Below are 112,162 nucleotides of genomic sequence, written 5' to 3' on the forward strand. Positions count from 1 at the left end.
AGTCGGGGCGCGAGCCGTCGGCGGCAATCTGCACGTTCCAGCCGGTCTTGCCGATCCAACCGAGGTGCGTCTCCAGCACCTGGCCGATGTTCATACGACGCGGAACACCGTGGGTGTTCAGGATGATGTCGACCGGGGTGCCGTCGGGCAGGAACGGCATGTCCTCCTGCGGGAGGATCTTGCCGATGACGCCCTTGTTGCCGTGGCGGCCGGCGAGCTTGTCGCCGTCCTGGATCTTGCGCTTCTGAGCCACGTACACGCGGACCAGCTCGTTGACGCCCGGAGGCAGATCGTCGTCGTCCTCGCGCGAGAACACGCGGATACCGATGACCTTGCCGGACTCACCGTGAGGAACCTTGAGGGACGTGTCGCGAACCTCGCGGGCCTTCTCACCGAAGATCGCACGCAGCAGGCGCTCCTCCGGCGTCAGCTCGGTCTCACCCTTCGGGGTGACCTTGCCGACGAGGATGTCGCCGTCGCGGACCTCGGCACCGATGCGGACGATGCCGCGCTCGTCGAGATCGGCGAGGACCTCGTCCGAGACGTTCGGGATGTCCCGGGTGATCTCCTCGGCACCGAGCTTGGTGTCGCGGGCATCGATCTCGTGCTCCTCGATGTGGATCGAGGTGAGCACGTCCTCCTCCACGAGGCGCTGCGACAGGATGATCGCGTCCTCGTAGTTGTGGCCCTCCCACGGCATGATCGCCACGAGCAGGTTCTTGCCGAGCGCCATCTCACCATTCTCGGTGCAGGGGCCGTCGGCCAGAACCTGACCGGTCTCGACCCGCTGACCCTCGTCCACGATCGGACGCTGGTTGGCGCACGTGCCCTGGTTGGAGCGCGCGAACTTGCGCAGGCGGTACGTCTTGCGGCTGCCGTCGTCGGCCATCACGGTGACGTAGTCGGAGGAGACCTCCTCGACCACACCGGACTTCTCGGTGACGATGACGTCGCCGGCGTCGACCGCGGCACGCAGCTCCATGCCGGTACCGACCAGCGGGGACTCGCTGCGGACCAGCGGCACTGCCTGACGCTGCATGTTCGCGCCCATGAGGGCACGGTTGGCGTCGTCGTGCTCGAGGAACGGAATCATCGCGGTCGCGACGGAGACCATCTGACGCGGCGAGACGTCCATGTAGTCGACGTCCGACGAGGACACGTACTCGACCTCGCCACCCTTACGGCGGACGAGGACGCGGTCCTCGGTGAAGTGCCCGGCCGAGTTGACCGGCGAGTTGGCCTGCGCCACGACGTGGCGGTCCTCCTCGTCGGCGGTCAGGTAGTCGACATGGTCGGTGACCTGGCCGTCGACGACCTTGCGGTACGGGGTCTCGATGAAACCGAACGGGTTGACCCGCGCGTACACCGACAGCGAACCGATCAGGCCGATGTTCGGACCCTCAGGGGTCTCGATCGGGCACATACGGCCGTAGTGCGACGGGTGGACGTCGCGCACCTCGAGGCCGGCGCGCTCACGGGACAGACCACCCGGGCCCAGCGCCGACAGACGGCGCTTGTGGGTCAGACCCGACAGCGGGTTGTTCTGGTCCATGAACTGCGACAGCTGGGAGGTTCCGAAGAACTCCTTGATCGCGGCGACGACCGGGCGGATGTTGATCAGGGTCTGCGGCGTGATCGCCTCGACGTCCTGAGTCGTCATGCGCTCGCGGACGACGCGCTCCATGCGGGACAGGCCCACGCGGATCTGGTTCTGGATGAGCTCGCCCACGGTACGCAGACGACGGTTGCCGAAGTGGTCGATGTCGTCGACCTCGACGGGAACCTCGACGCCGCCCGGGGCGGTCATCGTGGTGTCACCGGCGTGCAGGCGCACCAGGTACTCGATCGTGGCGACGATGTCTTCCTCGGTGAGGGTCGACGCCTCGACGGGCAGGCCGGTGTTCAGGCCCAGCTTCTTGTTGATCTTGTAGCGGCCCACGCGAGCGAGGTCGTAGCGCTTGTCCTTGAAGAACAGGTTCTCCAGGAGGGTCTGCGCGCTCTCCTTCGTCGGCGGCTCGCCCGGACGCAGCTTGCGGTAGATGTCGAGCAGCGCCTCGTCGGTGCCGGCGGTGTTGTCCTTCTCGAGCGTCGCCATGAGGATCTCGGAGAAACCGAAACGCTCGGTGATCTGCTCGGTGGTCCACCCCAGCGCCTTCAGCAGCACGGTGACCGGCTGGCGGCGCTTGCGGTCGATACGGACACCGACGGTGTCGCGCTTGTCGACGTCGAACTCGAGCCAGGCACCACGGCCCGGGATGACCTTGACGCTGTGCAGGGTCTTCTCGGTGCTCTTGTCGATGGTGTCGTCGAAGTAGACGCCCGGCGAGCGGACCAGCTGCGACACCACGACGCGCTCGGTGCCGTTGATGATGAACGTGCCCTTGTCGGTCATCATCGGGAAATCACCCATGAAGACCGTCTGGCTCTTGATCTCACCGGTGTTGTTGTTGATGAACTCCGCGGTGACGAACAGCGGCGCCGCGTAGGTCATGTCCTTGTCTTTGCACTCGTCGACCGAGGCCTTGACCTCGTCGAAGCGCGGGTCCGAGAAGGACAGGGACATGGAGCCCGAGAAGTCCTCGATGGGCGAGAGCTCGGCCAGAATTTCTTCGAGGCCACCCGTGACTGCACCGTCGCCGCGCGCGGCTGCGCGCTCACGCCAGCCCTGCGAGCCGATCAACCATTCGAACGAATCGGTCTGTAGATCGAGGAGCCCTGGGACTTCGAGGGGCTCGCGAATTTTCGCGAACGAGACCCTCTTCGGGGCTCCGGGGATTCCGGCAACTGCCTTGGTCTGGCTAGAGACTGCCAAGATGCGTCCTTCCAGCACCTCACGCGGGCCGCTCTTGCTGGTGCGACCGCCGCTGTATCTGCTTCTTCATGTGGGGCGAATTCGCTGGTTACAACCCGAACGAAACCTCGCCACAGAAGCAGGAAGTGGAACACTTCGCCACAGTGAGGATGAGAGGTGGACAGGAGGCAGCCAGCGCAACGTCCAAAAGTACACCCAAACTCAGTAGATGTCGAGCCGGGCAGCAGAAAGGACACCCGTCGCGGGCGCCGCACGCGGTATGCCGCGTGATTGTTCACGCATAGAGTGACGCGTGATCATCGCCGCGTCAAGCCCATGTTCCGGCGTTTCGATCTCCGACTGCGGGGAGCGCCCGCACTGTCACGAGTTCTCGACACCGGACAACAGCCACTGACCGTCCACCTTCTCCATCCTCAGAATCACCGGCCCGGATGTGCTGCCCGCCGCGACGCCGTCGTTCTCGACGCTCACGATCAAGTTGGCGAGCACCTCGGCGCGATTCTCGTCGAGAAGCATGACTCCCACGTTCGTGACCTGCGCTGCTGTGTCCGACCGAGTCTGCTTGACGATATCGATCGTCGTGCCGATTGTCCGATCGAACTCTTCCTTCATCCCGTCCGTCATCACTGCGCGCGCCGTGTCGGGGAACTGGTCGATCGAATCAGCACTATAGACGGTCACGGCCGTCAGCGCCTTCTCCGCCGCGGCCGCCACCTCCGAAGTCGCGCCGACGTCGAGGTACGTGCGATTGGAGGTCGCACCGTCGCGGGACATCAACGCGGCGACGCCGGCGAAGGCCGCCAGCACGACCGCCGCGACACCCACGATCACGACCGCGCGCCAGCTCAGCCGGCCGGTGCGCCGGCTGACCCCGGCCTCGGATTCGCCACCGGCCGCCTCGGGCGCCTCGGAAGGTTCGGACGGCCCGGAAGACCCCGAAGGCTCAGAAGGCTCGGGCGCAGGCGCTGCGACGGACGACTCCTCGACGACGGGATCCTCGACAGCCGGGGCCTTGACGAGCAGCACGCTCGCGGCCGACTCCTCCCCCGCAGCCTCGTCCCGGGTCGGCGGTGCCGCCGGGCGGGGCGCCGAACTGCCCGCAACCTTGGGCCGGCGCACGGCCGACGGGGACGCCTTCGGATTACGACGAATGGGAGGCACTGATGGAACTCCTTCCAGCGGCCGAACGAGGAGACGTCGGCTCGGCTGCTGCGACGGTCTACTGTCCGCCGCTCTGCGGATCGGTGGCCTGATCTTCCTGAGTGGGCGCGGGCGTGGGCGCGGGCGCGGCCGGGCGCGGCGTCCCCGGGTCGATCACGACGGGCTCACCGAGGTTGCCGGCGTCGGACGCCTTCCAGGTGTCGCCGTCACGCACGAGACTCATCCGCATCGTGATCTGCCGCTTCACCGGTGTCTCGAGATTCGGCATCGCGGTCGAGGTCTCGACGACGAGCATCGCGTCCGCCGTCCCGTCATCCACGTTCAGCGACGTCAGCGCGGCCCGTAGCACGCGCCCCTCGGTCTTCGCGCCCGATGCGACGGCCGCCGTGGTCATGTCTTCCCGTGTCTTCGCCAGATCGTCCAGGAGCGTTCCGGTGATCGACGACTCGAGGTCGGAGAACGACTTCTCCATGTCGGCCGCGTCGTACGAGTTGAGGTTGATCGCCGCCTGCCGGGCGTCGGACAGCGCCGTGTCACGCGCATCCGCGGTGGACCTACCGGACTCCGCCTTCGCCCATCCGATTCCGAAGAAGATCGCTGCAGCCAGCGCGCCGACGAAGAGCACACACACCGCCACGGCGGCGGCAATGAGCGTGTTGTTCTTCGTGGGCGCGGTCGTGGTGTCCGTCACACGGCAACCTTACTCTTGGGTAATGAATGCTGCCCGAGGCTACCGCGCGGGCACGACGCCCATGAGCGTCGCGATCTGGGCGGCGATCGGGTTCAGATTCAACTTGTCGGGGTCGACCTTAGGCGTGCTGTCCCACGGCTGCGGGGTCTGCGGGTCGGCGTAGACGATGCGCTCGGCACTGCGGACACCCGTCGGGTTGCCCTGTTCGACGGTGCATCGCGCGTCCGCGTTGAACGGGAAGTTGTCGACGGTGTCGTCGAAGTTCGGGTTCTCCGCGCGCATCTGCGCGAGGATCTCCTGCGTGCCCTCGTAACCCTGCGTACACGGCACCGGATTGTTGGTCTCGAGGACCAACCCGAAGTGGATCGTGCCGTCACCCGGGGCCACCGCCGACGCACCCGCCGACAGTGCCGGCAGGAACTGGAAGAACGGCTGCAGCGCGATGAACGTCGGCGACACCGTCGTGAGCGTCGTCGACAGGTTCGTCAGGTTCGCGGTCAGCGCATCGCCGCTGTTCGAAACGAGCTTCCCGACCGTGTCCGTCGCGTCCTTGCCGGTGCCGATCAGCCGTCGCACGTCGGGATCGCTCGACTTCAGCTGGGCGGCGATCTGCTCGAGGCCGTCGCTGAAGGCGCGGATCGAACCTGACTGCTCCGCCTGGGTGTCGAGCACCGTCCGGCCGTCGCTGATGAAGGTCAGCGTCTCCGGCAGCGCCTCGTTCGCGGTCTCGGTGAACCGGCCGAGCGAGTCGACGAGCACCTGGAGATCGCTGCCCTTCCCGGTGAACGCGTTCCCCAGTTCGACGACGGCGGTGTGCAGCGAGTCGGTGGGCACCGAACGCGCCAACCGGTCCACGCTGCCGATCAGGTCCTCGACCGGGATCGGCGTCGCCGTGTTCTGCTCGAGGATCACCGAACCGTCGGTGAGGAACGGACCCTCGTCGGTGTCGGGCTGCAGGTCGACGTACTGCTCACCGATCGCGGATCGATTCGCGACGACGGCCTTCGCCGAGGCCGGGATCTGCGGGGCCGCGTTGTCGATCATCAACGCGACGGACACACCCTTCTCGGTCAGCGTCAGGTCCCCGACCCGGCCTACCGGCACACCACGGTAGGTCACCTCGGCATTGGTGAAGATGCCACCGGAGTGCGCGAGTTGCGCGTCCACCTGGTACTCGCCGAAGCCCAGCAGCGTGTCGAGGCGCACGTACTTGGCACCGACGTAACCTATACCGAGCACGGCGACGACGATGAACGCCACCAACTGCCACCTGGCCAGACGCGAGACCATTACTCACCCACCCCCAGCTGCTTCAGGAACGCATCGAACGGATTGACCGGAGCGTCCGCCGGCGCGGACACCGCGGTGCCCGGCGCGGGGACGGGATTCGGCACGATCGGCGGCAACGGCACGATCGACACCGTCGGCCACCCCGGGCGCGGCCCGTTGCCGTTGTAGTACGGGTTGCTCGGATCGACGGGAACCGGCGGGCCGTACTGGGGCGGGTAGTAGACGGGGTCCGGCTTCCCGACACCGAGGTTCGACAGGGTGTCACCGATCTGCAGATCGATCGACAGGAACACGTTGGCCTGGCCGCCGTGGATCGACGGGATGATCGTGTCCGGGAAGGGGAACGTCGGAACGAGCGGCGCCGACGTGATGATGTCCGGGGCCGCCTCACCCAACTGCTGCAACGTGGGGCGCAGCGCCCGCAGATCCGTGATCAGGTCGTCCTTGGACCGGTTGATGACATCGGCGCCGACCTGACCGAGCCGATCGACCTGCCCGAGCATCTCCACGAGTTGCGGACGCTGCTCGGCGAGGATCTCGACACCCTGCGGCAGCTCGTCGAGGACCTTCTCGAGCTTGGTGGTCTGGTCTCCCACCCGGGCACTGAGGGTGTCGAGCCCGTCGAGCGCACGAGTGATCGAGTCGCGCTGCTCCTCGAGACCGGCGATCAACGTGTTCGCCTGCTCCAGGAGTCCGCGAACCTTGGTCTCGCGACCGTCGAGCGCCTTCTCCAGCTCCGAGATGATGGGCTGCAACTGCGCGACACCGCCACCGTTGAGCAGCAGCGACAAGGCACCGAGCACCTGCTCGATGTCGGTGGCGTGCCGGGTGCGGTCCACCGGGATCGTGGCGCCGCCCACCAACCGTTCCGGAGACGGATTCTGCGTGGGCGCCGAGATCGCAATGAACTTCTCGCCCAACAGATTCGACTGCTGGACCTCCGCGACCGCGTTGGCCGGCAGATCCACCGAACTGTTGACGAGCGTCTCCACCTGCGCGGTCCAGCCGTCCGGCGCCACCTCGATCTTCTCGACACGTCCGACCGGAACGCCGTCGACCTTGACGGTCGACTGCGGTACCAGGTCGAGGACGTCGTCGAACTCGATCTTCAGGCGCATCGGGTCACTGCCGATGTCGGCGCCACCGGGCAGCGGGATCGAATAGATACCGCCCGAGCCACACGCACCCACCGTCAGCGCGACGACGCACGCTCCCGCCGCGACCGCCGCGATCCTCATCCGCCCGACTCTCACGGTGTGCCCCCCTGCAGTTGCGTTCCGCCACCCAGTCGCGGTGACGGCGTGCCCGGCACGGTCCCGGGAACCGCGCCGCGCTGCAGATTGTCACCGCTGAGGATGCCGAGCGGCAGGTTCAACGTCGGTGTCTTCACACCGGCGGTCATCTGATCCGTGATCGCCTTGCAGTTGTCGATCAGCGGCTTCATCTGCCGGCCCAGCGCCTCGAACTCCGGGTCGCCGGGCTTGAGCTTGGCGATGTCGATGAGCTTGCAGCCCAAGCCGAACGGATCCTGCAGATCCGGCAGATCGACGCGCATCTGCAGCGTGCCCGACTCCGCGTCGTGCGTGTTGACCAGGTTGCTGATGGCCAGCGGAATCGTCACGAGCGCCTCCGCGAGGGAATCTCGCTGGTCGGCGACGGTCTGGGTGACCGTGGTCAGGCTGTCGATGTTCCCCTGCAGTAGTTCCCGATTGTCCTCCACGAACCGCGCGACGTCGCCGAGCGCGAGCGAGAGCTGATTGAGCGCCAGACCCAGGTTCTCCTTCTCCCCCGCCAGGAAGCCGCTGAAGTCGGCGAGCTGCGTGTTGAACTGGCGCACCTGCGCGTCGTTGGCGGCGAGGGCACTGACGAACACCTGCAGGTTCTTGACCGTGTCGAAGATGTCGGTGCGCGAGTCCGACAGTGTGCGGGCCGCCGCCGACAACTGCGTGAACGTGTTGCCGAGCGCGTCACCGTTGCCGTCGAGGTTCGCGGCCGCGGTGTCCACGAGGTTCGACAGCGCGCCGTCCTTGTTGGCACCGTTCGGTCCGAGCGCCTCGGACAGTTCGGTCACGCTCGCGTACAGCTCGTCGACCTCGACCGGCGTCGTCGTGCGGTCACGCTCGATCGTCGCGTCGCGTGCCAGCTTCTCGCCGCCCGTGTACGCCGGCGTCAGCTGGATGTACCGGTCGGACACCACCGACGGGGTCACCTGGGCGGCCTTCACGTCGGCCGGGATGTCGATCCCACGGTCGACGGTCATGACCACCTGCACCTGCTCACCCTGCGGCACCACGGAGTCGACCGAGCCGACCTTGACGCCGAGCACCCGGACGTCGGAGCCCTCGTAGATGCCGACGGACTTGTCGAAGTACGCGGTGATCCGGGTGGTGCCGGCGTTCTGGAAGAGCCACCACAGGACACCGACCGCGACCACGGCAACCGCCGCGATCAGGGCCACCGGGATCCACTTGCGGGTGCGCGCCCGCGTCTCACTCATCTCAGTTGCCCCCCATGGTGCGCAGCGGCTCGCGGTATCCGGGGATGTCCGGCAGGCCGGGCGGGGTCAGGTTGGTCACGACCGAGTCGAACCACCGGCCGTTGCCGAGCACGTTCGCGTAGATCCGGTAGAACGGCGCAGCCAGTTCGAGTGCCTTGCTCACGTTCTGCTGGTTCTGGTTGAGGATGTCGATCGTGCCCTGCAGCTGCGTGAGCGCCGGCGTGATCTGAGCCTCGTTGTCGGCAACCAGACCGGTGAGCTCCCGCGACAACGTCTGGGTGCTGGTGAGGAGCTGGCCGATCGCCTGCTGGCGGGTGTTGAGCTCGGCGAGCAGCAGTCCACCGTTCGCGAGCACCTTCTCGAACTCCTCGCTGCGGTCCGCGAGGATCTGCGACGTCTGTTTGGTCGCCTCGAACAGCTGCTTGAGCTCCTGGTCGCGCTTCGCGACCGTCTCCGACAGCCGAGCCACCCCGTCGAGCGAGCCGCGGATCTCGTCGGGCGTGCCCGAGAACGACTGCGACAGCACCTCGAAGCTCGACGCCAGCTGCGTCGTGTCGATCTCGGCGAGTGTCGTGGCGGCGTCCCCGAACGCGTCGATGACGTCGTACGGCGACGTGGTCCGCTCGAGGGGGATCCGCACGCTCGGATCCGCAACCTCGGTACCCCGCGGATCGAGCGCGAGATACTTCTGGCCGAGGATCGTCTTGATCTGGATCGACGCCGTGGTCTGGTCGCCGATCCAGGCGTCCTTCGTCTGGAACGACACGAGCACGCGGTCACCGTCGAGTTCGACGCTCGACACCTTGCCGACCTTGACGCCGGCGACCCGCACCTCGTTGCCGGGTTTGAGCCCAGCCGCCTCGGAGAACTCGGCGGTGTACCGGTTGCCGGCGCCGAGGATCGGCAGGCTGTCGAGGAAGAACGCCGACATGGTCGCGAGCAGGATGACGACGATGCCGAGGGCACCCGTCACCGCTGGATTTCTTCTCTTCGTCATGGCTGCTCACCGTCCGCGTAGCACCGGGGAGCCGCGTTGGTGTAGATCGGCTGGTTGATCGTCGGCAGGTTCGACGGGATGTTCAGCTGGGGAGCGGTTCCGGGACCGGCGACGACGTCGATGCCGCACAGGTAGAACTGGAACCATGATCCGTAGCTGCCGGCGCGGCCGAGCTTCTCCATCTTGATCGGGAGGTTCGTGAGCACCTGGTTCACGTCGTCGGATCTCTCGTTGATGTGCCCGGCGAGGGTGTTGAGGCCCGCGATCGAACCCTGGATCGACGGGCGAGTCGGCACCAGCAGGTCGGCGGTCGCGCTGGTCAGGTCCGACAGCGACTGCACCGACTGCCCGATCACGCCGCGGTCCGCGGACAGCCCGCTCACGAGACGCTCGGTGTTGACGATCAACTGATCGACCTGCTCGTCCCGCTTGTTGACGGTGTCGAGCACGATGTTGAGGTTGGTGATCAGGTCGCCGATCACCTTGTCCTTGTCCGCGATCGTGTTCGTCAACGATGCGGTGTTCGCCACGAGCTCCTCGATGGTGCCGCCCTCCCCCTGGAACACCTGGATGATCTGGTACGACAGCTTGTTGACGTCATCGGCGCTCAGGGTCTGGAACAGCGGCCGGAACCCGTTGAACAGCGTCGTCAGGTTCACCGCGGGCTTGGTGCGGTCGAGCGGGATCGTGTCACCCGCCGTCATCTTGTAGCCCTGCTGCCCGGTCCCCTGTTCGAGCGCGATGTAGCGCTGTCCGACGAGGTTCCGGAACCTGATGGTCGCGGTCGTGCTCGCCGGCAACCAGTCGCGGTCGGTCACCGCGAACTCGACCTGTGCCTCACGGTCGTCGACGATCTCGATCTTGGTCACCTGGCCGACGCGGACGCCGGCGATGCGGACCTCGTCGCCCTTGTTGAGCGACGTGACATCGGTGAACCGCGCACTGAACTTGGTTCCCCCACCGGAACTGGTGTTCGCGATCGTCAGCGCGAGCATGCCGGTCGCGAGAATCGTCACCAGTGCAAAGATCACGAGCTTGGTGAGCGGGGCAGCCACCCCTCGCAGCTGTCGCTTCACTTGATGCTCACCTCTTTCCCACGGAGCGCAGGGGCACCGATCATGGTCGTCCAGGACGGCACGTCCTCCGGCGCAATGCCGGCCGCCTCGCCGTACACGACCGCCAACGTCTCGCGTTCGAGCGGCGACCCCGCGAAGGTCGCCGGCGCCAACTGAGCCCCCGTCGCAGGCAGCACCGAGAACTGCGGAACCGCCACATCGGGAATGGTCTGGTCTCCCGGGTTGCGGGTCGGCACCTGGTAGGAGCCGTCGTGGATGGAACCGCCGGGATACTGCCCGATATCGGTCCCCAGCGGCGGCGCCTCGTAGCACCGCGGACCGCGGGTGTCGATCAGGCGCGGCTCGTCCTGGTTGGGCAGGTACCGGCCGCGCGGATTGACGAGTTCGATCGTGGCGCGGGCACCCGGGTTGGGCGAGTTCTCACCGGTAATCGCCCCGGAGCGCGCCATCACGTCCGCGAAGTTCGCGAACGTACAACTGAAGGTCCCCGAGAACCTGGCCAGGATCTCCAGCGCCTCACGCGAGTCGGCGGCGATCGAGATCAGCGAATCCCGGTTGGTCGTCAGCAGGTCCGCGGTGCTCGATCCCGTCGACGTCACCGAGGCCATCAGCGCGTCGATCGAGGGCCGCTCCTGCACGATCGTCGCGTTGGTGGTGCGCAGGTTGTCGAGCGCGTCGATCAGCTGCGGCGCCGCATCCGAGTAGGTCTGGGTGAACGTCGCGAAGCTCTGCAGTCCCGCCGTCAGGTCCGGCAGCCGGGTGTTGACCCCGGCGAAGATCGTGTCGAGCTGATCGAGCGTGACACCGAGCCGTTCGCCCCGGCCGTCGAGCGCCTGCGACAGCGCGCCGAGAGTGGAGGCCAGGCTCTCCGGCGGGATGGCCTGCAGCAGCGGCAGCAGACCGTCGAGCATCTTGCCGAGCTCGACCGCATTGCCACTCTTGTCCTGGTAGATGGTTTCGCCGGCTGCGATCGAGTCGGGACTCGGATTCTCCGGGATGACCAGGTCGACGTACCGCTCACCGAACAGTGTCTTGGGCAGCAATCGGGCGGTGGCGTTGGACGGGATCAACTCGGCCTTGTCGGGGTCGATCGCCATGACGGAGGTGACCTTGCCGTTCTCGGTCGACGCGCCACGCACCTCGCCGACGATGAGGCCACGCACCTTGACGTCGGCGTTGCGCGGCAGCGCGTTGCCGACGGTGTCGGTGACGAGGTCGACCTTGACGACCGGCGTGAAGGTCTTGTTGTAGCTGGCGATGGTCCCGCCCACGAACAGAGCCAGGACCAGGAAGAAGGCGACTCCGAGGATCCTGCGGCGCAGCTTCGATGTGCTCTCGATCATCCGGCCACCCTCACCGTGGTCGTCGTGCCCCAGATGGCGAGACTCAGGAAGAAGTCCAGGACGGCGATGGTGACGATGGCGGTACGCACCGCATGGCCGACCGCGACACCGACGCCGGCCGGGCCGCCGCGGGCGTGGAAGCCGTAGTAGCAGTGGATGAGGATCAGGACGAACGCGAACACCAGCACCTTGCCGAAGGACCAGAGAACGTCCTCGGGAGGCAGGAACAGGTTGAAGTAGTGGTCGTACGAGCCGGACGACTGCCCGTTGAACACGGTCGAGACCACCCGCGACGCGAGATAGGCCGCGAGCAGGCCGACGATGTACAGCGGAATCACTGCGATGAAGCCGGCGATCATCCGGGTGGTGACGAGGAAGGGCACGCTGGGCACGGCCATCACCTCGAGCGCGTCGATCTCTTCCGAGATGCGCATCGCGCCGAGCTGAGCGGTGAACCCGCAACCGACCGTGGCCGACAGCGCCAGCGCCGCGACGATCGGTGCGATCTCACGGGTGTTGACGTACGCCGACAGGAAGCCGGTCAGCACCGAGCTGCCGATCTGGTCGAGCGCGGCGAAGCCCTGCAGTCCGACGACCACGCCGGTGAAGCCGGACATCATCACGATGACGCCGATGGTGCCGCCGATCACCGCGAGCGCGCCGCTGCCGAACGTGACCTCCGCCAGCAGCCGGAGCATCTCCTTGCGGTACCGGCGCAGTGTTCGCGGCGTCCACGCGATGGCCCGCGAATAGAACGACATCTGCTCGCCGGCGTTGTCGAGCACGTCGAGCGGCTTCCGCGCCCAGCGGCGCGCACGCATCAGCGCGTAGTCGCCGCGGCCCCTGGCGATCGTCATCCGGTCATGCCCCCTTCGCCGGAACAATCTGCAGGTACACCATCGTGAGAATCAGGTTCGCGAAGAACAGGACCAGGAAGGTGATGACGACGGCCTGGTTCACCGCCTCGCCGACCCCCTTGGGCCCGCCCTTCGGCGTCAGACCCTTGTAGGCAGCGATCACGCCGGCGATGACACCGAAGATGGCAGCCTTGATTTCCGCGATGTAGAGGTCGGGCAGCTGGGCCAGCGCCGAGAACGACGCAAGGTAGGCGCCCGGGGTGCCACCTTGGAGGATGACGTTGAAGAAATAGCCGCCGGCGATACCGACGACGGACACGAGCCCGTTGAGGAGCACGGCGACGAGCACCATCGCAAGCACCCGGGGCACGACGAGCCGCTGGACCGGGTTGATACCGAGAACTTCCATCGCGTCGATCTCCTCACGGATGGTCCGTGAACCGAGATCGGCCGTGACGGCGGAACCAGCGGCACCGGCGATCAGCAGCGCGGTCACGATCGGACTGCCCTGCTGGATCACCGCGAGCACGCTGGCGGCACCCGTGAACGCCTCTGCACCCAACTGTTTGATGAGCGAGCCCGTCTGCAGCGACACGACGGCACCGAACGGGATGGCGACCAGCGCGGTAGGCAGAATCGTCACACTCGCGATGAACCAGGCCTGTTCGATGAATTCCTTGAACTGGAACGGCCGCTTGAACGTGTTGCGAACCACGTCGACGAACAGTTGGACGATGTTTCCGGCCTGCGTCAGCGCCCCCGTGACCGGCTTCATCATCGAGGTTCGGGTGCCCCCCATACGCCGCGCCCCTACCCGTGCCCGTACGTGGTCTGTCCCAGACCTCCGTCGTCGTAAGCGGGAATCACCTGGGTCGCGGCGTCGTCTTCCATGCTGGCAATGATGCTTTGTTGCGCCTCGATCGGCAGGGTGTGAAGGATCTCGCGCACACGGGCCTGACGGCGTGCGACGGCCTGACGGAAGGGCAGGCCCGGTGTGGCCTGCATCTGCGGCACGACCCCGTAGACGTCGTCGGTTCCGCCGTGGTGGTGGCCGGCGTCGACGAGCGCCTGCTCGTGCGCCATCTGCGCCTCGTCCTTCTCCTCGGACATCCCGATCGGACCGATCTTGCTGCCGTTGAGGAACTGGTGGACCACCGGTTCGTCACTGGTGAGCAGCACCTCGCGCGGCCCGAACATCACGAGCTGCTTACGGAAGAGCATTCCCAGGTTGTCCGGGACCGTGCGGGCCAGGTTGATGTTGTGCGTCACGATCAGGATCGTGGCGTCGATCTGCGCATTGATATCGATCAGCAGCTGACTGAGGTACGTCGTGCGGACGGGGTCCAGACCCGAGTCGGGCTCGTCGACGAGGATGATCTGCGGATCCAGGACGAGCGCGCGGGCAAGTCCGGCACGCTTGCGCATACCTCCGGAGATCTCGCCCGGCAGCTTCCCTTCTGCACCGACGAGACCGTTGAGCTCGAGCTTCTCCATGACGATCTTGCGGATCTCGGACTCGGACTTCTTGGTGTGCTCGCGCAGCGGGAAGGCGACGTTGTCGTACAGGTTCATCGACCCGAACAACGCTCCGTCCTGGAAAAGGACGCCGAACAGCTTGCGGATCTCGTAGAGCTCACGCGACGAACACTGAAGGATGTCGGTACCGTCGATGATGATCGAGCCCTCTTCGGGCCGCAGCAGACCGATCAGCGACTTCAGGAACACGGACTTACCGGTACCCGACGGTCCGAGCAGTGCGCTGACCTCTCCGGCCGGCAGCGTGAGACTCACGTCCTGCCAGATCTTCTGTGAGCCGAACGACTTCGTGAGTCCCTCGACCGATACCTCGACTCCCACCATTACCTCCTGCGTGAAGCATGTCCCCCCACCGTGGGCCCACTGTGGGTTGCGTCACTCTATCGCATCGAAGTGTTGTACGTTACGCCGAATCCTACTCATGAGTAAGTAAGGACCACAACCCGGCGATTGCGCATTCTCCGGCACCGGGCGGAGTAAGAAAAGAGGGCCGCCCCGAACGGGGCGACCCTCTCTTCTGGATGCTTCGTCAGGAAGCAGCGCGGACAGCCGTCTTACTTGACGGTGATCTTCGCGCCGGCAGCCTCGAGCTTCTCCTTGGCGGCGTCGGCCGCGTCCTTGGCAACCTTCTCCAGGATCGCCTTCGGAGCACCCTCGACGAGGTCCTTGGCTTCCTTCAGGCCCAGGCCGGAGACGACCTCACGGACGACCTTGATGACCTGGATCTTCTTGTCGCCGGCCGACTCGAGGATGACGTCGAACTCGTCCTGCTCCTCAGCAGCGTCGGCAGCGGCAGCCGGGGCGCCCGCAGCAGCGACGGCGACCGGAGCAGCAGCGGTGACCTCGAAGGTCTCCTCGAACGCCTTCACGAACTCCGAGAGCTCGAGCAGCGTGAGCTCCTTGAACTGGTCCAGCAACTCTTCGGTGGTGAGCTTCGCCATGGTGGCGGTCCTTCCTCTTAAGTCCTGTGTCGCCGATCCGCGACCGGACAGGTGGTGATGGTTGTGATGCGCAGGTGCGGATCAGCTATTCGGCAGCGGCGTCGGCGGGAGCCTCGGCGGCCCCACCCTCCGCAGCCTTCTTCTCCTGCAGCGCGGCGGCCAGACGGGCCACCTGCGAAGCGGGAGCGTTGAACAGGCCGGCGGCCTTTGCCAAGTTGCCCTTCATCGCGCCGGCGAGCTTGGCCAACAGGATCTCGCGGGACTCGAGGTCCGCGATCTGGTTGACCTGATCCACGGACAGCGCAGCGCCGTCCATGTACCCGCCCTTGATGACGAGTGCCTTGTTGTCCTTAGCGAAGGCCTTGATGGCCTTGGCAGCGTCGACCGGCTCGCCCTTGATGAATGCAATGGCGGTCGGTCCGACGAACAGGTCGTCAAGGCCCTCGACGCCCGCCTCAGCGGCGGCACGCTTGACCAGGGTGTTCTTGGCGACGGAGTAGGTGGCACCCTCTCCGAGAGCGCGTCGCAGCTGCGTCAGACTCGTAACCGACAGACCACGGTATTCCGTGATCACGGCGGCGGACGAGTCCTTGAACTGCTCGGTGATCTCCGCAACTGCGGAAACCTTCTCAGGCTTTGCCATACTTCGCCTCCTCTCGTGACAGTCGTTGTTCCACTTCGGGCCGTGACATGCAAAACGCCCCGGTGCAGGGCACACGGGGCGTACACGAGGAGATCCATTCACCCGGCCAGGCCGAGCGCAGACATCATCCCCCACCTCGTCCTCCTGCGTGGGCCGCCGGGCAATCCCGGACCTTCAACCGATTCCATTGCCGGACTCGGTGACCAACGGTCTTTGGTAGAACATGTTTCGGGGCGGAATTCGCATAAAGCGCCGAACTCCAACGAGCAGCCTAGCGGAGCCGTCGCCGCGACACAAAGCGAGAGGCCCGCGCGGCCCCACTTGTGCGACAGTTCACATTCCGTCGCGAATGTGTCAGAGCACCCACAATTGAACGTTACCGACGGTTACATGTAGTGGGATACGTTTCCGCCATGACTCTCACCATGCCCGCCGACCCGGAGACCGCCGTCGGCAGCGGTCGGCGACGCCGGTTCCTCGCACTCGCGGTCATCTGCCTGGCCGAACTCCTGGTCGTCCTCGACAACACGATCGTGAACGTCGCCCTTCCGTCGATCGGCGTCGAACTGCGCACCGACGTCAGCGGCCTGCAGTGGGTCGTCGACGCGTACACGCTCACCTTTGCCGGACTCCTGCTCGCGTGCGGCAACCTGGGCGACCGATACGGCCGACGACGCGTCATGACCATCGGCTTGGTAGGCGTCGCGGTGATGTCCGTCGCCGGAGCGTGCGCCGGTTCCCTCGAACAGGTGATCGCGGCACGCGCCGCGATGGGCGTGTTCGCTGCCGCCGTGTTCCCGGCGACGCTCGCGCTGATCATCAACATCTTCACCGACGTGCGGGAGAAGGCGCTCGCGATCGCGGCGTGGACGGCGATGGCCGGGTTCGCCATCGCCATCGGCCCGGTCTCGGGTGGCTGGCTCCTCGAGCACTTCTCGTGGCACGCGGTGTTCTGGATCAACGTTCCGGTCGCGTTGGTCGCGCTCGTGGCCACACTGCTGCTGGTTCCCGAGTCGAAGTCGTCGTCGGTCGGCCGCATCGACTTCGTGGGCATCGCGACGTCTTTCGCCGGCATCACGGGACTGGTGTGGGCCATTATCGAGGCGCCGCGCCACGGCTGGCTCTCCCCTGTCACGATCGGGACAGGGACCGCGTCCATCGCGGTGCTCGTCGGCTTCGTTCTGTGGGAACTCCGCGTCGACTCGCCGATCCTCGACATGCGCCTGTTCCGGGTCCGGAGGTTCTCGCTTCCGGCGCTGGCGATCGCGGTCGCCTACTTCTCGATGTTCGGGTTCCTGTTCCTCATCACGCAGTACTTCCAGGGTGTGCGCGAATACACGCCCCTCGAGTTCGGCATCGCATCGCTGCCGTTCGCGGTGTCCGTCGCCGTGGGCGCACCGATCGCGACCCTGCTGGCGCAGCGGGTGGGCACCACCGCCGTCCTCGTCTTCGGACTGTTGCTGACCGGCCTCGGGTTGTATCTGGGCGGACAGGTCGACGTCGACAGCAGCTATCTGACCGACGTCCTCCCGTCGATGGTGTCGATGGCGCTCGGTCTGGCGATCGTGCAGGGACCGGCCACCGAGTCGATCATGTCGTCGCTACCGCTGGACGAGGCCGGTGCCGGCTCCGCGGTCAACGACACCACCCGCGAGATCGGCGGCACTCTCGGCGTCGCCGTGCTGGGATCGATCGTCGCGTCGTTCTACGTCGGAAAGGTTGCGCCGCTCATCGACCGCGTCCCGACGACACTCATGAACGACGACGAGAAGGGGTTCGCGAGAGCCACGATCCTCAGCGTCCTCGAGATCCGCAAGCGCGAGATTCCCTCCATGCTCGAACCGCAACGTGAGCAACTCATCACCGCGATGAAGACGGCGGTCCTGCAGGGCGCACAGGCGGCGTCCCTGGTCGCGACCGGAGCCGTCGTGCTGTGCGCTGTCGTCGTCGCGATCTTCCTGCCGTGGTCACCGGCCCGCGGCCGGTCCACCATGCTCGCCTGGCACCGCGACCGGAAGCGAGCCGACCACTGAAACGCCGAAAGGTCGGCACAGAGAAATCTCTGTGCCGACCTTTCGGTGTCGATCAGATCGCGAACAGTCGCGACTTACTCGCCGTCCTCGAGGAGGTTGCGGGTACGGTTCGGATCCACCGGGATGCCCGGTCCGGTGGTGGTCGAAACCGTGACCTTCTTGACGTAGCGGCCCTTCGCCGACGACGGCTTCGCACGCAGGATCTCGTCCAGCGCCGCGCCGTAGTTCTCGACCAGCTTGGTGTCGTCGAACGAGGCCTTGCCGATGACGAAGTGCAGGTTGGCCTGCTTGTCGACGCGGAAGTTGATCTTGCCGCCCTTGATCTCGGTGACAGCCTTGGCGACGTCCGGCGTAACGGTGCCGGTCTTCGGGTTCGGCATCAGGCCACGCGGTCCGAGGACACGGGCGATGCGGCCGACCTTGGCCATCTGGTCAGGGGTGGCGATCGCGGCGTCGAAGTCGGTCCAACCGCCCTGGATACGCTCGATCAGGTCCTCGGAGCCGACGACGTCCGCACCGGCGGCCTCGGCCTCGGCGGCCTTCTCGCCGACAGCGAAGACGACGACGCGGGCGGTCTTACCGGTGCCGTGCGGCAGGTTGACCGTGCCACGAACCATCTGGTCCGCCTTGCGGGGGTCGACGCCCAGACGGACGGCAACCTCGACGGTCGCGTCCATCTTGCTCGACGAGGTCTCCTTGGCCAGCTTCGCAGCCTGCAGGGGGCTGTAGAGCTTGTCCGCGTCGATCTTCTCAGCGGCGGCGAGGTACGCCTTGCTGCGCTTTGCCATTTCTTCTGTCCTTACTTCTCACCCTGGGTGTTCGACCCGGGTGAATGGTTCAGTTGTGGTTGCGGGCCTGGCCGGCCCTCCCACAGTGGAGGATTGACCCTGCAGTGTCAGTGCAAGGCATCGCTTCGCTCAGCCCTCGACGGTGATACCCATCGAACGCGCGGTGCCGGCGATGATCTTCGCGGCTGCGTCGATGTCGTTCGCGTTGAGGTCTTCCTGCTTGGTCTTCGCGATCTCGCGCACCTGATCCATGGTCACGGTTGCAACCTTGGTCTTGTGCGGCTCGCCGGAGCCCTTCTGGACACCAGCAGCCTTGAGCAGCAGCTTGGCGGCCGGCGGGGTCTTCAGCTTGAAGTCGAAGGTCCGGTCTTCGTAGACGGAGATCTCGACAGGGATCACGTTGCCGCGCTGGGACTCAGTCGCCGCGTTGTAAGCCTTGCAGAACTCCATGATGTTCACGCCGTGCTGACCGAGCGCAGGACCCACGGGCGGTGCAGGGTTAGCCTGACCAGCCTGGATCTGAAGCTTGATGAGCCCGGCGAGCTTCTTCTTCTTGGGGGGCATCTTCGTTCCTTGTTTCCTACTGGGTGTGTTTCTTGCGTACTGCGTGCAAGTGTGTGGGTCCCACACTGCCACGTGCGAGCGTGGCAACCGGAACCGAGCTAGATCTTCGAGACCTGGTTGAAGGACAACTCCACCGGGGTCTCGCGACCGAAGATCGAGACGAGGACCTTGAGCTTCTGCTGCTCGGCGTTGACCTCGCTGATGCTGGCGGGCAGCGTTGCGAACGGGCCGTCCATGACGGTGACCGACTCGCCGACCTCGAAGTCGACCTCGATGGTCGGCTTAGCGGCCGTCTCGCCGGCCGTCTCGCCGGCAGCGGCAGCGGCCGCGGCAGGCTTCTTCTGGCCCTGCTGAGGCATCAGGAACTTGACGACCTCGTTGAGGGTCAGCGGCGACGGACGCGACGTGGCTCCGACGAAACCGGTCACACCGGGAGTGTTGCGGACCGCGCCCCACGACTCGTCGTTCAGCTCCATGCGAACGAGGATGTAGCCGGGCAGGATCTTCCGGTTGACCTGCTTGCGCTGGCCGTTCTTGATCTCGGTGACCTCTTCGGTGGGAACTTCCACCTGGAAGATGTAGTCACCGACGTCAAGGTTCTGGACGCGGGTCTCGAGGTTGGCCTTCACCTTGTTCTCGTACCCGGCGTAGGAGTGGATGACGTACCAGTCTCCGGGTGCGCGGCGGAGCGCGGCCTTCAGCTCGGCGACAGGATCGGCCGCTTCCTCGGCGACCTCCGGAGCCTGCTCCGCGATGGCACCGTCCTCGGCCTCGTCGCCGGCAACGTCGGCGTCGTCTTCGACCTCGAGCTCGGCAGACACGCCGTCTTCGTCGGTTACCGCCTCGGCCGAAACACGCTCCTCGGCCATGGCCTCGTCAGAGTCGTTCTCGGGGGTGCTCACTGGAGGCACTCTTCCTCTCGTCAATCACATCGTTCGGGAGCGCCGACGGGCGTTCCCGGCTAGCCGAACAACCAGGTAACGCCCTGGCTGAAACCAAGGTCGAGCAGGCCGATGAACGTCACCATGAAGGCGACGAACACGAGCACCACGCTGGTGTAGGTGATCATCTGCTTGCGATTGGGCCAGATGACCTTACGGAGCTCGGCAACCACTTCGCGCAGGAAGCGTCGAATCCGCTTGAAGATGTTCTCCGTCTGCGGCTTGTCGGCCTTCCGGGACTTCGCTTCCGGGGACTTCACGGAAGTCGCGGCAACGGACTTCGCAGACGGTGCCGCCTTGGCGGTCTTTGCCATCTGGACCGTCTTGGCCGGCTCGGTGGATTCCGGGGTTCCCGCGCGGCGCGCCGAGCGCTTACCGGTGGGTTTACCTGCTGGGGCCGCACTCGCGGGGCTCTCATCAGCAGTGACCTCGCCCTCAGGGGCATGGTCGGGAAGGGCCTCAGCGCGAGAGCTCGCGTCGGCTGCAGAATCGTCGACAGGGCCGGAGTCCGTAGACCCGGTAGTGCCGCCGTCGCGCTTATCGCGCTCCTCGCTCACCGTCGTTCCTCTCAGTCGCTGACCAGTCCGGGTGCAGGGGCGACAGGACTTGAACCTGCAACCTGCGGTTTTGGAGACCGCTGCTCTGCCAGTTGAGCTACGCCCCTTTGGTCGACCGATCGATCTGGTCGACCCATCTGGGTTCACATGACATGCGCGCCACCCCATGCGGACAAGTCCAGCCTGTTGCAACAGGTTGATACCTCACCGTAGGGCAGCGCGCAGCGCCTGAGTAACCCCAGAAACTCTAGTGTACTTCAATGCACCGGAACAAACCCAATCCGCCCGGCACTCAGGCCAAACGGACCGTTGCGGTGGCCCGGCCGAAGATCTTACGACCCTCCGAGCGAGCCACGATCGCGACTACTGCGGTCTTGCTTTCGGCGTCCACCGACTTGATCTTGCCGGTGAACTCCACAGCGGCAGCCTTGTCGGCCGCCACATAAACCGGACTCGTGAACCGAACGTTGTATTCGGTCACGGCACCCGGATCGCCGAGCCATGACGAGACGAACCCGCCACCCAGACCCATTGTGAGCATGCCGTGGGCCACGACGTCCGGCAAGCCGGCCAGTCGGGCCACGTGATCACTCCAGTGGATCGGGTTGGGATCGCCCGACACGCCGGCGTAGTTGACGAGATTGCCACGGGTCAAGGTGACGACGCGCTCGGGCAGTTCGTCACCGACGGTGACGTCCTCGAACCTACGGAGCGACATGCATCATCACATCCTTGACCGCGTGTGCGATGTTCTCGTCCACCTCACCGCCGGAGCGCGCGACGAGCGTGGTCCAGGTGGTCTGGACCAGTTCCCCGTTCACATCCGAGATGACGTTCTTGGTGACGATGATGTCACTGCCCGCGACCTGGCGGAACGACTCCAGGTAGACATCGCAGATCAATCGGTCGCCGGCCTTCAGCGGCCTGTGGAACACGAGCCGCTGGTCGGTCTGCATGATCTGACTGAGGTCGTAACCGGTCACGACCTCTTCGAACAGCTTCCGCTGCGCGATCATGCCTACGATCGACACGAAGGTGAGGGGAGCGAGGAGGCCGTCGTAGCCGAGGCCCCGTGCCGCATCCTCGTCGTGGTGGGCAGGGTGGTCGTCGAGCACTGCACGTGCGTACTCGCGAACCTTTTCCCGGCCGATCTCGTAGAAGTCGCTCACGCGGTAGTGATGTCCGACCATCGCTGCCGCATGCGCGGCGGGGTCGAAGGTCACTTCGGCCTCTCTCACGACTGTCTCTGTCACAGCGAAACACCCATCTGCCCTGTGGACGCAATATCGTTAGGGCAGTCTGACAGTGAACCTAACGCGCGAGCGTCGACTCCGAGAAGAAACTTACTTGGACTCGCGATGCGCCTGGTGAGTTCCGCAGTTCGGGCAGAACTTCTTCAGCTCGAGGCGGTCGGGATCGTTGCGGCGATTCTTCTTGGTGATGTAGTTACGGTGCTTGCACACCTCACAGGCCAAGGTGATCTTGGGCCGAACGTCAGTCGAGGAGGCCACGGGGATGCCTTCTTTCGCGTGAATCTGATCATAGAGAGATCAGGGTGGATCATTCGTCTTGTGTAGCGATGGCCGGACTTGAACCGGCGACACAACGATTATGAGTCGTTTGCTCTACCAACTGAGCTACACCGCCTCGGTGTCGAGTGTCGCGCGAAGCTGGCGACACCACAATCCAGCGAGCCCCCTGACGGAATCGAACCGTCGACCTTTTCCTTACCATGGAAACGCTCTGCCGACTGAGCTAAGGGGGCGTGGCTGTCCTGCGCATCTCTGCGCGCTGAAGCCTCCAGAAGATTACACAGACCTTCGCGCGAGTACCAAATTTGCAGGTCAGACCGGGTAAATCGCGGGCCGGCCGCGGCATTCACGCACTGTGGACGCGATCGGACTCCCCCACGTGCATGCGTGGGGGTCCGATCCAGGCAGATTCGGCGCGTTCGACCACCAGGTCAGACGGTCGGAGAGGTCCCCGAGCCGACCACTGAGCGCGGCGCTGCCGGCCTTACCGCCCGTCGGCCACGCTCGGAGGCAACGCGTCGAGCAGCACGGTCTTGGCCTCCAGATACGGCTGCAGGCCGTCGAGCCCGCCCTCACGGCCGATGCCGGACTGCTTGAAGCCGCCGAACGCGATCCCGAAGTCCGTCCGGAAGCTGTTGTGCCCGACAGTGCCGGACCGGAGCTGTCGCGACACCGCCCACGCCCGATCGACGTCGTCGGTGAACACCGACGCGTTGAGGCCGTAGATCGTGTCGTTCGCGATCTCGACCGCGTGGTTCTCGTCGTCGGCGGCGATGACGCTCACGACAGGGCCGAAGATCTCCTCCCGGGCGATGGTCGAGCCGTTGTCGACGTTGCCGAACACCGTCGGCTCGATGAAGAAGCCGCGGTCGAGGTGACCGGGCCGACCTCCGCCGGTGACCAGGCGGGCACCTTCCTCGCAGCCCTTCGCGATCAGACCCTCCACCTTGTCGCGCTGGCGGGACATTGCGAGCGGTCCCATCTCGGTCCCGGGGTCGAACGGGTCGCCGACGCGGATCGCCGACATCGCGGCGCCGAGCGCCTCCGCGAACTCGTCGTGACGGTGGCGGCTGACGACGATCCGGGTCAGCGACGCGCAGACCTGGCCGGTCATGAGGCGTGCGGACTGCGCGATGGACTGCGCCGCGGTCGCGAGGTCGAAGTCGTCGAGAATCACACCGGCGGACTTGCCGCCGAGTTCGAGGGTGCAGCGGGCGATGCGCTCACCACACAGCGACGCGATGCGGCGGCCGGCGACGGTGGAACCGGTGAAGGTGACCTTGTCGATGCCGGGGTTGCGCACCAGCAGCTCCGACACCTCCCGTTCGGCGGTGACGACGTTGACGACGCCGGCCGGGAGTCCGGCCGCCTCGACGATCTCCGCGAACAGGTACGCCGCGCCCGGTGCTTCCGGGGATGCCTTGACGACGACGGTGCAGCCCGCGATGAGCGCTGGGGCGACCTTGTTGGCGATCAGCCCGAGGGGGCTGTTCCACGGGATGATCGCGGCGACGACGCCGACGGGCTCGCGGACCAGCAGACCCACCCCGTTGCCGGAACCGGGCTGGCGCTGCTCGACGAACGCGTAGCTGTCCGCGAGGCCCGCGTAGTAGTCGAAGACGTCACCGGACTGCGCCGACGCGTATGTCGACACCGCGGCGAGGATGCCCATCTCGCTGGTCCAGATCCGCCCGAGTTCGCCGCTGCGCTCTCGGATCGCGGCACCGATCGCCAGGAGGTAGGGGGCACGCTCGGCGTGGGTCATCCGTGACCACGGTCCGCGGTCGAATGCTTCTCGGGCGGCGTCGACGGCTCGCGACATGTCCTGCGCGTCGGCCTCGGCGACGGTGAGGAACACGTCCTCGGTGGCCGGATTGACGACGTCGAACCGCGCGCCGGTCGACGGCTCGACCCAGTTGCCGCCGATGAAGAGCCTGCCGGGGTGCTGCACTGTCACGGACGTCTCGTGCGCGTTGATCAGACCTGTCATCGAGGTTCGGGCTCCTTCACACATCCCAGGCACCCGTCGTGTGACGAGCGCCACTGCCGAGCCGGACGCTAAGGCGCATCCGGCGCGATCAGACCGCACGGTCCCGTTGAGTGGGATGGATCACAGGTGCGTGCCACGGCCTCCGGTCGGACGAGGTCGAGGAAAAGGGATGAAGTACCCCGAAAGCAGTTCAGCCCCGACCCTTTTCGGGTCGGGGCTGAACTTGTGTGGCAGGTGTAGGATTCGAACCTACGTAGGCATAAGCCGACGGATTTACAGTCCGCTCCCATTGGCCGCTCGGGCAACCTGCCTGGTTTCGCGACCGGAGTGCACAGGCTCTCTGGCGCGTATCGAAGAATACAACGAAGCCCCCCCAGATATGCAAACCGGGTGGATAGGGGCGGTCTCGACCCGATAGCGTCAGGGCAACCCACCGCTGTCCGGGTGGGCTCGACCGCTATGGATTTGGGAGTGTGCAGTGGCTGATTCGTCCTTCGATGTGGTGAGCAAGGTTGATCGTCAAGAGGTGGACAACGCTCTGCATCAGGCTGCGAAGGAGCTGGGCACCCGGTTCGATTTCCGCAACACCGGGGCGAGCATCGAGTGGTCCGGCGAGGAGACCATCACGCTGACCGCCGAGACGGAGGAGCGCCTCAATGCGGCGCTCGACGTCTTCAAAGAGAAGCTGATCCGCCGTGACATCTCACTCAAGGCGTTCGACGCCGGTGAGCCCGCGCAGTCCGGCAAGATCTACAAGCTCAGCGGAACGCTGGTCCAGGGCATCAGCAGCGAGAACGCCAAGAAGATCTCGAAGAAGATCCGCGACGAGGGCCCCAAGGGCGTCAAGGCGCAGATCCAGGGCGAGGAGCTCCGGGTGAGCAGCAAGAAGCGCGACGACCTGCAGGCCGTCATCTCGCTGCTCAAGGGTGAGGACTTCGGCATCGCCCTGCAGTTCGTGAACTACCGCTGACACCGCCCGGCCCCGCGCCGGTACCGGATCGTCGAACGGGCCGCACACCTTCCGCAGACGCGGAGGTTGCGGCCCGTTTCCGTCGGATCGGACCGTGTCCCGCCCGCGTGACCGGCTGCGGGCTCAGTACTCGCGATGGGTGGGAGGTATGCCGCCGTCGGACGAACCACCGCCGGCCATCTTCTCCAGGCGGGCGATCCGGTCGGCCATCGGTGGATGCGTCGAGAACATCCGGCTCATCTTGTCGCCGGCGCGGAACGGGTTGGCGATCATCATGTGCGATTGCGCGGCGATCTTCGGCTCCGGCGGCAACGGCGCCGCCTGGGTGCCGCGCTCGAGCTTCCGCAGTGCCGACGCCAGAGCCAGCGGATCGCCCGTCAACTCGGCTCCGGACTGGTCTGCCTGGTACTCCCGGGATCGGGACACGGCGAGCTTGACGACGGTGGCCGCGATCGGGCCCAGCAACGAGACCAACAGCAGCGCGAGCGGATTGGCGCCCTGACCGTTGCCGCGACCGCCGAACATGTTCGCGAAGATCGCCATGTTCGCCAGGCCCGAAATCACCGCGGCCATCGCACCGGCGACCGACGAGATCAGGATGTCGCGGTTGTAGACGTGGGACAGCTCGTGCCCGAGGACCGCACGCAGTTCACGCTCGTCGAGGATGTCGAGGATCCCGCTGGTGCAGCACACCGCCGCGTGACGCGGATTTCGTCCCGTCGCGAACGCGTTGGGCGCCGCGGTGGGGCTGATGTAGAGGCGCGGCATGGGCTGGTGCGCGGTGGTCGCCAGTTCACGGACGATCTTGTAGATGACCGGGGCCTGGACCTCGGTGATGGGTTGGGCGTGCATCGCCCGCAGCGCCAGCTTGTCGCTGTTGAAGTAGGCCCACGCGTTGGTGCCCACGGCCAGGAGGATCGAGAAGATCAGGATGTTCCGGTTACCGAACAACGAGCCGATGAAGATGATCAGTGCCGACATCCCGACCAGCAGGCCGAACGTCTTGGCACCGTTTGCGTAACCGTGCACGACTCGCCTCTTCCCTGTTCACCGCCGCGACGTCCGCGTGGCCTCCTGACCTGAACAACGATCCAGCCCGGGGAGACGGTTCCCGGGCTGGTCGAAGACTACGTCAGCGAGGCGTCATCCGACGCGTTCGATGGTGTACTCGACGAGTCGCACCAGCGCCTCGTTCGCCGGCCCCTGCGGCAGCTGAGCCAACTCGGTGCGGGCCCGGTCTGCGTACTCTCCGAGCTTCGCCTTGGCCGCGGCCATGCCGGGGGACCGCTCGAGCAGTGTGAGCGCCTCCGCGACCTCGGCGTCGTCGGTGACGGGGCCGTCGAGCAGTTCGCGCAGCCGGTCGCCGTCGGCGCCCTCCTCACGCATTGCGTACAGCACGGGCAGGGTGTGGACGCCCTCGCGGAGGTCGGTGCCGGGCGTCTTACCGGACTGGTCCGACACCGACGAGATGTCGATGATGTCGTCGGAGATCTGGAACGCGATCCCGACGGCGTCGCCGAGACGCTCGAGACGCTCGATCTGTTCGGCATCGGCGCCGGAGAACGTGCCGCCGAACCGTCCACTCGCGGCGATCAGCGAGCCGGTCTTCTCCCACACGACCTCGAGGTAGTGCTCGACCGGGTCCTGCTGCTCCTTGACGCCGATCGTCTCGCGCATCTGGCCGGTGACGAGCTCGGCGAACGTCTCGGCGATGATCCGCACCGCATCCGGGCCGAGCGTGGACACCAGCCGCGACGCATGCGCGAACAGGTAGTCGCCCGCGAGGATCGCGATGCTGTTGCCCCAACGGGCGTTGGCGCTGGGCGCTCCGCGGCGCATGGTCGCCTCGTCCATGACGTCGTCGTGGTACAGCGTCGCGAGATGGACGAGTTCGACGACGGTGGCGGCCGTGACCACGGCGGGATCGGACGCCTTGGGCCCGAGCTGCGCGGTCAGCACGGTGAACAGCGGGCGGAACCGCTTGCCGCCGGCCTTCGCGAGGTGCAGCGCCGCCTCGGTGAGGAAGTCCTCCCCGTCGGACAGCTCGCTGACCAGGAGTTCCTCGACACGGTGGAGACCGTCGCGCACCACGTCGGCCAACTGCTGGTCGCCGAGGTCAACCCCGGCCACGACGGTGCCCGAACCTGCCGCCCGCTCCGACCCCTCAGTGCTCACGATGTCAGTACTCATTCCTGTAGTCGGTGACGCCTCGGTAACCACGGTAGTGAACCTAGCGGTATCACCGGCCGTCATCACCACCTGCCCTCACCGCGTTGCGCTCCCCCAGCCTGAGAAGATACTGGGGTGGTGGCCGAACATTTCCCGACCGCTGGGTCCAGCGATGTCCCGAATCTCCCCTCGAGCACCGAAGTCCTGGTCGTCGGCGCCGGTCCGGCGGGCTCGGCGGCGGCCACGTGGGCGGCGCGCGACGGGCGCGACGTGCTCCTCGTCGACGCGGCGACGTTCCCCCGCGACAAGACGTGCGGGGACGGACTGACCCCGCGTGCGGTCGCCGAACTGGATCACCTGGGCCTGGGCGACTGGGTCCGCGGGCGCACCACCAATCGGGGCCTGCGCCTGACGGGCTGGGGCCGCGAGCTGGAGTTGCCGTGGCCCGGCGGGGCACTCCCCGCGGTCGGCAGCGCGGTGCGGCGCACCGAACTCGACGACCGCCTGCGACTCACGGCGGTCGAGGCCGGCGCCCGAATGATCCAGGGCGCCAAGGCCGTCGGCGTCGAGCGCAGCGGCGACCGGGTGAGCGCGGTGACGATGAAGACGGCGGACGGCACGCACACCGTCACGTGCGAGAAGCTGATCGTCGCCGACGGTGTCCGGTCGACGCTGGGTAAGCAGCTGGGCCGGCAATGGCACCGCGACACCGCGTACGGGGTGGCGGCGCGCGCATACGTGACCTCCGCGCGCAGCGACGACCCGTGGATCACGTCACATCTCGAACTGCGCGACGACGCCGGCACGCTGCAGCCGGGCTACGGCTGGGTGTTCCCGCTCGGGACCGGCGAGGTCAACATCGGTGTCGGGACGCTCGCGACGGCCAAGCGCCCCGCTCCGGGTGCGCTGCGGCCCCTGCTCGAGCTGTACGCCGGGCAGCGCCGCGCCGAGTGGCAGCTGGACGGCCAGGTGCATTCGGTGGCGTCGGCGCTGCTACCGATGGGTGGCGCGGTGTCCGGGGTGGCCGGCCGCAACTGGGCGCTGATCGGCGACGCCGCGGCGTGCGTGAACCCCCTCAACGGTGAGGGCATCGACTACGGGCTCGAGGGCGGGCGCCTGGTGGCGCAGGTGCTGGGCGACGACGACCTGACCGAGGTGTGGCCGGAGATCCTGCGGGACCGGTACGGCAGGGCGTTCTCGATCGCGCGACGGCTCGCGGGACTGTTGACGCTGGCCCGGTTCCTGCCGGCGTCGGGGCCGGTCGCGATGCGCTCGCGCGCGATGATGACCGTCGCGGTGCGGGTGATGGGCAATCTCGTCACCGACGAGGACGCCGATTTCACGGCCCGTGCGTGGCGGACGTCGGGTTCCGCATCGCTGCGACTGGACCCGCGCCCGCCGTTCAGCTGAGCTGCCCTAGCGGGTGGCGCGGTGCAGCGCCACGATGCCGCCGGTGAGGTTCCGCCATTGCACGTTCCGCCAGCCGGCGGCCTCGATGCGCTGGGCGAGCTGTTCCTGTGTCGGCCATGCCCGGATGGACTCGGCGAGGTAGACGTAGGCGTCGGGGTTGCTGCTGACGGCGCGGGCGACCCGCGGCAGCGCCTTCATCAGGTACTCCATGTAGACGGTGCGGAACGGCCCGAACACCGGTGTCGAGAATTCGCTGACCACGAGGCGTCCGCCGGGCTTGGTGACGCGCGCGATCTCGCGCAGGCCGGCATCGAAGTCGGACACGTTGCGCAGCCCGAAAGAGATGGTGGCGGCGTCGAACACGCCGTCGGCGTACGGCAGGTGCATCGCGTCGCCCGCGACCATCGGGACCTGACGTCCACGACCGGCGTGCAGCATGCCCTTCGAGAAGTCGGTGGCCACCACCCACGCGCCGGAGCGTCCGAGTTCGACGGTCGAGACGCCGGTGCCGGCGGCGAGGTCCAGGACCCGCTCCCCCGGCTTCAGGTCGAGCGCCGCCCTCGTCGCCTTCCGCCAGCTGCGGTCCTGCCCGAACGACAGGATCGTGTTCGTCAGGTCGTAGCGCTTCGCGACACCGTCGAACATGGATGCGACCTCGTGCGGATCCTTCTCGAGCGAAGCCCGCGATCCGTGTGTTTCTGCCACGACGGAAGACGCTACCAACCGGCTCACGCGTCGATCTCCGCCGCCGGGTTCTCCCCGGTCGGGCTGTTCCGGGTGCGGTCCTCCGCGGCCGGTGTGCGCCGGGTGAGTGTGCGGGCCTTGGCCCGCGCCCACGGCACGAGCATCACGACGACCGCGATGGTGACCGAGGAACCGAGGATCGCTCCGGCGAGGACGTCGTGCGGGTAGTGCACGCCCTGCAGGACGCGGGCCGCGCCGATGAGGGCGGCCAGGGCGATCACCAGCCCCCGCTGCAGCGACGACAGTGCCCGCTCGGAGGCGAGGACGATCGCCGTCGCGAGGCCGACGGCGATGACGGTGTGGTTGCTCGGGAACGACCAGTCGCCGACGGCCGGGCAGTCGGGCAGTGCGAGTTCGACCCGGCAGGGGCGGTCCTCGCGGACGAACATCTTGACCACTTCGCTGAGCGCGTACGCGACGACGACGCCGAAGCCGCCCATCAGCAGGTCCCCGAGGTACAGGGATCGGGTGCGCCACATCTGCACGGCGAGGACCGCGAACAGCGCGACGAGCGCGAGCAGCCCGACGTCGGCGATGAGCTCGACGCCCGGCAGATCGGACGTCTGCGGGACGATCGCACGGTAGATCGCCGCACTGACATCACGCAGCAGGTAGAGCGCCACGATCAGCACCGCGGCGGCGATGAGCATCATCCCGGCCCGTTCCGAACTTCTCCGCATTCGGTCGAGCTTAGAAACCCTTCCTGAGTGAACTTCTCAGGAACCCTCGGTGTCGACCTTCCGGCGCACCACCAGCAGCGCGGGCAGTGCCACGATCCACGTCACGACGATCACCGATCCGGCGGGCACGATCGCGACGCTGGCGTCACGGCCCGCGACCCGCACCAGGTCGGGTTCGCTGCGCGCGTATTCGACGTCGATGCGCTGTCCCGCGGTGAGCTTGGTCGGGTAGAGCACGCCCAGTTTGGGGTTGTGGGTGACACCGTCGGGGGTCACGAAGCTGACCGCGGAGCGCAGCGATCCGGCGGACAGCACCTCGGCGGTGGCGGTGCCCATGTCGGACTCGATGGTCCGGTCGTTGCGCCACGCGGCGAGCACCAGCAGGACCGCGAGCACCGAGATCCCGGTGGCCACGGCGACGATGCCGACCTGCACGCGGTGTGCGATGCGAGGACTCACAGTTGTGCCCGCACCGCGGCGTGCAGTTCGCGCAGACCGGACCGCTCGGTGGTCACCTCGAGCACCCGGACGCCCTCCCCCCGTGCGGTCAGCGCGGCCGTCAGGCCCGACAGTTCCACGCGGCGGTGCGGGACGCGGTAGGCGGCGCACAGCGCGGCCAGGTCCATGCCGTGCGGGGTCCCGAAGACCCGCTCGAACACGCCCGCGTACTGCGGGTCGCCCTGCTCGAGCAGCTCGAAGATGCCGCCGCCGTCGTCGTTGGCGACCACGATGGTCAGGTCGGCGGGCCGCGGCTCGCCGGTGCCGATCAGCAGGCCCGACGCATCGTGCAGGAACGTCAGGTCGCCGAGCAGCGCGACGGTCCGGCCCTCACCCTCGTACGCGAGTGCCGCGCCGACGGCGGTCGAGACGGTGCCGTCGATGCCCGCGACGCCGCGGTTGGACAGCACCCTCACGCGCGGCCGCGGATAGCTCACGAGCGCGGCGTCGCGCACCGGGTTCGACGCCCCGAGCAGCAACTGGTCGCCTTCGGACAGCGCATCCATCACCGCGGCCGCGACGTGCAGGCCGGTGGCCGCGGGGTGCGCCGCGAGCTGCGAGCGCACGGCCTTGTCGGCGTGCTCCGACAGTGTCCTGCAGCGCGCGATCCACGCCGGGTCGGGCTCACCGGACACCACGGCCCGGGTGCCGGTGGCAAGGACGTTGCCGGAGACATCGGGCCAGCGCGGGCCGGTCGTGAGCGCATACACGGCGACGGCCGGGTCGGCGAGCAGCTTCGACACCGGACGGTGCAGGGTGGGCCGGCCGGTGATGATCGCCTGGCGCGGCTTGAGCTGCGGCAGCGCGAGCGGGTGCAGCGGGATGCCGTGCAGCGGCGCGGTGGGTTCGGCGACGGTCGGCAGGTGCGCGAGTTCGGGCCGGTAGGCGGACCCGTGCCCGGAGATCACGACCGTGTCGGGGGTGATGTCGAGGTCCATCGGGACGTCGAGGGTCGCGTGTGTCGTGGTGGTCCAGGCGGCGCCGTCGGGGCGTCCTTCCGGGATCGGGCCCTGCGCGTGGACGTCGGGCACGAGGGGCTCGCGCAGCGGGATGTCGAAGTGCACGGGTCCGGCGTTGCCGGAGCGGGTGCCGCGGGCGGCGGCGAGGACGCGGCAGACCGCGCTGCGCCACTGGCTGTTCTGGTCCTCGCCCGCTTCGGCGAGGCCGAGGCTGATGGTGGCGCGGACCTGGCTGCCGAACATCCCGAGCTGCTCGACGGTCTGGTTGGCGCCGGTGCCGAGCATCTCGTAGGGCCGGTTGGCGCTGAGCACGACCAGCGGGACGCGCGCGTAGTTGGCCTCGAGCACGGCGGGCGCGAGGTTCGCGACCGCGGTACCGGACGTCATGACGATCGGGACCGGCCGGCCGGCCGCGACGGCGAGACCCACCGCGAGGAACCCTGCGGTGCGCTCGTCGATCCGCATGTGCAGGCGGAGACGTCCGGCGGTGTCGGCGGCCTGCAGCGCGAAGGCGAGCGGGGCGTTACGCGAACCCGGGCAGAGCACGACCTCACGTACCCCGCCGCGGACCAGTTCGTCGACGACGGCGGTGGCTTGTGCAGTGGACGGATTCACGCCATCCAGATTGGCAGACGCGGCGGGGGCCGTCCCAGGCGGCATCTCCACACGGTCGCTGCGACGATGGTCGGCATGGTGCGCACAGTCTTCGATCCGGCCGAGATGGATCCGGGCCGCCTCTACCCCGTGTTGACCGCGACGATCGTGCCCCGCCCGATCGCGTGGGTGTCGACGCTGTCGGCGGACGGAGTACCGAATCTGGCCCCGTACAGCTTCTTCACGGTGGCGAGTTCGGATCCGCCGGTCGTCCAGTTCACCTCGGTCACACGCAAGGACACCCTCCGCAACGTCGAGGAGACCGGTGAGTTCGTGATCAATCTGGCCACCGAGTCACTGGTCGACGAGGTCAACGCCAGTTCGGCGCCGTATCGGCCGGGCACCGACGAGTTCGCGGCGCTCGGCATCGCGAGCGAACCGAGCGGGCGGGTCCGCCCGCCCCGGGTGGCGGCCGCCCCCGTCGCGATCGAGTGCTCGCTGCGTCGGGTGATCGAGGTGGGCAACTCGTTCGTCGTGATGGGCGACGTCCTCGCGGTCGCGGTACGTCCGGAGGTGCTGGCCGACGACGGCCTGCCGGAGTTCGCGAAGATCGCCCCGCTGAGCAGGCTCGGCCGTGACGAGTGGGGCATGACGCCACCGGTACGGCGCATCACCCGGCCGGGCCGGCCGGGCTGACCACGACACGACGGTTCCGTATTAGGGTTGGCTAACCACTACCCGATCTCGCGGACGGAATGCCATGGCCAAACGCTCCAAGTTCGTCAAGCCCGAACATCGCGACGTCGTCTCGGCCCACGTGCTGGGTACCAAGCAGATCAGCCCGTCGTTCATCCGCGTCACCATCGGCGGCGCGGACCTGGCGGGGTTCATCCCGATGGGCTTCGACCAATGGTTCCGGATGTTCATCCCGGACACCGGGCAGACCGGATTCAAGCTCCCGAGTTCGGCGGGCAGCCTCTGGTACGCCCAGTTCAAGCTGATTCCCAAGGACTCGCGGCCGATCCTGCGCAACTACACGGTCCGCGAATTCCGTCCCACCGGAGGAGTTTTCGGCGACGGCCCCGAACTCGACATCGACTTCGCCTCACACGGCGACCTCGGACCGGCGTCGGCGTGGGCCAACTCGTGCTCGGCGGGCGATCCGCTGGGCCTGCTCGACGAGGGCCTCATCTACAACCCCACCCCCGACGCCCGCTGGCACCTGCTGGTGGGCGACGAGTCCGCGCTGCCCGCCATCGTCGGGATCCTGCGTTCGGCCGAACCGGGCGTGCGGATCCACGCGTACATCGAGATACCGCACGCAGACGACAAGCAGGACGTGCCCGTGCGCGACGACCTCGAGGTGCACTGGCTGGTGCGCGAGGACGCCGCGGCGCGGCCGGGTGAACTCGCCCTCGCGACGCTGCGCGCAGCCGACCTGCCCGACGGGCCGCTCTACGCGTTCGTCGCCGGCGAGAGCGAACTCGCGACCGGCGCGCGCCGCCACCTGGTCGCGGACCGGCACGTGCCCAAGACCGACATCGCGTTCACCGGATACTGGCGCCACGGTCACGCGGCGTACTGAGACTGCCGAAGCGACAGTGGGCCCGCCCGGTACGCACCGGACGGGCCCACTGTCTCGGCCGACTAGGCCGCGTGCTTCTGCACCAGATCACCCAGGCGCGGCAGCGCCTCGGTCACGTGCTTCTTCGCCGACGGACGCAGGGTCGAGTAGACCTTCTTGATCGCGCCCTTGTCGGTTCCTTCGATGCGCTCGTCGGTGACACCCAGCAGGGCATCGGCGGCGGCATCGCCACGTGCGGTCAGGAACGCCGAGAAACTGCCCTCACCACTCGCCGCGAACTCCTGCCAGAACGGCTCGAGACGCGCGACGAATGCCGGGAGCAGACCCTCGATGGCGTCGGGCACGATCGACGGACCGACCTTCTTCACCGCCGAGTACCCGCCCTTGAGCGCCAGACCGGACGCACCCTTCTTGTCCGAGACCTCCGCGTCGACGAGCGCCTGGACATCCGCGAGCACCGCGGGCTTCCGGGCATCGTCCAGCAGGGTTTCGTTCAGAGCTGCAACCACTTTCAAAGCCTCCGTATCGACTGGTCCAATTCTGGCGGGCACGACACTATACGAGGCGGGTGTCCGCGCCGGTGACCAGCAGTTCGTGGCAGCGGCGCAGCCGGTCGCGCCACCAGTCGGCGCGGGCGTCCGGCGCGGCGAGTTCGGCGAGCCGATCCGGGTCCGGGAGCACCGGACGCGCATCGAGTGTGCCGTCGGACATCTCCCGTGGTTCGGCCACGACGTCGGCGGCGAACAGTCCCCCGGTTCCGAGACCGCACGCGTGCGCCAGCCCGGGCAGCGCGGCCGCAGCGGCCAGGCCGGCGTTCATCCCGACGGCGGTGTCCAGCGCACTCGACACCACCACCGGCACGCCGTGACCTGCGAGTTCGTCGGCCAATGCGAGCAGTCGGCGCATGCCGCCGAGCGGCGGCACCTTGACCACCGCGACATCGGCGCCCCCTGCCCGCACCACCTTCAGCGGGTCCTCGGCGCGGCGGATGCTCTCGTCGGCGGCGATCGGCACACCCGGCAGGCGTCGGCGCACCTCCACCAGTTCGGGCACGGTGGCGCACGGCTGTTCGGCGTACTCGAGGGGACCGTCGGCCGTCAGGGCGGCGAGCGCACCGACGGCCTCGTCGACGCTCCACCCGCCGTTGGCGTCGACCCGCACGTTCGGGATCGACTCCCGCACCGCGGTTACTCGGGCGACGTCCTGCGCGAGGGTCTGGCCTTTCTCGGCGACCTTGACCTTCGCAGTCCGCGCGCCGGGGAAGCGGGCGAGGATCTCCGGCACCTGCGCGGGATCGATCGCCGGGACGGTCGCGTTGACCGGTACCCGCTCACGCACCGGCGTCGGCGGTCCGGCCCACGCGGCCTCGATCCCGGCACGCAGCCAGTGCGCGGCCTCGGCGTCGTCGTACTCGGGGAAGGGCGCGAACTCACCCCACCCGGCCGGCCCCTCGAGTAACAGCGCCTCGCGAGTGGTGATGCCGCGGAAGCGAACCCGCATCGGCAGGCTCACCACGCGCGCCCCGGCCAGGACGTCCTCGAGGGACGGGAAGGTCACGGCTGGCCCGGCAGCAGCTGGACCATCAGCGCCTCGCAGTCGGCGAGGACGGTGCCGTCGAGGTCGCGCAGTTCGGCGGTGCAGAACAGCTTGCGGCCCTCGACCCGGTCGACGCGACCCTCGACCACCAGCTCGGTCTCGATCGGGGTGACCTTGCGGTAGTTGACGTGCAGGTACCCGGTGCGGGCGATGGGGTGACCGGACGCGTGCACGATCATGCCGAGCATGTCGTCGAACAGCAGCGCGATCGTGCCGCCGTGCGCGGCACTGTTGCCGCCGCGGTGGTACATCCGGAACACGCCGCGCGCGCGGACCCCGTCGACGTCGACCTTGTCGAACTGCCACGGCAGGAGCAGCAGGCTGCCGCGGCCGGGAAGCTGCGAGTTGAAACCGGCCGGCGACTTGCCCTCCGGAACCCGGTACGGCTCCAGCAGGTCGGCGAGGGCCTCGGCCTGCGCGATCGCCTGCTCGGTCACGTCGTCGGGCACGTGCGTCGAGACCGCGAGATCCTGCAGCCGCCGCAGCGACTCGACGAACCTCCCGAAGTTCGGTCCCGCCTCGACGGGCGTGAACATCGGGAAGCCGCCGTGGTGCTCGTGGACGTCGTCCCCGGACCGCACGCCGTCGGTACGCACTTGTTCGCTCATTCCTGCACGGTATCGCCGGGGTGCTGCCGTGCCGGTGCGAGGTGCTCCCCGACACACCGGGTGCCGGGGCCTATCCTCGCTTCCGTGACCTTCAATCCGCAGCTCTGGCGCCCCGTACCCGGTTTCGAGAACCTCACCGACATCACGTACCACCGTCATGTCTCGGAGGGCATCGTCCGCATCGCGTTCGATCGCCCCGAGGTGCGCAACGCGTTCCGCCCGCACACCGTCGACGAGCTGTACCGCACGCTCGACCACGCGCGCATGACGTCCGACGTGGGCTGCGTGCTGCTCACCGGCAACGGGCCCAGCGAGAAGGACGGCGGCTGGGCGTTCTGCTCGGGCGGCGATCAGCGCATCCGCGGTCGCAGCGGCTACCAGTACGCGTCCGGCGAGACGGCGGAGTCGGTCGATCCGGCACGCGCGGGCCGCCTGCACATCCTCGAGGTGCAGCGCCTGATCCGGTTCATGCCGAAGGTCGTGATCGCTCTCGTCAACGGCTGGGCCGCCGGCGGTGGGCACAGCCTGCACGTCACGTGCGACCTGACGCTCGCATCCCGTGAGCACGCCCGCTTCAAGCAGACCGACGCCGACGTGGGCAGCTTCGACGGCGGCTACGGCAGCGCGTACCTCGCGAAGATGGTGGGCCAGAAGTTCGCCCGCGAGATCTTCTTCCTCGGCGACACCTACACCGCCGAGGAGATGCACCAGATGGGCGCGGTCAACCGGGTCGTCGACCACGACGAGCTCGAGAACGTCGCGATCGAGTGGGGCACCAAGATCAACGGCAAGTCGCCGCAGGCCCAGCGCATGCTCAAGTACGCGTTCAACCTGCAGGACGACGGCCTGGTGGGCCAGCAGCTGTTCGCCGGCGAGGCCACCCGGATGGCATACATGACCGACGAGGCCGTCGAGGGCCGCGACTCGTTCCTGCAGAAGCGCGATCCGGACTGGTCGCCGTACCCCTGGTACTTCTGAGCCCTGTCGCTCCGGTTTTCGTCGTGCCGCGTCCCCGCTCGGAGGCGCGGCACGACCGTTTCCGGAGCGGCACGGGTTGGGTCGAGCCGATTTCGGGTGTGCAATGGACAGGTGGGCACCGAGGTCTCGTTCACGGTTGACGGTGTGCGCCTGTCGGGTGCGCTGACCGATCCGGTCGGCGCGCTGCCGGTGGTGGTGTTCGCACACGGCAGCGGCAGCGGGCGGTTCAGTCCGCGCAATCGGTTCGTCGCCGAACTCCTGCAGGACGTGGGCCTGGGCACGCTGCTGTTCGACCTGCTCGCCCCGCACGAGGAGGGCGACCGTCGGCTGGTGTTCGACATTCCGCTGCTGTCGTGCCGGCTCGTCGAGGTCACTACGCGGGTGCAGGAGCGGGCGGCGGCGGTCGCGTACTTCGGCGCGAGCACCGGCGCGGCCGCGGCCCTGCACGCCGCCGCCGAACCGCACGCCGACATCTCCGCGATCGTCTCGCGCGGCGGCCGACCCGACCTGGCCGGGTCGCGCCTGTCGATGGTCCGGGCGCCGACGTTGCTGCTGGTCGGCTCGCTCGACACCGCGGTGATCGAGCTGAACCGGAAGGCCGCCGCCCTACTCGGGTGCGACCACGAACTGGAGATCGTGCCGGGTGCGACGCACCTGTTCGAGGAGCCCGGCACGCTGGATGTGGTGGCCGAGCGGGCCCGCGACTGGTTCGTCGCGCACGGGCAGTGACTGCCACACACTGAGACGGGCCGTGATGCGACGACCTCGATCGACGCGTCACGCCCCGACCCGGTTTCAGCCGACTGGCGAGGTCTCCGTCGAACCCGACGATCCGGTCTCCTCGGACGACCCGGCGGCCAGTTCCATCGACCCGAACGCGAGCATCGGCATCGCGTAGGGCATGACCATCGATCCGATGAAGGCGCTGCCGACACCGGCCGCGATCGCGGGGCCGACGAACTCAGGCGGAATCAGTCCGGGCGGCGGCGGGGGCGGAGCCGGCGGGTCCGGCAGACGAGTCCATGTGCCGCATCGGCTGGACTTGAAGGCGACGTCCGAGCCGTAGATCCGCACGACCTGACGTCCCGAGGCGTAATCATTCGCGATGACGTGGTCGATCCCGCCGGACAGACCACTCGAGCGCTCCCAGTAGCAGCTATCGCTCCACTGGGACTCATAGACTCCCGGCACGATGTGCGCACCCACCAGATGCGTACCGTCGCCGAACGATGTCGCCGCAGCACCTGCTGTGCCCGTGCCCAGGGCGAGCGCGCCGGCGATCACTGCCGCAACCGCGGCAGACTTTCCAATCATTGTGTGACTCTCTCGATTCCGCTCGTGGTAAGTGGAGTCGGACAGCGCGATTACCCCCGACGAGATCGCGATCTCGGAATCTGACGTTCCTCCCCCGAATTGCTGCGTAGTTGTATCACCCTGGTCGGACATTTCACACAATCCACCCCACCGGCGTGCTCGGGACCCGAGTGCCACTTCGACCAGGCAGACTGGACCCATGAGCGTCGACCGCGAGCAGCCCGCGCCGGAACACCGCCGCCCGGACGGCGTCACGGATGCGACCGTGGAGGCGATCGGCAAGCTGTCGGAGGCGCTCGAGACCGTCGAGCAGGCCCGTGGCCACCTGTATGCGTTCCACCAGTTGCTGGGCCGGGCGGATCTGCAGCTCGGGGACGCGGTGGAGAAGCTGGCTGCGTCGGGCCACCCCGAGTGCGCCGACCGCCTGCGGGCGTCGATGGTGGGGCGCAACGTGCTCGAGGGCAGGTGGACGTTCCAGATCGTCGAGGAGTTCGACGACGGTTACTGGTCCGAGTTCCGCGAGCACGAGAAGGCGGTGCGGGACGCGCTCGTCGACGGTCGTCGGCACCTGCACGAGGCCGAGATGAAGGAAGACCGGCGTACACACGGCCGTCCGGGGCACGAGGCCCGTCCCGGCAGCGACGAGTGACTCGGGGAGAATTGCCCGGCAATTAGCATCAGGAGGACGTGAGCGTGGAAATTCTCAGCAGCCGGATCATTCTGCGGCCCCGCGACTACGAGGTGACGCTGTCGTTCTACCGCGACGTGCTGGGTCTGGCGATTGCACGCGAATATCCCGGTGGCACAGTGTTCTTCGTCGGCCAGGGCCTGGTCGAGGTGACCTCGCACGGCAGCACCGACCTGGATACCCGGTTCCCGGGCGCGCTGTGGATGCAGGTGCGCGATCTGGCGCTCGCCCAGGAGGATCTGGTCCGGGCGGAGGTGCCGATCGTGCGAGAGGCCCGGCAGGAGCCGTGGGGCCTGCACGAGATGTGGATCGCCGATCCCGACGACGTTCCCATCGTGCTGGTGCAGATCCCGGAGGACCATCCGATCCGCCGCGACCTGCGCTGAACACGCCCGTGCGCCTTTTCGGTAGTTGCAGCTACCGGAAAGGCGCACGGGCGCGGAGCGCCTACTTCGACAGTGCGGCAGCGATCTGGTCGGCCTGTGCCTGGCCCTCGTGCAGCTGACGCAGCAGCCACACGCGCAGCACCTTGGCGATCGCACCGGCCAGGTACAGGGCGGCGCCGAGCACCGTCACGGCGAGGAACCCGGTGGCGAGGATCTGGTACGACGCGATGTCGCGCAGGTCGTCCAGGGTCAGCGACGAGATGTACACGACGAAGGCCGCCACGGCACCGACGATCATGAGCACCAGGCCGGACACGCGCGCCACGCTGTCGCCGCGTGACTGACCGGTCTTGAGCTTGAGATCGGCGACGTCGGTCTTGAACTGGGCACGACGCTCATCTGCGAGAGTGGTCATCGTCATCCTCCTAGGTAACTGTTGGAAAGGTCGTTCTCGATTTCGTCGGGCTCCCCGACTCGGACCACTCGTCCGTGGAGCATGAGCGCCGCGCGATCGGCGATCGGCAGCACGGCGCGGGCGAACTGTTCGGCCACCAGGATCGTCAGACCCTCCTCGACCAGCTGGCCGACGATGTCGTACATCTGCGAGACGATCCGCGGCGCCAGACCCATCGACAGCTCGTCGAGCAGCAGCAGGGTCGGGTCGGTGCCGAGGGCCCGGGACAGCGCCAGCATCTGCTGTTCGCCGCCGGACATGGAGCCGGCCAACTGGTTCTTGCGTTTCCCGAGGATCGGGAAACGGGTATAGGCGATCTCCTCGAGCTTCGCGAGGTCGGTGCCGGTCCCGGTCGCGATCCACAGGTTCTCGCGGACGGTGAGGTTGGCGAAGATGCCGCGTCCCTCGGGGATCGAGCACACACCGAGCTTCGCCAGATCCGACGCCTCGGCGCCGTTGACGACGCGACCCGCCATCCGCAGCTCGCCGTGGGTGATCGGCAGGATGCCCGAGCAGATCTTCAGGGTGCTGGTCTTGCCGCCGCCGTTCGGCCCGAGGAGGGCCATCACGGTGCCGGGCGCGAGCGCCAGGTCCACACCGTGCAGCACCTCGATGGGGCCGTAACCGGCTCGGACACCGGCCAATTCGAGCAGCGGCACGGGCCCGTCCAGCGTCTCCGCCGGGTTCGTGGTCCCAGTCGACATCACAGCCATCACACTGCCTCCTCTGCCGTACCGATGTAGGCGGCGATCACCGCCGGGTCGTCGCGCACCTGCGCCGCGCTGCCCGACGCCAGCACGGCGCCGTAGTCGAGCACGTGAATCTGCTTGCACAGCTTCATCACCAGTGGGATGTCGTGCTCGACGAGGCAGATCGCCAGACCGTCGGCCGCCAGGGACTGCAGCAGGTCCGCGAAGTCCTCGGTCTCCTGCTCGGTCTGGCCCGACGCGGGTTCGTCGAGCAGCAGCAGTCGCGGCGAGGTCATCAGGGCGCGGGCGGCCTCGACGACGCGGGCGCGTCCGGTCGGGATGTCCGAGACGTCCTTGTCGGCGACGTCGGTGAGCTTGGTCAGCTCCAGGATCCGGTCCGTCTCGGCGTCCACGTCGATCTTGCTGCGGGTGTTCGCCTTGTGGATGTCGCCGGCGACCCGGATGTTGTCCCGCACCGACAGCGACAGGAACAGTTCCAGTCGCTGGAAGGTGCGGGCCAGACCCTTGTTCGCGCGCTTGGCGGGCGAGAGCCGGGTGACGTCCTGACCGTCGAGCAGGATCTTGCCCGACGCCGGCTTCTGCAGTCCGGTGATGGTGTTGAACAGCGTCGTCTTACCGGCGCCGTTCGGTCCGATCAGTCCGGTGATGGAGCCGCGCTCGACCGTGATGCTGACGTCGTCGACCGCGACGTGGCCACCGAACCGGACTGTGATGCCGCGGGTTTCGAGGATCGGGGTGTCAGGCATGGACGATCGACTCCTTCGACTTGGACGCGACGTGCTCCGTGGCTGCGGCGGTGTGGGCCGTGACGGCGGCGGGCAGTCCGAGCTCGCGGTCGAGCTGCGCCAGTACCTCTTCCGTGTAGGGCTCGTCGATGCCGATCGCCTCGGGCTCGATGCCCTTGGCGGCGTCGGCGGCTTCCTTGCCCATCACGGCCTCCGGCATGACCATCTTTCCGACGACCGGAAGCATGAACACCGTGACGATCGTGATCGTCGCGAACCACCAGTTGCCCAGGACGCCGGTGAGCGCGAGGACGTACGACAGTCCGACGACGGCCGCGCCGCCGACCAGGACCGGCTTGGCACTGCGCAGGTGGCGGTAGCCCTCGATCACGTCGTGCACCGCGCCCGACGGGTTCTTGCCGACACCCATACCGATCAGCGCGGGGCTGACGGCGGCGACGTGGCCGAGGAACGTCCACAGTCCCTCGATCTCGGGCTGGCTGGAGGCCAGGTTGCCGAACGAGACCATGATGACCGCGAAGCCGATGCCGGCCATGATGCCGCCGAAGAAGGCGCCGGTGACGTAGCCGATGCCGGCGACGACGGTCAGCATCAGGATCGTGAGGCTGATCATGATCGTGAAGTTCTCGTTCGAGACCGCGCCGATCGCCGTCGACATCAGGATGCCGCCGAGTCCGGCGATGCCGGCCGAGAGCATGAACACGCTGAGCTTGAGCTTGACGAGGTTTTGTCCGAGCATCGCGGAGGCGGCCGGGCTGTCCTTCATCGCGGCGAGCCGGCGGCCGTAGCCGCTGTTGCGCAGTGCGATGACGCCGACGGCCAGGATGACGAACAGTGCGGTGGCGGTCATGAGGAACGCCGTCTGGTTGCTCAGGTCCAGCGGGCCGATCTTGATCGGCGGCATCACGAGGGAGCCTCCGGGGAAGATCGAGAACTTGACGCCGAACAGTTCGTGCTCGGTGGTGTCGCGCAGCACCATGTTGCTGAGGAACACACCGAACGCCATCGTCGCCAGGGCCAGGTACAGGCCGCGTAGTCGCAGCGCCGGCAGTGCGACGAGACCACCGATGACGGCGGCGGCGAGGGTGCCGAAGATCAGGCCCCAGATGCTCATGCGGGCCGCGAGTCCGGTTCCGGAGATCCCGAAGTGGAACGCGACGATCGTCGCGATCGCACCGAAGGACACCGGGGCCAGGTTCATCTCGCCGGCGTAACCCGTGAGCAGGGTCAGCGAGAGCGCGATGATCGCGAACGAGACACCCAGCGTGAGGGTGGTGATCGCGGATTCCACCATCAGCAGACGGATCAGGAAGACGATCACGATGAGGGCGATGCCCCACGCGACGGCCTTACGCACGCTCGGGACCGAGTACCGCTCGCGGGTACGGACCGCGGCGCCGCGCAGGCGATCCTGCGGCAGCACGATCAGGACGACGAACAGCGCGATCATGGGCAGCGACACGCGCAGGTTCGAGGTCCACGTCCACTCGGACGGGAAATAGCCGAGCACGTAGGTGCCCGCCAGACCCAGCACGATGGCGCCGACGAACGTACGCGGGATGCTGCGCAGGCGGCCGAACATCGCGGCTGCGAACGCGTCGATCACCAGCAGCGTCAGCAGGTTGGCCTCGAGCGTGCCACCACTGATCGGGGTGACCAGGATGCCGGCGAGGACGGCCAGCGTCGAACCGAGCGCCCACGAGAAAGCGGCGATCCGTTCGGGGTTGTGCCCGTTGAGGCGGAGCAGGTCGGGGTCGTCCACGACGCCGCGCATCGAGACGCCGATCCGGGTGCGGGTGAACAGGAACCGCAGGCCGACCGCGATGAGGACCGCGGCGACCAGACAGATGATCTCGTGCGTGTGGATCGTCGCGCCGAAGAACGAGATCCGGCTGTCGTCGCCGAAGAACATCTTCATGGTGCGGGCTTCTTCGGGATGCCAGAACCAGGTCGACAGCGACAGCATGCCGAGCATGATCGACACCGTGACGACGATCTTGGTGACCTCGGAGGTGTCCCGCAGGCCCCGCATGATCAGCGCGTACAGCAGCAACCCCATGAGCGGTCCGGCGACGCCGAGCGTGATGATCAGCGCGACGGGCGTCGGCAGACCCCAGCCGTAGCGGAGCTGCCAGTAGAGAAAGGCGCCGAGCATCGCCTGCGCGCCGTGCGCGAAGTTGAAGATGCCGGACGAGTTGTAGGTGAGCACCAGCCCTGAGGCGGCGATTGCGTACACCGAGCCCAGGACGAGACCCAGGATCGTGAATGTCACGAATGTGTCCATCTGGAAACCCTCTGAGTTCTCCAGTCAGGATGGATGCGGCGCCCCGGGGCGGTGGCCCGGGGCGCCGCGTTCATCGGTGGATCGTTGGTTGGATCGAGGGGACCGAACGGCGGGACCTGTGGGTCCTACGCCGTGCGGCGGGCGATCAGGCCTTCGGTGTGATCACGTTGGGGTTCAGGTACTTGGTCGAGATGCGATCGGCGTTGAGTTCGGTGCCCCACGTCGACTGATCGGTCTTGACCAGGTAGTTCGGGTCGCACTTGAACTCGCCGGCATCGGCGGGGAACGCCTGCGAGTAGTCCGCGCCCTTCAGCGAGACCATCAGGCCGCACTGGGCCGGGATGTTCGCACCCGGGTCGCTGACGGCATGCAGTCCGCCACCGTCCCACTCGTGGATCTGCGAGAGTTCGTCGATCATGCACTGACGCGTCAGGTCCGAGCCGCATTCCTTGGCGGCGGTGGCCCACAGCAGGAACGAGGACGTGGCCTGCATGCCCAGCAGCGCGGTCTTGCCACCCTGGGCCGTGACGAGGTCCTTGTACTGCTTGACCGCCGCGTTGTCGTCGTTCTCCAGCATCTGGAAGGTCATGCCGGCGTTGAGGTTGTCGAGCAGGCCACTGTCCTTGTTGAAGGACTGGACGGCGTTGGCGTACCACGTGGCCTCACCGAGGAGGATCGGGTCGAGGCCGACCTGATCGATCGCCTTGATGAGGTTGAACTCTGCCGGCACCGGCGAACGCGAGGTCCACAGGCCCTTGACGCCGCACTGCTTGAACTTCTCGGCGAACGGCACGTAGCTGGCTTCACCGTCGTAGTTGATGGTGACGCCGCAGTCCTTGAGCTTGAAGCCGGCGGCCTCGGCCATGGACCTGGTCTTGGTGAGCGACGTGATGATGGTCGGCATCGTGGAGCCGATCAGCGCGAAGTCGTTCTTGAGGTCGGGGTGCATCTCCCCCATCTGGAACCACGCCGACGCGTTCGCGATGTCGACCGGGAACGGCACGCCCTGGTAGGTCATGGGGCCGTTGGCCGCGTCCGGCGAGACCGTGAAGCCGGGTACAGCGGCGAGGTTGCACGCCACGCGGGTCTGTTCGGAGGTCTGGTCCATCGCGAAGCCGTGGCCGACCATCATGAACTCGGAGCGGCACGCGTCCTGCATGACGGCGTTGGCCTGCGTCATCGCGGCGTCGTAGTCGGTACCGACGATCGTGCGGCCGTTGATGCCGCCCTGATCGTTGCACCACTCGATCATCGCGGAGACGGCGTCGGACATCTCCTTGTTGAGGCCCGGACTCTTGGCGTAGCCGCGGTCGTCGCCGAAGCCGATCTTGATCTCGGTGTCGCTGACGCCCTGATCGGTGGCGCCCTTGGCGTCGCCCTCACCGCACGGGGAGGCGAGCGTGCCGAACTTGTCGACCGCCGCGGACGCCGACTTGGTGTCGCCCGAGCCGCTGCTGGGGACGCCCGAGTCGCCGGAGCGCTCACCGGCACAGGCCGAGACCAGTGTCGCGGTTGCGGCGAGTGCCACAACCAGCTTGGCTGTCTTGTTTCGCTTCACGATCTGTGGATCTCCTTCTCGAGTGCCCGGAAACCGGGCCGGGAACGGGTGCGCACGGCGATGCAAGCCCGCCCTGCCGGGCGGTCGCTTCCGAGCGCGTGGATCGACGGCTGGTAGCGGTCGAGTAATCGAGTTCGTTTTCTTTAGGTAAAGACACGAGGTCGAGTGCTGTCCCAGACCGCTTTTCTCATCGCGCCAACCACTCCTCGCCCCGCTACCGGAGGCTTCGCGAGCTCCGATGCGGAGGACCGTAATGAGGATCACACCGGCGCCGACGGCCCATCCCGGTGAGTGAGACTGCGCAGTGAGCCGTGCCACAGGCGGCCGAAAAACGTGAGTGTCGGCACACTGCGGAAACCGTCGTGCGAGGTGATGGGACGATGCAACCGAGTTCACGCCCGGTTCATCGGACGCTCGCTGTACTTTTACGCCTTCGATACGCACAATTCGCTTGTGACCGCAGAGCTCGTCGTTCTCTTGGTAGTGGTCGTCACTGCCCTCGCATTCGATTTCACGAACGGCTTCCACGACACCGGGAACGCGATGGCCACCTCCATCGCCACCGGCGCACTTCGACCGAAGGTCGCAGTGGCACTCTCTGCAACCCTCAACCTGGTCGGCGCCTTCCTGTCCGTGGAGGTCGCCGCGACCGTCGCCAAGGGCGTGGTCAATCTCGGGACCGTCAGCGGCGAGGACCTGTTGCTGATCGTGTTCGCCGGCCTCGTCGGCGGCATCCTCTGGAACCTCGCGACGTGGCTGTTCGGCATGCCGTCCAGCTCGTCCCATGCCCTGTTCGGCGGCCTGATCGGTGCAGCCATCGCCTCGATCGGCATGAGTGGCGTCGAGTGGGGCGGCGTACTCGGCAAGGTCATCATCCCGGCGCTGCTGGCTCCCGTGGTCGCCGCGCTCGTCGCCGCCGTCGGCACCAAACTGATCTACCGCATCACCAGGGACGTCCCGGACGACACCAAGGGCAAGGGCTTCCGGATCGGCCAGGTCGGCACGGCATCCCTCGTCTCGCTCGCACACGGCACGAACGACGCCCAGAAGACGATGGGCGTGATCTTCCTGGCCCTCGTCGCCCACGGCACCATCACCGCGGACAGCGAGATGCCCTTCTGGGTCAAGCTCAGCTGCGCGGTCGCGATCGCTCTCGGCACCTACCTCGGCGGCTGGCGCATCATCCGAACCCTCGGCAAGGGCCTCGTCGAGATCGCCGCCCCGCAGGGCATGGCAGCGGAGTCGTCGTCCGCCGCGATCATCCTGACCTCGAGCCACCTCGGTCTGCCGCTGTCGACCACCCATGTCGCGACCGGGTCGATCCTCGGCACCGGGCTCGGCCGCAAGGGCGCCGAGGTCCGGTGGGGCGTCGCCGGCCGCATGGCGGTCGCCTGGCTGATCACGCTGCCGTCCGCGGGCATCGCCGGTGCGATCTGCTGGGCCCTGGCACACGTGATCGGCGGCCTGCCCGGCGTCCTGGTCGTGTTCGCCCTGTTGGTCGCGCTGTCGGCTTTCATGTACTACCGGTCGCGCCGCGAGCCGATCGACCCCAGCAACGTCAACGCCGAGTGGGAGGGTGGCCTGGCCCCCGCGAACAACACGGCCGGCGCTGCTCCTGCCGATGCGGCCGACCAGACCGTCGACGCCGAGCCCACCACCCACAAGAGCTGAAGGGAGACGACCGATGGATGTACTCACGCAGACCGCCAACTCGCTGTGGCAGGTCGTCCTCGTCGGACTGTTGCTCGGCGCAGGCCTGCCCGCGATCTTCGCGCTGGGCCTCAAGTCATTGTCCCTCGGCGCACAGCCGGGTCCCGACGGTCGGACATCGGCATCGTCGCTCGGCAAGGTCGGCGCCGCCGTCTGCTTCGCAACCGTGCTGATCGCGATCATTGCTGGGATACTGATGTTGATGCAGGACTTCCTGGCCAGCAGCTTCGGCATCCACGTTTTCTGAGCGAGGTACGCGTCACCCGCATACCCGCTCCTTCGTGAAAGTGATCGCATCCGTGACTGACGACTCGCACCGCTCGACAACTGGTGACTCGCCCCGCCCGGCGCACAAGAGCGCGCTTCGCTCGGTTCTCGACTGGCTCCGCGCCGGATACCCGGAGGGGATTCCCGCGAAGGATCATTTCGCGTTGCTCGCCGTCCTGGGGCGCCGGCTGACGGACGAGGAGATCGGGCAGATCGTCGAGTTGTCGATCGAGACCGCCCACGAGCATCCCGACCGGCACGTCGACTACGACGCGCTCAAGAGCATCATTGCCGGGGTGATCAGCGAGAAGCCGACCGAAGAGGACATCGCCCGGGTCACGGAGCGACTCGCCGCCGGTGGCTGGCCCGTCGTGGCCGACGAGCAGGACATGCCGAAAGCACACGGACACCACTGACGGACCGAGTTCAGGAGCACCATTGAGCCTGCCTCCGTTTCTCTCGTCGATCATCGACTGGCTCCGCGCCGGCTACCCCAACGGCGTTCCGGAGCAGGACTACGTCCCGCTGTTCGCTCTCCTCACCCGCCGTCTGTCGGAAGACGAGGTCGGCATCGTCACCGCAACCCTGGTCGACGACGGCGACCTGCCGATCTCGAAGACCGACATCCAGGTGCTCATCACCAAGATCACAAACGAGATGCCGCTCGAATCCGACGTGGACCGGGTGCAGTCACACCTGTCGGCCGGAGGATGGCCGCTCACCTGACCCGTGTCCGACCGGGGCACTCTCCGTGAAACCATCGACGAGTGACCCCGGTCCTGCACACCCTTCCGATTCCCAGCGGTCCCGCGGTGGCCGCCCTCCTCCCCCGCCTCGATCGACTCCTCGACGGCGGCGGCCCGCCCCTCCTGCCGGTACCCGAGGAGGACGCGAAGGAGACGAACCGACTCTGTGATGCGCTGCGTCCGGGCGCGGCGATCGACGACGTGCCGGACGCCGACGACATCGCACTCGTGATGGCGACGTCGGGCACGACCGGGGTGCCCAAGGGCGCCCTGCTGACGGCCCGCGCTCTGCGGGCCAGTGGCGACGCGACACACCGCCGACTCGGCGGACCCGGGTCGTGGCTGCTGGCGCTGCCCGCACACCACATCGCCGGCATGCAGGTGCTGCTGCGGAGCGTGCTGGCCGGCACCGCCCCCGTCGTCGTCGATGTCACGCGGGGATTCGATCCGGCGACGCTGCCCGCCGCCGTGGACGCGATGACCGGGACCCGTCGGTACACATCGCTGGTACCCACCCAACTGGTCAAGGCTCTCGACGACGACGCGGCGACCGCTGCGCTCGCCGAACTGGACGGCATCCTCCTCGGCGGCGCGGCGACACCGCCGCCGGTTCTGCGCCGGGCCGTCGATGCCGGGATGACGATCGTGCGCACCTACGGGATGAGCGAGACGTGCGGCGGGTGCATCTACGACGGCGCTCCGCTCGACGGCGTGCGAGTCCGGATCGCGGAGGACTCCCGAGTCCTGCTCGGCGGCGAGACGCTCGCGTCGGGGTACCGCGGGATTCCGGATCATCCGGCTTTCGCCGAACCCGGATGGTTCCGCACCGACGACGCCGGAACCGTCCGCGACGACGTCCTTACGATCCGGGGGCGACTGGACGAGGCGATCTCCACCGGTGGCCTCACGGTGGTGCCGCAGGTCGTCGAGGCAGTCCTGATGGAACACCCGGACGTTCGGGAATGCGCAGTGCTCGGTGTCCCCGACGAGCGACTCGGCCAGCGAGTGGTGGCGGCGATCGTGCCGGAGTCCGGGACGTCCCCCACCATCGACGATGTGAGGGCCCATGTCTGCGCCTCGCTCGACGCGACCGCGGCGCCCCGCGAACTGAAACTCGTGCGGTCACTCCCGCTGCGGGGACCGGGCAAGGTGGACCGCAAGGCGCTGCAGACGGACTGGGCTCGAACGAATAATTGACCGGGATGATCAGCGAGACCCGATTGTTACCTCGGGGCGAGGGTGAGTCCGGTTCGCCGGTTTCCCCTGCTGAAGCGGAGTACGGCGGAGAACCGGACGATTCAGCCGCACCCGTAGGCGCGAACGATTCCGCCGAAAGCCCTTGCCCGAAGCCGTAAACGGGCCATGCTTCGCCTGTGATCTTGGTTTCGGGGAACCGAGCACCGCGATCGCCTGTCCACCGACACTTCATCGACAAGGGTTGATCATGCATACACGTCCATCTCAGCTGTTACGCCGCGCGACCGTCGGGGCCGTCCTCGTCGCCGTGCCGGCACTCGCCGCGCCCGCGCTCGCCACCGCGGACGCCGTGGAACTCACCAGCCCCACAGTGACGTTCACCGTCACCGACGGCACCTTCGATCTGACCATCGACAATCCCAACAGCGATCCGACCAGCAGTTGCGGAGCATTCGTGGTCCAGGCCGCGAAACTCCCCACACTCGAGAAGGATCCGGCAAAGTTCACCGAGCCCGGATTCCTGACTTGGCGAACCGCGAACAGCGAGCGCGTCGGACCCGACTCGTCCAGGACCTACACCTTCGACGCCCCCAGCGGTCTCTATGCCGTTGTCGGCGAGTGTGATTCGCCGACCCAACCGCAGTGGTCCACGAGTGATCCGCAGATGGTATCGATTCCGAGCCAGTACACCGGAAGCTCGAGCGCGGCCCCCGCGAACGTCGCGGGCATCGCCCGCAACATCTTCGCCGGCGGTTCACTCGCCGCAGGCTAGCCCGGACCGGTTTCGATCGGGCGGGCGGAGACCACCCCACCCACCCGATCGAAACCGACCGCCCCGGAAATGAAGTAGTTGAACAAGCAATTGAATACGAGACAATCACGGATTACCGAAACGGAATTGTTATACAGAACCCAAATCGGCTCATGCGGTGCGGGTTTCCGCTGATCAAACGCCGTTACCAACGGGTAGGAATGGTCCATTCTGCGCACTCGCAGCCCGCAGTTCGTTACGTACCCGAGAGATTCGCCTTGCGGGAACTTGACCCAAGACCGATGCTTCTCCCCAGTGATCTTGGTTTCGGGTCTGGGTTTCGGGGAGCCGGGCGCCGCGATCACGTGTTTCGAACACTCGTACTCAACAGGAGTTGTCCATGCACGTGCGTACTCGAAATCTGTTCGCCCGCAGTGTTGCCGGTGTCGCCATTGCCGGCGCGGCCGCTCTCGCCGCCCCTGCAGTCTCGTCGGCCGCGCCCGCAGTCAAGGCGCCCACGGTCACCGCCGCTGCCGCGGGCAGCACCATCACGGTGACGGTAGCGAACCCCAACACCGATCCTGCCGTCACCTGCGGCGCCCACGCGTTCGCCGCGTCGCGTGCGAGCGAACTGGAGAAGGATCCCACCAAGCTCTTCGAGCCGGGATTCACGTTCTGGAAGGTCTCCGACAACGCCCGCGTCGCCGCGTCCGGCACCAAGTCCTTCACCACGCCGGAGTTCAACGACGGCGTGTTTGCCGTTGTCGGCGAATGCACTTCGGCCGACGGCGCGCCGGTCATCGGCCGCCCACAGGTCGTCAGCGTGCCCGAGGACGCGATCTTCGGCAGCCTCCGGAACGGCGCTCTCGAGAACGTCCTCGACTTCGTCCTGGGCGGCAACATCGACGGACTGATCGAGGCCATCTCGGCCGGATCGTCTCAGCCTGCCTGAGAGACGACCCGCACCACAGAACGTGCGCGGCGGTCCGGACACCAGTCGGGGATGCCCGGGCCGCTGCGCATCCTTTCCTGATCCGCTCGCCTCGTCGCCTCCTGCTTCGTATCGAGGCGACCGTCGCCGAAAGGTCCGCACCATGCGCTCACGTTCGACTTCAGTCCTCAGCCGTCTGGCGGCAGGAGGCGCCGTCGCTGCGGCGGCCCTGATCGCCGCCCCCGCGCTCGCGTCCGCCGCACCCGCCACGTTCACGGGACCGACCGTGACCGCGGCGGCCGACGGGGACACGATCGACGTCTCCGTCACCAATCCCAACGTCGACCACCCGACGAGCACGTGCGGTGCCGTCGCGGTCGACTCCGTCAAGGTGCCCCAGGCGATCGACGACCCGCTCAAGCTGCTCGAGCCCGGATTCGTCGCATGGACCAGCGGTCTCGACAGCGTGGGTGCGGGCGTCACCAAGGAGTACACGACGCCGGCACTTCCCGGTGGCATGTACGCCGTCGTCGGCGCGTGTGTGTCGCTGACCAATCCGGTTCCCGAACTGAGCGAACCGATCCTCGTCGGTGTCGGTGACACCTTCGGCAGCCTCGGGACGATCACCGGCAGCCTCGGCGACTTCCTCCCGAACATCGGCGATCTGCTCGGCGGCCTGCTGAAGTAGTTCGACCCGTACGAAGACCCGGGCCCGCGGTGCACTGCACCGCGGGCCCGGTGCATGTCCGGGCGCAAGCGCGGTGCAAGGGCGATGCAAGAGGGCCCCCTCATGGTTGTGCCATGAACCTCGATACCTCACCCCCGGCCATCGAGGCCGCCGGGCTCGTCAAGACCTTCGGGCAACAGCGAGCCGTGGACGGCGTCAGCCTCACCGTGCCGACCGGCTCGGTGTACGGCGTGCTCGGACCCAACGGCGCCGGCAAGACGACGACCGTCCGGATGCTCGCAACCCTGCTGCGACCCGACGGCGGCGAAGCCCGCGTCTTCGGCCGTGACGTGGTCCGCGAGTCGACGGCCGTCCGCTCCCTCGTCGGTGTCACCGGCCAATACGCGTCTGTCGACGAGGACCTCACCGCCACCGAGAATCTCGTGATCTTCTCGCGACTGCTCGGCCTGGGCCGCGCCGATGCGAAGCGCAAGGCCGTCGAGCTTCTCGAGGAGTTCGGACTCACCGAGGCGGCATCCAAGCCGCTGAAGAACTTCTCCGGCGGTATGCGCCGACGCCTCGACCTCGCCGCCAGCCTCATCGCCCGCCCCCCGCTGCTCTTCCTGGACGAGCCCACCACCGGTCTCGACCCGCGCACCCGCGCCCAGATGTGGGAAACGATCCGCCGGCTCGTCGCCGAGGGGTCGACGGTCCTGCTCACCACGCAGTACCTCGACGAGGCCGATCAGTTGGCCGACCGGATCGCGGTCATCGATCGCGGCAGGGTCATCGCCGACGGCACCGCCGACGAACTCAAGGCGTCGGTCGGGGTGTCGGCACTGCAGTTGACTCTCGCCGATCGCACGCAGACCGACGAGGCACGGTCGGTGATCTCCACGATGCTCGGCGTCGAGGCGGCGGTCACGCCGGAGTCCGGACGCATCACCGCGCCGCTGGCGGATCCGACTGTCACCGCGGATCTTCTCGTGCACCTGCGTGACCGGTCGATCGCGGTGGACGAGATCACCGTGTCGAAGCCGAGTCTCGACGAGGTCTTCCTCACCATCACCGGGCACGACACCGCCGAGTCCGAAGGAGACGCCGCATGACCACCACCCTCACCTCTCCCGCACGGGAACGCAGCACGCGGACGATCGAGGCCACCGATCGCATCGGCCTCCGGGACGCCGTCGCCCACACCTTCACGATGGCCTACCGCGGCATCCTGAAGATCAAGCACAATCCCGAGCAGCTGTTCGACGTGGTGATCCAGCCGGTCATCTTCACGTTCATGTTCACGTACATCTTCGGTGGCGCGATCTCCGGCGACGTGCAGTCGTACCTGCCGATCATCATCCCGGGCATCCTGGTGCAGACCGTCATCACAGCGTCGATCGTGACGGGCACCCAGTTGCGGGAGGACATGGACAAGGGTGTGTTCGACCGGTTCAAGTCGCTGCCGATCGCCCGCATCGCACCGCTGTCCGGAGCCTTGCTCGCCGACGTCGTGCGGTACGCGATCGCGACGACCATCACGATCGTCGTCGGCATCGCGATGGGCTACCGGCCGGACGGCGGCGTCGTCGGCGTGGTGTGCGCCGCGCTACTGATCATGGTGTGCGCGTTCGCGATCAGCTGGATCTTCGCACTGATGGGCGTGCTGATGAGCAAAGCCTCTGCCGTTCAGGGCGTCTCGATGATGATTCTGTTCCCGCTCACGTTCATGTCGAACGCGTTCGTTCCCGCCGACACGATGCCGGGCTGGATGCAGGCCTTCGTGAACGTCAATCCGGTCTCGCACCTGGTGACCGCGGTCCGCGAGCTCGCGAACGACGGCCACTTCGGGATCCACGCGGTGTGGGCGCTGCTCGGCGCCGCGGCGATCGTCGCGATCATGGCCCCGCTCACGGTGCGGACCTACATGCGCAGGACCTGACGGCTCACTCGTCCGTTGCGGCGAGGATCTCGAGGATCTCGAGGATCTCGTGACGTGCGGCGGCGCGCGGCATTCTCCGGACGGACGCCAGCGCCGCCGCGACGGCCTCTTCACCGAGCACGGCACGTGCCGCGTCGAGGTGACGATCCAGTCGCATCGACGGATAGTCCTGTCGTGCACGAACTCTCGTCGCGAGGGCGAGCAGCCGCAGCGCCCGCCCGAGGGCGCCGCGACCGGTGGCGATGCAGAAGCTGCCGACCGCGCAGGCGACGGCTCCGGTCTGCGGGAGGTCCGGGTATCCGCCGGGTCCGAGACGGTGCATGGAGACCGCTGCGAGCCGGTCCGCCAGATCCACGACCGTCCCCGGGCGCCCCGCGAGCACGTGTGCGTCCACGGCCGCCGACGCCACCATGACCTCGAACGGGTCCGCCGGGAGCTCGCCCACGAGATCGCCGGCGCTACCGACTGCACGACGGTACTCGGCCAGTCCCCGGTCCACCGCGCCGACGGCCAGATCCGCCTCCGCGGTGCTCGCAGCCAGCGACGCCTGGTTGTGTGTCTCGTGATCGCTCTGCGTGCCGGCGCTCGGGGCGCTCGCGTGCATCGGGACGAGCGTGGCGAGTTCGGCGCGGGCATCGGCGATCCGGCCCGCACCGATCAGCGCGGCCACCATGAATCCGCGCACCTGCAGGCTCTCGTCGTACAGGTGCAGTTCCCACAGTCCGTCGGCGGACCGCCGGTAGAAGTCGACTGCCTCGGTGTAGCGGGTGGACTGGGCATACAGGCTGCCGAGATGTTGGCACACCATCGCCAGGCCCCAGCTGTCGTTCGTCTGCTCGGCCAACGCGAGGGCCCGCAGTGCATCGGACTCCGAGCCGAACAGGTCTCCGTTGTTCTCCCGAAGGCTGGCGCGGGCGACCAGTGCGGAACTGCGCGCACCCGGGTCGTCCGAACGCACCGCCGTCGCCAGCGTCCGCGCCAGGCCGCGCCCGGATCCGGACGTCAGCATCAACGTCGCGTTGACTCGCGACGACTCGCTGATGTCCTTACGGGTGGCGAGCAGTCGCCGCAGGCGGGTGCGGGCGATCGCGACCGTGCGCAGGTGACCGCCCCTCGCCAGGTGGGCGGTGGCCAGCACGTACGCCGCCGCCAAGAGGTCACCGGGGACGTCGTCGGGAGCGAGGCCGGAATCGTCGAGTTCGAGCACGCGCGGCGCCCAGGCGAAGACCTCCGAGTGTGCGCCCCGCGATGCCCACATGCCGCCGAGTACCGGGAACACCGTGAGGACGGTGCGAACGAGCTTCGCCGACAGTGCGTACCGCAGCACCGCGAGCAGGTTGTCGTGCTCGGCCTCCAGCCGATGCGCCGCAGCGACCTGCCGGCCGGACGTGAAGTCGTGGAACGTCTCTCGCGAGAAGCACTCCGCCCACTCGACCGTCCGGCGCCGTACCTCGGCAGCCTCGTCGTCGTCCGACTGTTCCTCGCCGAACTCCCGCACCGTCTCGAGCATGTGGTAGCGCAGCCCCACGGCATCGGCTCCGCCGGGTGGTTCGACCACCGCCAGCATCGACTGATTCACCAGGCCCTCGAGCGCATCGGCAACGTCGACGACCTCCCCCCACTGCGCCACCGCGACCGCGGCGTCGGCCGTGAAACCGGCCGGGAACCGGCACATTCGACGCAGTGCCGCCCGCTCCGGCTCCTCGAGCAGGTTCCAACTCCAGTCGATCACCGCACGGAGGGTGCGGTGCCGTTCCGGGGACGTGCGGTCCCCCGAGCGCAGCAACGTGAACCGGTCCACCAGTCGGGCATTGATCTCCTCGACGCTCATCGTCCGGACCCGCGCGGCGGCGAGTTCGATCGCGAGCGGCAGCCCGTCCAGCGTCCGGCACAAGCGCTCCACTTCGCCGTCGTCCAAGCGCACCGACGGCCGCACCGCGAGCGCGCGTGCCCGGAACAGTTCGACGGCGGGCGAACCGTCGTCGTCGATCGCCAACGGTGGCAACGGATACACCGCCTCCGCCGTGTTCGACATCGGCGACCGACTGGTCGCGAGGACCGTGAGATGCGGACTCGCGGCGATCAGATCGGACACCACGTCGGCGACGTCGTCGATGAGGTGCTCGCAGTTGTCGAGGATCAGCAGCGACGGCCGAGCCGACAGTGCGTCACGCAGCCGCTGGCGCGCGTCGTGGATCCGGGTGCGGGTGAGGCCGCCCGGGGTGAGGTCGGCCTCGCTGAGCCCGAGGGTGCCGCTGATCGCGGCGATCAGGTCCTCGCCGCTGCGCAGTGGCGCGAGTTCGACGAGCGCGACCGGCATCCGGCCCGACACCACCGTCCCGACTGCGTGCGCCACCCTGGTCTTGCCGGTGCCGCCGGGCCCGAGGACCGTCACCACCCGCGACGACACCAGCAGCAGTTCGAGCGCCGCCAGGTCGGTCTTCCGCCCGAGCAGGGGGTTGGGCGCAGCGCGGAGCCCGATCACGTTGGGCAGCATCCGGGTTGCGGTCTCCGCCCGGTCCGCGGGCTCCGCGGCGCCGCCCGGTTCCTCCCCTACACCCGAACGGTCGTTCCGATCGCCGCGCAGGATCGTGGCGTTGAGGTCGACCAGCCGGGCCGACGGGTCGACACCCAGGCGGTCGGCCAGCCGACCACGCAACCCCGCGAACACCTCGAGCGCCTCGTTGGACCGCCCCGAACCGTGCAGGCACTCCATGAGCAGCGCGTGGGCTCCTTCGTCGAGCGGCGCCGCGCCCGCCGCGGCGCGCGCGATCGGCAACGCGGCGGCGTGCTCGCCGGACGCCAGCAGCGCCGCCAGTTCGACCGCCTCGAGCGCACCCCGGTGCGAGGCGGCCTCGGTCGCCAGATCGTCCGCGAGGTCACCGCCGGGAAGATCCGCGCCCGGCTCGCCTCGCCACAGGGCCCGGGCCCGCCGCACCGCGTCCAGTGCGCCCCGATGGTCCCCGTCCGCGTGCCGCTGCCCCGCCTCCCGCGCGAGCAGACGAGCCCGCGCCAGGTCGACCCGCTCCGGCGCGAGAGCCAACCGGTAGCCGGCCGGACCCGCTTCGATCGCACCGTCCGGCAGCGCCGAGCGCAACCGGGAGATCTGGGTGTGCAGGGCGTTGGTCGGGGCTTTCGGCGGGGTCTCGCCCCAGACGTCCTCGACCAACGCCGCGGCGCTGCGGAAGTGTCCGGGCCGCCGCGCGAGCGCCACCAGCAGAGCGCGGGCCCGTGGCCCGGGAAGCGGAACCAGGCCGCCGTCGCGGCGTGTGGCAACGCCACCCAGCAGCGCCACCTCGACCGGCGGCTCCGTGGGTGCCGGGGACTGGGGATCGCTCGTCACGGTTTGCACCGGCGACAAGCCTATGGGAGTACCCGACCGTGCGGCCACTCGATTCGACGAGGGTGAAAGGATCGGCGCATGGCTTCTGTGTCCCAGTGGATCGAGGGCGCTCGTCCGCGCACCCTGCCCAATGCGATCGCTCCCGTGTTCGCCGGTACCGGCGCGGCGGCGTCCCTCGACGGCGCAGTGTGGTGGAAGGCGCTGCTGGCACTGCTGGTCTCACTCGCGCTGATCGTCGGCGTCAACTTCGCCAACGACTACTCGGACGGCATCCGCGGCACCGACGACGAACGGGTGGGACCGCTGCGCCTCGTCGGGTCCGGGCTGGCCTCACCGGGGGCGGTCAAGGGCGCCGCGATGGGGTGTTTCGCCGTGGCCGCGGTCGCGGGCATCGTCCTCGCCCTGGTCTCGGCGTGGTGGCTGATCCTGGTCGGCGCGGTCTGCATCCTGGGCGCCTGGTATTACACGGGCGGCAAGAAGCCGTACGGCTACAGCGGTTTCGGTGAGATCGCGGTCTTCGTGTTCTTCGGTCTGGTCGCGGTGCTCGGCACCGAGTTCGTGCAGGCCGGGCGCGTCGACTGGGCCGGACTGCTCGCGGCGATCGCGGTCGGTTCGTACTCGAGTGCCGTGCTGGTGGCGAACAACCTGCGCGACATCCCCACCGACACCGAGTCCGGGAAGATCACCCTCGCAGTGAAACTGGGCGACGCCCGGACCCGCACCCTGCACCTGGTGCTGCTGGTGGTGCCGTTCCTGGCGACGCTCGCGCTCGTCGCACGCACGCCGTGGGCGCTCGTGGGCCTGCTCGCTCTCCCGCTCGCGATCAAGGCGAACGCCCCGGTGCGCAGCGGTGGCCGGGGACCCGCGCTGATCCCGGCCCTCGCGGTCACCGGAATGTCGATGTTGGTGTGGGCCATCGCCACCGGTCTCGCACTCGGGCTGGGCTGACTCGTTCCCCGCTAGTCGTGCTCGGCGCGGTGCCCGAGAACGTTGACGACCTTGCCGTCCGGGTCGAGCACGAAGAACCTGCGCACGCCCCACTCCTCGTCCTGCAGCGGATGGACGATGGTCGCGCCGCGCGCGACCATCGCCTCGTAGACCGCATCCACGTCGTCCACCTCGACGCTCATGTCGGGGTGGACCGACGCCGTCGCGTCGTCACCCAGGAATGTCACCTGTGCGGTGGGGTTCGACGGCGACGCCATCGTCATCACCCACCCCAGGTTCATCACCTCGACGAAACCGAGTGCGCCGTAGAAGTCACGGCTGTCGCCCAGCGAGCTCGATCGGATGTCGGGTACGACTCGGCGGACGGTCATGTCACTTCCTTTCCGGGACCAGCGCGCTGAGCACGAAGTTCACGAGCGAGATGATCAGCGCACCCCACACCGCCGTCCAGAAACCGTCGACGCTCAGGCCCCACTCGGTCTGCGAGCTGATCCACGACGTCAGCATCAGCATCAGCGCGTTGATGACGAGAGTGAACAGACCCAGCGTGAGGATCAGCAGCGGCAGCGACAACAGTTTCACGAGCGGCTTCACGAATGTGTTCACGACCGTGAACAGCAGCGCGATACCGAGGATGATCAGCACGTCGCTTCCGGTGCCCTCGCCCGACTCGGCGATCGTGATGCCGCTCACCCACTGCGAGGCCAGCCAGATGGCGACCGCGTTGATCACCAGGCGTATCAGAAATGTCATGTCCACATGCTGGCACGAACCCGACCACCGGACGTAACGAGCGACCTCGCGCTCACGGGCGACGGATGACGGCCGCGTTGAGGCGCAGACGCTCGCGCAGGAAGTGCTCCACGGTTTCGATCTCGGCGTCCGAGCAGTCCAGCAACAACTTGACCTCGACGTCCCGCTTCGTCAGATCCGCGGTGAGCGCGACCCCCACCAGTCCGGCGCCGGCGGCCGAACCGCGAAACACGTCGACGCCCTCGGCGTCGCCACCGCCGGTGTCCTCGAGGAACCCGTAGTCGACGGGGTAGACCACCTCGGGAAACCGCGGGTGCGTGCTGCCGCGGGGACGGTCGATCCGGAGCGGTGCCCGGCGGATCAGCTCGTCGAGGGCCGCGAAGAACGAGGCCATGTTCGTGTCCATGACGCCAGCCTGCCACGCAAAAACCTGGCGAACGACGACATTCCGCGCATTGCCGCACTAGCATCTGCGCATGACCGTGCGCCGAGTCGATTGGTGGGCGGCCCTCGGAGCGGCCGCCCTGCTCGCCGTGGTCGGCGTCGCCGCCGGCGGGTTCGCACTTGCCGACGACGCCTCCGTGAAAGCCGGTCGCGAATACGGCACCAGCCAGGCCACGATGTACCTGCAGTACAACCCGGTCGACCCCACGGACGAACAGTTGCAGCAGTGGTGTCGGCAGGGCGCGGAACTGTCCGCAGGCATGCAGGTCTGGTACGACGGCGGCGTCATCCAGGTCGGCGAACTCGACCGGAAACGTTTCGCGGACGGCTGTTTCGAGAGCTACCGCGACGGAATCCGCTGACCGTCGGCGTCGAACGCCCCGTCCACCGCGGCCTGCAGATCGGCCGCCACGGCACGGGTGATGTCCATCGGCGTCGTCGGGAGTTCGAGAACCGGGGACGAGATGTAGACGTCGGCCGCGCCCCCGGGCCGGTAGCGGATGCCGAGGCTCAGCAGTGCCGGAGCGGAGCCGAGCTTGCGTGCCTTCACCACGATGTGCCCGATACCGCTGTTGATCTTCTGCACGCGACCGGGGTCCACGTCGTTGCAGGTGCCTTCCGGGAAGATCGCGAGCACGTCTCCGCGATGGAGTCGTTCCGCGGAGATCTCCATCATCCGGCGGCCCGCATCCGCGACCGCCCGCATCCCGTGATCCTTGCCGCGGAACACCGGAATCGACCCCATCATGTCGATCTTCCGACGCAGCTTCGGATCCACGAACAGTTCGTCCTTCGCAAGCACGCGGGTACGCCCGATCGCACGGCGCAGCGGCGACTGCCATGCAGTCGCGGCGAGCGTGTACTGGTCCCGATCGGTCACGTGATTGGCGGCGACGATCAGCCGCGTGCCGTTGCGGAGCAACTCCGCCAACTGCAGGCGGGCCCCGTCGGCGTAGCGGATACGCGGCCGGAAGCGTGCGCTGAGCGCGGCGTAGGCGCCGTACGCGACGATCCGATTCTGTCGATGATCCAGGTAGAAGCTGTAGACGTCCTCGTAGTTCTCCAGCGTCACTTCGGGCCTGGTCATGTCGAGCCTCTCGTTCGGATGCCCCCATCCGACCCCCAACGGTACACAACCTACGCAACCGTAGGTTGTGTACCGTGGTCGGCTCAGTGCAGCCGCGCCCGGAAGGCCGCGACCAGATCGGGCAGCGCCTGCGCGGCGACCTCCGGATCGGGATCGATCCCACCGACCGCCATCATCAGGTCGGTCGCACCGCTCGCGACGAGCGCCTCGGCGCCCGCCATCGTCCGCTCGAGATCGATCGCACCGTCCGCGCCGCGCTCCACGGTGAGTCGACCGCGTACCTGCAACTCGTGCGGATCCCGTCCGGCCTCCTCGAAGCTGCGCCGCAGCAGCGCGGTACCCGCCGCGAGATCCTCGTCGGTGGCACCCATGATCGGGATCCAGCCGTCACCCCACGTGGTCACCCGCCGGACAACGGGCTTCGACAGAGACCCGGACACCCAGATCGGGATGCTGCGTCCCGGGGCCGGGCGCGGCGAGCAGTAGGCGTCGTCGAACGACAGGCTCGGCGTGGACACCGATGCCGGGCCACCCGCCCACAGCGCGCGGCACGCCGCCAGCGTGTCGTCGAGCAGCGGTCCCCGCTTCGTGAAGTCGAGACCGGCCGCCTCGTACTCCCTTTCCTGCCAACCGGTCCCGACTCCGAGATCGAGACGCCCACCCGAGATCAGGTCGAGCGTCGCAGCCGTCTTGGCCAGGACCGCACCACCACGCAGGGCCGCGATCACGATGCCGGTGCCCAGGCGCACCCGCTCGGTCCTGCCCGCGAGCAGCGCCAGCATCGTCAGCGGCTCGAGCCAGACGGCGTCGGGTTCGGTGGGGAACGCCGACCACGTGTAGCCGGACGTGTCCGAACCCATCACGACGTGGTCGGTGACCATGATTCGATCGATGCCGGCCCGGTCGGCCGCCACGCAGAAGCGCACGAACTGCCCGTAGTCGTCACCCGCCAGCAGTGGGCCGAAGTTGGGGACGTTGAGACTGAGAGTCGGCTTGGCGTCGGACACGAGCGACCTTTCGTTCGAAGAGCGGGTCACGGGTTGCGGGGACGATTGGTCCAGCCACCCTCGGGCTTCGGGAACCAGCCGCCGGCCGCGAAGGTGCCACCGTCGACGTGGACGGTGGTGCCCGTCGTGTAGCGGCCCAGATCGGACGCCAGGAACAGTGCGGCGCCCGCGATGTCCTCCGGCTGACCGGGCCCGCCCAGCGGCGCCCACGTCGGCCACTTCGCCCACTCCTCCTCCGACAGCCACTCGGAGTAGGGCACCTGCACGGACTCGATCAGGTCGGGCGCGATCGCGTTGACCCGGACACCGGTCCGCCCGACCTCGACGGCCAGGCTGCGGCTGAACTGCGTGACGGCAGCCTTGTACGCCGCGTACACCGAATGTCCCGGTATCGCCCGATGCGCCTCGACCGTCGTGAGGTTGATGATCGAGCCGCCCCGCCCGCCTTCCGCCATGCCCGGCAGCAGCGCGTGCGTGAGCCGCAGGACGTGGTCGAGATTGATCCCGGCGACCTCCGACCAGAACGCCGACGCGGTCTCCTCGAACGGCGTCGGCGGACGCAGGAAGTGACCGGCGTTGTTCACCAGGACGTCGGGTGCGAACTCGACGATCTCGCCGGGAACCGTCGCGTCGAGCACGTCGTAGGCGAGGACCTCGATCCCGCCGCCCGCCGCGGTGTCGAACTCCAGCGCGTGAGCCGCGTCGGCGTCGATGTCGGCCACCAGGACCTGCGCGCCGTGCGCCGCGAAGGACCGCGCGATCGCGGCACCGATTCCGTGGGCACCACCGGTGACGATCGCACGCTTACCCGGAAGCAGTGGTCCGGGGCTGAACGCCGGGCGGATGGATGCAGGTTGTGGCGACACGGTTCCTCCTAGGTCTGCGGATCGAGCCCCTGGCCCGATGTCACATACGCTCGGTCGAGCTGAACGCGTGTGACATTCGGCCACTATCCGAGGCACGCCGGTACGGGCGCAGACGATTTCCCGGACAACGAGAAACCACACGCGTGAGAGTTCTCATGTCCGCGCGCGTGAGCCTGTCGGTAGCCTCGAATCGACTGACACACACTCGGAACGGGAGAACTCCACGATGCTGAACAAGACCGCCAACTCCGCTCTCGCCGCAGCCGGACTGGTCGGCGGATACGCCGTCGCGCGGCAGACCGGGAACCGCCAGCTGGGCGGCGCGGTGCTGGCAGCGGTCGGTGGCGTGTGCACCTACAACTGGGCCAAGACTTCGGGGGCGGGCCGCGCCGCGGCACTGCTGGGCACCTACGTCGGCGCCTTCGGCGGCTCGCACCCGCTCGCCAAGAAGATCGGCGCGTGGCCGTCCGTCGGTGTCGTCGCCGCCGGCACCGCGATCGCATCGCAGGTCGTCTCGAAGGGCTGAATCGCCCTTCCCCGACCTAGCCGGTCCACCGCCCGGTGCGCGCGAACTCGTCGAGCACCGCGGCGGGACCGGTGAGGTCGATCCCCTCGGACGCCACCCAGGCGTCGTCGAAGTACGTGCCCGAATAGCGCTCGCCGCCGTCGCACAGCAGCGTCACGACGCTGCCGCTGCGTCCGGCCGCGAGCATCTCGCCCACGAGCCCGAACGCGCCCCACAGGTTGGTGCCGGTCGAGCCGCCCACCTTACGACCCAGTGCGTCACTCGCGTGCCGCATCGCCGCGATGGAACCGGCGTCGGGCACCTTCACCATGCGGTCGACGACCTGACCGATGAACGACGGTTCCACCCGTGGCCGGCCGATGCCCTCGATCCGTGAACCCCGCTCCCCGGTGACGCTCGGATCGCCAGCACGCCACGCGTCGAAGAACACCGAGTGCTCCGGGTCGACGACGCACAGCCCGGTGTCGAACTTGCGGTACCGCAGGAACCGCCCGATGGTCGCGCCCGTGCCGCCGGTACCGGCACCCACGACGATCCAGTCGGGGATCGGATGATCCTCCTGCTGCAGCTGCGTGAAGATCGACTCCGCGATGTTGTTGTTGCCCCGCCAGTCGGTGGCCCGCTCGGCGTGCGTGAACTGGTCCATGTAGTGCCCGCCGGTCTCGGCGGCCAGACGGTACGACTCGTCGTAGATGCGCGACGGGTCGGTGACGAAGTGACAGCGGCCCCCCTGCGCCTCGATCAGGGCGATCTTGGCCGGGCTGGTGCTCGCGGGCATGACGGCAACGAAGTCGAGACCCAGCAGCTTCGCGAAGTACGCCTCGCTGACTGCCGTCGAGCCGGACGACGCCTCGATCACCGTGGTGTTCTCGGTCACCCAGCCGTTGCAGATCGAATACAGGAACAGTGAGCGCGCCAGCCGGTGCTTGAGGCTGCCGGTGATGTGCGTGGACTCGTCCTTGAGGTACAGCTGCACGTTCCACGACGGCGGAAGCGGGTACCGCAGCAGGTGTGTGTCGGCGCTGCGCTGAGCGTCGGCCTCGATCAGACGGACGGCGTTGTCGACCCAGGCCCGTGAGCCCCGGCGGTCGAGGACGGTCGTCACCGGTTGCGGTCCTCGCCCCGCAGCTTCGCGTGCAGATCGGCCTTGTCGGCCCGGCGCTTCGCGTCGACCGACGCGATGTCCTCGTTGACCCGCTTACGCAGCTTCGCGAACAGCACCAGCGACAGAGGCAGCGCGATCAGAACGGCGAACAGTGCGGCAACGATGAACGGGACCTCGACCCCGATCAGGTTGCCGCCGAAGAGGATGACCGCCGCGAGGACGACGACCAGGCCCAGGCGCGCCACCGAGTAGAGGGCGACGTCACGGACGAGGTGACCCGTCGTGACGGCGGGGACGGTGTCGGTGCCCTGCTCACTGGCCTTCTCGGGACGATTCTGCGCTGCATCACTCACAGTGCCAGCCTACCTATCGCCGGGTGGCGCTCTCGCCGGGGAACACTCTCAGAAGACCAGCAGCAATACGCCGGGGCCGAGGTTGTTGAAAGTCGACCCCCACTCCCAGACGCCGAACGTGGCCATCAGGTTGCCCCAGTTACCCGTCACCACCGCGTTGCCGAGGGTCGCGCCCTGTTGGAACGCCGTGTAGATGGCCTGGATGACGGTCGCGCCGGCGTCGGGTCCGACGAATCCGGCGATCACAGGTTCCTCCTCTGCTCCGGACGAGTTCTCCTGCTCGAGCGCTGTCGTGGGAGACCCGGGATCGTTGATCCGTCTCCCGTCATGAGCGCGTTACCGAAGGTGGCACCCTGCCGGAACGCCCAGTAGACGCTGTCGATGATGTTCGTGCCGATGTTGGGACCCATGGCCTCGGCGAGCATGCACGCCTCCTCCTGACCCGAATGTCCGACACCGATTCACGGCCGACGGGTGCTGGACTGGATGACGGTCACCCACCCCGGCACTTCGACGTTCCGCCCCTGTATTCGGCTTCTGTCGGCTTCGGTGCGCCTGAGCAGAGGCCCACCCTAGGGGCCGTCCGCCCACTTCGTACCGGGTTTGCCGATTCCTGTGCGCACTCCACAATGTCCCGGCCCGAGTCGCCCGATTTGTCCATTACCTCCGCTTTACCAACTTTAGATCGTTCGAGTACCTGGGGGGTGTAGTGCCACGATGTCGAGGCCGGTCGACAAACGAACCGGTCCCGAATCCCCCGGCCGACCCCCGACGGGTAGGCCCCGACAGTTGGAGGATCGATGAGCGCACCCACCTATAACGGCGCCAAGGAAGCCCTGCTGACCCCGGGCCAGGTCGCCGCACTGTTCCACGTCGACCCCAAGACCGTCACGCGTTGGGCGCACGCCGGCCGGCTCGGATCTCTGCGCACCCCCGGCGGACACCGGAGGTTCCGAGAGGCCGAGGTGCTGGCGCTCCTGACGTCGCTGACGACCGAGGCCCACCACTCCTAGAACGCCCCGTCCGACAGGTGGATACCCGGACGACCCGGACGCGGTTACCCTCGTAGCAGGAGGTGCACCGTGATCTACCTATTGGCGTTCATCGGCCTGGTAACGCTCGCAGTCCTGTTCTGGAAGGCGTTCGGTCCGACCGCCACCACCGTCGCCCGAGGCGGCGGCAGGCCGGCCGGCAGGCCCGGGAGGGCAGTGGGTCCCGACGACGATCCCGAGTTCCTGTGGCGGGTGGATCGTGACAACCACCGTCGGCAGTCGGACCACCGTCCGGGTACCGACTCCCCCGCCGACCCGGACAACTGACGGACCACCGCGGGCTGACGCCCGTGAGGGTTCAGCGGACCGGTTCCCGGCGTTTCGCAGGGAACGCAGAACCGAAAACGGTCGCCGTGCAGTGCACGGCGACCGTTTCGCATTCGGGGGTCGGACCGGGTCAGTTCAGGCCGGCGTACGAGTGCAGGCCGGACACCACCATGTTGATGATGAAGAGGTTGAACAGCATCGCCACGAAGCCGGCGACGTTGATCCAGGCCGCCTTGGTGTCCCGCCAACCCGACGTGGCGCGGGCGTGCAGGTAGGCCGCGTAGATGACCCAAGCGATGAACGAGACCGTCTCCTTGGGATCCCAGCCCCAGAACCGGCCCCATGCCGCTTCTGCCCAGATCGCACCGAGGATGATGCCCGCGCCGAACAGCGGGAAGGCAACGATGGTCGACTTGTAGGCCAGGCGGTCGAGGGTCTCGGCGGAAGGCAGACGCTGCGCGATCTTGCCGAAGGCTCCGGTCCCCTCCTCGCCCGCGGGGAACTTCATGCGGTAGAGGAACAGCAGGCTCGCGACGCCGGAGACGAGGAAGATGCCGCTGCTCACGCTGATGATCGTCACGTGGATCGGCAGCCAGAACGAGCGCAGGGCCGGCACCACCGGGGCGGCGTCGGCGTACAGCACCGTTGCCGCGAGGAACATCAGGACCAGGACCGGCACCAGTAGGAACACCCACAGGTCCGCGGTCTTGCGCAACGCGACGATGCCCGCGATGACCGCGGTGGCGCACGCCATCGACACGAACTCGTACATGTTGCCGAGCGGGAACCGCTCGGTGGCGAAGCCGCGCAGCACGATCGACGCGACCTGGAGTACTGCGCCGACGACCAGCAGCGCGTAGCCCATGCCGCCGAGCTTCTCCGACCAGGTCTTGCCGGGCTGTTCGACGACGCGCCCGGGCACCTGTTCGTCCGCCGCGACGGGACCGCCGCCCGACGCCACGAGTTCGCGCTCCTGGACCAGTCGGGCCCGCATCGAGGCGTACCGCGCGATGAGCAGCACGGTGGCCAGGACGTAGACCGCAAACGCCGACTCGAACGACCAGTCGCTGTAGCGAGCCAGTGTCTCGTTGATCGTCATGAATTCATCTCCTGCGCGTCGCACGCTCGTGTTGTCCGCGGTGACGTGGCGTCACCCAGCAGCCGGGTGGTGAGCCGATCGAACTCGTCGCCCCATCCGGCCTGGTCGGTCCGGGCGAGTCCGCCGAGCTCTACTACGGTACGTCGTTCACCCTCGGCCAATGTAGCCGACATGGTGTCGGCATCCTTTCCGGGGACCGCTCCGGGGCCGCTCGCGGGGTAGATCCGGACCCAGATCCGGCGCCGTTTGATCACCAACGAGACCAACAGGCCGGACATCATCACGATCGACGACACCAGGACCCACTGCTGCGCCGGATCGTGCGAGACCTGCAGGTTCACGAAGTCGACGGCGCCGTCGAAGCGCACCTGCGTCCCGTCGGCGAGAGTGGCGCTCTCGCCGGGGAACAGGTTCACTCGGTCCTGCTTCACGAGCCGGCCCTGGTTGATCAATTCCTTGTTCAGCGAGAACAGACTCTGCGGGAGACCGGTGTCGAGGCCCGTGTCGCCCTTGTAGATGTCGATCGCGACGGCGGGATCGTCCATCGCCGGGTAACCCGACGACAGCAAGCTGCCGTGGAACACCGCGGTCGGCGCGAACAGGCCCTCGATCGCGATCTGGTTCTTGCGACGTTCCTCGAAGTCCGGGTACAGGCCGCCCGGCGGGTCGAATCGCATCGCACCGCTCGACAGGAATGTCGTCGCGTCGTCGGGCTGCCACTGCAGCGTCTCGGTGCGGGCCTCCCCGTTCGGGAACGTGACGGTGAACGTGGGCGCGTAGCCGTGACCCTGCAGGTAGACGCGGTCACCGCCGATACGCAGCGGATGGTTGACCTTGAGCTGGCCGTCCCGCCACGTGTTCGACGTCAGATCGTCGCCCGCCTGATACGAGATGTTCGACGTGAACATCTCGGCCTGGCCGTTGTCGAGATAGTCGGCGGTGAAGTCCTCGACCCTGATGCACAGCGGTGTCATCCCCGTGCCGTCGCGGGCAACTCCCACGCGGAACGCGTCGAAGGAGGCAGGAGAGGTGGTGCAGAAACTCTCGTCTCCCGCCGCGACCAGGATGCGATTGCCCTCGTAGTAGTACAGCTTGCCGAAGGCGATCGAGACCAGCAGCGCGACGAGCGACAGATGGAACACGAGATTGCCGGCCTCACGGAGGAAGCCCTTCTCCGCGGACAGCGTGATCTCGGCGGGATGCTTGGAGCGCGGACCACCGACCCGCTTGACCACACGCCAGCCGCGCAACTGCTTGCGGACCCGCTCGGCGACCGCCTCGGGATCCTCGTCGACGGTCTCGATGTGGTGGTGCGGCAGTCGCGAGAGGTTGCGCGGCGCCGCGACGGGCTGCGCGCGCAGGGCCTTCGCGTACTCGACACACCGCGGCACGATGCAGCCGACGAGCGAGATGAACAGCAACACGTAGATCGCGGTGAACCAGAAGCTGCCGAACACGTCGAACAGCTCGAGCTTGTCCATGATCGGCCCCAGGGTGGACCGGGACGCGATGTACTCGTTGACCTTGCCCTCGTTGAGGCTGCGCTGTGGCAGCAGGGCTCCCGGGATCGCGGCGAGCGCGAGCAGGAACAGCAGGACCAGCGCCGTTCGCATCGATGTCAGGCCGCGCCACGCGTTGCGGCCCGCCGCGACGACGCGGCCGGGCACCGATTGCCGTGGCGGGTGGGGAGAAGGAGCGTCGGCGGGCGAACCGTCGCCGTTCACTGTGTCTCTAACCGTCATATCGGCAGGATCACCTCCGAGATAAATGCGTCACGGACCCAGCCGACGAACACGTCCCACGCGCCGGTGACCAGTGCGATGCCGACAGCCACCAACATCATTCCGCCGATGATCTGAATGGTCCGGGTGTGCCGGCGCAGCCAGCCCACGCCGCGCAACGCTCGGGCGGAGCCGAGTGCGACGATCACGAACGGCAGCCCCAGCCCCAGGCAGTACGCGACGATCAGGGCGACCCCGCGCGCCGCGGTCGCCCCTTCGGTGCCCGAGGCCACCGAGATGACCCCGGCAAGCGTCGGACCGAGACACGGCGTCCAGCCGAGCGCGAAGACCCCGCCGAGCAGCGGTGCTCCCGCGAGGCCGGAGATGCGGCGCGGAGCCATCCGGGTGTCTCGCTGGAGCGCCGGGATCAGGCCGATGAACACCAGGCCCATCGCGATGGTCACGACACCGCCGACCCGCTGGAGCACCTGGCGATTGAGGGCGAGGGCCTCGATCGCACCGAACACCGACACGGTGGCCAGCACGAACACGACCGTGAACCCGGCGACGAACAGCCCGGCGGCGCCGGCGACCCGCAGGCGCCCGTCCCGCAGCGTCATCGTGCGCGTGCTCGCCTCGGCGGCGGACACCGCGGGCGCGTCGGCCCCGACCACGCCGGCCAGGTACGACAGGTAGCCCGGGACGAGCGGGATGACGCACGGCGACGCGAACGACACGAGACCCGCGAGCAGGCACGCGGCGAGCGCGAGCAACAGCGGTCCGCTCGTAGCCGCCGACTGGAAGCTCTCGCCGACGTTCGCCAGGACGACGATGTCGGCCGTCATCCCTGGTCCTGCGGTTCCTGCGCGACCCGCTCGACCACCGGCTGCAGATCCTCGACCAGCAGTTCCTTCAGGAAGACGGCGGCGACCCGGTGCTGGCGGTCCAGCACGACGGTCGTCGGGACGACGCTGGTCGGGTAGTTCTTGCCGAGAGTGAGCAGGGTGCGCATCTCGGGGTCGTAGATGGACGGGTAGGTCACGCCGTAGTTGACGATGAAATCCTGCGCCTTGTCCTTGGTGTAGTCGCGCACATTGATGCCGAGGAACTGAACGCCCTGGTCCTTGGTGTTCTCGTAGACCTTCTCGAGGTCGTCGGCCTCGCCGCGGCACGGGCCGCACCACTGGCCCCACACGTTGAGCACCACGACCTGTCCCTCGAAGTCGGACAGCGAGGTGGTCTTTCCGTCGACCATCAGGTCCGGTCCCGAGACGTTGCCGGCCTTGCCGCGCTCGGACGGGGTGTCGTAGAACAGCTCGGTCTTGCCGCCCGGCGAGACGAACACGAACGTGCCGCCCTGGGCGACGGCGTCCTCACCGCTAGCGCAGCCGGACAGTGCGGCGGCGACGACCATCGAGCATGCTGCGGCCGCCAGCCGCAGAGACGGGAACTTCATGCGCCGGTCACCCTCGGATCCGACGACCCGGCCGGCTCGGAGTAGACGATGTCGACGAGGGTGTCGCCCTCGTAGACCAGCGACGTCAACGACGCCAGACCGCACTGACGGTGGCGCGGATCGTGCCACAACCGCTCGCCCTGCAGGAAGCGGCGCAGCGTCCACACCGGCAACTGGTGGCTGACGCACACGGCCTCGTGACCGACCGCGGCGACGCGGGCGGTGTTGACGGCCGCGAGCATGCGGTGCGCGATCTGCAGGTACGGCTCACCCCACGACGGCGTGAACGGGTCGCGCAGCTTCCACCAGTGCCGGGGGCGGCGCAGCGCGCCGTCACCGACTGCCACCTTGAGCCCCTCGAAGTCGTTGGCCGCCTCGATGAGGTTGGCGTCGGTCGCGATCTGCAGGCCGTGCTTCTCCGCGATCGGTCCGGCCGTCTCCTGCGCGCGCTGCAGCGGCGACGCGACGACGTGCGTGATGTCGTGATCGGCGAGAGCCGACGCGACGGCACGGGCCTGGGACTCACCGTTCTCCGACAGCCGGAAGTTGGGGAGGCGTCCGTAGAGGATGCCGCTGGGATTGTGCACCTCGCCGTGTCGCAGCACGTGGACGATGGTCCGGGTGTCGGAGTGGTCGGCGGCGATGGAGTCGTCAGCGCCGGTCGGGGCGTCGGTCACGGTGGTGGTCCCTGCGTTCGGTGGTCAGGCGGTACTTCTGGGTTATGGAGTCAGTGTCGAGCGGCGGCGGCAGCCCGGGCCGCGTGCGGCGCGGCGTCGGCGATCTTCGAGAAGGCGTCGTCGTCGAGGGCCGACGAAACGAACCATGCCTCGAACGCGCTCGGCGGGGCGTAGATGCCGCGCGAGAGCAGGGCATGGAAGAAGTCCGGGAAGCGCCACGTCTCGGCGGCCTTGGCCTCCGCGTAGTTGGTGACGGGGTTCTCGGTGAAGAACACGCTGACGAGGGTCCCGGCGTACTGGACGCGGTGTGGGACGCCTTCGGCGGTGAGCGCGTCGCCCAGCAGCGTGCCCAGAGTCTGCGCGTTGCGCTCGAGAGCGGCGTACACGGCGTCGTCGGCGGCCCGCAGGTTCGCCAGGCCCGCCGCGACGGCGACGGGGTTCCCGGACAGCGTGCCCGCCTGGTAGACGGGGCCGGCCGGGGCCAGCTTGGCCATGACGTCGGCGCGGCCGCCGAACGCTGCGGCGGGCAGGCCGCCGCTCATGACCTTGCCGAAGGTGTAGAGGTCGCCGGCGACGCCGTCGCGGCCGAACCAACCGGAGCGGCTGACGCGGAAGCCGGTCATGACCTCGTCCATGATCAACAGCGCGCCGTGCTCGGTGGTGAGGGCGCGCAGGCCCTCGTTGAACCCGGGCAGCGGCGCGACGGCGCCCATGTTGCCGGCGGCGGCCTCGGTGATGATGCACGCGATCTCGCCGGGGTTCGCGGCGAACGCCGCGCGGACGGCCTCGAGGTCGTTGTAGGGCACGACGATGGTGTCCTCGGCCTGCGCGCCGGTCACGCCGGGCGAGGTGGGCAGGCCGAACGTGGCCAGGCCCGAACCGGCGTCGGCGAGCAGTGCGTCGACGTGGCCGTGGTAGCAGCCGGAGAACTTGATGATCTTGGAACGGCCGGTGAACCCGCGGGCCAGACGCACCGCGCTCATGGTGGCCTCGGTGCCGGAGTTGACCAGGCGGACCTGCTCGACGGGCGCGACGCGGGAGACGATCTCCTCCGCGAGTGCGATCTCGCCCTCGGTGGGCGCACCGAACGACAGCCCGCTGGCGGCGGCCTTCTGCACGGCCTCGACCACGGCGGGGTGCGCGTGGCCGAGGATCATCGGCCCCCACGAGCACACCAGGTCGACGAAGTCGTTGCCGTCCACGTCGGTGAGGGTGCAGCCCTTGGCCTCGGCGATGAATCGGGGCGCGCCGCCCACGGAACCGAAGGCGCGGACCGGGGAGTTGACCCCGCCTGGGATGACCTGGCTCGCCCGCTCGAAGAGCTGAGCGGAACGGGTATCGCGAAGGTCGGGTCCAGCGGAGGCAGCAGTCACGGATTCCAGTGTCCCAGTTCTGTCGAATTTGCCAACGACAGGGTGTAGGAGGTGTCCGGAATCACACCACCTCGGCGTGTCGATCCACGCAGGTAAGGCGCATCCGAGTTCCCCGGCAGGACTCCGCGCGCCGCATTACCGTCGGGTCATGGCGACCACGGCGGAGTTTCTACGGACCACCCTCGACGGCCGGTGGGCGGAGGTGCGCGAGAAGGCCCGCATCGACCTCTCCTCCGACGAGTTCCGACCGCACTACACCCCCGACCTGGACCGGGCCCGCGCGAAGACGCTCGAGCAGCTGCGGGTGCTGGCGTCGGGCGGCTTCGTCGACCGTGGGTTCGGTGTGGAGGTCGGTGCCGGTTCCGATCCCGGCGCCGCGGTGACGGCGATCGAGATGCTCGCGATGTCGGATCTGTCGCTGATGGTGAAGGCGGGTGTGCAGTGGGGCCTGTTCGGCGGCGCCATCGAGAACCTCGGCACCGAGCGCCACCACGCGGAGTATCTGCGACCGATGATCGACCTCGAACTCCTCGGCTGCTTCGCGATGACCGAGACCGGCCACGGCAGCGACGTCCAGGAACTCGAGACCACCGCGACGTACGACCCCGCCACCGACGAGTTCGTCGTCCACTCCCCCACGCCGTCGGCGCGCAAGGACTACATCGGCGGCGCCGCCGAGCACGCCCGGACGGCCGCGGTGTTCGCGCAGTTGATCGTGGGCGAAGAATCGCACGGCGTGCACTGTCTGCTGGTGCCGATCCGGGACGCCGACGGCAACGACCTGCCCGGGGTGACGACGTCGGATTGCGGCTACAAGGGCGGGCTGCCCGGCGTCGACAACGGCCGCATCGTGTTCGACAACGTGCGGGTGCCGCGGGCGAACCTGCTGAACCGCTACGGCTCGGTCGACGCCGACGGCGTGTACTCGTCGCCGATCGAGAACAAGAACCGCCGCTTCTTCACGATGCTCGGCACCCTGGTGCGCGGACGCGTCACGGTCGGCGGGTCCGCGGCCGCGGCCGCCCGCGTCGCGCTGACGATCGCGACCCGATACGCACTGCAGCGCAAGCAGTTCAGCGCACCCAGCGGAGACGAGAACACCCCGGATCCCGAGGTGCTGATCATGGACTACCTGGTGCACCAGCAGCGCCTGCTGCCGCACATCGCCCGCGCGTACGCGCTCGGCTTCGCACAGAACGAACTCGTCACCGCGATGCACGACATCCAGACCTCCGACGAGATCGATCCCGACGGCCAGCGCGAACTCGAGTCCCGCGCCGCCGGGCTCAAGGCCGCCAACACGTGGCACGCGACCCGCGCGATCCAGGAGTGCCGCGAGGCGTGCGGCGGCGCCGGCTATCTCGCCGAGAACCGGCTCACGGCCCTGAAGGCCGACACCGACGTGTTCACCACCTTCGAGGGCGACAACACCGTGCTGACGCAGCTGGTCGCGAAGGAACTGCTCACCAAGTACGCCGACGAGGTCCGCGGTATGAGTCCCGTGGAGTGGATGGCCTTCGCCGCCAACGCCTTCGGTGACGCGGTCCGTACTCGTACCGCAGCTCAGCAGATCATCCAGACCATCCTCGACACCCGGCAGGACAACGAGGAGGACGGCAGCCTCTTCAACCGCGGCACCCAGCTGACGATGTTCGAGGACCGCGAGGAGTACCTGCTCTCGACCGCCGCCCGCCGCCTGCAGGGAGCCCGCAAGCGCGAGGACGACCCGTTCGACGCCTTCAACTTCGTGCAGGACCACGTGCTGCACGCCGCCCGCGCCCACATCGACCGGGTGGTGCTCGAGGCGTTCATCGCGGGCATCGACGAATGCGAGGACGAGGCGGCGCGCGACCTGCTGAACGAGTTGTGCGACCTGTACGCACTCACCGTGATCGACGAGGACAAGGCGTGGTTCATGGAGCACCGCCATCTGTCGGTCGAACGGGCCAAGGCCGTGCGGCGCGGCATCAACGAGCGCTGCCGCACGTTGCGCCCCCACGCCGCCTCCCTCGTCGACGGTCTGGGCGTGCCCGACGCTCTGGCGGGTGCCGCGATGCTCGACGACGGACGTCAGTAGCTCCCCTGCCACGAGCCCACCACCGCGGTCGCGTCGAGCTCTCCGGAGTGGACGATCCGTGCGAGCAGTCCTGCGCGCGTGAATATGTCGGCCGTGTCGGGTGCCTGGCGAGCACTGGTCTCGATCAGCAGATGACCGCCGGGGCGCAGCCATCGCGGCGCCTCGGCGGCCACCGCCCGCTGGAAGTCGAACCCGTCGGCGCCGCCGTCGAGCGCCGTGCGCGGTTCGTGGTCGCGCGCCTCCAACGGCATCAGCGCGATGGCGCCGCTGGGCACGTACGGGACGTTCGCGACCACGACGGCGACCCGTCCCCGCATGCTGTCGGGCAGGGCGTCGAACAGGTCACCCTCGTGCACGTGCCCGCCGATCGGCTCGATGTTGCTTCGCGCGCACCGCACCGCGGTGGCGTCGACATCGGCGGCGTGGAGTTCCACACCGGGGACTTCACCGACGAGGGCGACGCCCAGGGCTCCGGACCCGCAGCACAGATCGACCACGACGTCGTCCGGTCGCACGAGGGCGACGGCCTGCCGGACGAGAAGCTCGCTGCGGCGTCGCGGTACGAACACGCCGGGCCCGACTTCTATTCGCACACCGCAGAACTCGGCCCAGCCGAGGACGTGTTCGAGGGGAAGGCCCGCGACGCGGCGCGCGACCATCGCCGACAGCGTGTCGGGGTTGGATGCCGCGGCCGTCAACAGGTGTGCCTCGTCCTCCGCGAAGACGCAACCAGCGGCGCGCAGAGTGGTGACAATTGCCGGAAGCGTGAAGGGCGAGCCGGAATTCTCGGGAGTTCGCACGAAGAGCCTTTCGGGATACCGAGGGGCTCTCACGGCCGGCCGCGCGGACTAGTCCGCGCGACCCCGAGTCGGGAGCACCCTGCCTGCACGAGCGGTAATGGGTCCCACCCCCTTCGGTCTGTATTGCCGATCGGTCACGAACACCGAGACACTACCGCGGATCGGCGCGGCAGTCCTTAGGATTGCCCGATGCCGAAGTGGTTCGAGCTGTCCCCGTGTGACCAGTCGTTTCTGGAGAAGGCACCGTTCGTGCGGCGCTTCTCGGTCGTGCTGTCGGCCTCCGCCGAATCGGCGTGGGCCGAACTGACCCGCGACAACACGCTCTCCTGGTGCACGTTCATCGCGGGGTCCCGCTATCTCACCCCACGCCCCTTCGGAGCGGGTGCCCGGCGCGAACTGTCGATGCGTCCGTCCGCGGTGAAGGCCGCCGAGGAGTACTTCCGCTGGGAGGAAGTCCCGGGCCTCCGGTACCGGAACACCTTCTACGTCAGCGGGTTCACCGTGCCGGGCCTCCGTCGTTTCGCGGAGGACACCCTCGTCGAGCAGAATGCGACGGGGTCGCGACTGACCTGGACGTTCGCGATCGAGCCGGGCCCCGCGCTGAGGGTACCGCTGCGACTCGGCGCGTCGGCGGTCACCGCCGGGCTGCGCCGCACCGTGGCCGAGACCGCGGAGCATCTCGGGCGCGCGCCGGTCAGCCGGACGACCTGAGCGCGAACACCGGGTGGTCGACGGGCTCGGGCAGTTTGTCCCAGTAGCCCTGCACCGTCCGGCCCGCCTTCGCCCGGTAGGCCGCGATGATGGGTTCCCGGTCGCCGACGGGGATCTCGGCGGCGGTGTAGTGCGCGGTGTGACCGCGGCGGCTCACGTCCACCTCCGGGTCGGCACGGAGGTTGCGCACCCATTCCGATTCGCCGCGGGTCGAAACCAGGTAGCGCACCCCCTCGACATCGACGGGGACGACGGGCACCGATCGGGGTTCGTGACTGCTGCGACCGGTGACGGTGATCTTCTCGGTGCCGCTGACGCCGGTCGCGAGGGCGATACGGTTGAACACCTCGCGGACCAGCAGCGGTGGTTTCAGGTATGCCATGACCGCAGTATGAGCGCATCCCGCCGGGATGTCACCAGCGAGTTGCCACGGATCGAGTGCTGTGCGGGCCCGACCTGCCCCGGTAGCTTGGGACGAACCGGACAATTCGAGGGGAACGATGACGGCATGGGTCGAGGTTCTGGTGACGATGGCGGACGGGCCGAGCCTGCCGATCCGAGGGGTGATCGGAAAGACGCCGGAGGAGCCCGAGCGGGTCAACTTTGCGACGGTCGGCGACCGCGAACCCATGCTCGTCGGAGTCGGCGGCGGCGGCGACATACGCATATGGCGCGACCACGACAAGGCCAGAGTCGAGACACTCGACGGCCGGCCGCTGTTCATCGCCGACGGCGAGACGGCGTGGCAGTTCGGGTCGCCCGGCGAGCCGCCGCTGCGCAACGTCGCCCGGCGGGTCCGCTACCTCGGCACGGGCAACGACCTGCTGTTCACCCGGCCCGCACACGATTGGCTGAGCGACGACTACACCCGGCCGGCCGGTCCCGTCGAGGAGATCACGTTCCTCGGACGCGACTGCTGGGCAGTGGATCTGGCACCCGGCGCCCACAAGTCCGGGGTTCTGCGCATCGTCGTCGACCAGGAGAGCGGTGCGGTGCTCGAACAGCGAAACGACACCGCCGGTGTGCGCGTCGCGTACACCGAGATCACAGTCGGGGAAACCGCCGACCCTGAACTGTTCACCTGGGTCGGCCCGTCTCGTGACTTCGACGAGGACCGGCGGGAACGGGTAGACCAACACCGCACCGAACAGCGACGGAAGCTCGAGTGGTTCCGAGACATCGTCGCCGACCGGCTTCCAGCGGTTCAGGTGCCTCTCCCCCTCCGTGTCGAAGACGTCCACAACCTCGACGAGGCGACCGGATCCTTCCTTGCCACGATCAACGCGGGTTTCACCTCGGGCATGCTCGCCCGACGACGCCGTTCGACCGAGCCGTGGAACCTCCGATGGCACAACACCGCCCACCGGTGGTCGACCGAGGACTTCGACTGGGCCGCCACGTTGCACGGCGTCGACCTCGACGCCGACGCCCTCGCAGCACTGCAGGCCGCGCTGCATCCCGGCGAAGCAGCGATCACCGACTGACCAGCCCGGCCGATCGAGGACCGACCAGAACGTGTCTGACAATCGATATACTCGTCATCGGCGCTGGGAGCGTGGCGCTACACACGACATTCCTGATCACGTCGTCGACGAGGGTCGAGTTCACTCGCGAAGAAGATCGAGCCAGCCTCGAGAATCTCATTGGCTTCCTTCAGATCTCGAACCTCACGTTCGAGTTCCTCGATCCGCTTCTACTCCTCGCTGGTGACGCCAGGGGCCTGGTTCTTCTCGAGCGAGTGTGGCGCTGGCATGCAGTCGAGTGAACGACGGCCCCGGAAGACGTCCAGAGCGAACTTGCTGGGTGGTATCCGCTTGCGCTGCCCGATGATTCGATCGCGTGTGCGGCGAGTCCAGCGAGCGCCGATCCGTTGATCGAGCCCGGGACCAAAGGCCTTGCGAGGGAGGGATGAAACTGGTCCCGGATGACTCCGAACCAGTCCATGCCGCTTTCCTGAGGTACGGCGAGCAGAGGTCAACTCCGGCAGTCCGACGATCCGACACCTAGAACGTGTTCCAATTTGGAAGGTTTGTGGTTATCGTTCCAGCGGCCGATAGTAAACAACGGGGAGGGTGTTTCAATGAAGACCAAGGGCGCGTTGCTGTGGGGCGTGAACGAGAAGTGGTCGGTCGAGGAGATCGAGCTCGGTGATCCGGTCGCCGGCGAGGTGCAGATCCGCATGGAAGCCGCTGGTATGTGCCACTCCGACCTCCACATCGTCACCGGTGCGACGCCGATGGCGTCCTACCCGGCGATGGGTGGCCACGAGGGTGCCGGTGTGGTCATCAAGGTCGGTGAGGGCGTCACGGGTCTCGAGGTGGGCGATCACGTCGTCCTCTCGTTCATCCCGGCGTGTGGGCGGTGCCCGTCGTGTTCGTCGGGGAACTCGAACGTCTGCGATCTCGGCATGGGTTTGCTCAGTGGTCAGGCCATCGCCGACGGTACTTACCGCATCCAGGCGAACGGGGAGAACGTGATCCCGATGTGCCTGCTCGGCACGTTCTCGCCGTACATGACGGTGCACGAGTCACAGGCCGTGAAGATCGAGAAGGACATCCCGTTCGAGCTCGCGGCCCTCGTGGGCTGCGGTGTCCCGACCGGTTGGGGTTCGGCGACGAACATCGCCGAGGTCAAGCCGGGTGACTCGGTCGCCATCATCGGCGTCGGCGGTGTCGGCATGAGTGCGCTGCAGGGCGCCGTGGCGTCGGGTGCGCGGCACGTGTTCGCGATCGACCCGTCGCCCTTCAAGCGAGAACAGGCGCTCAAGTTCGGTGCCACGCACGCCTTCCCGTCGATGGAAGAGGCGATCGTGCCGATCATGGAGATCACGTGGGGCCGGATGTGCCAGAAGACGATCATCACGGTCGGTGAGATGAAGGGTGAGTACGTCGACCCGGCCCTCACGCTCACGGCCAAGAACGGTCGTTGCGTCGTCACCGCCATGGGCCACATGTCCGACATGGACGTCAAGCTCAACTCGTTCACGTTTGCGATGCTGCAGAAGAGCCTGCTGGGCAACATCTACGGTGGCTGCAACGCCCGCGTGGACATCCCGAACCTGCTGAACCTGCACCGGGCCGGTCTGCTCAACCTCGAAGACATGGTCACCAACACCTACTCGCTCGAGCAGGTCAACGACGGCTACCAGGACATGCTCGACAACAAGAACATTCGCGGAGTGATCCGCTACACCGAAGCGGACTGGTAAATCGATCGGGAGGGCCACGCAGCTTGATCGGGCGCAGAATCTCGATCGGATCGGGCAATGGCCTGCGGACAACGCCTCGGCCACCGTCGTAGACGACGGTGGCCGAGGCGTTGCGCATCTCGGGGACCCGCAGCGGCTCCCCCCGGGCGTCGGTGACGAAGCTGCCGTGCACGTACGCCGCCCTCGCCGCGGTCGAGGAACGCGCGACTGAACTCGACCACCCGAATCTCCGCCCAAACGTCGCCGGCCGGAGGGCGTATCCGCACGCTCATCCCAACCTGTACTGGACCTCGTAGCCACGTCCGACGGCACACTCCGAGCAACTTGCGACTGCGTCGGCCCGGCGCGGACCGATGGCCGGCCCGTCGCGCGCATGACCGAAGATGGACTCGAGATACCCACTGCTGCAACAAAACTAACGATCAGTACATGCACGTCCTGTGTTGACGGAAGTCGAACCAACCCTTAGCCTTGCCGGCAAGGGGGATGAAACATGTTCTATTTCTGTGCCGAGAGTGGGCATCACCGGCGGGATGCTTCAGCCTCGCTGATGACAACCGGAATCTCATGAGAACGATCATGGAGGTTCCAGCTGGAGATGCAGCTCGGGCACCGTTCCACTTCTCCCGGTTCCGACAAGGCCACGTACGGCTGGACAAGTAACCGAATCGATTGGGGGGCGTTACATATGTGTGGAATCGCAGGATGGGTGTCGTTCGACTCCGACCTGACCCGACAGCAGAGTGTTCTCGACGCGATGACCGACACCATGGCTTTGCGCGGGCCGGACGGGAGCGGCACTTTCGTGCGCACTCATGTGGGACTCGGGCATCGGCGGCTGGCCGTCATCGATCTACCGGGTGGAGCGCAGCCGATGAGCGTGAACACCGCCGCTGGGGACGTCGGAATGGTGTACACGGGGGAGACATACAACTACCGGGAACTGCGCGATCAGCTACGGGCTCTGGGCCATACATTCCGCACCGACAGCGACACCGAGGTGGTGCTACACGCATACCTGCAGTGGGGTGAGAGCCTCGTCGATCACCTCAACGGAATGTACGCCTTCGCGATCTGGGACCAGCGCGAGGAGAAGCTGGTGATGATCCGAGACCGCATGGGCATCAAACCGATCTTCTACTACCCGACACCGGACGGGGTCCTGTTCGGATCGGAGCCGAAGGCGATTCTGGCGAACCCATTGGCACGCAAGGCCGTCGACTCCGACGGGGTTCGCGAGCTGTTGGCCATGACCAAGGCGCCGCGCAGGTCGATCTGGAAGGGCATGTACGAGGTGGCGCCCGGAACTCTGATCCGGGTGGACCGCCAGGGAACTCACGAACGTACCTACTGGCGCCTGGGCGCGGTCGAGCATGCCGACAGCAGGGAGAAGTCCGTCGAGCGGGTGCGGGATCTGCTCACCGACATCGTCGACCGGCAGCTGATCTCCGATGTGCCGAGATGTGTATTGCTCTCGGGCGGATTGGATTCCAGTGCCATCACAGGACTGGCCGCGGCGAGCCTCGCTCACAACGGCGAGCAACTGCGCACCTTCTCGGTGAACTTCCTCCATCAGGAGCAGAACTTCGTCGCCGACGAGGTGCGCGGCACCCCCGACGCGCCGTACGCGCGCGAGGTCGCGGCGTTGGTGGAGTCCGCGCATCAGGATGTGATGCTGAATTCTGCCGATCTGCTGGATCTTTCGGTGCGGCGTGCGGTGATCGCCGCACGTGACATGCCCGGACTCGGCGACATGGACTTGTCGCTGTACCTGCTGTTCCAGGCGATTCGCGAGCAGTCGACGGTGGCGCTGTCGGGCGAATCGGCCGACGAGGTGTTCGGCGGCTATCCGTGGTTCCACAACGAGAGGGCGGTCAATGCGGACACCTTCCCGTGGGCGGCCTTCACCGGAGACACCCCCTGGGCTGCTCTGAGGCCGGAGCTACGCGAGCGGCTGGATATCGACAGCTACGTTGCCGACCAATACGCCGCAGCGTGCGCGGAGGTCGAACACCTGCCCGGTGAATCCGCGGCCGAACATCGCATGCGCGAGGTGTGCTATCTGCATCTGACCCGGTTCGTGCGGATCCTGCTCGACCGCAAGGATCGCTTGTCGATGGCGGCCGGCCTCGAGGTTCGAGTGCCGTTCTGCGACCATCGCCTCATCGAGTATGTCTACAACACTCCGTGGCCGCTGAAAACCTTCGATGGCCGCGAGAAGAGCCTGCTGCGTCACGCCACGAAACATGTGCTCCCGCAATCGGTCGTCGATCGAGTGAAGAGCGGTTACCCGTTGACGCAGGATCCGGCATACGCGACGAACCTGCAGCAGCTCGCGAAGGAGATCCTGTCCGAGACCGATTCGCCGCTGTTCGACCTCGTCGACCGGACCTGGATGCAACAACTGACGGCGCAAGATCCGATGCGGATGGATCCCATCACCCGGGCCGGCCTGGATCGCGCCATCGACATCTACACCTGGCTCGACCTGTACAAGCCGGAGCTGCAACTCGATTGAGCGAGAGCCACCGTGCGCCCGCCATCGAGACCTCGCCGCTTGGCGCACGGTCACCCTCGGTGTGTCGGGACCATGGGTGGCGAACCAGTCGACTTCGGTCAAGACTCGGAGTCTCGGGGAACGACCGGGCAACGCCGCAGTGACTTCGCTGCGGCGTTGCCCTTCAACCCCGCACAGATCAGGACGATGAGCACAGCTGGAAGACACGACCGGTGCAGCGACAGCCGACACCACGGATCCGAAACCTGTCGCGACACCGATCACGACCTGCATGCACAATCCCGCAACGGCTGCCCACTCCGCCCGGCGCAGAAGCGGCCCCGCTACCTGATGGGCCGACTACCACGCTTCGTGGCTCGACATCGTCGCCTTCGTGCGTATGCCCACAACGGGATTCGGTTCCTGGGGGCGCCGCTGGGACGCCCCTGACCGCATGCGAACCGATGTATGTGAGGCTGCTCGGGTCTGCTCGGGTCGCCCGGACAGGCCGGCGACAGCCCGGCATTCCACACCTGCTCGACCACTAGCACGTTCCCGCATCGGAGGTGAACGGCCGCGACCGGAAGCAACGGCGCGGACCAGTAACTCGGTACGACAAACTCGCGATCGTCTGCCGCACTGTGGCCGTCCTCGACGCGGTGGTCGCCTGGGCCCGTCGACTGTCAGACATGCCCTAGCTGATCGACGAAGGCCAGCACCCGGCACGGCCCGCCCGAACCACCCCGATGCTTGGGCGCTCCGACCACGACCGTTGCGCCGGCCGGTGGCAGTGCGGCGAGATTCGCGAGCGATTCGATGCCGTACTTCCCGGCGCCCAGCGCGGCGACATGAGCACCGTAGGTGCGACTGCTCGCGGCGTCGAGACTGAGAGTGTCGACGCCGATCGCGACGATGTCGCGCTCCTCCACGAGGAACGTCACCGCGTCCGGGTCGAAGCCCGGCGAGTGTGGCGTCCCGGATCGATCGCGATTGACGTACCGCCCCGGATCCGCGAGGCGCTCTTCCCAACCCGAGTGCATCGCGACGATCGACCGGCCGGGTATGCGACCGTGCTCGCGTTCCCACGCCTCGATGTCGGTGACCGTGAGGAGGGCGTCGGCGTCCACCGCGGCCTTCGCCGAGATGTCGACGACGGCGACAGGAGCGACGAAGTCCTCGATCGGCAGCTCCTCGACGGTGCGGCCGTCGGCGATCTTGTGGGCAGGGGCGTCGATGTGTGTACCGGTGTGCTCCCAGTAGGTGAGCTTGTTGACGTGGAACTCGCCCCGTGCCGGCCCGGACGAGCCGCCCGCCGAACCCGACAGCGACCCGAACGGACCCGGATCGTCGATCACGACCACCGGTTCCATCGCGAAGGCGTCGTTGCCCGGCCACACCGGGAAGTCGGCAGTGAGTGTGTGGGTGAGATCGACGACCGACCGCGCCCGGATCGCGAATGTCGGGGTGGCCGGCGCGGCGGAGGCCGCTCGGGGTGCGAGCGCCCCGCCGAGCACCGCCAGACCGGCCGCGCCCAGGAGTCCCCGTCGGCTCACCGCCGGTGCGGTCTCACCGATCGTCCGACGAACCTGTGCCATCACGTCGGGTGAACACACGGCGACCGCCCTCAGTCCGCGGCCGGCACGACGCGGAGAACCCGGTCGCCGGAACCGTTGTCGGTGGTGATCAGCAGGCTGCCGTCCGGCGCGGCCGTGGCCGAGCGCAGGCGCCCGTACTCGCCGGTGAGCGCCGACGACGTGTCGGTGACGGTGGTGCCGTCGCCGGATAGCTTCAGGAACACCAGCTTCTGGCCCTGCTGCGCGGTGACGGCCAACGCACTGTCCCAGTCGCCCCAGCCGGCACCCGACACGAAGGTCCCGCCGGGTGTCGCGATGGTGGGGGCACCGGAACTCCACACGGCCTCCACCGCGCCGGGCACGCGTTCGGGGTCGGTCATGGGCACGCTCTCGTCGTAGGTGCCCGGTCGCCGATCGGGACGGTAGCCGTAGTTGTTGCCGGCGGCGAGCAGATTCACCTCGTCGTCCCGACTCGTGCCCTGCTCGATGTCGTATATCCTGCCGGTGCCCGGCTGCAGCGCCAGTCCCTGCACGTTACGGTGACCGAGCGTGAACACCGGGCTGTTCGGGAACGGATTCCCGGCGGCCGGCGAGCCGTCACGGTCGACGTGCAACACCTTGCCACCCAGCGAGTTCCGATCCTGCGGCACCGTCCCCTGCGCCGAGTCGCCCGTCCCGATGTACAGCGTGCCGTCGGGGTGCGCGAGGATGCGGCAACCACCGTGACGCCCTTTGGCGCCCACCGGCATCCCGGTGACGACGTCGCCGGTGCGGGTGAGCGTCGTCCATCCCGGGTCGACGGTCCACGACACGACGCGAACGTCGGTTCGGTCGACGTCGGCACTGCCCAGCGAACCCGTGTCGACCGAGCCGAGCGATCCGGATCCGCCGCCACGGTGTCCCTGGCACGTGAACACCGTGCGAGTGGTCTCGAAGTCCTGCGCCAACGCGATTCCCATGAGGCCTGTCTCGCCCTCGGCGTACAGGTCCGACAGGTCCGCGGACACCTCGCCGACGCTGCCGTCTGCGCGGGTGACGACGAACCGGCCGGCCCGCTCCCCGGTGAGGATCGCACCGTCCGGCGCGACGACGACGTCCCAGGGTCTGGTGAGACCGTCCATCACGGTGGTGACCTCGAGAGCCGGAAACGCCTCGGGCGGTTCGGCACATGCAGTGGGTGCCACTCCCACACCGATGAGCACCGCAGCGGCAACTGCTCCCGACATCCGAATCGACTTACGCACGAACGGCCCTCCCGTTTCACCGTCGGTAACGGGTGCCACCCTACGGGAGGATACTGACACGAGTCTTCCGGGCCACCGTCAGTGAAAACGCCGCAGCCGCAAACTGTTCCCCACCACGAACAGCGATGACAGCGCCATCGCGGCACCGGCGATCATCGGGTTGAGCAGGCCCGTCGCCGCGAGAGGTATGGCCGCGACGTTGTACGCAAAGGCCCAGAACAGGTTTCCCTTGATGGTCGCGAGGGTGCGGCGGGACAACCGGATCGCGTCCGGCACCGACCGCAGGTCGCCACGGACCAGGGTCAGATCGCTCGCCTCGATCGCGGCATCGGTACCGGTGCCCATCGCGATGCCGACGTCGGCGGTCGCGAGCGCGGCGGCGTCGTTGAGACCGTCGCCGACCATCGCGACCGCGCCTTCCCTCCGCAACCGGGCGACGGTGTCGGCCTTCTGGTCCGGCAGAACCTCCGCGATCACCCGGTCGATGCCGACTTCGCGCGCGACGGCGGTCGCGACGGCCTCGGCGTCGCCGGTGAGCAGGACCGGTGTCATGCCGAGTGCCCGGATCTCGCGGATCGCCTCGGCGCTGGTCGGTTTCACGGCGTCGGCGACGACCACGGCGCCGCGGACGCGGTCGTCCCACGAGACGATGACGGTGGTCCGGCCCTCCGGCAGCTGCCCCTGCAGTCCGGCGGGCACCGGCCCCTGTACCCGGCCCACCCGCACCGCATGCCCGTCGACGACGCCCTCGACGCCGACACCCGGGCGGTTGACGAACCCGGTCACCGGCAGCGGCCGCGGCACCGCGCGCACGATCGCCTGCGCCACCGGATGCTCCGACCCGGACTCCACCGCCGCAGCCAGCGCCAGGACCCGGTCGCGGTCCTCGCCGTCCACCGCGACGATGTCGTCGAGTTCCATCCGCCCGGTGGTGACGGTGCCGGTCTTGTCCAGCACCACGGTCTCGATGCGACGGGTCTGTTCGAGCACCTCGGGGCCTTTGATGAGGATGCCCAGCTGTGCGCCCCGCCCCGTCCCGACCAGCAGTGCCGTCGGCGTGGCCAGCCCGAGGGCGCACGGGCACGCGACGATCAGCACGGCGACGGCCGCGGTGAACGCCTCGGTCACCGGCTGCCCCAGCAGCAGCCACGCCGCGAGCGTGCCAGCGGCGATCACCAGCACGACGGGCACGAACACTGCCGAGACGCGGTCCGCGAGTCGCTGTGCGAGCGCCTTGCCGCCTTGCGCTTCGGTCACGAGCCGGGCGATGTGCGCCAGCTGCGTGTCGGCGCCGACGCGTTCGGCCCGGACGGTCAGCAGCCGGTCGGTGTTGACGGTGCCGCCGGCCACGGCGTCGCCGGTACCCACCTCCACAGGAACCGACTCGCCGGTGAGCATCGACGTGTCCACCGCGGAGGCGCCCGCGACGACGCGTCCGTCGGTGGCGATCTTCTCCCCCGGCCGCACCACGAACTCGTCACCGACGTGCAGCGCAGCGACCGGCACCCGCTGTTCGACGCCGCCCCGCAGCAGCGCGACGTCCTTGGCGCCCACCTCGAGCAGCGCCCGCAGCGCGGCCCCGGAGCGACGTTTGGCGCGGGACTCGGCGTACCGGCCGGCGAGGAGGAACGTGGTGACCCCGGCCGCCACCTCGAGATAGATCTGCCCGGAGGCGTCGTGCGCGCCGGGCAGCAGCGTGAACTCGTGGGTCGTGCCGATGTGTCCGGCGGTGCCGAACACCAGCGCCCACAGCGACCACCCGTAGGCGGCGAGCGTGCCCAGCGAGACGAGGGTGTCCATCGTCGACATGCCGTGCCTGGCCGTCACGACGGCGGCGCGGTGGAACGGGTAGCCGCACCAGAAGACGACGATCGTGGTGAGCACCAGCGACATCCACTGCCAGTAGTCGAACTGCAGCGGCGGGATCATCGACACCAGCACGACCGGCACCGACGCCACGATCGCCACCACCAGGCGCGAGCCGAGCAGATCCCGGGTCTCCGCGGGGACCGGATGTTCCGGTTCGGTGACCGTCGCGGAGTATCCGGTCTTCTCGACGACGTCGATCAGATCCTGCGTCGGGATCGACTCGGGGAACTCGACGTGGGCCTGTTCGGTGGCGTAGTTGACGCTGGCGGTGACGCCGTCGAGCCTGCCGAGCTTGCGTTCGATCCGGGCCGCGCACGACGCGCAGGTCATGCCGCCGATGTCGAGTTCGACGGTGCGCAGCCCGGTGACGGTCACTGGAGCAGCTCGTAGCCTGCCTCGGCTACCGCGGCGGCGACGGCAATGGTGTCCATGGGGGAATCACTGCGCACCACCACGCGACCGGACGCGACATCGACGTCGACACCCGTGACCCCGGACGGCTCGCTGATCTCCTCGGTGACGGCGGCGGCGCAGTGCTGGCAGGTCATGCCCTTGACGATGTAGGTGTGTTCCATCGCAGACCTCCTGTTGTCGACAGGTCGCACTGTTGTCAGGGTCGCACTTCGGCTCAGGACTTCACCAGGCGCGCGATCGCGTCGGACGCCTCCTTGACCTTGGCATCGGCCTCCGGGCCGCCCTTCTTCGCAGCCTCGACGACGCAGCCTGCGAGGTGCGCCTCGAGCAGCTTGAGCGACACCGACTGCAGCGCGGACGTGGCCGCGGACACCTGGGTGAGCACGTCGATGCAGTAGCGGTCGTCCGCGATCATGCGCGAGATTCCCTGCACCTGACCCTCGATGCGCCGTAGACGCTTGAGCAGGTCCTCCTGCTGCGGGCTGTATCCGTTCATACTCGAATGATACCCCCTATGGGTACCGGGTGCCGCGTCGTCGACGTCGGATGTCGAGCGCCAGCAGCCCAGCGAGAAGCACCGACGCGAATGCGGCCGTGATCCACGACCCCTCGTAGCGGACGGAGGTGAACGACGGAGCGTCGGGGGCGACCGGTTCGAAGACATGAGTGGTCACACCTCGGACCGCGCACCACGCGGCGAGCAGCAGTGCCCCGACGACCCCCGCCGCCTCGGCCACCAGCACCACCGGACGCGTCACACCGACCTCCCCTGCACCTGCGCGAGGGCCGCCGTCAGCGCCTCCCGCAGACCGTCGTCGTCGCGCGCCCACGCCTGTGCGAGGGAACCGTCCCGCAGGCGCAACCCGACGGCCGTACGGCGCCGCGGCACCCCGGACAACTCGCCGAGGCTGCGCGCACTCTCCCAGGGCTCCGGTTCGTCGGCGTACGGATCGGCCTCGGGCAGGATCTCCCCGATCTCGTCGAGCGGCACCTCCTCCGCACCCTGCCGCAGCGCCGTCGCGGTCAGCAACACGCTCACATGGCGGCGGGCGGCAGCGACCTGCACGTAGACGATGCCGGCGAGGATCAGCGCGAACAACGTCAACGCGAACCAGTGCACCACCGGACCGGTGAACAACTCGATCACGAGCGCGATCACACAGAAGACGGGCCCGTAAGCCACCGCCCGCCAGCGGGCGCCCTCCTCCAGGAACAGCGCAGCCTCCGGCTCAGCCGACCCGTTCGTCGCGGAACCACTCACGCGCACCCTCCCGATAGACCAGAACGCTCGCCACCAGCAGCAACAGCGGAATCGACAGCAGTAGCGGCGCGATCACCCCGATCGCCGACAGGGCGATCGCCGCCAGCGCGAAGACCGACGAGAGCACCACGACGACGATCCGTAGACCTCGGTTTCCCGCCCGCACCGGCGCAGCCAGGAACCCGATGGCCAGTCCGAAGATCAACGACGCCCCGCCGACACCGCGGAGCAGCCACACGAAGGTATCGGCATCGGCGCCGAGTTGTCCGCGGATCGCATCGGCGGACGTCGTGAGCGCAAGCAGTCCGAACAGCACCATCGCCGCGGCGCACAGCACCCAGATCCAGTAGGCGACGGAGACCACGCGGGGGGACGACACACTCACCCCCTCATCCTGCGGCATCGATCGACCCGAGACGAGCGGAGGACCGGACAGCGAGACACACCCGACACTGCGGACCGCGTCAGCGTGCGGGCGGCAGGTGGAGGAAGTACTCGTTGGATTCCTTGCGGTGCATCAGCACGATCGCACCGATCGCCGCGACGGCCTGGAGGATCCCGGCGCCGCCCATGATCAGCGCCGCGGCACCGGTACCGGCCCCGATCCCGAAGATCGTGGGAAGGGCCGAGAACACCGTGAACACGCCGATCATCGTGAGCAGCATCCGCGCCCAGTTCTTGCCCTTGCGCATCTTGAAGGCGAACAGTGCCAGCAGACCGGTGAGCACGATGCCCAGGAACACACCGGTGCCGATGATCGCGAACACGAAGAGCTGCTCGACGTCCGCGCGCGACATCACGCTGTCCGACTGCTTCGACAGCTCGTCGACGACCTGGTCGACGAACGCGTCCCGGTCGCCGTACGCGAAGGCCAGCGCCGACACGAGATACACGATGCCGAGCGCTGCCACCACGAACCACAACTGGAACGCCGTGATCACGTCCGCCGGAACCGGCTTCTTCTCGGCCTGCTGCTGGGCGGGCGGCATCGGCGCGGGGTACTGCGGGCTGCCCGGCCAGGGCTCCGGCGGTCCCGGCTGCCCGGTCATCCGAGCCATCCCGCGGCCTCGGCGGCCCAGTAGGTGAGGACGATGTCGGCGCCCGCGCGGCGAATGCTCAGCAGCGACTCGAGGACCGCGGCGTCGCGGTCGATCCAGCCGTTCTGCGCGGCCGCCGTGATCATCGCGTACTCGCCCGAGATCTGGTAGGCCGCGACCGGCACGGTGGAGCGGTCCGCGACCTCGCGCAGCACGTCGAGGTACGACATCGCCGGCTTGACCATCACCAGGTCGGCGCCCTCGGCGAGGTCGAGATCCACCTCGAGCATCGACTCCCGACGGTTCGCCGGATCCTGCTGGTACGTGCGGCGGTCGCCCTCGAGCGACGAACCGACGGCCTCCCGGAACGGACCGTAGAAGGCGGACGCGTACTTCGCCGAGTACGCGAGCTGCCCGACGTCGGCGTGCCCGGCAGCGTCGAGACCCTCACGGATCGCGGCGACCTGGCCGTCCATCATCCCGCTGGGGCCGAGCAGGTGCGCTCCGGCCTCGGCCTGGGCGATCGCCATGTCGACGTACCGTGCGAGCGTCGCGTCGTTGTCGACGTGGCCGTCGGCCGTCAGCACACCGCAGTGCCCGTGCGAGGTGAACTCGTCGAGACACGTGTCGGCCATCAGCACCGTCGATTCGCCCAGTTCGGCCTTCAGTGCGGCCAGCCCCCGGTTGAGGATGCCGTCCGGGTCGGTCGCACCGGACCCGTCGACGTCCTTGTCCTCGGTACGCGGCACGCCGAAGAGCATCACCCCGCCCACCCCGGCCGCCACCGCGTCGGTGGCGGCGCCGCGCAGCGAGTCCAGCGTGTGCTGGACGACGCCCGGCATCGACGAGATCGGTCGCGGCTCGTCGATGCCGTCGGCGACGAACATCGGAAGCACGAGATGCCTTGGCTCGAGCGATGTCTCGGCGACGAGGCGGCGCAGCGCGGGAGTGCCGCGCAGTCGGCGCGGGCGGCGGGCGGGAAAGTCACCGTCTCGGCGGGTGGGGAACACGGGTGCAGCTACTCCTGTACCGGAAGTGGTCAGCGGCGGGCGCGGGACTTCTTGCGCGGCGGAGGCAGCGCGCCCTCGGCACGCAGCCGGGCCGCGTGCTCGGCGAGCGCCTCGACCAGCGGACCCATCTGCGCCGTCTCCGGCTGGACGTCGACGCGCAGACCGAACTCGATCGCGGTCTCCGCTGTCTTGGGTCCGATGCACGCGACGATCGTGCGGGCGTGCGGCTTGCCGGCGATGCCGACGAGGTTGCGCACGGTCGACGACGACGTGAAGCACACGGCGTCGAAGCCACCCGTCTTGATCATCTCGCGGGTCTCGGCCGGCGGCGGCGCAGCCCGCACGGTGCGGTACGCGGTGACGTCGTCGATCTCCCAGCCACGCTCGCGCAGGCCCTCGGCGAGGGTCTCGGTGGCGATGTCGGCGCGCGGCAGCAGGACCCGGTTGACCGGGTCGAACACCTCGTCGTACGGCGGGAAGTCGGCCAGCAGGCCCTCGCTGGACTGCTCACCCGACGGCACCAGCTCGGGGGTGATACCGAACGAGCGCACCTTCTCGGCCGTGGCCTCGCCGACGCACGCGATCTTCACGCCGGAGAACGCGCGGGCGTCCAAGCCGAACGCCTCGAACTTCTCCCACACCGCGCGCACCGCGTTGGTGGAGGTGAAGACGACCCACTGGTAGCGGCCGTCGACCAGACCCTTGACGGAACGCTCCATCTGGGCGGGGCTGCGAGGCGGCTCGACCGCGATGGTCGGAACCTCGATCGGGATCGCGCCGTGCGTGACGAGCCGATCGCTCATGTCGGCGGCCTGCTCCTTGGTGCGCGGCACCAGGACGGTCCAGCCGTACAGGGCGCGTGACTCCCACCACGACATCTTGCTGCGCTGCGCGACGACCTTGCCGACCGTGACGATCAGCGGGCCGACCAGCTCGGAACCGGCATCGTTGAGGGTCGCGAGCGTGGCCTCGACGGTGCGCTGCTGACGCGTGGTTCCACGGACGGTGATCGCGGCCGGCGTCTGCGGCGCCAGACCGTGTTCGACGAGCGCGCTCGCGGTCTCGGCCAGGTGCGCGGCACTCGCGTGCAGCACCAGCGGGCCGGGAGCCGCGGCCAGCGCCGCCCAGTCGACCTCGCCGCGCACGTCGGCCTCGGTGTGGGCCGAGCCCAACGCCATGCCGGCGTAGCTCGGAACCGCGGAACCGGACGGGAGTCCGGGCAGCACCTCGAACACCACCTGGGTGCGGGCGACGGCCGAGACCTCGGCGATCACGGAATCGGTGGTCAGCGGATCACCGGAGACGAGACGGACCACGTCGTGGCCGTTCTTGGCCTCGGCGACCAGCGTCTTGGCGACCTCCGCCGGCTCGCCGAGCGCGGGCCGGACCTCGGCGATCGGCTCGTCGGTCTCGGCGTCGCGACCGAGCGCGGTACCGACCAGCGCGGTCACGCCCTTGTCGACGTCGGGGTCGGTGAACGCCAGCGCCGCCGACGCGAGAACGTCGCGCGCCCGGACGGTGAGCAGCGCCGGATCACCGGGTCCCGATCCCACAAAGAGGATTCGTCCGGGACTGTTCTTACGGACTCGGCTCATCGGTAGTTCTCCAGTGCGGTCTCATGTCGATAGGAATCAAGTACGAAATCGGGCCTGCGATCGACCCCCGGACGGACAACGACGTCAAGCATCCGCATCACCGTCCTCGGCAATCGTCATCAAATCGCGTGCGCCGAGCTCGAGAAGTTCCCGCGCAACCGCGCGGCCCAGCTCGTCGGCACGCTCGGGCGATCCCACCGTGGATGCCCGAATCACATCGGAGCCGTCGATCGCGGCGGCACAGCCGCGCACCGACAGTTCCTCGAACACGTGGCCGTCGTCGTCGATCGACTCGACGACCTCGGCGATCGCACCGACCGGTGCGGTGCAGCCCGCCTCGAGCTCGGCGAGCAGCGAGCGCTCCGCGACGACGGCGGCACGGGTGGCCGCGTCGTCCAGTCCGGCGAGGACCGCGATCAGCTCCGGCTTGTCGGCACGGCACTCGACAGCGAGCGCACCCTGCGACGGTGCGGGCAGCATCTGCACCGGCTCGAGCGATTCGGTGATCGCATCGGTGCGGCCGATGCGGGACAGGCCGGCACGGGCGATGACGATCGCGTCGAGCTCACCGGACGCGACCTTGCCGAGGCGGGTGTCGATGTTGCCGCGCAGCGGTTCGATCTCGAGTCCCAGACCGAGGGCGCGCAGCTGGGCACGGCGCCGCGGCGCGGACGTGCCGATCCGCGAACCGGGCGGCAGCTCGCCCAGCACCAGGCCGTCGCGGGCGACGAGCGCGTCGCGCGGATCCTCGCGCGGCGGCACGGCGGCGACGACGAGTTCGTCGGGCTGCGCGGTGGGCAGGTCCTTGTACGAGTGCACCGCGACGTCGACCTCGCCGGCCGCGAGCGCCTCGCGCAGTTCGGCGACGAACACGCCGACGCCGATGCGCTGCACCGGTCCGGCGGTGACGTCACCCTTCGTCTTGATGATCACCAGTTCGGCCGGGTGGCCCGCGGCGATCAGCGCATCCCGGACGGTCCCGGCCTGCGTGGTGGCCAGCAGGCTGCCGCGGGTGCCGATCCGCAGGGTGCGGGTGGTGGGGTCGGTCTGCGAGCCGATGCTCGAGGCGACGGCCGGCGACTGGACAGCGTCGGTGCTCATGCCTGCGCATCCTTTCCTGAAACATCGGGGCCGCTGGTGAATTCACCGAGATCGATGGGGGCGGCGACGGCCTCCGCCGAACCCGGGCGCAGCTCGAACAGTTCGCGCAGCGCGGCGGCGTACGAATCTCCGCCCGGTGTGGAAGCCAACTGCTTGACCCGCACGGTCGGTGCGTGCAGGAGCTTGTCGACGACACGGCGGACGGTGCGCGCGACCTCGTCGCGCTGCGGATCCTCCAGACCCGGCAGCCGCGAATCCAGTCGCATCAGTTCCGCCTCGACCACCTCCGCGGCGCGCTGGCGCAGCGCGGTCACGGTCGGGGTGACCTCGGCCAACCGCTGGGAGGCCAGGTACTGAGCAAGTTCGGAGGCCACGATCCCGCGGGCGGCATCGGCGTCCGACGCGGCGGCGCCGGCGGCCGGATCACGCTGCAGCGCGGCCATGTCGAGCACGACCACCTCGGGCAGCCCGGCGACGGCGGCCTCGACGTCGCGGGGCAGTCCCAGGTCGCAGATCACGAGCGGACGCTTCGGGTCGCGCCCCGGCCGGGCCAGCGCCCGGTGGGTGTCGGCGAGCGTGACGACGGAGCCGACCGCGCCGGTGCAGGTGACCAGGACGTCGGACTGCGCCATCGCGTCGGGCAGCTCGTCGAAACCCATGGCGATCGCGTCGATGCCGTTGCCGACCGCGGTGGCCGCGAGGTGCTCGGCGCGCTCGCGGGTGCGGTTGACGACGAGGATGCGGCCGATTCCGGCGCGCGTGAGGTGTGCGACCGACAGGCTGCCCATGGCGCCCGCACCGACCACGACCGCGGTGCGGCCGACCAGGCCGCCGTCGCCGAGGATCCCTGCGGCTCGGTCGAGGGCGACGGACACCACGGAGGCACCGGCGGCGTCGATCCCGGTCTCGGAGTGGACCCGCTTGCCGACCCGCAGCGCCTGCTGCGCCAGCTCGTGCAGTGCGCGTCCGGCGGCCTGCTGTGCGTCGGCGGCCGCGTACGCGGCACGGATCTGCCCGAGGATCTGCTGCTCGCCGATGACCATCGAGTCCAGGCCGCTGGCGACCGCGAACAGGTGCTCGGCGGCGGCCTCGCTGTAGCGGACGTACGCGTGCTTGTGCAGCTCGGCGAGGTCGAGGCCGGAATGCTCGCTGAGCAGATCGGCGATCTCGGTGAGCGCACCGTGGAACGCGTCCACGACCGCGTAGATCTCGATGCGGTTGCACGTCGAGACGATCATCGCCTCCGAGACGTGGGCCGAAGCCAACATCTTGTCCGTCAGCTTCGGGCGGTCCGTATCGGTGACCGCTATCCGCTCGAGGACGGAGACGGGAGCGCTACGGTGCGAGATCCCGACGAGAAGCACACTCACGGCCTGATCACCGATCCGTTTCTGGTCGAAGCGCGACCGCCGCGGATGCGGCGGCAACCTGCTGAGGAAACTGCTCCTCGTTGCGGGCCATATTGAACGACAGAACCTGCATCTCCATGGCGAGATCGACCCGACGCATCTCGACGTGGTCGGGGATCTCCAGCGCGAGCGGAGAGAAGCTGAGGATGCAGCGGAGGCCGGCGCCGACGAGCAGGTCGCACACGGCCTGGGCCGCACTGTCGGGCGTGGCGATCACACCGATGGTGGGTTCGAGGTCGCGGCACGCGTCGGCGAGCTCGGCCACGTCGCGGACCGTCAGACCGCCGACTCGAGCGCCGACGACGTCGGTGTCCTGGTCGAACAGGCCCACCATCGAGAATCCGCGACGGTCGAAGCCGCCGTAGCCGGCGAGTGCGCGCCCGAGATTGCCGATACCGACCAGCACCACACGGTGGCCACGATCGAGGCCCAGCGCCGATTCGATGCGCGCCCGCAGTCGGGTGACGTCGTAGCCGACGCCGCGAACCCCGTTGGGGCCCAGGAACGACAGGTCCTTGCGCAGCTTGGCCGATCCGACACCGGAGGCCGCGGCGAGTTCCTCGCTCGAGACGATGAGAGCACCTTCGTCGGCGAGCACTCCGAGGACCCGCAGGTATGTCGCCAGACGCGTCACCGTAGCCTGGGGAATGTCCCGGTACTGCGCGGCCGGAGGCGTCTCACGCCGGGGAGTGGGCGAAGCGGACGGAGCAGCCCCGGCGACGCCGCGGGCAACCGCCCCCTGCGCCTGGTGCTGTTCGGTCACGTCGATGGCTCCTCGTCCGGCCGGCCGTGTACCCCGGCCTTCGCACAGGTCCGGGGCGTTTGTTCACACCACGGTAACCGCTTGTGAAGCCATGCACAAAGTTGCTCAACGGGCCCCGGACGTGCTCTCACCTGCAAAGCGACCGGATTCCTCGATACAGGGTGACCCTTCCCACTCCCCCATCAGCCCGGCTTCCGTCGAGCCGAGGTCAGCCCGCGGCGAGGTCTGCGCGGAGCCGTTCCTCGTCAACCTCCCAGTAGCTGTGCTCCTTGCCGTCGAGCAGGACGACGGGCAGCCGGTCCCCGTATTCCGCCCGCAGATCGGGATCCTCGGCCGCAGCCGCGTCCACGTCGATGCAGGTCAGTTCGAGTTCGAACTCGCGGCAGATCTCGTCCAGCGTTTCGCGGGCGGGCGCGCACGCACCGCAGCCGACGCGAGTGAGAAGTGTGATCCGGTGTCGCGACTGGTCCATGCGCATCAGTCTTCACCACCGCGCGATGCACCGTCCGGACAGCCCGCGCGACGCCACTCCGCAGACCGTTCCGTTTCGAGACGAACATCACACGTCGCGGACCCGGCCTCGATCCGCCGGGATCGAGGCCTGCACGCGGGCTAGGGTGAGCCAGAGGTGTCTGCGACGCAGGAGGTGCGAGTGCCTGGGCGATCACTGCCGATCGGCGCGAGATTCGGTGTGGGCCTGTCCGGGATTCTGCGCCCCGGCCGCCGCCGGATACGGAATCTGCTGGGCCCGAGCGAGGCCGAACTGCGCGCCAATCTCGCCGGCGAGGCCAGCGCCGACGCCGCCCTCGCCCTGCAGGAGGCCGAGGCACTCCAGGAGGCCGAAGCCCTCGAGGCGGCCGCTCTCGAAGCGGCGGCACTCGAAGCCCCCGAGGCTCCCGAAGTTCCCGAGGCACCGGAACCGCCGGCCGAGATCGTGGTCCCCCGAGATCTCACCGCCGCCGCGTTCTTCGATGTCGACAACACGATGGTGCAGGGCGCCTCGATCATCCACTTCGCCCGTGGCCTCGCGGCCCGGAAGTACCTGAGGACCGCCGACCTGGTCGACTTCGCGTGGAAGCAGGTCAAGTTCCGGGTCACCGGCAAGGAGAACAGCGACGACGTCGCGGAGGGTCGGGAGAAGGCGCTCTCGTTCGTCGCGGGCCGCTCCACTGCCGAACTTGCCCGCCTCGGCGAGGAGATCTACGACGAGGTCATCGCCGACAAGATCTGGGCCGGCACCCGCGCACTCGCGCAGATGCACCTCGACGCAGGCCAGCAGGTGTGGCTCGTGACGGCCACCCCCGTCGAACTGGCGCAGGTCATCGCCAAACGCCTCGGGCTCACCGGCGCCCTGGGCACGGTCGCCGAGAGCAAGGACGGCGTGTTCACGGGCCGCCTCGTCGGCGACATCCTGCACGGACTCGGCAAGGCGCACGCGGTGCGCACGCTCGCCGTCCGCGAGGGCCTCAACCTCAAGCGCTGCACCGCGTACTCCGACAGCTACAACGACGTTCCGATGCTCTCCCTCGTCGGCACCGCCGTCGCCGTCAATCCCGACGCCGATCTGCGTGAGCTCGCCCGGAACCGCGGCTGGGAAGTGCGCGACTTCCGTACCGGACGCAAGGCCGCGAAGATCGGTGTGCCGACCGCCCTGCTGCTCGGCGCCGTGGGCGGCGCGGTGGGCGCGATCCTCAGCCGTCGACGTGACCGGGCACTGATCGCCGAGCTCGCGGCCCGCCAGGAGCCGGGTCGGGTTCAGCCCATGAAGACGTTGCGACGCTGCGCCAGCAGGCGGTAGAGCGTCTGCTGGATCGTCTCGCGGACGTGGTCGGTGACCTCGAACAGCACCATCGGATCGTCGGCCTCGGCGACGTCGTAGGTGTCGGTGACGATCGGCGTCCCGAACTCGATGTACCACTTGGACGGCAGCGGGACGAGCCCCAGCGGCCCCAGGTGCGGGAACAGTGGCGTCACCGGGAAGTACGGCATGTTCAGCAGCCGCGCGAGTGGGGCGATGTCGCCGATCTTCGGATAGATCTCCTCCGATCCCACGATCGAGCACGGGATGATCGGCACGCCGGCGCGCATCGCCGCGGACACGAAACCGCCGCGACCGAACCGCTGCAGCTTGTAGCGCTCGGAGAACGGCTTGCCGATGCCCTTGTAGCCCTCCGGGAACACCGCCGCGACCTCACCGCTGCGCAGTAGTCGCTCGGCGTCGGGGTGGCAGGCCAGCGTGTGCCCGGCCTTGCGGGCGATGTTGCCGACGACGGGCATCTCGAACGCCAGATCGGCGGCGAGCATCCGCAGCGCGCGATGCCGGGGATGGTGATCGTGCACCGCGACCGACGTCATGAGCGCATCGATGGGAACCACCCCGGCGTGGTTGGCCACCACCAGCGCGCCGCCCGTGGCCGGGATGTTCTCGACGCCGCGTACCTCGACCCGGAACCACTTCTCGAACAGCGGCCGCAGCGCGGGCAGAAAGACACCGTCGGCGAAGTGCGGGTCGTAACCGAACTCGTCGACCTCGTAGTCCCCCGCGAGGCGGCGGCGGACGAATCCCGCGGCACCGGTCACCTGTCCGACCAGGCGACCGCGCAGACCGTCGAGCAGTGACCCGCCGTCGGCTTCGCCGGCTCCGGCACCACCCGCACCGGCGCCGGTCTCACCGACCGGCTCGTCCGATGCCGTGAACACGCGGTCGGCGCCGCCCTCGAGCGGCCGCCGATGCGCCGCGCGGGTCGGCGACGGACGGGTACCCGAGCCGCCGTGCAGCGGGATCACCTTCGCCACCTCGTTCACCAGAGCCCCCTGCCCATTCGATCCGCGGTTCACCTGTCGTGCTGTCCGACCCCGCCTGGTGCGCCGACGAACGTGAGCACAGTCGATTCTGCCCGGTCCAGCCATTCGGGCCGGATCACCGGGGTCAACCCGGTGCCGCGCACGAAGTCGTCGAGTGCCTCCATCGTCGTCCACCGCGGCTCGAAGCCGAGTTCGGCCCGCATCCGGGTGGTGTCGAGCCCGCACCCGAAGTGGAAGTAGTCGAGCTGTTCCCGCGTGAACGAACGCATCTGCGAGCCCATCAGTGCCCGCCCGGCGCTGCGGAACAGCGAGAACGGCATCGGGACCTCGACGCGGCCGGCCCGCCGGATCGCCTGCGACATCATCACGGCGCCGTCCCCCGCGACGTTGAAGGTTCCGGCCGGCCCGGCGAGGGTGGCCCGGCCGAGCGCGGCGAGGGCGTCCTCCTCGTGGAGCAGCTGCATGCGGGCGTCGCGGCCCAGGATGCTCGGGACGATCGGCGACGACAGGTACCGCGCCACCCAGCCGTGCAACCGCGGACCCATCAGTGGTCCGAGCCGCAGGATCGACACCGCGATGTCGGGGCGCCGCCGCCCCAGGCCTCGGGCGTAGCCCTCGATCTCGATGCAGTCGCGCGCCCACGCTCCCTGCGGTGGACGCCGGGCGCCCATCTCCTCGGTGAACTTGGCCGGATCCTTGGGGCTGCCGCCGTAGACCGCGGAGGCGGAGCGCAGCACCATCTTGCGCACGGAGGGCGCCTTCTGGCACATCGCGAACAACTGCATGGCACCGATGACGTTCATGTCCTTCATCGCCGCGCGGCTGCCGGACTTGGGCGCCTGGGCGACGGTCGCGGCATGCACGACGGTGTCGACATCGGCCCCGCGGATCACCTTGCCGATGAGCGGGTTTCGAATGTCGGCGCGGACGAACTCGGCGCGGCCCATCCGGCGCATCATGTCCTTGCTGGGCGAGACGGCGTCGACCGCGATCACCCGCTCGATGCCCGGCTCCTGGGCCAGCCGCGCCACCAGGAACCCGCCCGGGAACCGGCTCGCGCCCGTCACCAGCACCACCTTCGGTGGCTGCACGCCCCGCTCGTCAGGACTCACCCGTACCCCCGTCCATTCGCCCCTTCGGGGAGCCTAGCCAATCCGCGACGGGAGGCAAGGGTTCCGCGCGAGCCTTTACGCCCTGGCAACACGATCGTCGGAGAAGGCCGCGCACACCCGACAAATGGCACACCGAAAAACGCGGATGCCCGCCACCATGACGGTGACGGGCATCCGGGTGCAAGTTCTTACTTGCCGAGCTTCCGACGCTGGACGCGCGTGCGGCGCAGCAGCTTGCGGTGCTTCTTCTTCGACATGCGCTTGCGGCGCTTCTTGATCACTGAACCCATGGTGGGTGTTCCTCACAGTCTTCTATAGCGTTCAGCGCACGCCGGTCACGTACGCCTGTGTCTTCCTCTGGCGCTGAGGCCTCGTTGCCACTGGTCGCTTTCACGACCCCAGCGCCTGACGACACCGGCTGGCTGGTACGACGACTCACGATCGTACCGGGGCGGGTGAGCTCGACGAAAACCGAGGCTCACCCTATCGATTCCGGCAGGTCAGCCGGCGTCGAAATACGAGGTCTCCAGATAATCGTGCACCGCCTTGGCGTGCACGCGGAAGGACCGACCCACACGAACTGCGGGCAGTTCACCGCTGTGCACCAGCCGGTACACGGTCATCTTCGAAACCCTCATCAGCGTCGCGACCTCCGCGACGGTGAGGAACTGCGTCCCGGCGAGACTTGCGCCACCGGGGTTGTCTTGCTTGCCGGACTTGTCTGACTTGGCCGGCTTTGCTGGGTTTTCAGGGGATCCCATCTGTCCACTTACCTCCGGCACATGTCGCGCCGCCGGCTTCCCCTCCGGCGGAACAGACACGCACGTGCTGACACGAGCTTAGCGGGACCAGAGGGATTGGTGCGACGGGTGTTGCAAACAAGATCGCCAATTGCGATCTACTCGGGCGACACCCCGAGTTCAGCCGAGCGGTCACGAGCGGCCGTGAGCGCCTCGTAGAAGGCCGTCCGGAGACCACTGCGCTCGAGTTCCCGCACCGCCGCGGCGGTGGTGCCACCCGGCGACGTGACCGCCGCCCGCAGGTCGGTGGCGCTCTCGCCCGACTGGTCGAGCATGGCGGCCGAGCCGACCATCGTCTGCACCACGAGTTCCCGCGTGGTCGCGCGGGTGAGCCCCAGCGCGACACCCGCGTCGATCATCGCTTCGACGGCCAGGAAGAAGTACGCGGGGCCGGAACCGGACACCGCGGTCACCGCGTCGATCTGCGACTCCGGAACGGTCGTGACCGTGCCGACGGACGCGAGGATGCCGCGCACCAGGTCCAGGTGCCCGGCCTTGACGTGGCGTCCGGGCGCCATGACGCTGGCGCCCTGCCCGACGAGCATCGGGGTGTTCGGCATGACCCGGATCACCGGGAACCCGGCGGGCAGCTTCACCTCGTACCGCGCCGTGGGGATGCCCGCGGCCAGGGAGACCAGGAGCTGCTCCTGCTCGCCGTCGAGGTCCACCTTGCTCATCGCCGTCAGAACCGAGTCCACGTCCGTGGGCTTGACCGCGACGACGATCACGTCGGCGCCCTCGGCCGCGTCCTCGATCGTGGTGACGCGGATCGAGTACGTCGCGGCCAGTTCCTGGGCACGCGGCTCGTACGACTCGGCGACAACCAGATCTCGGGTGGCGTGACCGCCCTGCAACAGTCCAGAGATCAGGGCCTCACCGATCTTGCCGCCACCGATCACCGCAATTCTCGTCATACCGCCCAGCCTGCCACGGGCCGTGATCGGGGCAATCCCCCGGTACCGGGCGGTGTGACGCAGCAGTCCCCGGGTGCGAGGTCAGCGGGGAATCATGGCCAGCTGACGGCTCTGCACGACGACGGCGCCGGTGGAGTCGAGGACGGTGTGATCCTCCTCGAACCAGGTGTCGCCCAGCACCGTCGAACTCGCCATCACCCGCAACCAGCCCGGAGCCGGCTGTCGGCGCAGGTACGTCGTCAGCTGGACGGTGGGCGCCCACCCGAACATGCCGCGGTTCATCGTGACCGGCGCGCAGATGTCGCCGGTCATGATCGCGAACAGCGCCGCGGTGGCCGGATCCTCCTCGTCCGCCGCCCACGGCCGTGCCCACATCCGGACCTGCGGCTCGCCCTGCTTCCCGGTCAGGAAGTGGGCGGACGAGCCGTCGACGCGCAAATCGCACCCCTGCGAGACGTGCACGATCTGGGCCATCGGGTGGTCCTTCGAGAGCACGTGCGCCTCGGACGTGGGCTCGGCCGGCAGTTGCGCGAGCGACTGCACCTCGGCGTAGTGGGGCTCCCCCGCATCCGGGACGCCCAGCGTCACCGCCGCGTGCACCGCGGGCCGACCGGCCTGCGACAACTCGACGTCGACCAGCGAGACCTGCCGCCCGCGCTTGCGCACGGTCGCCACCAGGTCGACGTCGCCCGGGTCCGGGGCCGCGAGGTAGTTGGCGCTGACCGCGAGCGGCTGGACTGCCGCGTCGACGGGCATCGCGTCCGGCGCCGTCCGGATCAGCTCGCGCCGCGCGGCGGCCGCGCACAGCGCCATCATGCAGCCGCCGTGGACCTTGGGCCCGATGGTCCAGATCGGGTCGATGTGGGCGCCGTATCGGCCGGCGGCACCGTCGAGACCACTGTCCTGCGGGGTGACGGTGGTCAGATCCCGGAACGGGTGGGCGGACACTGCGTCGTCGGGGGTCACTGGTAGTCCTGTCTGTCGGGGTCGGTGAAGTCGTCGAAGGTGCGGCCCGCGAACGTCGCGGCGCCGATGTCCTGGTGTGCGAGCCGGCGCAGGGCGGCGAGCACGGGTTCGTAGATCGCGGTGCCGAGGACGGCGTACTCCACCGCGGATTCGACGGAGTCGGTGGGCATCAGCTCGAGGTCCACCTCCGCGATCCCGCGGATGTGACGGCCGTACGCGTCGAGGCGTTCGTCGGTCATCGGGATGCCGACGTCCTCGGCGGCTGCGAGAGCCCGATCCAGTTGCGCGACAGCAGGGTACGTCGGTTCGTACACCTGCCCGAGCCGTTCGAGGACGGCGCGGGCACGGGGGTAGTCGTCCGCCTGCCCGGCCGGTTCGGCCGGATACGGCGGCAGCGCCGCGAGCGCGCGCCCCACGGTGTCGAAGACCGTGTCGGCGGGGCGGTCGACGAGGCGGACGACGGTGCGGATCCTGCCCAGCGGCAGCCCGACACCGGCGAGCGCCTTGATGAGCGCCAGACGTCGGACATGACGTTCGCCGTACTCGGCCTGCGTCGCACTGCTCGCCTCGCCGGGCATCAGCAGGCCCTCGCGGAGGTAGTACTTGACGGTCGCGAGGGGCACGCCACTGACGGCGACCAGTTCGGAGACGCGCATCCCACCGCTCCTGCCCGCGCCGACTCTTGACACCCACGGCCGTGAGGTCGACGATGAATACGGATTGGATAGTTCAACTATCCAGTTTCGGTTCGAGCCTACCGCACGCGAGGAGCTCACCATGGATCCCGTTCTCACGATCGTCGTCGGCGTCACCGTGCTCACGGTGGTAGGTATCGCGTCCGGCGGCGCGTTCCTGCTCCGCATCCTCACCGGACATCAGGGCGCCAACGACCTGCAGAAGAGCTTCTTCAGGGCGGGTCACGCCCACGCCGGCGTCCTCGTCACGCTCGGTCTCGTGCTGGCGACCCTGACCGCGGTGGTCGATGCGAGCCCCGGCTGGGCGGCGGCCGGCGCGATCGCCGTGCTGGTGTCGGCGATCTTCATCCCCGCCGGGTTCTTCCTGTCCGTCCTCGGACGCGACCCCGCGAAACCCGGCCCGATGCTCGCGTCGATCTGGGTGGGCGCGGCCTGCCTCGCGGTGGGGCTCGTGATCTCGGGGATCACGGTGATCAGCGCGGGAGTGTCCGCGCTGTGAACCGGGGTGGGATCAGCGGCGCAGGTGTTCGCGCGCGAAGCTCAGCGCCTGCCCCAGCATCGACGCGCGTTCGGAGCGGGTGCGGGCGTTCTGGGTGTTGATCTCGATGACGGCCTGCCCGGCGAATCCGCTGTCGACGAGGTGCCGGCAGACCTCGACGCAGGGCTGGCTGCCGTGCCCGGGAATGAGATGCTCGTCGATCGAGGCGCCACGACCGTCGGCCAGGTGCAGGTGCGCCAGACCGCGGCCCATCCGGTTCGCGAGATCCATCGCATCCATGCCCGCCGTCGCGGTGTGGGACAGGTCCAGCGTGTAGTGCCGGTGATCGGAGTCGGTGGGGTCGTAGGACGGGCTGAACGCCGACAGCGCCGCACCCGGTCCCCCGCGTCGTCGCAGCCGCTCCGCCGACTTCTCCCGGCCGCCGAAGAAGCTGTCGGCCCGCATCGGGAACATGTTCTCCACCGCGACCACGGCGCCGGTCTTCTCCTCGAGACCCGCCACCTGGTCGGCGAACCCGTCGGCGTATCGGCGCTGCCACCGGAACGGCGGGTGCACCACCACGTTGGACGCACCGAGCGCCTCCGCGGTCGCGACCGAACGGTCCAGCTTCGCGACGGGGTCGGCGCCCCACACGCGCTGTGAGATCAGCAGGCACGGCACGTGGACCGCCTGGACGGGCACCGCGTACTTGCGGACCAGACGCTGGACCGCCGAGACGTCCTGGCTGACCGATTCGGCCCACACCATCAACTCGACGCCGTCGTAGCCGACCTCGGCCGCATACCGGAACGCCGCCTCGGTGTTCTCGGGATACACCGAGGCCGTGGACAACCCGACGAGGATCTTCCGATCCGGCATTCCTGGTCTCCCCACGACGTACCCTTCGCCGGCGTCCGGTCAGCTCGTGCTGAGCAGGAAGGCGAGTGGGCCCAGGGTGACGAACACACCCGCGACGACCGCGATCACCAGGCTCGTGATGTCGTCCGTGCGGCGCAGGATCCGAACCATCGCGACCAGGCCGACGATCACGAGGACCGCGAGCACCAGCGCCACCATCGGCAGCATGTCCCACAGCTTCTCGAAGCCCTTGAACATCAGCGCGCCGGCAACCACCGCGACGGCGCCCTGTCCCAGCAGCACGGCCCACTGCTTGGCTCCGCTGGCTTCGGGCTCGTCGTCGAGGTCCTCGAGGTCCTCCGGGTCGGCGCGATTCTCGTCGTCGACGAGATCGGTGTCGGAGTCCGCACCGCGATCGGTCTCGGCGGGCTGGTCGTTCCCCTGACGCATCAGGTCACCGGCGAGAGTCTGGCCCGACAGCAGCCTGGGCTCGGGCGCCTCGCTGCGCGCGAGGGCCGGGCCCGGCTCGATCACCGTCGTCGACGTCACCGAACGCCAGCCGGAGTTCGTGCCCCGACCGGTCGGCCCGGCGTCCTTCACGGCCGGCGCGACGACGGTGGGCGCGTCGTCGACCGTGGCCGACTTCGCCGCCGCACCGTTCGCCGTGGTCTTCGCGGCGGACCCGGCATCGTTCTCGTCCTGAGCATCCGCGTCGGCGAGGGTGAACACCGCCGTGGCATCCGACGCGGGCGCCGACGCCTTCGAAAGCGCTACGGGCTTCGCGGGTGCTGCGGGCTTCGCGGGAGCCTTGGGCGCTTCGGCGGCCTTCGGAGCCTCGGTGTCCTTGTGAGCCTCGGGCGCCTTGGGAGCCTCGGGCGCCTTGGGAGCCCCGGTCGCCTTCGGAGCCCCGGTCGGCTCCGGGGTCCCGGTCGGTTCCGGGGTCGGCGCCGCCGTTCCCTCGGCGGACTCGGCGGACTCGGCGGACTCATCGGACTCGCCGGCGGTGCGCGCGTTGCGGACCGCCGGGAATTCGCCGGTCAGCTCGGCGACGGAGATGCCGCCCTTGACGCCGCGACGACGTCGGCCGCCACCGCCGGCACCGACTCGCTGGCCGTTACGGGCCAACAGCTCCGCAACCGAGATTGCTTGGCTGTCACCTTCGGGCTCCGTCATCGAGCGCTCACCACCAGTTCTCCACCCATGTCCGTATCGAGCTTGCGAAGAATCAGACCCTCACGCAGTGCCCACGGGCAAATTTCGAGCGTGTCGACTCCGAGTGCGCGCATGCTGGCCTCCGCAACGAGAGCTCCGGCCACGATCTGCTGAGAGCGGTCGGAACTCACGCCCTCCAATTCTGCACGGTCCGACGCGGTCATCCGCGAAATGAAGGCGATCAGCTGCCGCAGACCGCTCGACGTGAGCGTCCGTGTGATGCGTGGACCTGCGGTGGACGGCGCGGCACCGGTCAGTCGGGCCAGAGAACGGAACGTCTTGGACGTGCCGACGCAGCGGTCGGGATCGCCCGCGGCACGCAACTGCTTGGCCGGGGCGACCAGCTCGGCGTCGAGCCAGTCCCGCAGCACGGCGACGCGACGCTTGCCGGGCGGGTCCTCCTGCAGCCAGTCGCGGGTCAACCGTCCGGCGCCCAACTGGAGGGAGAATGCGGTGTCGGGGTCTTCGTCACCACCGGACGTCAGTTCGAGCGAGCCACCGCCGATGTCGATGTTGAGGATGCGGCCGGCGCTCCACCCGTACCAGCGGCGCACCGCCAGGAACGTCAACCGCGCCTCGTCGACACCCGAGAGGACCTCGAGGTTCACGCCGGTCTCGGCACGCACACGGGACAGAACCGCCTCGGAGTTGTTGGCGTCACGCACCGCCGACGTCGCGAAGGCCATCAGCTCACCGCAGCCCGACGACCTGGCGATACCCGCGAAGTCGTTGACGGTCGTGACCAACCGGTCGGCACCCACGACCGTGATGTCACCACGGTCGTCGGTGTTCTCGGCAAGCCGCAGAGTCGCTTTCGTTGAGCTCATCGGCGTGGGGTGCCCACCACGATGAGCGTCCACTACGAGTAGGTGGACGGTGTTGCTTCCGACATCGAGTACCCCAAGGCGCACACGGTTACGGTACTGGGTCTACCGTCGGGCACTGTGACAGCAGGCAGCACCACGGGCTCCGACAAGTTGGTGCCCGCACCAGAAGTGGATCTGGACTTCCCCCGCGAATGGGTGCAGTTCGTCGACCCCGAAAACTCCGAACACACCATCAAGGCCGACCTGACGTGGCTCCTTTCCCGCTGGACCTGCGTCTTCGGCAGTCCCGCATGCCAGGGCACGGTGGCGGGCCGCCCGGACGACGGGTGCTGCTCGCACGGCGCCTTCCTGTCCGACCAGGAGGACCGGGACAAGCTCGACGCCTCCGTGAGGATGCTCACACCGGAGGACTGGCAGTTCATGGAGAAGGGGCTCGGCAAGAAGGGCTACGTCGAGGAGGACGATCTCGAGGACGAGCCGGCGCTGCGGACCCGCCGCTACAAGGGCGCCTGCATCTTCCTCAACCGTCCGGGATTCGAGGGCGGTATCGGGTGCGCGCTGCACAAGATGGCGCTACGCAAGGGCATCGAGCCGCTCGAGGTGAAGCCCGACGTGTGCTGGCAGCTGCCGATCCGACGCACCCAGGAGTGGGTCGACCGGCCGGACGGCGAGCAGATCCTCGAGACCACCGTCACCGAGTACGACCGCCGCGGCTGGGGTGAGGGCGGCGAGGACCTGGCGTGGTACTGCTCGGGGTCGCCCGACGCGCACGTCGGCGCCAGGCCGGTGTGGCAGTCGTACGCACCGGAGCTCACCGAGCTGCTCGGCAAGGCCGCCTACGACGAACTGGCATCGCTGTGTCGGCGTCGCGAGGGCCTGGGCCTGATCGCGATCCATCCCGCGACCACCGCGGCGCAGCAGAAGAAGGCCTGACGCCTCAGGCCTGTGGCCTCACACCTCTGGCCGAATGTCACATCGGTTCAGCCGGACTGAACCGATGTGACATTCGGCCGTCGTGGTGGGGCCGAGTCGACTACTCCTCGAGCTTGTAGCCGAGGCCGCGGACCGTGACCAGGTGCTGCGGCTTGCCGGGATCGACCTCGATCTTGGCGCGCAGACGCTTGACGTGGACGTCGAGGGTCTTGGTGTCACCCACGTAGTCGGCACCCCACACACGATCGATCAGCTGCCCGCGGGTGAGGACGCGCCCCGAGTTGCGCAGCAGGTATTCGAGCAGGTCGAACTCCTTGAGCGGCAACGCCACCTGCTCACCGGCCACGTGGACCAGGTGCCGTTCGACGTCCATCCGCACCGGTCCGGCCTCGAGCACGCCGTCGTCGGGGCCGGCGTCGGTCTCGGCGTCGGTGCCGCGGCGCAGCACGGCCCGGATCCGGGCGATCAGCTCGCGGGCCGAGTACGGCTTGGTGACGTAGTCGTCGGCACCGAGCTCGAGTCCGACCACCTTGTCGATCTCGCTGTCGCGCGCGGTGACCATGATGACCGGGACCGACGACTTGGCGCGCAACTGCTTGCACACGTCGGTTCCGCTCATGCCCGGCAGCATGACGTCGAGCAGGACGATGTCGGCGCCGGAGCGCTCGAACTCGGCCAGCGCGGACGGCCCGTCCCCGACGACGGTGGTTTCGAAGCCTTCCTTGCGCAGCAGGAACGCCAGCGGGTCGGCCAGCGACTCCTCGTCCTCCACGATCAGCACACTCGTCAACGGTTGGCCTCCAGACTTGTGCCGCGTCGGCTCACGACGCGGCTTTCTTCTCGATCATTGCGGGTTTGTGGCCGTCGTCGGACTCGGCGGCGTCGGCTGGCACGGACTCGAAGTGCGCGGGAATCTGCAGTGTGAACGTGGATCCGGTCCCGGGCCGGCTCCACAGGTCGATCGAACCGTTGTGGTTGGCGGCGACGTGCTTGACGATCGCCAGCCCCAGCCCGGTGCCGCCGGTGGCCCGGGAGCGGGCCTTGTCGACGCGGAAGAAGCGTTCGAACACGCGCTCCTGATCCTCCTTGTCGATGCCGATGCCGCGGTCGGTGACGGAGATCGCGACGTTGTCGCCGCGGACCGAGCGGCTGAGCGACACCGGAGTGCCCTTCGGCGAGTACGCGATGGCGTTCTCGACGAGGTTGGACAGCGCCGTCACGAGCAGTGTGCGGTCACCCATGACCTCGAGGCCGTTGGGGGCGTCGGTGTGGACGGTGATCTCGGCGGCCTCCGCGGCGACGGTGGAGCGGCGCAATGCCTCGGCGATGACGTCGTCGACGTCGACCACCTCGAGGTCGGGCAGCTTCTCGGCGCCCTGCAGCCGCGACAGCGCGATCAGTTCGGTGACCATGTTGCCGAGCCGCGCGGACTCGCTCAGGACGCGCTGTCCGAAGTAGCGCACCGAGTCGGGGTCGTCGGCCGACTCGAGCAGCGCCTCCGCGAGCAGCCCCATCGCGCCGACCGGCGTCTTGAGTTCGTGGCTGACGTTCGCGACGAAGTCGCGGCGGGTGGCCTCCATGCGGACCTGTTCCGAGTCGTCGTCGGCGAACACCACCACGAAGCGGCGGTCTTCCTCGCTCAGCAACCGTGCGACGCCGCGCACGGCCATCTTGGCGCGACCGCGCTGGGTGGTGCGGGTCGTGAGGTCCATGTCGACGGGCTCGCCGGTCTCGAACACCTCGGTGGCCGCGACCCAGGCACGGTCGTCGATCATCCGGTTGCGGACCAGCCCGAGTTCCTCGGCACGCGGGTTGAACAGCACGACGTCGTTGAATTTGTCGACGACGGCGATGCCGCTCTCGGAGGTGAGAACGATGAGGTCGAGGACCTGCGACATGGTCAGCCCGGCCTGGGCTTGCTGTCGCCGGGCGTGACGGGAGCCGAGCCGGGGAATCACCACGCCGCCGACGATGCAACCGGCAATGGCGGTCGCGACGGCCAGCATTACGGCCTGAACAACAGTCACACGTGAATCGTACGTTCGACACACCGGCCGCCGAACCCGGGTATGACGGTTTTCTCGCACGTCACAGGCCCGAGAGCTGCCGTTATCCGCTCGTTCACCCATTGTTCGCGAAAGGCCCCCGCCGCTTCCGTGGAGGAAGTGACGGGGGCCTCACGTACGAGCCGGTCGGGAACTACTTGGCGCCCTGGTTCGCGACGGCGGCGGCACCGGCGGCGGCCGCGGCGGGGTCGAGGTACGTTCCGCCCGGATTCAGCGGCTTCAGGTTCTCGTCCAGGTCGTAGCGCAGCGGGATGCCGGTCGGGATGTTCAGGCCCGCGATGTCCTCGTCGGAGATGCCGTCGAGGTGCTTGACCAGCGCGCGCAGCGAGTTGCCGTGCGCGGTGACGAGGACGGTCTTGCCGGCCTTCAGATCGGCCGCGATGGTCTCGTCCCAGTACGGGATGAGGCGCTTGACGACGTCGAGGAGGCACTCGGTCAGCGGGACCTCGGGCAGGTCGGCGTAACGGGCATCCTGGTCCTGGCTGTATTCGCTGCCGGCCTCGATCGCGGGCGGCGGGGTGTCGTAGCTACGACGCCACAGCATGAACTGGTCCTCGCCGAACTCGGCCTTGGTCTGGGCCTTGTTCTTGCCCTGCAGCGCGCCGTAGTGGCGCTCGTTGAGGCGCCAGTCGCGCACGACAGGGATCCAGTGGCGGTCGCACGCGTCGAGTGCGAGGTTCGCGGTGCTGATCGCGCGGCGCAGCAGCGACGTGTAGAGGACGTCCGGGAGCAGGTTGTGCTCGGCGAGCAGTTCACCGGCGCGCTTGCCCTCGGCCATGCCCTTGTCGGTGAGATGCACGTCCACCCAGCCGGTGAACAGGTTCAGCGCGTTCCATTCGCTCTCGCCGTGGCGGAGCAGCACAAGTGTTCCGGTACTCATGGCGTCAATCCTGGCATGACGCGTTTCCGCGGTCGCGCGAGCCGTCGGGACAGAGCGGTTCGCGTGTCGATTCGCAACGAAGATCAGCGAAGCGCGACGCTGGTTCGACTACCGACAGGCTGACGTTAGGCCGGCCAGTTTCTGGACGAATGTCCGTTATGTTCTTCGCGGTGGTTGCTTCCCTGTGGCTGCTGCGCGCCCCCGGGGGTGCGGACTGCAGGGCACAACTATCCATGGCCATCCTTGATCGATCACCTTCGCCGACCCGGCTGGGCCGACTGTCCGCGGGTGTCGGCGCGGCCGCGTTCGCGGTCGCGGCGCTGTTCACTGCGGCGGGCCCGGCATCGGCGGACACCGTGATCGTGACCGTCCCGGTCGGCTCGGCGCCGATCGGGACGGCGATCACCCCGGACGGCGCCCGCGCCTACGTCACCAACCAGACGAGCGGCACGGTGTCGGTGATCGACACCGCCACGAACACCGTCGTCGGCGCACCCGTGCCGGTCGGCGCGAATCCGACCGGGGTGGCGATCACCCCGGACGGGTCCCGCGTCTACGTCACCAACTGGGGCGGCGACACGGTGTCGGTGATCGGGACCGCGACCAACACCGTCGTCGGCGCACCCGTGCCGGTCGGCGCGAATCCGCTCGGGGTGGCGATCACCCCGGACGGGTCCCGTGCCTACGTCACCAACCGCGGCAGCGGCACGGTGTCGGCGATCGACACCGCGACCAACACCGTCGTCGGCGCACCCGTGCCGGTCGGCGTGAATCCGGTCGGGGTGGCGATCACCCCGGACGGGTCCCGCGTCTACGTCACCAACGTCGGCAGCGACTCGGTGTCGGTGATCGACACCGCCACGAACACCGTCGTCGGCGCACCCGTGCCGGTCGGCGCGAATCCGACCGGGGTGGCGATCACCCCGGACGGGTCCCGCGTCTACGTCACCAACTGGGGCGGCGACAAGGTGTCGGTGATCGGGACCGCGACCAACACCGTCGTCGGCGCACCCGTGCCGGTCGGCGCGAATCCGCTCGGGGTGGCGATCACCCCGGACGGCGCCCGCGTCCACGTCACCAACCAGGGCAGCGGCACGGTGTCGGCGATCGACACCGCCACGAACACGGTCGTCGGCGCACCCGTGCCGGTCGGCACGAGGCCGGACGGGGTGGCGATCACCCCGGACGGCGCTCACGCCTACATTGCCAACTGGGGCAGCAACTCGGTGTCGGTGATCGCGATCGGAAAGAACACGCCGACACTCACCGGAACCCCCACCGCCGGGGCCGTGGGCCGGTCGTACACCTACGCCTTCACCGTCACCGGCGAACCTGCCCCCACCGTGACCGGCGCCGGCGCCCTGCCCGACGGCCTCGACCTCACCCCAGAGGGAGTGCTGTCCGGAACCCCTACCACCGCTGGACGGTTCGAGTTCACCCTCACCGCCTCGAACGGCATCGGTAATGATGCCGTCCTGCCCGTGGTCGTCGAGATCACCGACACCATCCCACCCGCCACCGGATCGCTCGGATCGCTCGGGTCGGTTGGTTCCCTGAACTGGACCTCCTGACCGACCAGGTACCACCGCGCACGCGCAGTGGCCGCCCACCCCAACCGGGGTGGGCGGCCACTGTCCTTCACACCGACGGCACAACAGGAAAAGGCAGCAGTCGTCCTGGCGTTACTGGCAGTGTTTCAGGCGGGACAGAGCTACTTCTATGAGCAGCAACGATATTCCTCGAGCGATCCGGTCATCCCGATCGACAACCTGGGAGTTGTCGTCTTGTGCGTGCTGGTGATCGCCCTTGTCAAGGCGGGCCCGTCGTGGCCGGTCCGCCGCCGCCCTGACGAGTAGCACGGGACCGTCCGGCAGCATCACCCCTCGGCCGGGCCTTCTGCGAGAACCCGCACCAGATCGTGTTCAACGCCGGACTCGAGTTCCAGATGATCGCCGCCAGCGTGGGAGAACGCCGACACCGGGATGCCGTTCTTGCAGATAAGCGCAGGTGACCGCTGTTCGATCCGAGAGGATTTTTGTGAATCCTCGCGGCATCTCGACATCCCGGCAACGGGCCACACCACGAAACGGACACCTCGAGTTAGGTTAGGCACACCTGTTTATCTGGAGAGGTTTCCCATGAAGTTCACCCGCACGGCCGCCCGGCTGGCCGCCCTCCTCGGTGCGGCCGCCGTCGTCGCGACCGGATGCTCCACCGCCTCCACCGCCGAGTCCACTCCGACAGCGTCCCCATCGGACGGCGAGGGCTGGAGCTACACGACCGGCTACGGCAACACCATCACCCTCGACGCCGCACCGGAGAGGATCGTCGTCGACGCCTACTCCGCAGCCGCGCTGTGGGACTACGGCATCCGCCCCGCCGGCATCTTCGGCTACGGCATCACGGGCGGGCAGGCAACCGGCAATGCCGATGTCTCCACCATGACGATCGTCGGCAACGACGGCGAGATGAACATGGAGGCGCTCGCCGATCTCGACCCCGACCTGGTGATCGGTTACGGCAACTCCGACGACCCCACGTCGTGGACGTGGTGGGACGAACCGATGGCCGACAAGGTCAACGCGGTCGCACCGTTCGCGGCGGTGAAGTTCTCCGGCGTTCCGCTGCCCGACGTCCTCACCGCGTACCGGAGCCTCGCCGCGGCTCTCGGCGGCGACGTCGACGGCGACACCGCGAAAGCGGACAAGGCCGCGTTCGACGCGAACTCCGACCGGATCCGGCAGGTGGCCGCCGAGCGGCCCGACATCTCGCTGCTGCCGCTCAACGGCGACTCCGGCGGACTGTATGCGGGCACCACCAAGCTCGCCCAGCTCGGCTACCTCAGCGGACTGGGCGTGACGTTCGCGGGCCCCGGAGGCGACAAGGGCTGGGCCGACCTGAGCTGGGAGCAGGTGCCGTCCCACCCCGCCGACATCGTGATGCAGTACGTGAAGTCGCACGAGGTCTTCGAGGCCTCCCCCGTCTTCGTCCGCCTGCCGGCCGTGACGGCCGGTCAGGTCATCGACTGGGACGACAAGCGCCCCAACACCTACGGCAACTACGCGGCCTGGTTCGCGGAGGTGGCCACGGCGATGGAGAACGCCCGCGAGGTCGCCTGACCTCGAACGAGACTCGGCCCCCGGTGAGTGACTCCCGGGGGCCGAGTCGTGCGTACGGACGCGTCAGAACATCCGCGCGCCCTCCTCGAGGACATCGAGGAAGATCGTCGCGGTGAGGGCGAAGCCCTGGTTGTAGCGGGCATCGGTGGTGATCACCTTGCCGGCCTGCACCGCCGGCAACCGCAGCCACGTCGGGCTGACGCTGGTCGGCGGGACGGCTCCGGCCTTGGCGGACTGCACGATGATCAAGTCGATGTCGGACAGCCGGTCGAGTTGCTCGAGGGACAGCTCGATCGAGTTGTCGGCATTGTGGTCGTCGCGGAAGGGCAGATCGATTCCGGCGTCGATGCAGACGCTGGTGGTGAGCGTCCGCTGGTGGACCACGACTCCCGACTCGGTGTACACGCACAGCGCGATCTTCTTGCCGCCCAGTCGTTCCTGCAGCAGCGGCCGCAGCTGCGCGAG

Annotated in this window: 119 protein-coding genes and 4 tRNA genes (2 of these 123 running past the window's edge); 34 read left to right on the forward strand and 89 right to left on the reverse strand. The window is 68.3% G+C overall.

Annotated elements, in window-relative coordinates; all coding sequences use genetic code 11:
• The 14 genes from rpoB to rplJ all read right to left on the reverse strand — a co-directional run.
• Positions 1 to 2,830: the 5' portion of a DNA-directed RNA polymerase subunit beta gene (gene rpoB / locus AC1RIF_RS08960; protein ID WP_492601011.1), read on the reverse strand. The gene continues 677 nt to the left of window position 1, outside the view; 2,830 of the gene's 3,507 nt are visible here — the first part of the coding sequence; its start codon is at positions 2,828 to 2,830; the stop codon falls past the left edge of the window.
• 342 nt (positions 2,831 to 3,172) lie between these two features.
• On the reverse strand, positions 3,173 to 3,973 hold the full coding sequence (locus AC1RIF_RS08965) for a mammalian cell entry protein (protein ID WP_492601012.1): 801 nt from the start codon (positions 3,971 to 3,973) through the stop codon (positions 3,173 to 3,175).
• Between the two features lie 58 nt (positions 3,974 to 4,031).
• The gene (locus tag AC1RIF_RS08970; RefSeq protein WP_492601013.1) at positions 4,032 to 4,664 is read right to left on the reverse strand and encodes an Rv1363c family protein; all 633 of its coding nucleotides are present in this window, start codon (positions 4,662 to 4,664) and stop codon (positions 4,032 to 4,034) included.
• Between the two features lie 39 nt (positions 4,665 to 4,703).
• Positions 4,704 to 5,954, reverse strand: a complete 1,251-nt coding sequence (locus AC1RIF_RS08975; protein WP_492601014.1) for an MCE family protein — start codon at positions 5,952 to 5,954, stop codon at positions 4,704 to 4,706.
• The gene (locus AC1RIF_RS08980; RefSeq protein WP_492601015.1) at positions 5,954 to 7,192 is read right to left on the reverse strand and encodes an MCE family protein; all 1,239 of its coding nucleotides are present in this window, start codon (positions 7,190 to 7,192) and stop codon (positions 5,954 to 5,956) included. The genes AC1RIF_RS08975 and AC1RIF_RS08980 overlap by 1 nt, the downstream gene beginning before the upstream one ends.
• An 11-nt stretch (positions 7,193 to 7,203) precedes the next feature.
• Entirely contained in the window at positions 7,204 to 8,451 is a 1,248-nt protein-coding gene (locus AC1RIF_RS08985; protein WP_492601016.1) for an MCE family protein, read from the reverse strand.
• Position 8,452: 1 nt separating this feature from the next.
• Positions 8,453 to 9,448: an MCE family protein gene (locus AC1RIF_RS08990; protein WP_492601017.1), complete on the reverse strand. Its 996-nt coding sequence runs from the start codon at positions 9,446 to 9,448 to the stop codon at positions 8,453 to 8,455.
• Positions 9,445 to 10,512, reverse strand: a complete 1,068-nt coding sequence (locus AC1RIF_RS08995; protein ID WP_492601343.1) for an MCE family protein — start codon at positions 10,510 to 10,512, stop codon at positions 9,445 to 9,447. Before AC1RIF_RS08995 ends, AC1RIF_RS08990 begins: the two co-directional genes overlap by 4 nt.
• A gap of 8 nt (positions 10,513 to 10,520) precedes the next feature.
• Positions 10,521 to 11,867, reverse strand: a complete 1,347-nt coding sequence (locus AC1RIF_RS09000) for an MCE family protein (RefSeq protein WP_492601018.1) — start codon at positions 11,865 to 11,867, stop codon at positions 10,521 to 10,523.
• Positions 11,864 to 12,724 carry an MlaE family ABC transporter permease gene (locus AC1RIF_RS09005; RefSeq protein ID WP_492601019.1) on the reverse strand — a complete coding sequence of 287 codons (861 nt, stop codon included), beginning with the start codon at positions 12,722 to 12,724 and terminating at the stop codon, positions 11,864 to 11,866. The genes AC1RIF_RS09000 and AC1RIF_RS09005 overlap by 4 nt, the downstream gene beginning before the upstream one ends.
• 4 nt (positions 12,725 to 12,728) lie before the next feature.
• Positions 12,729 to 13,523, reverse strand: a complete 795-nt coding sequence (locus AC1RIF_RS09010) for an MlaE family ABC transporter permease (RefSeq protein WP_492601020.1) — start codon at positions 13,521 to 13,523, stop codon at positions 12,729 to 12,731.
• Positions 13,524 to 13,534: 11 nt separating this feature from the next.
• On the reverse strand, positions 13,535 to 14,584 hold the full coding sequence (locus tag AC1RIF_RS09015; RefSeq protein ID WP_492601021.1) for an ABC transporter ATP-binding protein: 1,050 nt from the start codon (positions 14,582 to 14,584) through the stop codon (positions 13,535 to 13,537).
• 230 nt (positions 14,585 to 14,814) lie between these two features.
• Positions 14,815 to 15,201: a 50S ribosomal protein L7/L12 gene (gene rplL / locus AC1RIF_RS09020; protein WP_225019293.1), complete on the reverse strand. Its 387-nt coding sequence runs from the start codon at positions 15,199 to 15,201 to the stop codon at positions 14,815 to 14,817.
• 85 nt (positions 15,202 to 15,286) lie between these two features.
• Positions 15,287 to 15,844, reverse strand: a complete 558-nt coding sequence (gene rplJ, locus AC1RIF_RS09025) for a 50S ribosomal protein L10 (protein ID WP_348604149.1) — start codon at positions 15,842 to 15,844, stop codon at positions 15,287 to 15,289.
• 413 nt (positions 15,845 to 16,257) lie between these two features.
• On the opposite strand from rplJ, the gene AC1RIF_RS09030 reads away from it, so the two are divergent.
• Positions 16,258 to 17,877, forward strand: a complete 1,620-nt coding sequence (locus AC1RIF_RS09030; RefSeq protein WP_492601022.1) for an MFS transporter — start codon at positions 16,258 to 16,260, stop codon at positions 17,875 to 17,877.
• Positions 17,878 to 17,951: 74 nt separating this feature from the next.
• Here the strand turns inward: AC1RIF_RS09030 and rplA are convergent, their stop codons facing one another.
• The 12 genes from rplA to AC1RIF_RS09090 form a co-directional block, all read right to left on the reverse strand.
• Entirely contained in the window at positions 17,952 to 18,665 is a 714-nt protein-coding gene (gene rplA, locus AC1RIF_RS09035; RefSeq protein WP_492601023.1) for a 50S ribosomal protein L1, read from the reverse strand.
• A 129-nt stretch (positions 18,666 to 18,794) separates the two neighbouring features.
• Positions 18,795 to 19,229: a 50S ribosomal protein L11 gene (gene rplK, locus AC1RIF_RS09040; protein WP_031937663.1), complete on the reverse strand. Its 435-nt coding sequence runs from the start codon at positions 19,227 to 19,229 to the stop codon at positions 18,795 to 18,797.
• A 98-nt stretch (positions 19,230 to 19,327) separates the two neighbouring features.
• Positions 19,328 to 20,131, reverse strand: coding sequence for a transcription termination/antitermination protein NusG (gene nusG, locus AC1RIF_RS09045; RefSeq protein ID WP_492601024.1), 804 nt, complete (start codon positions 20,129 to 20,131; stop codon positions 19,328 to 19,330).
• A 59-nt stretch (positions 20,132 to 20,190) separates the two neighbouring features.
• On the reverse strand, positions 20,191 to 20,727 hold the full coding sequence (gene secE, locus AC1RIF_RS09050; protein ID WP_492601025.1) for a preprotein translocase subunit SecE: 537 nt from the start codon (positions 20,725 to 20,727) through the stop codon (positions 20,191 to 20,193).
• Positions 20,728 to 20,761: 34 nt separating this feature from the next.
• Positions 20,762 to 20,834: transfer RNA gene (locus AC1RIF_RS09055), tRNA-Trp, on the reverse strand.
• 185 nt (positions 20,835 to 21,019) lie between these two features.
• A complete protein-coding gene (gene hadB, locus AC1RIF_RS09060) occupies positions 21,020 to 21,445 on the reverse strand; it encodes a (3R)-hydroxyacyl-ACP dehydratase subunit HadB (RefSeq protein WP_492601026.1) in 426 nt (141 codons plus the stop codon).
• The gene (gene hadA, locus AC1RIF_RS09065) at positions 21,432 to 21,917 is read right to left on the reverse strand and encodes a (3R)-hydroxyacyl-ACP dehydratase subunit HadA (protein WP_492601344.1); all 486 of its coding nucleotides are present in this window, start codon (positions 21,915 to 21,917) and stop codon (positions 21,432 to 21,434) included. The genes hadB and hadA overlap by 14 nt, the downstream gene beginning before the upstream one ends.
• A gap of 153 nt (positions 21,918 to 22,070) precedes the next feature.
• On the reverse strand, positions 22,071 to 22,238 hold the full coding sequence (rpmG, locus tag AC1RIF_RS09070) for a 50S ribosomal protein L33 (protein WP_031937658.1): 168 nt from the start codon (positions 22,236 to 22,238) through the stop codon (positions 22,071 to 22,073).
• Positions 22,239 to 22,301: 63 nt separating this feature from the next.
• Positions 22,302 to 22,374 (reverse strand) — tRNA-Met (locus tag AC1RIF_RS09075).
• 45 nt (positions 22,375 to 22,419) lie between these two features.
• A tRNA-Thr gene (locus AC1RIF_RS09080) sits at positions 22,420 to 22,492 on the reverse strand.
• A gap of 251 nt (positions 22,493 to 22,743) precedes the next feature.
• Positions 22,744 to 24,249, reverse strand: coding sequence for an aldehyde dehydrogenase (locus AC1RIF_RS09085; RefSeq protein WP_492601027.1), 1,506 nt, complete (start codon positions 24,247 to 24,249; stop codon positions 22,744 to 22,746).
• Positions 24,250 to 24,477: 228 nt separating this feature from the next.
• Positions 24,478 to 24,560 (reverse strand) — tRNA-Tyr (locus AC1RIF_RS09090).
• A gap of 167 nt (positions 24,561 to 24,727) precedes the next feature.
• Here AC1RIF_RS09090 and AC1RIF_RS09095 point away from each other — a divergent pair.
• On the forward strand, positions 24,728 to 25,219 hold the full coding sequence (locus AC1RIF_RS09095) for a YajQ family cyclic di-GMP-binding protein (RefSeq protein WP_492601028.1): 492 nt from the start codon (positions 24,728 to 24,730) through the stop codon (positions 25,217 to 25,219).
• A 123-nt stretch (positions 25,220 to 25,342) separates the two neighbouring features.
• Here the strand turns inward: AC1RIF_RS09095 and htpX are convergent, their stop codons facing one another.
• Both htpX and AC1RIF_RS09105 read right to left on the reverse strand, forming a co-directional pair.
• A complete protein-coding gene (gene htpX / locus AC1RIF_RS09100) occupies positions 25,343 to 26,248 on the reverse strand; it encodes a zinc metalloprotease HtpX (protein WP_492601029.1) in 906 nt (301 codons plus the stop codon).
• Positions 26,249 to 26,362: 114 nt separating this feature from the next.
• Complete coding sequence (locus tag AC1RIF_RS09105; RefSeq protein WP_492601030.1) at positions 26,363 to 27,409, reverse strand: polyprenyl synthetase family protein; 1,047 nt, start codon at positions 27,407 to 27,409, stop codon at positions 26,363 to 26,365.
• Between the two features lie 114 nt (positions 27,410 to 27,523).
• On the opposite strand from AC1RIF_RS09105, the gene AC1RIF_RS09110 reads away from it, so the two are divergent.
• Positions 27,524 to 28,798 carry a geranylgeranyl reductase family protein gene (locus AC1RIF_RS09110; RefSeq protein WP_492601031.1) on the forward strand — a complete coding sequence of 425 codons (1,275 nt, stop codon included), beginning with the start codon at positions 27,524 to 27,526 and terminating at the stop codon, positions 28,796 to 28,798.
• Between the two features lie 6 nt (positions 28,799 to 28,804).
• Here the strand turns inward: AC1RIF_RS09110 and AC1RIF_RS09115 are convergent, their stop codons facing one another.
• From AC1RIF_RS09115 to menD, 4 genes are read right to left on the reverse strand one after another with little or no spacing between them, the layout of a single operon-like run.
• Entirely contained in the window at positions 28,805 to 29,503 is a 699-nt protein-coding gene (locus AC1RIF_RS09115) for a demethylmenaquinone methyltransferase (RefSeq protein ID WP_492601032.1), read from the reverse strand.
• Between the two features lie 23 nt (positions 29,504 to 29,526).
• The gene (locus AC1RIF_RS09120) at positions 29,527 to 30,222 is read right to left on the reverse strand and encodes a phosphatase PAP2 family protein (RefSeq protein ID WP_492601033.1); all 696 of its coding nucleotides are present in this window, start codon (positions 30,220 to 30,222) and stop codon (positions 29,527 to 29,529) included.
• 36 nt (positions 30,223 to 30,258) lie between these two features.
• Positions 30,259 to 30,681, reverse strand: coding sequence for a DUF3592 domain-containing protein (locus tag AC1RIF_RS09125; protein WP_492601034.1), 423 nt, complete (start codon positions 30,679 to 30,681; stop codon positions 30,259 to 30,261).
• The gene (menD, locus tag AC1RIF_RS09130) at positions 30,678 to 32,294 is read right to left on the reverse strand and encodes a 2-succinyl-5-enolpyruvyl-6-hydroxy-3-cyclohexene-1-carboxylic-acid synthase (RefSeq protein ID WP_492601035.1); all 1,617 of its coding nucleotides are present in this window, start codon (positions 32,292 to 32,294) and stop codon (positions 30,678 to 30,680) included. The genes AC1RIF_RS09125 and menD overlap by 4 nt, the downstream gene beginning before the upstream one ends.
• A gap of 78 nt (positions 32,295 to 32,372) precedes the next feature.
• Between menD and AC1RIF_RS09135 the strand changes: the two genes are divergently transcribed.
• Positions 32,373 to 32,969 carry a flavin reductase family protein gene (locus tag AC1RIF_RS09135; protein ID WP_492601345.1) on the forward strand — a complete coding sequence of 199 codons (597 nt, stop codon included), beginning with the start codon at positions 32,373 to 32,375 and terminating at the stop codon, positions 32,967 to 32,969.
• Between the two features lie 64 nt (positions 32,970 to 33,033).
• Positions 33,034 to 33,858 (forward strand): siderophore-interacting protein, encoded by an 825-nt coding sequence (locus AC1RIF_RS09140; RefSeq protein WP_492601036.1) that lies wholly within the window; start codon positions 33,034 to 33,036, stop codon positions 33,856 to 33,858.
• A gap of 62 nt (positions 33,859 to 33,920) precedes the next feature.
• On the opposite strand, the gene AC1RIF_RS09145 is transcribed toward AC1RIF_RS09140, so the two are convergent.
• The 3 genes from AC1RIF_RS09145 to AC1RIF_RS09155 are packed head-to-tail and all read right to left on the reverse strand — an operon-like array spanning position 33,921 to position 36,062.
• Positions 33,921 to 34,367: a DUF6918 family protein gene (locus AC1RIF_RS09145; RefSeq protein WP_492601037.1), complete on the reverse strand. Its 447-nt coding sequence runs from the start codon at positions 34,365 to 34,367 to the stop codon at positions 33,921 to 33,923.
• Between the two features lie 46 nt (positions 34,368 to 34,413).
• Positions 34,414 to 35,415, reverse strand: coding sequence for an o-succinylbenzoate synthase (locus tag AC1RIF_RS09150; protein ID WP_492601038.1), 1,002 nt, complete (start codon positions 35,413 to 35,415; stop codon positions 34,414 to 34,416).
• Positions 35,412 to 36,062 (reverse strand): PaaI family thioesterase, encoded by a 651-nt coding sequence (locus tag AC1RIF_RS09155; RefSeq protein WP_492601039.1) that lies wholly within the window; start codon positions 36,060 to 36,062, stop codon positions 35,412 to 35,414. Before AC1RIF_RS09155 ends, AC1RIF_RS09150 begins: the two co-directional genes overlap by 4 nt.
• 84 nt (positions 36,063 to 36,146) lie before the next feature.
• On the opposite strand from AC1RIF_RS09155, the gene AC1RIF_RS09160 reads away from it, so the two are divergent.
• Both AC1RIF_RS09160 and AC1RIF_RS09165 read left to right on the forward strand, forming a co-directional pair.
• A complete protein-coding gene (locus AC1RIF_RS09160) occupies positions 36,147 to 37,040 on the forward strand; it encodes a 1,4-dihydroxy-2-naphthoyl-CoA synthase (RefSeq protein WP_492601040.1) in 894 nt (297 codons plus the stop codon).
• A 111-nt stretch (positions 37,041 to 37,151) separates the two neighbouring features.
• Entirely contained in the window at positions 37,152 to 37,769 is a 618-nt protein-coding gene (locus AC1RIF_RS09165) for a dienelactone hydrolase family protein (protein WP_492601041.1), read from the forward strand.
• Positions 37,770 to 37,835: 66 nt separating this feature from the next.
• Here AC1RIF_RS09165 and AC1RIF_RS09170 read toward each other — a convergent pair whose 3' ends face one another.
• Entirely contained in the window at positions 37,836 to 38,354 is a 519-nt protein-coding gene (locus tag AC1RIF_RS09170; RefSeq protein ID WP_492601042.1) for an Rv1352/Rv1906c domain-containing protein, read from the reverse strand.
• Positions 38,355 to 38,553: 199 nt separating this feature from the next.
• Here AC1RIF_RS09170 and AC1RIF_RS09175 point away from each other — a divergent pair, with 199 nt between their 5' ends.
• Positions 38,554 to 39,003, forward strand: a complete 450-nt coding sequence (locus tag AC1RIF_RS09175) for a hypothetical protein (RefSeq protein WP_492601043.1) — start codon at positions 38,554 to 38,556, stop codon at positions 39,001 to 39,003.
• Between the two features lie 44 nt (positions 39,004 to 39,047).
• Positions 39,048 to 39,428, forward strand: coding sequence for a VOC family protein (locus AC1RIF_RS09180; RefSeq protein ID WP_492601346.1), 381 nt, complete (start codon positions 39,048 to 39,050; stop codon positions 39,426 to 39,428).
• Positions 39,429 to 39,489: 61 nt separating this feature from the next.
• On the opposite strand, the gene AC1RIF_RS09185 is transcribed toward AC1RIF_RS09180, so the two are convergent.
• The 5 genes from AC1RIF_RS09185 to AC1RIF_RS09205 all read right to left on the reverse strand — a co-directional run bounded on the left by AC1RIF_RS09185 (position 39,490) and on the right by AC1RIF_RS09205 (position 45,180).
• The gene (locus tag AC1RIF_RS09185) at positions 39,490 to 39,843 is read right to left on the reverse strand and encodes a hypothetical protein (protein ID WP_492601044.1); all 354 of its coding nucleotides are present in this window, start codon (positions 39,841 to 39,843) and stop codon (positions 39,490 to 39,492) included.
• Between the two features lie 2 nt (positions 39,844 to 39,845).
• Positions 39,846 to 40,586: an ABC transporter ATP-binding protein gene (locus AC1RIF_RS09190; protein WP_492601347.1), complete on the reverse strand. Its 741-nt coding sequence runs from the start codon at positions 40,584 to 40,586 to the stop codon at positions 39,846 to 39,848.
• A gap of 8 nt (positions 40,587 to 40,594) precedes the next feature.
• Positions 40,595 to 41,338: an ABC transporter ATP-binding protein gene (locus AC1RIF_RS09195; RefSeq protein ID WP_492601045.1), complete on the reverse strand. Its 744-nt coding sequence runs from the start codon at positions 41,336 to 41,338 to the stop codon at positions 40,595 to 40,597.
• A complete protein-coding gene (locus tag AC1RIF_RS09200) occupies positions 41,331 to 43,622 on the reverse strand; it encodes a branched-chain amino acid ABC transporter permease (protein WP_492601046.1) in 2,292 nt (763 codons plus the stop codon). The genes AC1RIF_RS09195 and AC1RIF_RS09200 overlap by 8 nt, the downstream gene beginning before the upstream one ends.
• A 145-nt stretch (positions 43,623 to 43,767) precedes the next feature.
• Positions 43,768 to 45,180: an ABC transporter substrate-binding protein gene (locus tag AC1RIF_RS09205; protein WP_492601047.1), complete on the reverse strand. Its 1,413-nt coding sequence runs from the start codon at positions 45,178 to 45,180 to the stop codon at positions 43,768 to 43,770.
• A 453-nt stretch (positions 45,181 to 45,633) separates the two neighbouring features.
• Here AC1RIF_RS09205 and AC1RIF_RS09210 point away from each other — a divergent pair, with 453 nt between their 5' ends.
• The 10 genes from AC1RIF_RS09210 to AC1RIF_RS09255 all read left to right on the forward strand — a co-directional run bounded on the left by AC1RIF_RS09210 (position 45,634) and on the right by AC1RIF_RS09255 (position 53,385).
• Entirely contained in the window at positions 45,634 to 46,851 is a 1,218-nt protein-coding gene (locus AC1RIF_RS09210) for an inorganic phosphate transporter (protein WP_492601048.1), read from the forward strand.
• Between the two features lie 13 nt (positions 46,852 to 46,864).
• On the forward strand, positions 46,865 to 47,137 hold the full coding sequence (locus AC1RIF_RS09215; protein ID WP_492601049.1) for a hypothetical protein: 273 nt from the start codon (positions 46,865 to 46,867) through the stop codon (positions 47,135 to 47,137).
• Positions 47,138 to 47,189: 52 nt separating this feature from the next.
• Positions 47,190 to 47,573: a DUF3349 domain-containing protein gene (locus AC1RIF_RS09220; RefSeq protein ID WP_492601050.1), complete on the forward strand. Its 384-nt coding sequence runs from the start codon at positions 47,190 to 47,192 to the stop codon at positions 47,571 to 47,573.
• A gap of 22 nt (positions 47,574 to 47,595) precedes the next feature.
• Entirely contained in the window at positions 47,596 to 47,883 is a 288-nt protein-coding gene (locus tag AC1RIF_RS09225; protein ID WP_492601051.1) for a DUF3349 domain-containing protein, read from the forward strand.
• Positions 47,884 to 47,924: 41 nt separating this feature from the next.
• Positions 47,925 to 49,100 carry an o-succinylbenzoate--CoA ligase gene (menE, locus tag AC1RIF_RS09230; RefSeq protein WP_492601052.1) on the forward strand — a complete coding sequence of 392 codons (1,176 nt, stop codon included), beginning with the start codon at positions 47,925 to 47,927 and terminating at the stop codon, positions 49,098 to 49,100.
• Between the two features lie 247 nt (positions 49,101 to 49,347).
• A complete protein-coding gene (locus AC1RIF_RS09235) occupies positions 49,348 to 49,872 on the forward strand; it encodes a hypothetical protein (protein ID WP_492601053.1) in 525 nt (174 codons plus the stop codon).
• A gap of 379 nt (positions 49,873 to 50,251) precedes the next feature.
• Positions 50,252 to 50,803, forward strand: a complete 552-nt coding sequence (locus AC1RIF_RS09240; RefSeq protein WP_492601054.1) for a hypothetical protein — start codon at positions 50,252 to 50,254, stop codon at positions 50,801 to 50,803.
• Positions 50,804 to 50,945: 142 nt separating this feature from the next.
• Positions 50,946 to 51,470, forward strand: coding sequence for a hypothetical protein (locus AC1RIF_RS09245; RefSeq protein ID WP_492601055.1), 525 nt, complete (start codon positions 50,946 to 50,948; stop codon positions 51,468 to 51,470).
• 113 nt (positions 51,471 to 51,583) lie between these two features.
• Positions 51,584 to 52,558, forward strand: a complete 975-nt coding sequence (locus tag AC1RIF_RS09250; protein ID WP_492601056.1) for an ATP-binding cassette domain-containing protein — start codon at positions 51,584 to 51,586, stop codon at positions 52,556 to 52,558.
• Positions 52,555 to 53,385: an ABC transporter permease gene (locus AC1RIF_RS09255; RefSeq protein ID WP_492601057.1), complete on the forward strand. Its 831-nt coding sequence runs from the start codon at positions 52,555 to 52,557 to the stop codon at positions 53,383 to 53,385. The genes AC1RIF_RS09250 and AC1RIF_RS09255 overlap by 4 nt, the downstream gene beginning before the upstream one ends.
• Before the next feature lie 4 nt (positions 53,386 to 53,389).
• Here AC1RIF_RS09255 and AC1RIF_RS09260 read toward each other — a convergent pair whose 3' ends face one another.
• Positions 53,390 to 56,737, reverse strand: coding sequence for an ATP-binding protein (locus AC1RIF_RS09260; protein ID WP_492601058.1), 3,348 nt, complete (start codon positions 56,735 to 56,737; stop codon positions 53,390 to 53,392).
• 69 nt (positions 56,738 to 56,806) lie between these two features.
• Between AC1RIF_RS09260 and AC1RIF_RS09265 the strand changes: the two genes are divergently transcribed.
• Complete coding sequence (locus tag AC1RIF_RS09265; RefSeq protein ID WP_492601059.1) at positions 56,807 to 57,676, forward strand: 1,4-dihydroxy-2-naphthoate polyprenyltransferase; 870 nt, start codon at positions 56,807 to 56,809, stop codon at positions 57,674 to 57,676.
• A gap of 11 nt (positions 57,677 to 57,687) precedes the next feature.
• Here the strand turns inward: AC1RIF_RS09265 and AC1RIF_RS09270 are convergent, their stop codons facing one another.
• The 3 genes from AC1RIF_RS09270 to AC1RIF_RS09280 are packed head-to-tail and all read right to left on the reverse strand — an operon-like array spanning position 57,688 to position 58,835.
• Complete coding sequence (locus AC1RIF_RS09270) at positions 57,688 to 58,047, reverse strand: VOC family protein (protein WP_492601060.1); 360 nt, start codon at positions 58,045 to 58,047, stop codon at positions 57,688 to 57,690.
• Between the two features lies 1 nt (position 58,048).
• Entirely contained in the window at positions 58,049 to 58,429 is a 381-nt protein-coding gene (locus AC1RIF_RS09275; RefSeq protein WP_492601061.1) for a phage holin family protein, read from the reverse strand.
• A gap of 52 nt (positions 58,430 to 58,481) precedes the next feature.
• Positions 58,482 to 58,835, reverse strand: coding sequence for an inorganic pyrophosphatase (locus tag AC1RIF_RS09280; protein WP_492601062.1), 354 nt, complete (start codon positions 58,833 to 58,835; stop codon positions 58,482 to 58,484).
• A 70-nt stretch (positions 58,836 to 58,905) separates the two neighbouring features.
• On the opposite strand from AC1RIF_RS09280, the gene AC1RIF_RS09285 reads away from it, so the two are divergent.
• Positions 58,906 to 59,235 carry a succinate dehydrogenase gene (locus tag AC1RIF_RS09285; protein WP_492601063.1) on the forward strand — a complete coding sequence of 110 codons (330 nt, stop codon included), beginning with the start codon at positions 58,906 to 58,908 and terminating at the stop codon, positions 59,233 to 59,235.
• Here the strand turns inward: AC1RIF_RS09285 and AC1RIF_RS09290 are convergent.
• The 3 genes from AC1RIF_RS09290 to AC1RIF_RS09300 form a co-directional block, all read right to left on the reverse strand.
• Positions 59,214 to 59,960 (reverse strand): lysophospholipid acyltransferase family protein, encoded by a 747-nt coding sequence (locus AC1RIF_RS09290; protein ID WP_492601064.1) that lies wholly within the window; start codon positions 59,958 to 59,960, stop codon positions 59,214 to 59,216. The genes AC1RIF_RS09285 and AC1RIF_RS09290 overlap by 22 nt on opposite strands.
• Positions 59,961 to 60,043: 83 nt before the next feature.
• On the reverse strand, positions 60,044 to 60,967 hold the full coding sequence (locus AC1RIF_RS09295; protein ID WP_492601065.1) for a TIGR03619 family F420-dependent LLM class oxidoreductase: 924 nt from the start codon (positions 60,965 to 60,967) through the stop codon (positions 60,044 to 60,046).
• Positions 60,968 to 60,993: 26 nt separating this feature from the next.
• Entirely contained in the window at positions 60,994 to 61,833 is an 840-nt protein-coding gene (locus tag AC1RIF_RS09300) for an SDR family NAD(P)-dependent oxidoreductase (RefSeq protein ID WP_492601066.1), read from the reverse strand.
• 226 nt (positions 61,834 to 62,059) lie between these two features.
• Between AC1RIF_RS09300 and AC1RIF_RS09305 the strand changes: the two genes are divergently transcribed.
• Positions 62,060 to 62,359, forward strand: a complete 300-nt coding sequence (locus AC1RIF_RS09305) for a hypothetical protein (RefSeq protein ID WP_492601067.1) — start codon at positions 62,060 to 62,062, stop codon at positions 62,357 to 62,359.
• 16 nt (positions 62,360 to 62,375) lie between these two features.
• Here the strand turns inward: AC1RIF_RS09305 and cds1 are convergent, their stop codons facing one another.
• Genes cds1 through AC1RIF_RS09325 form a run of 4 tightly spaced genes read right to left on the reverse strand, consistent with a single transcriptional unit; the run spans position 62,376 to position 64,242 of the window.
• Complete coding sequence (gene cds1 / locus AC1RIF_RS09310) at positions 62,376 to 63,464, reverse strand: L-cysteine desulfhydrase Cds1 (RefSeq protein ID WP_492601068.1); 1,089 nt, start codon at positions 63,462 to 63,464, stop codon at positions 62,376 to 62,378.
• Positions 63,461 to 63,817: a DUF4229 domain-containing protein gene (locus AC1RIF_RS09315; protein WP_492601069.1), complete on the reverse strand. Its 357-nt coding sequence runs from the start codon at positions 63,815 to 63,817 to the stop codon at positions 63,461 to 63,463. Before AC1RIF_RS09315 ends, cds1 begins: the two co-directional genes overlap by 4 nt.
• Before the next feature lie 48 nt (positions 63,818 to 63,865).
• The gene (locus AC1RIF_RS09320) at positions 63,866 to 64,063 is read right to left on the reverse strand and encodes a metal ABC transporter permease (protein ID WP_492601070.1); all 198 of its coding nucleotides are present in this window, start codon (positions 64,061 to 64,063) and stop codon (positions 63,866 to 63,868) included.
• A complete protein-coding gene (locus AC1RIF_RS09325) occupies positions 64,060 to 64,242 on the reverse strand; it encodes a hypothetical protein (protein WP_492601071.1) in 183 nt (60 codons plus the stop codon). The genes AC1RIF_RS09320 and AC1RIF_RS09325 overlap by 4 nt, the downstream gene beginning before the upstream one ends.
• 375 nt (positions 64,243 to 64,617) lie before the next feature.
• On the opposite strand from AC1RIF_RS09325, the gene AC1RIF_RS09330 reads away from it, so the two are divergent.
• Positions 64,618 to 64,830 carry a BldC family transcriptional regulator gene (locus AC1RIF_RS09330; protein ID WP_114718721.1) on the forward strand — a complete coding sequence of 71 codons (213 nt, stop codon included), beginning with the start codon at positions 64,618 to 64,620 and terminating at the stop codon, positions 64,828 to 64,830.
• 69 nt (positions 64,831 to 64,899) lie between these two features.
• Entirely contained in the window at positions 64,900 to 65,136 is a 237-nt protein-coding gene (locus AC1RIF_RS09335) for a hypothetical protein (RefSeq protein WP_492601072.1), read from the forward strand.
• A 130-nt stretch (positions 65,137 to 65,266) separates the two neighbouring features.
• On the opposite strand, the gene ccsB is transcribed toward AC1RIF_RS09335, so the two are convergent.
• From ccsB to hemL, 6 genes are read right to left on the reverse strand one after another with little or no spacing between them, the layout of a single operon-like run.
• A complete protein-coding gene (gene ccsB / locus AC1RIF_RS09340; RefSeq protein ID WP_492601073.1) occupies positions 65,267 to 66,235 on the reverse strand; it encodes a c-type cytochrome biogenesis protein CcsB in 969 nt (322 codons plus the stop codon).
• Positions 66,232 to 67,977: a cytochrome c biogenesis protein ResB gene (gene resB / locus AC1RIF_RS09345; protein ID WP_492601074.1), complete on the reverse strand. Its 1,746-nt coding sequence runs from the start codon at positions 67,975 to 67,977 to the stop codon at positions 66,232 to 66,234. The genes ccsB and resB overlap by 4 nt, the downstream gene beginning before the upstream one ends.
• Positions 67,974 to 68,801 (reverse strand): cytochrome c biogenesis CcdA family protein, encoded by an 828-nt coding sequence (locus AC1RIF_RS09350; RefSeq protein WP_492601075.1) that lies wholly within the window; start codon positions 68,799 to 68,801, stop codon positions 67,974 to 67,976. The genes resB and AC1RIF_RS09350 overlap by 4 nt, the downstream gene beginning before the upstream one ends.
• Entirely contained in the window at positions 68,798 to 69,412 is a 615-nt protein-coding gene (locus AC1RIF_RS09355; protein WP_492601076.1) for a TlpA disulfide reductase family protein, read from the reverse strand. Before AC1RIF_RS09355 ends, AC1RIF_RS09350 begins: the two co-directional genes overlap by 4 nt.
• Positions 69,409 to 70,089, reverse strand: a complete 681-nt coding sequence (locus AC1RIF_RS09360; RefSeq protein ID WP_492601077.1) for a histidine phosphatase family protein — start codon at positions 70,087 to 70,089, stop codon at positions 69,409 to 69,411. The genes AC1RIF_RS09355 and AC1RIF_RS09360 overlap by 4 nt, the downstream gene beginning before the upstream one ends.
• 50 nt (positions 70,090 to 70,139) lie before the next feature.
• On the reverse strand, positions 70,140 to 71,462 hold the full coding sequence (hemL, locus tag AC1RIF_RS09365; protein ID WP_492601078.1) for a glutamate-1-semialdehyde 2,1-aminomutase: 1,323 nt from the start codon (positions 71,460 to 71,462) through the stop codon (positions 70,140 to 70,142).
• Positions 71,463 to 71,610: 148 nt separating this feature from the next.
• On the opposite strand from hemL, the gene AC1RIF_RS09370 reads away from it, so the two are divergent.
• Positions 71,611 to 73,539: an acyl-CoA dehydrogenase family protein gene (locus tag AC1RIF_RS09370; protein ID WP_492601079.1), complete on the forward strand. Its 1,929-nt coding sequence runs from the start codon at positions 71,611 to 71,613 to the stop codon at positions 73,537 to 73,539.
• On the opposite strand, the gene AC1RIF_RS09375 is transcribed toward AC1RIF_RS09370, so the two are convergent.
• Complete coding sequence (locus AC1RIF_RS09375) at positions 73,533 to 74,339, reverse strand: putative protein N(5)-glutamine methyltransferase (RefSeq protein WP_492601080.1); 807 nt, start codon at positions 74,337 to 74,339, stop codon at positions 73,533 to 73,535. The genes AC1RIF_RS09370 and AC1RIF_RS09375 overlap by 7 nt on opposite strands.
• A 189-nt stretch (positions 74,340 to 74,528) precedes the next feature.
• Between AC1RIF_RS09375 and AC1RIF_RS09380 the strand changes: the two genes are divergently transcribed.
• Positions 74,529 to 75,050 (forward strand): SRPBCC family protein, encoded by a 522-nt coding sequence (locus AC1RIF_RS09380; protein WP_492601081.1) that lies wholly within the window; start codon positions 74,529 to 74,531, stop codon positions 75,048 to 75,050.
• On the opposite strand, the gene AC1RIF_RS09385 is transcribed toward AC1RIF_RS09380, so the two are convergent.
• The gene (locus AC1RIF_RS09385; protein WP_492601082.1) at positions 75,034 to 75,432 is read right to left on the reverse strand and encodes a nitroreductase family deazaflavin-dependent oxidoreductase; all 399 of its coding nucleotides are present in this window, start codon (positions 75,430 to 75,432) and stop codon (positions 75,034 to 75,036) included. The two genes, AC1RIF_RS09380 and AC1RIF_RS09385, sit on opposite strands and share 17 nt — an antisense overlap.
• Before the next feature lie 118 nt (positions 75,433 to 75,550).
• Between AC1RIF_RS09385 and AC1RIF_RS09390 the strand changes: the two genes are divergently transcribed.
• The 3 genes from AC1RIF_RS09390 (at position 75,551) to asnB (ending at position 80,776) form a co-directional block, all read left to right on the forward strand.
• Positions 75,551 to 76,534: a LolA family protein gene (locus AC1RIF_RS09390; RefSeq protein ID WP_492601083.1), complete on the forward strand. Its 984-nt coding sequence runs from the start codon at positions 75,551 to 75,553 to the stop codon at positions 76,532 to 76,534.
• 596 nt (positions 76,535 to 77,130) lie between these two features.
• Entirely contained in the window at positions 77,131 to 78,258 is a 1,128-nt protein-coding gene (locus AC1RIF_RS09395) for an NDMA-dependent alcohol dehydrogenase (RefSeq protein WP_492601084.1), read from the forward strand.
• 688 nt (positions 78,259 to 78,946) lie between these two features.
• Positions 78,947 to 80,776: an asparagine synthase (glutamine-hydrolyzing) gene (gene asnB, locus AC1RIF_RS09400; protein ID WP_492601085.1), complete on the forward strand. Its 1,830-nt coding sequence runs from the start codon at positions 78,947 to 78,949 to the stop codon at positions 80,774 to 80,776.
• A gap of 662 nt (positions 80,777 to 81,438) precedes the next feature.
• On the opposite strand, the gene AC1RIF_RS09405 is transcribed toward asnB, so the two are convergent.
• From AC1RIF_RS09405 to AC1RIF_RS09475, 15 genes are all read right to left on the reverse strand, one after another.
• A complete protein-coding gene (locus tag AC1RIF_RS09405; protein WP_492601086.1) occupies positions 81,439 to 82,368 on the reverse strand; it encodes a cyclase family protein in 930 nt (309 codons plus the stop codon).
• A gap of 11 nt (positions 82,369 to 82,379) precedes the next feature.
• Positions 82,380 to 83,555: a PQQ-dependent sugar dehydrogenase gene (locus AC1RIF_RS09410; protein WP_492601348.1), complete on the reverse strand. Its 1,176-nt coding sequence runs from the start codon at positions 83,553 to 83,555 to the stop codon at positions 82,380 to 82,382.
• Between the two features lie 96 nt (positions 83,556 to 83,651).
• Positions 83,652 to 85,817 carry a heavy metal translocating P-type ATPase gene (locus AC1RIF_RS09415; protein ID WP_492601087.1) on the reverse strand — a complete coding sequence of 722 codons (2,166 nt, stop codon included), beginning with the start codon at positions 85,815 to 85,817 and terminating at the stop codon, positions 83,652 to 83,654.
• Positions 85,814 to 86,017 (reverse strand): heavy-metal-associated domain-containing protein, encoded by a 204-nt coding sequence (locus tag AC1RIF_RS09420; protein WP_492601088.1) that lies wholly within the window; start codon positions 86,015 to 86,017, stop codon positions 85,814 to 85,816. Before AC1RIF_RS09420 ends, AC1RIF_RS09415 begins: the two co-directional genes overlap by 4 nt.
• 53 nt (positions 86,018 to 86,070) lie before the next feature.
• A complete protein-coding gene (locus tag AC1RIF_RS09425; RefSeq protein ID WP_031940195.1) occupies positions 86,071 to 86,352 on the reverse strand; it encodes a metal-sensitive transcriptional regulator in 282 nt (93 codons plus the stop codon).
• A 16-nt stretch (positions 86,353 to 86,368) separates the two neighbouring features.
• Positions 86,369 to 86,614, reverse strand: a complete 246-nt coding sequence (locus AC1RIF_RS09430) for a hypothetical protein (protein ID WP_492601089.1) — start codon at positions 86,612 to 86,614, stop codon at positions 86,369 to 86,371.
• A complete protein-coding gene (gene mce1N / locus AC1RIF_RS09435; RefSeq protein WP_492601090.1) occupies positions 86,611 to 87,117 on the reverse strand; it encodes a transport-regulating membrane protein Mce1N in 507 nt (168 codons plus the stop codon). The genes AC1RIF_RS09430 and mce1N overlap by 4 nt, the downstream gene beginning before the upstream one ends.
• A complete protein-coding gene (locus AC1RIF_RS09440) occupies positions 87,086 to 87,502 on the reverse strand; it encodes a hypothetical protein (RefSeq protein WP_492601091.1) in 417 nt (138 codons plus the stop codon). Before AC1RIF_RS09440 ends, mce1N begins: the two co-directional genes overlap by 32 nt.
• Positions 87,503 to 87,581: 79 nt before the next feature.
• A complete protein-coding gene (locus AC1RIF_RS09445; RefSeq protein ID WP_492601092.1) occupies positions 87,582 to 88,166 on the reverse strand; it encodes a hypothetical protein in 585 nt (194 codons plus the stop codon).
• Positions 88,163 to 89,164 (reverse strand): porphobilinogen synthase, encoded by a 1,002-nt coding sequence (gene hemB / locus AC1RIF_RS09450; protein ID WP_492601093.1) that lies wholly within the window; start codon positions 89,162 to 89,164, stop codon positions 88,163 to 88,165. Before hemB ends, AC1RIF_RS09445 begins: the two co-directional genes overlap by 4 nt.
• Before the next feature lie 29 nt (positions 89,165 to 89,193).
• Positions 89,194 to 90,759, reverse strand: coding sequence for a bifunctional uroporphyrinogen-III C-methyltransferase/uroporphyrinogen-III synthase (locus tag AC1RIF_RS09455; protein WP_492601094.1), 1,566 nt, complete (start codon positions 90,757 to 90,759; stop codon positions 89,194 to 89,196).
• An 84-nt stretch (positions 90,760 to 90,843) separates the two neighbouring features.
• Entirely contained in the window at positions 90,844 to 91,860 is a 1,017-nt protein-coding gene (gene hemC, locus AC1RIF_RS09460) for a hydroxymethylbilane synthase (protein WP_492601095.1), read from the reverse strand.
• Positions 91,857 to 93,230 carry a glutamyl-tRNA reductase gene (locus AC1RIF_RS09465; protein ID WP_492601096.1) on the reverse strand — a complete coding sequence of 458 codons (1,374 nt, stop codon included), beginning with the start codon at positions 93,228 to 93,230 and terminating at the stop codon, positions 91,857 to 91,859. Before AC1RIF_RS09465 ends, hemC begins: the two co-directional genes overlap by 4 nt.
• A 7-nt stretch (positions 93,231 to 93,237) precedes the next feature.
• Positions 93,238 to 94,032 carry a redox-sensing transcriptional repressor Rex gene (locus tag AC1RIF_RS09470; RefSeq protein WP_492601097.1) on the reverse strand — a complete coding sequence of 265 codons (795 nt, stop codon included), beginning with the start codon at positions 94,030 to 94,032 and terminating at the stop codon, positions 93,238 to 93,240.
• 208 nt (positions 94,033 to 94,240) lie between these two features.
• Positions 94,241 to 94,504, reverse strand: coding sequence for a glutaredoxin family protein (locus AC1RIF_RS09475; protein ID WP_492601098.1), 264 nt, complete (start codon positions 94,502 to 94,504; stop codon positions 94,241 to 94,243).
• 180 nt (positions 94,505 to 94,684) lie between these two features.
• On the opposite strand from AC1RIF_RS09475, the gene AC1RIF_RS09480 reads away from it, so the two are divergent.
• Positions 94,685 to 95,830 carry an HAD family hydrolase gene (locus tag AC1RIF_RS09480; RefSeq protein WP_492601099.1) on the forward strand — a complete coding sequence of 382 codons (1,146 nt, stop codon included), beginning with the start codon at positions 94,685 to 94,687 and terminating at the stop codon, positions 95,828 to 95,830.
• On the opposite strand, the gene AC1RIF_RS09485 is transcribed toward AC1RIF_RS09480, so the two are convergent.
• The 7 genes from AC1RIF_RS09485 to AC1RIF_RS09515 all read right to left on the reverse strand — a co-directional run bounded on the left by AC1RIF_RS09485 (position 95,788) and on the right by AC1RIF_RS09515 (position 101,285).
• Positions 95,788 to 96,837, reverse strand: a complete 1,050-nt coding sequence (locus tag AC1RIF_RS09485) for a lysophospholipid acyltransferase family protein (protein ID WP_492601100.1) — start codon at positions 96,835 to 96,837, stop codon at positions 95,788 to 95,790. The genes AC1RIF_RS09480 and AC1RIF_RS09485 overlap by 43 nt on opposite strands.
• Positions 96,838 to 96,866: 29 nt before the next feature.
• Positions 96,867 to 97,928, reverse strand: coding sequence for an NAD-dependent epimerase/dehydratase family protein (locus AC1RIF_RS09490; protein ID WP_492601101.1), 1,062 nt, complete (start codon positions 97,926 to 97,928; stop codon positions 96,867 to 96,869).
• Positions 97,929 to 98,137: 209 nt separating this feature from the next.
• Positions 98,138 to 98,239 carry a 30S ribosomal protein bS22 gene (locus tag AC1RIF_RS09495; protein ID WP_003402602.1) on the reverse strand — a complete coding sequence of 34 codons (102 nt, stop codon included), beginning with the start codon at positions 98,237 to 98,239 and terminating at the stop codon, positions 98,138 to 98,140.
• A 210-nt stretch (positions 98,240 to 98,449) separates the two neighbouring features.
• The gene (locus tag AC1RIF_RS09500; RefSeq protein WP_492601102.1) at positions 98,450 to 98,710 is read right to left on the reverse strand and encodes a helix-turn-helix domain-containing protein; all 261 of its coding nucleotides are present in this window, start codon (positions 98,708 to 98,710) and stop codon (positions 98,450 to 98,452) included.
• Positions 98,711 to 98,847: 137 nt separating this feature from the next.
• Positions 98,848 to 99,663, reverse strand: coding sequence for a pyrroline-5-carboxylate reductase (proC, locus tag AC1RIF_RS09505; RefSeq protein ID WP_492601103.1), 816 nt, complete (start codon positions 99,661 to 99,663; stop codon positions 98,848 to 98,850).
• A gap of 81 nt (positions 99,664 to 99,744) precedes the next feature.
• On the reverse strand, positions 99,745 to 100,611 hold the full coding sequence (locus AC1RIF_RS09510) for a thioesterase family protein (protein WP_492601349.1): 867 nt from the start codon (positions 100,609 to 100,611) through the stop codon (positions 99,745 to 99,747).
• Between the two features lie 14 nt (positions 100,612 to 100,625).
• Positions 100,626 to 101,285, reverse strand: a complete 660-nt coding sequence (locus AC1RIF_RS09515) for a MerR family transcriptional regulator (protein WP_492601104.1) — start codon at positions 101,283 to 101,285, stop codon at positions 100,626 to 100,628.
• Positions 101,286 to 101,406: 121 nt separating this feature from the next.
• On the opposite strand from AC1RIF_RS09515, the gene AC1RIF_RS09520 reads away from it, so the two are divergent.
• Positions 101,407 to 101,823, forward strand: a complete 417-nt coding sequence (locus AC1RIF_RS09520) for a hypothetical protein (RefSeq protein ID WP_492601105.1) — start codon at positions 101,407 to 101,409, stop codon at positions 101,821 to 101,823.
• 12 nt (positions 101,824 to 101,835) lie between these two features.
• Here AC1RIF_RS09520 and AC1RIF_RS09525 read toward each other — a convergent pair whose 3' ends face one another.
• From AC1RIF_RS09525 to AC1RIF_RS09535, 3 genes are read right to left on the reverse strand one after another with little or no spacing between them, the layout of a single operon-like run.
• Positions 101,836 to 102,681, reverse strand: a complete 846-nt coding sequence (locus AC1RIF_RS09525) for a sugar phosphate isomerase/epimerase family protein (RefSeq protein WP_492601106.1) — start codon at positions 102,679 to 102,681, stop codon at positions 101,836 to 101,838.
• Positions 102,682 to 102,720: 39 nt separating this feature from the next.
• Entirely contained in the window at positions 102,721 to 103,833 is a 1,113-nt protein-coding gene (locus AC1RIF_RS09530) for an Rv0497 family membrane protein (RefSeq protein WP_492601107.1), read from the reverse strand.
• The gene (locus AC1RIF_RS09535) at positions 103,830 to 104,783 is read right to left on the reverse strand and encodes a Ppx/GppA family phosphatase (RefSeq protein ID WP_492601108.1); all 954 of its coding nucleotides are present in this window, start codon (positions 104,781 to 104,783) and stop codon (positions 103,830 to 103,832) included. Before AC1RIF_RS09535 ends, AC1RIF_RS09530 begins: the two co-directional genes overlap by 4 nt.
• 33 nt (positions 104,784 to 104,816) lie before the next feature.
• On the opposite strand from AC1RIF_RS09535, the gene AC1RIF_RS09540 reads away from it, so the two are divergent.
• Entirely contained in the window at positions 104,817 to 105,632 is an 816-nt protein-coding gene (locus tag AC1RIF_RS09540) for a DUF3109 family protein (protein ID WP_492601109.1), read from the forward strand.
• Positions 105,633 to 105,732: 100 nt separating this feature from the next.
• Here the strand turns inward: AC1RIF_RS09540 and AC1RIF_RS09545 are convergent, their stop codons facing one another.
• From AC1RIF_RS09545 to AC1RIF_RS09555, 3 genes are all read right to left on the reverse strand, one after another.
• Positions 105,733 to 106,422: a response regulator gene (locus AC1RIF_RS09545; RefSeq protein WP_492601110.1), complete on the reverse strand. Its 690-nt coding sequence runs from the start codon at positions 106,420 to 106,422 to the stop codon at positions 105,733 to 105,735.
• 31 nt (positions 106,423 to 106,453) lie between these two features.
• On the reverse strand, positions 106,454 to 107,659 hold the full coding sequence (locus AC1RIF_RS09550) for a sensor histidine kinase (RefSeq protein ID WP_492601111.1): 1,206 nt from the start codon (positions 107,657 to 107,659) through the stop codon (positions 106,454 to 106,456).
• Positions 107,660 to 107,831: 172 nt separating this feature from the next.
• Positions 107,832 to 108,587 carry a phosphoglyceromutase gene (locus AC1RIF_RS09555; protein WP_492601350.1) on the reverse strand — a complete coding sequence of 252 codons (756 nt, stop codon included), beginning with the start codon at positions 108,585 to 108,587 and terminating at the stop codon, positions 107,832 to 107,834.
• Between the two features lie 224 nt (positions 108,588 to 108,811).
• Here AC1RIF_RS09555 and AC1RIF_RS09560 point away from each other — a divergent pair, with 224 nt between their 5' ends.
• Together AC1RIF_RS09560 and AC1RIF_RS09565 are read left to right on the forward strand one after the other, a co-directional pair.
• Positions 108,812 to 110,149 carry a beta-propeller fold lactonase family protein gene (locus AC1RIF_RS09560; RefSeq protein WP_492601112.1) on the forward strand — a complete coding sequence of 446 codons (1,338 nt, stop codon included), beginning with the start codon at positions 108,812 to 108,814 and terminating at the stop codon, positions 110,147 to 110,149.
• 567 nt (positions 110,150 to 110,716) lie between these two features.
• Entirely contained in the window at positions 110,717 to 111,697 is a 981-nt protein-coding gene (locus AC1RIF_RS09565) for an ABC transporter substrate-binding protein (RefSeq protein WP_492601113.1), read from the forward strand.
• A 63-nt stretch (positions 111,698 to 111,760) separates the two neighbouring features.
• Here AC1RIF_RS09565 and AC1RIF_RS09570 read toward each other — a convergent pair whose 3' ends face one another.
• Positions 111,761 to 112,162, reverse strand: partial view of an ABC transporter substrate-binding protein gene (locus AC1RIF_RS09570; protein ID WP_492601114.1) — the final stretch only. The gene runs 624 nt beyond the window's last position; only the last 402 of its 1,026 coding nucleotides appear in the window; its start codon lies beyond the right edge, outside the window; it ends in the stop codon at positions 111,761 to 111,763.

The organism is Prescottella sp. GW823-FHT02E09 (assembly GCF_058797375.1).

Bases quoted from the DNA above. Each gene is read 5' to 3' on its own strand.
- AC1RIF_RS09325 (WP_492601071.1), bottom strand. From the start codon at position 64,242: ATGCTCGCCGAGGCCATGGGTCCCAACATCGGCACGAACATCATCGAC.
- AC1RIF_RS09015 (WP_492601021.1), bottom strand. From the start codon at position 14,584: ATGGTGGGAGTCGAGGTATCGGTCGAGGGACTCACGAAGTCGTTCGGC.
- hadB (WP_492601026.1), bottom strand. From the start codon at position 21,445: ATGTCGCTCCGTAGGTTCGAGGACGTCACCGTCGGTGACGAACTGCCC.
- AC1RIF_RS09370 (WP_492601079.1), top strand. From the start codon at position 71,611: ATGGCGACCACGGCGGAGTTTCTACGGACCACCCTCGACGGCCGGTGG.
- AC1RIF_RS09215 (WP_492601049.1), top strand. From the start codon at position 46,865: ATGGATGTACTCACGCAGACCGCCAACTCGCTGTGGCAGGTCGTCCTC.
- AC1RIF_RS09105 (WP_492601030.1), bottom strand. From the start codon at position 27,409: ATGAGTACTGACATCGTGAGCACTGAGGGGTCGGAGCGGGCGGCAGGT.
- AC1RIF_RS09170 (WP_492601042.1), bottom strand. From the start codon at position 38,354: ATGATTGGAAAGTCTGCCGCGGTTGCGGCAGTGATCGCCGGCGCGCTC.
- AC1RIF_RS09155 (WP_492601039.1), bottom strand. From the start codon at position 36,062: ATGAGCGAACAAGTGCGTACCGACGGCGTGCGGTCCGGGGACGACGTC.
- AC1RIF_RS09390 (WP_492601083.1), top strand. From the start codon at position 75,551: ATGACGGCATGGGTCGAGGTTCTGGTGACGATGGCGGACGGGCCGAGC.
- AC1RIF_RS09200 (WP_492601046.1), bottom strand. From the start codon at position 43,622: ATGGACACATTCGTGACATTCACGATCCTGGGTCTCGTCCTGGGCTCG.
- AC1RIF_RS09240 (WP_492601054.1), top strand. From the start codon at position 50,252: ATGCACGTGCGTACTCGAAATCTGTTCGCCCGCAGTGTTGCCGGTGTC.
- AC1RIF_RS09515 (WP_492601104.1), bottom strand. From the start codon at position 101,285: ATGCGCGTCTCCGAACTGGTCGCCGTCAGTGGCGTGCCCCTCGCGACC.
- resB (WP_492601074.1), bottom strand. From the start codon at position 67,977: ATGACGGTTAGAGACACAGTGAACGGCGACGGTTCGCCCGCCGACGCT.
- AC1RIF_RS09410 (WP_492601348.1), bottom strand. From the start codon at position 83,555: ATGTCGGGAGCAGTTGCCGCTGCGGTGCTCATCGGTGTGGGAGTGGCA.
- AC1RIF_RS09255 (WP_492601057.1), top strand. From the start codon at position 52,555: ATGACCACCACCCTCACCTCTCCCGCACGGGAACGCAGCACGCGGACG.
- AC1RIF_RS09380 (WP_492601081.1), top strand. From the start codon at position 74,529: ATGCCGAAGTGGTTCGAGCTGTCCCCGTGTGACCAGTCGTTTCTGGAG.
- proC (WP_492601103.1), bottom strand. From the start codon at position 99,663: ATGACGAGAATTGCGGTGATCGGTGGCGGCAAGATCGGTGAGGCCCTG.
- AC1RIF_RS08990 (WP_492601017.1), bottom strand. From the start codon at position 9,448: ATGACGAAGAGAAGAAATCCAGCGGTGACGGGTGCCCTCGGCATCGTC.
- AC1RIF_RS09530 (WP_492601107.1), bottom strand. From the start codon at position 103,833: ATGACGGAGCCCGAAGGTGACAGCCAAGCAATCTCGGTTGCGGAGCTG.
- AC1RIF_RS09500 (WP_492601102.1), bottom strand. From the start codon at position 98,710: ATGGGATCCCCTGAAAACCCAGCAAAGCCGGCCAAGTCAGACAAGTCC.
- AC1RIF_RS09330 (WP_114718721.1), top strand. From the start codon at position 64,618: ATGAGCGCACCCACCTATAACGGCGCCAAGGAAGCCCTGCTGACCCCG.
- AC1RIF_RS09235 (WP_492601053.1), top strand. From the start codon at position 49,348: ATGCATACACGTCCATCTCAGCTGTTACGCCGCGCGACCGTCGGGGCC.
- AC1RIF_RS09265 (WP_492601059.1), top strand. From the start codon at position 56,807: ATGGCTTCTGTGTCCCAGTGGATCGAGGGCGCTCGTCCGCGCACCCTG.
- ccsB (WP_492601073.1), bottom strand. From the start codon at position 66,235: ATGACGATCAACGAGACACTGGCTCGCTACAGCGACTGGTCGTTCGAG.
- AC1RIF_RS09000 (WP_492601018.1), bottom strand. From the start codon at position 11,867: ATGATCGAGAGCACATCGAAGCTGCGCCGCAGGATCCTCGGAGTCGCC.
- AC1RIF_RS09445 (WP_492601092.1), bottom strand. From the start codon at position 88,166: ATGACCGGGCAGCCGGGACCGCCGGAGCCCTGGCCGGGCAGCCCGCAG.
- AC1RIF_RS09495 (WP_003402602.1), bottom strand. From the start codon at position 98,239: ATGGGTTCAGTGATCAAGAAGCGCCGCAAGCGCATGTCGAAGAAGAAG.
- AC1RIF_RS08980 (WP_492601015.1), bottom strand. From the start codon at position 7,192: ATGAGGATCGCGGCGGTCGCGGCGGGAGCGTGCGTCGTCGCGCTGACG.
- AC1RIF_RS09425 (WP_031940195.1), bottom strand. From the start codon at position 86,352: ATGAACGGATACAGCCCGCAGCAGGAGGACCTGCTCAAGCGTCTACGG.
- AC1RIF_RS09420 (WP_492601088.1), bottom strand. From the start codon at position 86,017: ATGGAACACACCTACATCGTCAAGGGCATGACCTGCCAGCACTGCGCC.
- AC1RIF_RS09190 (WP_492601347.1), bottom strand. From the start codon at position 40,586: ATGTCGACTGGGACCACGAACCCGGCGGAGACGCTGGACGGGCCCGTG.
- AC1RIF_RS09285 (WP_492601063.1), top strand. From the start codon at position 58,906: ATGACCGTGCGCCGAGTCGATTGGTGGGCGGCCCTCGGAGCGGCCGCC.
- AC1RIF_RS09270 (WP_492601060.1), bottom strand. From the start codon at position 58,047: ATGACCGTCCGCCGAGTCGTACCCGACATCCGATCGAGCTCGCTGGGC.
- AC1RIF_RS08975 (WP_492601014.1), bottom strand. From the start codon at position 5,954: ATGGTCTCGCGTCTGGCCAGGTGGCAGTTGGTGGCGTTCATCGTCGTC.
- AC1RIF_RS09275 (WP_492601061.1), bottom strand. From the start codon at position 58,429: ATGACATTTCTGATACGCCTGGTGATCAACGCGGTCGCCATCTGGCTG.
- asnB (WP_492601085.1), top strand. From the start codon at position 78,947: ATGTGTGGAATCGCAGGATGGGTGTCGTTCGACTCCGACCTGACCCGA.
- AC1RIF_RS09560 (WP_492601112.1), top strand. From the start codon at position 108,812: ATGGCCATCCTTGATCGATCACCTTCGCCGACCCGGCTGGGCCGACTG.
- AC1RIF_RS09395 (WP_492601084.1), top strand. From the start codon at position 77,131: ATGAAGACCAAGGGCGCGTTGCTGTGGGGCGTGAACGAGAAGTGGTCG.
- rplJ (WP_348604149.1), bottom strand. From the start codon at position 15,844: ATGGCAAAGCCTGAGAAGGTTTCCGCAGTTGCGGAGATCACCGAGCAG.
- AC1RIF_RS09385 (WP_492601082.1), bottom strand. From the start codon at position 75,432: ATGGCATACCTGAAACCACCGCTGCTGGTCCGCGAGGTGTTCAACCGT.
- AC1RIF_RS09245 (WP_492601055.1), top strand. From the start codon at position 50,946: ATGCGCTCACGTTCGACTTCAGTCCTCAGCCGTCTGGCGGCAGGAGGC.
- AC1RIF_RS09010 (WP_492601020.1), bottom strand. From the start codon at position 13,523: ATGGGGGGCACCCGAACCTCGATGATGAAGCCGGTCACGGGGGCGCTG.
- AC1RIF_RS09565 (WP_492601113.1), top strand. From the start codon at position 110,717: ATGAAGTTCACCCGCACGGCCGCCCGGCTGGCCGCCCTCCTCGGTGCG.
- AC1RIF_RS08985 (WP_492601016.1), bottom strand. From the start codon at position 8,451: ATGAGTGAGACGCGGGCGCGCACCCGCAAGTGGATCCCGGTGGCCCTG.
- AC1RIF_RS09475 (WP_492601098.1), bottom strand. From the start codon at position 94,504: ATGGACCAGTCGCGACACCGGATCACACTTCTCACTCGCGTCGGCTGC.
- rplL (WP_225019293.1), bottom strand. From the start codon at position 15,201: ATGGCGAAGCTCACCACCGAAGAGTTGCTGGACCAGTTCAAGGAGCTC.
- AC1RIF_RS09140 (WP_492601036.1), top strand. From the start codon at position 33,034: ATGGCCAAACGCTCCAAGTTCGTCAAGCCCGAACATCGCGACGTCGTC.
- AC1RIF_RS09175 (WP_492601043.1), top strand. From the start codon at position 38,554: ATGAGCGTCGACCGCGAGCAGCCCGCGCCGGAACACCGCCGCCCGGAC.
- AC1RIF_RS09250 (WP_492601056.1), top strand. From the start codon at position 51,584: ATGAACCTCGATACCTCACCCCCGGCCATCGAGGCCGCCGGGCTCGTC.
- AC1RIF_RS09005 (WP_492601019.1), bottom strand. From the start codon at position 12,724: ATGACGATCGCCAGGGGCCGCGGCGACTACGCGCTGATGCGTGCGCGC.
- rplA (WP_492601023.1), bottom strand. From the start codon at position 18,665: ATGGCAAAGCGCAGCAAGGCGTACCTCGCCGCCGCTGAGAAGATCGAC.
- AC1RIF_RS09290 (WP_492601064.1), bottom strand. From the start codon at position 59,960: ATGACCAGGCCCGAAGTGACGCTGGAGAACTACGAGGACGTCTACAGC.
- AC1RIF_RS09355 (WP_492601076.1), bottom strand. From the start codon at position 69,412: ATGAAGTTCCCGTCTCTGCGGCTGGCGGCCGCAGCATGCTCGATGGTC.
- AC1RIF_RS09120 (WP_492601033.1), bottom strand. From the start codon at position 30,222: ATGCGGAGAAGTTCGGAACGGGCCGGGATGATGCTCATCGCCGCCGCG.
- AC1RIF_RS09520 (WP_492601105.1), top strand. From the start codon at position 101,407: ATGGATCCCGTTCTCACGATCGTCGTCGGCGTCACCGTGCTCACGGTG.
- AC1RIF_RS09195 (WP_492601045.1), bottom strand. From the start codon at position 41,338: ATGCCTGACACCCCGATCCTCGAAACCCGCGGCATCACAGTCCGGTTC.
- AC1RIF_RS09085 (WP_492601027.1), bottom strand. From the start codon at position 24,249: ATGACAGGTCTGATCAACGCGCACGAGACGTCCGTGACAGTGCAGCAC.
- AC1RIF_RS09185 (WP_492601044.1), bottom strand. From the start codon at position 39,843: ATGACCACTCTCGCAGATGAGCGTCGTGCCCAGTTCAAGACCGACGTC.
- hadA (WP_492601344.1), bottom strand. From the start codon at position 21,917: ATGGTCGGACATCACTACCGCGTGAGCGACTTCTACGAGATCGGCCGG.
- rplK (WP_031937663.1), bottom strand. From the start codon at position 19,229: ATGCCCCCCAAGAAGAAGAAGCTCGCCGGGCTCATCAAGCTTCAGATC.
- hemC (WP_492601095.1), bottom strand. From the start codon at position 91,860: ATGAGCACCGACGCTGTCCAGTCGCCGGCCGTCGCCTCGAGCATCGGC.
- AC1RIF_RS09525 (WP_492601106.1), bottom strand. From the start codon at position 102,681: ATGCCGGATCGGAAGATCCTCGTCGGGTTGTCCACGGCCTCGGTGTAT.
- AC1RIF_RS09350 (WP_492601075.1), bottom strand. From the start codon at position 68,801: ATGACGGCCGACATCGTCGTCCTGGCGAACGTCGGCGAGAGCTTCCAG.
- AC1RIF_RS09305 (WP_492601067.1), top strand. From the start codon at position 62,060: ATGCTGAACAAGACCGCCAACTCCGCTCTCGCCGCAGCCGGACTGGTC.
- AC1RIF_RS09455 (WP_492601094.1), bottom strand. From the start codon at position 90,759: ATGAGCCGAGTCCGTAAGAACAGTCCCGGACGAATCCTCTTTGTGGGA.
- AC1RIF_RS09280 (WP_492601062.1), bottom strand. From the start codon at position 58,835: ATGGACACGAACATGGCCTCGTTCTTCGCGGCCCTCGACGAGCTGATC.
- AC1RIF_RS09030 (WP_492601022.1), top strand. From the start codon at position 16,258: ATGACTCTCACCATGCCCGCCGACCCGGAGACCGCCGTCGGCAGCGGT.